General features: G+C 71.6%; 109 protein-coding genes, 2 tRNA genes and 2 pseudogenes. 38 read left to right on the top strand and 75 right to left on the bottom strand.

Features of this window, described 5'->3' with window-relative positions:
- Positions 1-33: 33 nt before the first annotated feature.
- The 10 genes from Dsi01nite_RS31390 to pgsA all read right to left on the bottom strand — a co-directional run bounded on the left by Dsi01nite_RS31390 (position 34) and on the right by pgsA (position 6933).
- Entirely contained in the window at positions 34-441 is a 408-nt protein-coding gene (locus Dsi01nite_RS31390; protein WP_203849923.1) for a PIN domain-containing protein, read from the bottom strand.
- Positions 438-686 carry a type II toxin-antitoxin system VapB family antitoxin gene (locus tag Dsi01nite_RS31385; RefSeq protein ID WP_203849922.1) on the bottom strand — a complete coding sequence of 83 codons (249 nt, stop codon included), beginning with the start codon at positions 684-686 and terminating at the stop codon, positions 438-440. Before Dsi01nite_RS31385 ends, Dsi01nite_RS31390 begins: the two co-directional genes overlap by 4 nt.
- 91 nt (positions 687-777) lie before the next feature.
- On the bottom strand, positions 778-1230 hold the full coding sequence (locus Dsi01nite_RS31380) for a hypothetical protein (protein WP_203849921.1): 453 nt from the start codon (positions 1228-1230) through the stop codon (positions 778-780).
- A 60-nt stretch (positions 1231-1290) separates the two neighbouring features.
- Complete coding sequence (locus tag Dsi01nite_RS31375) at positions 1291-2046, bottom strand: YebC/PmpR family DNA-binding transcriptional regulator (protein WP_203849920.1); 756 nt, start codon at positions 2044-2046, stop codon at positions 1291-1293.
- 3 nt (positions 2047-2049) lie between these two features.
- The gene (pdxT, locus tag Dsi01nite_RS31370; protein WP_203849919.1) at positions 2050-2661 is read right to left on the bottom strand and encodes a pyridoxal 5'-phosphate synthase glutaminase subunit PdxT; all 612 of its coding nucleotides are present in this window, start codon (positions 2659-2661) and stop codon (positions 2050-2052) included.
- Between the two features lie 8 nt (positions 2662-2669).
- Positions 2670-3578 carry a pyridoxal 5'-phosphate synthase lyase subunit PdxS gene (pdxS, locus tag Dsi01nite_RS31365; RefSeq protein ID WP_203849918.1) on the bottom strand — a complete coding sequence of 303 codons (909 nt, stop codon included), beginning with the start codon at positions 3576-3578 and terminating at the stop codon, positions 2670-2672.
- 99 nt (positions 3579-3677) lie between these two features.
- Positions 3678-4154 (bottom strand): hypothetical protein, encoded by a 477-nt coding sequence (locus Dsi01nite_RS31360; RefSeq protein WP_203849917.1) that lies wholly within the window; start codon positions 4152-4154, stop codon positions 3678-3680.
- A gap of 51 nt (positions 4155-4205) precedes the next feature.
- Positions 4206-5345, bottom strand: coding sequence for a glycosyltransferase family 4 protein (locus tag Dsi01nite_RS31355; protein WP_203849916.1), 1140 nt, complete (start codon positions 5343-5345; stop codon positions 4206-4208).
- 8 nt (positions 5346-5353) lie between these two features.
- Positions 5354-6286 (bottom strand): phosphatidylinositol mannoside acyltransferase, encoded by a 933-nt coding sequence (locus tag Dsi01nite_RS31350; protein ID WP_203849915.1) that lies wholly within the window; start codon positions 6284-6286, stop codon positions 5354-5356.
- Positions 6283-6933 (bottom strand): phosphatidylinositol phosphate synthase, encoded by a 651-nt coding sequence (gene pgsA / locus Dsi01nite_RS31345; RefSeq protein WP_203849914.1) that lies wholly within the window; start codon positions 6931-6933, stop codon positions 6283-6285. The genes Dsi01nite_RS31350 and pgsA overlap by 4 nt, the downstream gene beginning before the upstream one ends.
- A 188-nt stretch (positions 6934-7121) precedes the next feature.
- On the opposite strand from pgsA, the gene Dsi01nite_RS31340 reads away from it, so the two are divergent.
- Positions 7122-9284 carry an elongation factor G-like protein EF-G2 gene (locus Dsi01nite_RS31340; RefSeq protein WP_203849913.1) on the top strand — a complete coding sequence of 721 codons (2163 nt, stop codon included), beginning with the start codon at positions 7122-7124 and terminating at the stop codon, positions 9282-9284.
- Between the two features lie 24 nt (positions 9285-9308).
- Here the strand turns inward: Dsi01nite_RS31340 and Dsi01nite_RS31335 are convergent, their stop codons facing one another.
- Positions 9309-9782: a GNAT family N-acetyltransferase gene (locus tag Dsi01nite_RS31335; protein ID WP_203849912.1), complete on the bottom strand. Its 474-nt coding sequence runs from the start codon at positions 9780-9782 to the stop codon at positions 9309-9311.
- Positions 9783-9819: 37 nt separating this feature from the next.
- On the opposite strand from Dsi01nite_RS31335, the gene Dsi01nite_RS31330 reads away from it, so the two are divergent.
- On the top strand, positions 9820-10842 hold the full coding sequence (locus Dsi01nite_RS31330) for a DUF695 domain-containing protein (RefSeq protein WP_203849911.1): 1023 nt from the start codon (positions 9820-9822) through the stop codon (positions 10840-10842).
- A 4-nt stretch (positions 10843-10846) separates the two neighbouring features.
- On the opposite strand, the gene Dsi01nite_RS31325 is transcribed toward Dsi01nite_RS31330, so the two are convergent.
- From Dsi01nite_RS31325 to Dsi01nite_RS31295, 7 genes are all read right to left on the bottom strand, one after another.
- On the bottom strand, positions 10847-11359 hold the full coding sequence (locus tag Dsi01nite_RS31325; RefSeq protein ID WP_203849910.1) for an HIT family protein: 513 nt from the start codon (positions 11357-11359) through the stop codon (positions 10847-10849).
- Complete coding sequence (gene thrS / locus Dsi01nite_RS31320) at positions 11356-13344, bottom strand: threonine--tRNA ligase (protein ID WP_239136308.1); 1989 nt, start codon at positions 13342-13344, stop codon at positions 11356-11358. The genes Dsi01nite_RS31325 and thrS overlap by 4 nt, the downstream gene beginning before the upstream one ends.
- Positions 13345-13398: 54 nt before the next feature.
- On the bottom strand, positions 13399-13980 hold the full coding sequence (locus Dsi01nite_RS31315; protein ID WP_239136307.1) for a phosphatase PAP2 family protein: 582 nt from the start codon (positions 13978-13980) through the stop codon (positions 13399-13401).
- An 85-nt stretch (positions 13981-14065) separates the two neighbouring features.
- The gene (locus tag Dsi01nite_RS31310) at positions 14066-16573 is read right to left on the bottom strand and encodes a VIT domain-containing protein (protein WP_239136306.1); all 2508 of its coding nucleotides are present in this window, start codon (positions 16571-16573) and stop codon (positions 14066-14068) included.
- Between the two features lie 11 nt (positions 16574-16584).
- Complete coding sequence (locus tag Dsi01nite_RS31305) at positions 16585-17169, bottom strand: MerR family transcriptional regulator (protein WP_203849907.1); 585 nt, start codon at positions 17167-17169, stop codon at positions 16585-16587.
- A gap of 18 nt (positions 17170-17187) precedes the next feature.
- The gene (locus Dsi01nite_RS31300; protein ID WP_203849906.1) at positions 17188-18531 is read right to left on the bottom strand and encodes a sensor histidine kinase; all 1344 of its coding nucleotides are present in this window, start codon (positions 18529-18531) and stop codon (positions 17188-17190) included.
- Positions 18528-19187, bottom strand: a complete 660-nt coding sequence (locus Dsi01nite_RS31295; RefSeq protein ID WP_203849905.1) for a response regulator transcription factor — start codon at positions 19185-19187, stop codon at positions 18528-18530. The genes Dsi01nite_RS31300 and Dsi01nite_RS31295 overlap by 4 nt, the downstream gene beginning before the upstream one ends.
- 99 nt (positions 19188-19286) lie before the next feature.
- Here Dsi01nite_RS31295 and Dsi01nite_RS31290 point away from each other — a divergent pair, with 99 nt between their 5' ends.
- A complete protein-coding gene (locus Dsi01nite_RS31290) occupies positions 19287-20414 on the top strand; it encodes a LolA family protein (RefSeq protein WP_203849904.1) in 1128 nt (375 codons plus the stop codon).
- A 19-nt stretch (positions 20415-20433) separates the two neighbouring features.
- On the opposite strand, the gene Dsi01nite_RS31285 is transcribed toward Dsi01nite_RS31290, so the two are convergent.
- On the bottom strand, positions 20434-21273 hold the full coding sequence (locus Dsi01nite_RS31285; protein ID WP_203849903.1) for an MHYT domain-containing protein: 840 nt from the start codon (positions 21271-21273) through the stop codon (positions 20434-20436).
- 109 nt (positions 21274-21382) lie between these two features.
- Between Dsi01nite_RS31285 and Dsi01nite_RS31280 the strand changes: the two are divergent.
- A pseudogene (locus Dsi01nite_RS31280) lies at positions 21383-21835 on the top strand (SRPBCC family protein); the annotation flags it as partial.
- Positions 21836-22076: 241 nt separating this feature from the next.
- On the opposite strand, the gene Dsi01nite_RS31275 reads toward Dsi01nite_RS31280, so the two are convergent.
- Together Dsi01nite_RS31275 and Dsi01nite_RS31270 are read right to left on the bottom strand one after the other, a co-directional pair.
- Positions 22077-22844 (bottom strand): SAM-dependent methyltransferase, encoded by a 768-nt coding sequence (locus Dsi01nite_RS31275; protein ID WP_203849901.1) that lies wholly within the window; start codon positions 22842-22844, stop codon positions 22077-22079.
- Between the two features lie 187 nt (positions 22845-23031).
- Entirely contained in the window at positions 23032-24027 is a 996-nt protein-coding gene (locus Dsi01nite_RS31270) for a terpene synthase family protein (protein WP_203849900.1), read from the bottom strand.
- 270 nt (positions 24028-24297) lie between these two features.
- Here Dsi01nite_RS31270 and Dsi01nite_RS31265 point away from each other — a divergent pair, with 270 nt between their 5' ends.
- Entirely contained in the window at positions 24298-24618 is a 321-nt protein-coding gene (locus Dsi01nite_RS31265; protein WP_203849899.1) for a DUF8820 family protein, read from the top strand.
- Entirely contained in the window at positions 24618-25910 is a 1293-nt protein-coding gene (locus Dsi01nite_RS31260) for a DUF6745 domain-containing protein (RefSeq protein WP_203849898.1), read from the top strand. The genes Dsi01nite_RS31265 and Dsi01nite_RS31260 overlap by 1 nt, the downstream gene beginning before the upstream one ends.
- A gap of 171 nt (positions 25911-26081) precedes the next feature.
- Here Dsi01nite_RS31260 and Dsi01nite_RS31255 read toward each other — a convergent pair whose 3' ends face one another.
- Positions 26082-26294, bottom strand: a complete 213-nt coding sequence (locus Dsi01nite_RS31255) for a hypothetical protein (protein ID WP_203849897.1) — start codon at positions 26292-26294, stop codon at positions 26082-26084.
- A gap of 276 nt (positions 26295-26570) precedes the next feature.
- Between Dsi01nite_RS31255 and Dsi01nite_RS31250 the strand changes: the two genes are divergently transcribed.
- Together Dsi01nite_RS31250 and Dsi01nite_RS31245 are read left to right on the top strand one after the other, a co-directional pair.
- Entirely contained in the window at positions 26571-27665 is a 1095-nt protein-coding gene (locus Dsi01nite_RS31250; protein ID WP_203849896.1) for a DNA glycosylase AlkZ-like family protein, read from the top strand.
- Between the two features lie 4 nt (positions 27666-27669).
- On the top strand, positions 27670-27999 hold the full coding sequence (locus Dsi01nite_RS31245) for a hypothetical protein (RefSeq protein ID WP_033356775.1): 330 nt from the start codon (positions 27670-27672) through the stop codon (positions 27997-27999).
- Here Dsi01nite_RS31245 and Dsi01nite_RS31240 read toward each other — a convergent pair.
- Together Dsi01nite_RS31240 and Dsi01nite_RS31235 are read right to left on the bottom strand one after the other, a co-directional pair.
- Positions 27963-29705, bottom strand: coding sequence for a CocE/NonD family hydrolase (locus tag Dsi01nite_RS31240; RefSeq protein ID WP_203849895.1), 1743 nt, complete (start codon positions 29703-29705; stop codon positions 27963-27965). The two genes, Dsi01nite_RS31245 and Dsi01nite_RS31240, sit on opposite strands and share 37 nt — an antisense overlap.
- Positions 29706-29716: 11 nt before the next feature.
- On the bottom strand, positions 29717-30613 hold the full coding sequence (locus tag Dsi01nite_RS31235; protein ID WP_203849894.1) for a transglycosylase SLT domain-containing protein: 897 nt from the start codon (positions 30611-30613) through the stop codon (positions 29717-29719).
- 167 nt (positions 30614-30780) lie between these two features.
- Between Dsi01nite_RS31235 and typA the strand changes: the two genes are divergently transcribed.
- Positions 30781-32646: a translational GTPase TypA gene (typA, locus tag Dsi01nite_RS31230; RefSeq protein ID WP_203849893.1), complete on the top strand. Its 1866-nt coding sequence runs from the start codon at positions 30781-30783 to the stop codon at positions 32644-32646.
- A gap of 192 nt (positions 32647-32838) precedes the next feature.
- Here the strand turns inward: typA and Dsi01nite_RS31225 are convergent, their stop codons facing one another.
- Genes Dsi01nite_RS31225 through pnuC form a run of 7 tightly spaced genes read right to left on the bottom strand, consistent with a single transcriptional unit; the run spans position 32839 to position 39884 of the window.
- Positions 32839-33738, bottom strand: coding sequence for an STM4011 family radical SAM protein (locus Dsi01nite_RS31225; RefSeq protein ID WP_203849892.1), 900 nt, complete (start codon positions 33736-33738; stop codon positions 32839-32841).
- Complete coding sequence (locus tag Dsi01nite_RS31220) at positions 33735-35045, bottom strand: STM4012 family radical SAM protein (protein WP_203849891.1); 1311 nt, start codon at positions 35043-35045, stop codon at positions 33735-33737. The genes Dsi01nite_RS31225 and Dsi01nite_RS31220 overlap by 4 nt, the downstream gene beginning before the upstream one ends.
- Positions 35045-35851 (bottom strand): STM4013/SEN3800 family hydrolase, encoded by an 807-nt coding sequence (locus Dsi01nite_RS31215; RefSeq protein ID WP_203849890.1) that lies wholly within the window; start codon positions 35849-35851, stop codon positions 35045-35047. The genes Dsi01nite_RS31220 and Dsi01nite_RS31215 overlap by 1 nt, the downstream gene beginning before the upstream one ends.
- Positions 35848-37242: an STM4014 family protein gene (locus Dsi01nite_RS57605; protein WP_239136305.1), complete on the bottom strand. Its 1395-nt coding sequence runs from the start codon at positions 37240-37242 to the stop codon at positions 35848-35850. Before Dsi01nite_RS57605 ends, Dsi01nite_RS31215 begins: the two co-directional genes overlap by 4 nt.
- Complete coding sequence (locus Dsi01nite_RS31205; RefSeq protein WP_203849889.1) at positions 37239-38165, bottom strand: STM4015 family protein; 927 nt, start codon at positions 38163-38165, stop codon at positions 37239-37241. Before Dsi01nite_RS31205 ends, Dsi01nite_RS57605 begins: the two co-directional genes overlap by 4 nt.
- Positions 38166-38175: 10 nt before the next feature.
- Positions 38176-39273 carry an AAA family ATPase gene (locus Dsi01nite_RS31200; protein WP_203849888.1) on the bottom strand — a complete coding sequence of 366 codons (1098 nt, stop codon included), beginning with the start codon at positions 39271-39273 and terminating at the stop codon, positions 38176-38178.
- A complete protein-coding gene (gene pnuC, locus Dsi01nite_RS31195) occupies positions 39270-39884 on the bottom strand; it encodes a nicotinamide riboside transporter PnuC (RefSeq protein WP_239136304.1) in 615 nt (204 codons plus the stop codon). Before pnuC ends, Dsi01nite_RS31200 begins: the two co-directional genes overlap by 4 nt.
- Positions 39885-39905: 21 nt before the next feature.
- On the opposite strand from pnuC, the gene Dsi01nite_RS31190 reads away from it, so the two are divergent.
- The gene (locus Dsi01nite_RS31190; protein ID WP_203849887.1) at positions 39906-40199 is read left to right on the top strand and encodes an antibiotic biosynthesis monooxygenase family protein; all 294 of its coding nucleotides are present in this window, start codon (positions 39906-39908) and stop codon (positions 40197-40199) included.
- Here the strand turns inward: Dsi01nite_RS31190 and Dsi01nite_RS31185 are convergent, their stop codons facing one another.
- Positions 40200-41186 (bottom strand): hypothetical protein, encoded by a 987-nt coding sequence (locus Dsi01nite_RS31185; protein ID WP_203849886.1) that lies wholly within the window; start codon positions 41184-41186, stop codon positions 40200-40202.
- Between the two features lie 187 nt (positions 41187-41373).
- Positions 41374-41616, bottom strand: coding sequence for a hypothetical protein (locus Dsi01nite_RS31180; protein ID WP_203849885.1), 243 nt, complete (start codon positions 41614-41616; stop codon positions 41374-41376).
- Between the two features lie 147 nt (positions 41617-41763).
- Here Dsi01nite_RS31180 and coaE point away from each other — a divergent pair.
- Together coaE and uvrB are read left to right on the top strand one after the other, a co-directional pair.
- Positions 41764-42333, top strand: a pseudogene (gene coaE / locus Dsi01nite_RS31175) (dephospho-CoA kinase); the annotation flags it as partial.
- 316 nt (positions 42334-42649) lie between these two features.
- Complete coding sequence (gene uvrB / locus Dsi01nite_RS31170; RefSeq protein WP_203849883.1) at positions 42650-44803, top strand: excinuclease ABC subunit UvrB; 2154 nt, start codon at positions 42650-42652, stop codon at positions 44801-44803.
- A gap of 180 nt (positions 44804-44983) precedes the next feature.
- Here the strand turns inward: uvrB and rpsA are convergent, their stop codons facing one another.
- Positions 44984-46489, bottom strand: coding sequence for a 30S ribosomal protein S1 (rpsA, locus tag Dsi01nite_RS31165; RefSeq protein ID WP_203849882.1), 1506 nt, complete (start codon positions 46487-46489; stop codon positions 44984-44986).
- A gap of 257 nt (positions 46490-46746) precedes the next feature.
- Between rpsA and Dsi01nite_RS31160 the strand changes: the two genes are divergently transcribed.
- On the top strand, positions 46747-47556 hold the full coding sequence (locus Dsi01nite_RS31160) for a class I SAM-dependent methyltransferase (protein WP_203849881.1): 810 nt from the start codon (positions 46747-46749) through the stop codon (positions 47554-47556).
- 94 nt (positions 47557-47650) lie between these two features.
- Here the strand turns inward: Dsi01nite_RS31160 and polA are convergent, their stop codons facing one another.
- A complete protein-coding gene (polA, locus tag Dsi01nite_RS31155) occupies positions 47651-50353 on the bottom strand; it encodes a DNA polymerase I (protein ID WP_239136303.1) in 2703 nt (900 codons plus the stop codon).
- A 247-nt stretch (positions 50354-50600) separates the two neighbouring features.
- On the opposite strand from polA, the gene Dsi01nite_RS31150 reads away from it, so the two are divergent.
- Positions 50601-51857: an ABC transporter substrate-binding protein gene (locus Dsi01nite_RS31150; RefSeq protein ID WP_203849879.1), complete on the top strand. Its 1257-nt coding sequence runs from the start codon at positions 50601-50603 to the stop codon at positions 51855-51857.
- Between the two features lie 190 nt (positions 51858-52047).
- Here Dsi01nite_RS31150 and Dsi01nite_RS31145 read toward each other — a convergent pair whose 3' ends face one another.
- From Dsi01nite_RS31145 to Dsi01nite_RS31125, 5 genes are all read right to left on the bottom strand, one after another.
- Positions 52048-52845: an ABC transporter ATP-binding protein gene (locus tag Dsi01nite_RS31145; RefSeq protein ID WP_203849878.1), complete on the bottom strand. Its 798-nt coding sequence runs from the start codon at positions 52843-52845 to the stop codon at positions 52048-52050.
- Positions 52842-53840: an ABC transporter ATP-binding protein gene (locus Dsi01nite_RS31140; RefSeq protein ID WP_203849877.1), complete on the bottom strand. Its 999-nt coding sequence runs from the start codon at positions 53838-53840 to the stop codon at positions 52842-52844. The genes Dsi01nite_RS31145 and Dsi01nite_RS31140 overlap by 4 nt, the downstream gene beginning before the upstream one ends.
- Positions 53830-54825, bottom strand: coding sequence for a branched-chain amino acid ABC transporter permease (locus tag Dsi01nite_RS31135; protein ID WP_203849876.1), 996 nt, complete (start codon positions 54823-54825; stop codon positions 53830-53832). Before Dsi01nite_RS31135 ends, Dsi01nite_RS31140 begins: the two co-directional genes overlap by 11 nt.
- A gap of 10 nt (positions 54826-54835) precedes the next feature.
- Positions 54836-56116, bottom strand: a complete 1281-nt coding sequence (locus Dsi01nite_RS31130; protein ID WP_239136302.1) for a branched-chain amino acid ABC transporter permease — start codon at positions 56114-56116, stop codon at positions 54836-54838.
- Positions 56117-56287: 171 nt separating this feature from the next.
- The gene (locus tag Dsi01nite_RS31125) at positions 56288-56899 is read right to left on the bottom strand and encodes an ANTAR domain-containing response regulator (RefSeq protein ID WP_203849874.1); all 612 of its coding nucleotides are present in this window, start codon (positions 56897-56899) and stop codon (positions 56288-56290) included.
- Positions 56900-57010: 111 nt separating this feature from the next.
- Here Dsi01nite_RS31125 and Dsi01nite_RS31120 point away from each other — a divergent pair.
- Positions 57011-57084 (top strand) — tRNA-Leu (locus Dsi01nite_RS31120).
- Positions 57085-57121: 37 nt separating this feature from the next.
- Here Dsi01nite_RS31120 and Dsi01nite_RS31115 read toward each other — a convergent pair.
- Positions 57122-57937: a spermidine synthase gene (locus Dsi01nite_RS31115; RefSeq protein ID WP_203849873.1), complete on the bottom strand. Its 816-nt coding sequence runs from the start codon at positions 57935-57937 to the stop codon at positions 57122-57124.
- Complete coding sequence (locus Dsi01nite_RS31110) at positions 57938-58492, bottom strand: hypothetical protein (RefSeq protein WP_203849872.1); 555 nt, start codon at positions 58490-58492, stop codon at positions 57938-57940.
- Positions 58493-58598: 106 nt separating this feature from the next.
- Here Dsi01nite_RS31110 and Dsi01nite_RS31105 point away from each other — a divergent pair, with 106 nt between their 5' ends.
- The 4 genes from Dsi01nite_RS31105 (at position 58599) to Dsi01nite_RS31090 (ending at position 63572) form a co-directional block, all read left to right on the top strand.
- Positions 58599-59891: a sensor domain-containing phosphodiesterase gene (locus Dsi01nite_RS31105; protein WP_203849871.1), complete on the top strand. Its 1293-nt coding sequence runs from the start codon at positions 58599-58601 to the stop codon at positions 59889-59891.
- Between the two features lie 6 nt (positions 59892-59897).
- Entirely contained in the window at positions 59898-60761 is an 864-nt protein-coding gene (locus Dsi01nite_RS31100) for a hypothetical protein (protein WP_203849870.1), read from the top strand.
- Positions 60762-60828: 67 nt separating this feature from the next.
- Positions 60829-62895, top strand: coding sequence for a hypothetical protein (locus Dsi01nite_RS31095; RefSeq protein WP_203849869.1), 2067 nt, complete (start codon positions 60829-60831; stop codon positions 62893-62895).
- 38 nt (positions 62896-62933) lie between these two features.
- Complete coding sequence (locus Dsi01nite_RS31090) at positions 62934-63572, top strand: TetR/AcrR family transcriptional regulator (RefSeq protein WP_203849868.1); 639 nt, start codon at positions 62934-62936, stop codon at positions 63570-63572.
- On the opposite strand, the gene Dsi01nite_RS31085 is transcribed toward Dsi01nite_RS31090, so the two are convergent.
- Positions 63559-65097 carry a M28 family metallopeptidase gene (locus Dsi01nite_RS31085; RefSeq protein ID WP_203849867.1) on the bottom strand — a complete coding sequence of 513 codons (1539 nt, stop codon included), beginning with the start codon at positions 65095-65097 and terminating at the stop codon, positions 63559-63561. The genes Dsi01nite_RS31090 and Dsi01nite_RS31085 overlap by 14 nt on opposite strands.
- Positions 65098-65214: 117 nt before the next feature.
- On the opposite strand from Dsi01nite_RS31085, the gene Dsi01nite_RS31080 reads away from it, so the two are divergent.
- From Dsi01nite_RS31080 to Dsi01nite_RS31060, 5 genes are read left to right on the top strand one after another with little or no spacing between them, the layout of a single operon-like run.
- A complete protein-coding gene (locus tag Dsi01nite_RS31080; RefSeq protein ID WP_203849866.1) occupies positions 65215-67011 on the top strand; it encodes a bifunctional metallophosphatase/5'-nucleotidase in 1797 nt (598 codons plus the stop codon).
- A gap of 17 nt (positions 67012-67028) precedes the next feature.
- On the top strand, positions 67029-68006 hold the full coding sequence (locus Dsi01nite_RS31075; RefSeq protein ID WP_203849865.1) for an aldo/keto reductase: 978 nt from the start codon (positions 67029-67031) through the stop codon (positions 68004-68006).
- Positions 68000-69100, top strand: coding sequence for a carboxylate-amine ligase (locus tag Dsi01nite_RS31070; RefSeq protein ID WP_203849864.1), 1101 nt, complete (start codon positions 68000-68002; stop codon positions 69098-69100). The genes Dsi01nite_RS31075 and Dsi01nite_RS31070 overlap by 7 nt, the downstream gene beginning before the upstream one ends.
- Positions 69097-69693 carry an HAD family hydrolase gene (locus Dsi01nite_RS31065; RefSeq protein WP_203849863.1) on the top strand — a complete coding sequence of 199 codons (597 nt, stop codon included), beginning with the start codon at positions 69097-69099 and terminating at the stop codon, positions 69691-69693. Before Dsi01nite_RS31070 ends, Dsi01nite_RS31065 begins: the two co-directional genes overlap by 4 nt.
- A complete protein-coding gene (locus tag Dsi01nite_RS31060; RefSeq protein WP_203849862.1) occupies positions 69690-70667 on the top strand; it encodes a TAXI family TRAP transporter solute-binding subunit in 978 nt (325 codons plus the stop codon). The genes Dsi01nite_RS31065 and Dsi01nite_RS31060 overlap by 4 nt, the downstream gene beginning before the upstream one ends.
- 25 nt (positions 70668-70692) lie before the next feature.
- On the opposite strand, the gene Dsi01nite_RS31055 is transcribed toward Dsi01nite_RS31060, so the two are convergent.
- The 3 genes from Dsi01nite_RS31055 to Dsi01nite_RS31045 are packed head-to-tail and all read right to left on the bottom strand — an operon-like array spanning position 70693 to position 74252.
- The gene (locus Dsi01nite_RS31055) at positions 70693-72081 is read right to left on the bottom strand and encodes a sensor histidine kinase (protein WP_203849861.1); all 1389 of its coding nucleotides are present in this window, start codon (positions 72079-72081) and stop codon (positions 70693-70695) included.
- 15 nt (positions 72082-72096) lie between these two features.
- On the bottom strand, positions 72097-72768 hold the full coding sequence (locus tag Dsi01nite_RS31050) for a response regulator transcription factor (protein ID WP_203849860.1): 672 nt from the start codon (positions 72766-72768) through the stop codon (positions 72097-72099).
- Positions 72769-72800: 32 nt separating this feature from the next.
- A complete protein-coding gene (locus Dsi01nite_RS31045; protein ID WP_203849859.1) occupies positions 72801-74252 on the bottom strand; it encodes an AMP-binding protein in 1452 nt (483 codons plus the stop codon).
- 105 nt (positions 74253-74357) lie between these two features.
- Here Dsi01nite_RS31045 and Dsi01nite_RS31040 point away from each other — a divergent pair, with 105 nt between their 5' ends.
- A complete protein-coding gene (locus Dsi01nite_RS31040) occupies positions 74358-74819 on the top strand; it encodes a PaaI family thioesterase (protein ID WP_203849858.1) in 462 nt (153 codons plus the stop codon).
- Between the two features lie 106 nt (positions 74820-74925).
- Positions 74926-75561: a hypothetical protein gene (locus tag Dsi01nite_RS31035; RefSeq protein WP_203849857.1), complete on the top strand. Its 636-nt coding sequence runs from the start codon at positions 74926-74928 to the stop codon at positions 75559-75561.
- A gap of 40 nt (positions 75562-75601) precedes the next feature.
- Here Dsi01nite_RS31035 and Dsi01nite_RS31030 read toward each other — a convergent pair whose 3' ends face one another.
- Positions 75602-76225, bottom strand: coding sequence for a TetR/AcrR family transcriptional regulator (locus tag Dsi01nite_RS31030; protein WP_203849856.1), 624 nt, complete (start codon positions 76223-76225; stop codon positions 75602-75604).
- A gap of 56 nt (positions 76226-76281) precedes the next feature.
- Here Dsi01nite_RS31030 and Dsi01nite_RS31025 point away from each other — a divergent pair, with 56 nt between their 5' ends.
- The 3 genes from Dsi01nite_RS31025 to Dsi01nite_RS31015 are packed head-to-tail and all read left to right on the top strand — an operon-like array spanning position 76282 to position 79864.
- Complete coding sequence (locus Dsi01nite_RS31025; RefSeq protein WP_203849855.1) at positions 76282-77433, top strand: acyl-CoA dehydrogenase family protein; 1152 nt, start codon at positions 76282-76284, stop codon at positions 77431-77433.
- Between the two features lie 8 nt (positions 77434-77441).
- On the top strand, positions 77442-78788 hold the full coding sequence (locus Dsi01nite_RS31020; protein WP_203849854.1) for an aldehyde dehydrogenase family protein: 1347 nt from the start codon (positions 77442-77444) through the stop codon (positions 78786-78788).
- Positions 78785-79864 (top strand): Zn-dependent alcohol dehydrogenase, encoded by a 1080-nt coding sequence (locus Dsi01nite_RS31015; RefSeq protein ID WP_203849853.1) that lies wholly within the window; start codon positions 78785-78787, stop codon positions 79862-79864. The genes Dsi01nite_RS31020 and Dsi01nite_RS31015 overlap by 4 nt, the downstream gene beginning before the upstream one ends.
- On the opposite strand, the gene Dsi01nite_RS31010 is transcribed toward Dsi01nite_RS31015, so the two are convergent.
- The 8 genes from Dsi01nite_RS31010 to Dsi01nite_RS30975 form a co-directional block, all read right to left on the bottom strand.
- Positions 79861-80658, bottom strand: a complete 798-nt coding sequence (locus Dsi01nite_RS31010; protein ID WP_203849852.1) for an alpha/beta fold hydrolase — start codon at positions 80656-80658, stop codon at positions 79861-79863. The genes Dsi01nite_RS31015 and Dsi01nite_RS31010 overlap by 4 nt on opposite strands.
- A complete protein-coding gene (locus Dsi01nite_RS31005; protein WP_203849851.1) occupies positions 80655-82112 on the bottom strand; it encodes a flavin-containing monooxygenase in 1458 nt (485 codons plus the stop codon). The genes Dsi01nite_RS31010 and Dsi01nite_RS31005 overlap by 4 nt, the downstream gene beginning before the upstream one ends.
- Before the next feature lie 80 nt (positions 82113-82192).
- Positions 82193-83212 carry a hypothetical protein gene (locus Dsi01nite_RS31000; protein WP_203849850.1) on the bottom strand — a complete coding sequence of 340 codons (1020 nt, stop codon included), beginning with the start codon at positions 83210-83212 and terminating at the stop codon, positions 82193-82195.
- A gap of 20 nt (positions 83213-83232) precedes the next feature.
- The gene (locus tag Dsi01nite_RS30995) at positions 83233-83844 is read right to left on the bottom strand and encodes a hypothetical protein (RefSeq protein ID WP_203849849.1); all 612 of its coding nucleotides are present in this window, start codon (positions 83842-83844) and stop codon (positions 83233-83235) included.
- 126 nt (positions 83845-83970) lie between these two features.
- Positions 83971-84645, bottom strand: a complete 675-nt coding sequence (locus tag Dsi01nite_RS30990) for a hypothetical protein (RefSeq protein ID WP_203849848.1) — start codon at positions 84643-84645, stop codon at positions 83971-83973.
- A 10-nt stretch (positions 84646-84655) separates the two neighbouring features.
- Positions 84656-85153, bottom strand: coding sequence for a hypothetical protein (locus Dsi01nite_RS30985; protein WP_203849847.1), 498 nt, complete (start codon positions 85151-85153; stop codon positions 84656-84658).
- A 53-nt stretch (positions 85154-85206) separates the two neighbouring features.
- Positions 85207-87204, bottom strand: a complete 1998-nt coding sequence (locus Dsi01nite_RS30980) for a peroxidase family protein (RefSeq protein WP_203849846.1) — start codon at positions 87202-87204, stop codon at positions 85207-85209.
- A gap of 276 nt (positions 87205-87480) precedes the next feature.
- Positions 87481-88611 carry a damage-control phosphatase ARMT1 family protein gene (locus Dsi01nite_RS30975; RefSeq protein WP_203849845.1) on the bottom strand — a complete coding sequence of 377 codons (1131 nt, stop codon included), beginning with the start codon at positions 88609-88611 and terminating at the stop codon, positions 87481-87483.
- A gap of 30 nt (positions 88612-88641) precedes the next feature.
- Here Dsi01nite_RS30975 and Dsi01nite_RS30970 point away from each other — a divergent pair, with 30 nt between their 5' ends.
- The 3 genes from Dsi01nite_RS30970 to Dsi01nite_RS30960 all read left to right on the top strand — a co-directional run bounded on the left by Dsi01nite_RS30970 (position 88642) and on the right by Dsi01nite_RS30960 (position 91549).
- Complete coding sequence (locus Dsi01nite_RS30970) at positions 88642-88983, top strand: YkvA family protein (protein WP_203849844.1); 342 nt, start codon at positions 88642-88644, stop codon at positions 88981-88983.
- 116 nt (positions 88984-89099) lie between these two features.
- Entirely contained in the window at positions 89100-90155 is a 1056-nt protein-coding gene (locus Dsi01nite_RS30965) for a hypothetical protein (RefSeq protein WP_203849843.1), read from the top strand.
- 188 nt (positions 90156-90343) lie between these two features.
- Positions 90344-91549, top strand: a complete 1206-nt coding sequence (locus Dsi01nite_RS30960; RefSeq protein WP_239136301.1) for an alanine--tRNA ligase-related protein — start codon at positions 90344-90346, stop codon at positions 91547-91549.
- Here the strand turns inward: Dsi01nite_RS30960 and Dsi01nite_RS30955 are convergent.
- A complete protein-coding gene (locus Dsi01nite_RS30955; protein ID WP_203849842.1) occupies positions 91495-92781 on the bottom strand; it encodes an MFS transporter in 1287 nt (428 codons plus the stop codon). The genes Dsi01nite_RS30960 and Dsi01nite_RS30955 overlap by 55 nt on opposite strands.
- Before the next feature lie 98 nt (positions 92782-92879).
- Here Dsi01nite_RS30955 and Dsi01nite_RS30950 point away from each other — a divergent pair, with 98 nt between their 5' ends.
- The 3 genes from Dsi01nite_RS30950 (at position 92880) to Dsi01nite_RS30940 (ending at position 94430) form a co-directional block, all read left to right on the top strand.
- On the top strand, positions 92880-94013 hold the full coding sequence (locus Dsi01nite_RS30950) for a DUF5937 family protein (RefSeq protein ID WP_239136300.1): 1134 nt from the start codon (positions 92880-92882) through the stop codon (positions 94011-94013).
- A gap of 32 nt (positions 94014-94045) precedes the next feature.
- Entirely contained in the window at positions 94046-94270 is a 225-nt protein-coding gene (locus Dsi01nite_RS30945; RefSeq protein WP_203849841.1) for a DUF6158 family protein, read from the top strand.
- 88 nt (positions 94271-94358) lie between these two features.
- Positions 94359-94430: transfer RNA gene (locus tag Dsi01nite_RS30940), tRNA-Val, on the top strand.
- Between the two features lie 70 nt (positions 94431-94500).
- On the opposite strand, the gene Dsi01nite_RS30935 is transcribed toward Dsi01nite_RS30940, so the two are convergent.
- From Dsi01nite_RS30935 to Dsi01nite_RS30855, 17 genes are all read right to left on the bottom strand, one after another.
- Positions 94501-95682 carry a site-specific integrase gene (locus tag Dsi01nite_RS30935; protein ID WP_203849840.1) on the bottom strand — a complete coding sequence of 394 codons (1182 nt, stop codon included), beginning with the start codon at positions 95680-95682 and terminating at the stop codon, positions 94501-94503.
- Positions 95682-95915 (bottom strand): helix-turn-helix domain-containing protein, encoded by a 234-nt coding sequence (locus Dsi01nite_RS57600; protein ID WP_239136299.1) that lies wholly within the window; start codon positions 95913-95915, stop codon positions 95682-95684. Before Dsi01nite_RS57600 ends, Dsi01nite_RS30935 begins: the two co-directional genes overlap by 1 nt.
- A gap of 158 nt (positions 95916-96073) precedes the next feature.
- Positions 96074-97273, bottom strand: coding sequence for a DUF3631 domain-containing protein (locus tag Dsi01nite_RS30925; protein WP_203849839.1), 1200 nt, complete (start codon positions 97271-97273; stop codon positions 96074-96076).
- Complete coding sequence (locus tag Dsi01nite_RS30920) at positions 97270-98112, bottom strand: deazapurine DNA modification protein DpdA family protein (RefSeq protein ID WP_203849838.1); 843 nt, start codon at positions 98110-98112, stop codon at positions 97270-97272. Before Dsi01nite_RS30920 ends, Dsi01nite_RS30925 begins: the two co-directional genes overlap by 4 nt.
- Positions 98109-98978: a bifunctional DNA primase/polymerase gene (locus Dsi01nite_RS30915; protein WP_203849837.1), complete on the bottom strand. Its 870-nt coding sequence runs from the start codon at positions 98976-98978 to the stop codon at positions 98109-98111. Before Dsi01nite_RS30915 ends, Dsi01nite_RS30920 begins: the two co-directional genes overlap by 4 nt.
- 19 nt (positions 98979-98997) lie before the next feature.
- On the bottom strand, positions 98998-99285 hold the full coding sequence (locus Dsi01nite_RS30910; RefSeq protein ID WP_203849836.1) for a hypothetical protein: 288 nt from the start codon (positions 99283-99285) through the stop codon (positions 98998-99000).
- Entirely contained in the window at positions 99285-99506 is a 222-nt protein-coding gene (locus Dsi01nite_RS30905; protein ID WP_203849835.1) for a hypothetical protein, read from the bottom strand. The genes Dsi01nite_RS30910 and Dsi01nite_RS30905 overlap by 1 nt, the downstream gene beginning before the upstream one ends.
- Positions 99507-99697: 191 nt before the next feature.
- A complete protein-coding gene (locus Dsi01nite_RS30900) occupies positions 99698-101890 on the bottom strand; it encodes an FtsK/SpoIIIE domain-containing protein (RefSeq protein ID WP_203849834.1) in 2193 nt (730 codons plus the stop codon).
- Positions 101887-102243 carry a TraA-like protein gene (locus Dsi01nite_RS30895; RefSeq protein ID WP_203849833.1) on the bottom strand — a complete coding sequence of 119 codons (357 nt, stop codon included), beginning with the start codon at positions 102241-102243 and terminating at the stop codon, positions 101887-101889. Before Dsi01nite_RS30895 ends, Dsi01nite_RS30900 begins: the two co-directional genes overlap by 4 nt.
- A gap of 98 nt (positions 102244-102341) precedes the next feature.
- Complete coding sequence (locus Dsi01nite_RS30890; protein ID WP_203849832.1) at positions 102342-102827, bottom strand: single-stranded DNA-binding protein; 486 nt, start codon at positions 102825-102827, stop codon at positions 102342-102344.
- Between the two features lie 42 nt (positions 102828-102869).
- On the bottom strand, positions 102870-103370 hold the full coding sequence (locus Dsi01nite_RS30885; RefSeq protein WP_203849831.1) for a hypothetical protein: 501 nt from the start codon (positions 103368-103370) through the stop codon (positions 102870-102872).
- 15 nt (positions 103371-103385) lie between these two features.
- Positions 103386-103904, bottom strand: coding sequence for a hypothetical protein (locus Dsi01nite_RS30880; RefSeq protein ID WP_203849830.1), 519 nt, complete (start codon positions 103902-103904; stop codon positions 103386-103388).
- A 35-nt stretch (positions 103905-103939) separates the two neighbouring features.
- Positions 103940-104440 carry a hypothetical protein gene (locus Dsi01nite_RS30875; protein WP_203849829.1) on the bottom strand — a complete coding sequence of 167 codons (501 nt, stop codon included), beginning with the start codon at positions 104438-104440 and terminating at the stop codon, positions 103940-103942.
- 79 nt (positions 104441-104519) lie between these two features.
- Complete coding sequence (locus Dsi01nite_RS30870; protein WP_203849828.1) at positions 104520-105899, bottom strand: coiled-coil domain-containing protein; 1380 nt, start codon at positions 105897-105899, stop codon at positions 104520-104522.
- Positions 105896-106225 carry a hypothetical protein gene (locus Dsi01nite_RS30865; RefSeq protein ID WP_203849827.1) on the bottom strand — a complete coding sequence of 110 codons (330 nt, stop codon included), beginning with the start codon at positions 106223-106225 and terminating at the stop codon, positions 105896-105898. Before Dsi01nite_RS30865 ends, Dsi01nite_RS30870 begins: the two co-directional genes overlap by 4 nt.
- A gap of 3 nt (positions 106226-106228) precedes the next feature.
- Entirely contained in the window at positions 106229-106591 is a 363-nt protein-coding gene (locus tag Dsi01nite_RS30860; RefSeq protein WP_203849826.1) for an RRQRL motif-containing zinc-binding protein, read from the bottom strand.
- A gap of 7 nt (positions 106592-106598) precedes the next feature.
- Positions 106599-106820, bottom strand: a complete 222-nt coding sequence (locus Dsi01nite_RS30855) for a hypothetical protein (RefSeq protein WP_203849825.1) — start codon at positions 106818-106820, stop codon at positions 106599-106601.
- Between the two features lie 344 nt (positions 106821-107164).
- Between Dsi01nite_RS30855 and Dsi01nite_RS30850 the strand changes: the two genes are divergently transcribed.
- The 3 genes from Dsi01nite_RS30850 (at position 107165) to Dsi01nite_RS30840 (ending at position 110062) form a co-directional block, all read left to right on the top strand.
- On the top strand, positions 107165-107485 hold the full coding sequence (locus Dsi01nite_RS30850) for a hypothetical protein (protein WP_203849824.1): 321 nt from the start codon (positions 107165-107167) through the stop codon (positions 107483-107485).
- 265 nt (positions 107486-107750) lie between these two features.
- On the top strand, positions 107751-109160 hold the full coding sequence (locus Dsi01nite_RS30845) for a helix-turn-helix transcriptional regulator (protein ID WP_239136298.1): 1410 nt from the start codon (positions 107751-107753) through the stop codon (positions 109158-109160).
- A complete protein-coding gene (locus Dsi01nite_RS30840; protein ID WP_203849823.1) occupies positions 109157-110062 on the top strand; it encodes an NAD-dependent epimerase/dehydratase family protein in 906 nt (301 codons plus the stop codon). The genes Dsi01nite_RS30845 and Dsi01nite_RS30840 overlap by 4 nt, the downstream gene beginning before the upstream one ends.
- 139 nt (positions 110063-110201) lie before the next feature.
- Here the strand turns inward: Dsi01nite_RS30840 and Dsi01nite_RS30835 are convergent, their stop codons facing one another.
- A complete protein-coding gene (locus Dsi01nite_RS30835) occupies positions 110202-110432 on the bottom strand; it encodes a hypothetical protein (protein WP_203849822.1) in 231 nt (76 codons plus the stop codon).
- 32 nt (positions 110433-110464) lie between these two features.
- On the bottom strand, positions 110465-110749 hold the full coding sequence (locus tag Dsi01nite_RS30830; RefSeq protein WP_203849821.1) for a hypothetical protein: 285 nt from the start codon (positions 110747-110749) through the stop codon (positions 110465-110467).
- Between the last annotated feature and the right edge of the window lie 556 nt (positions 110750-111305).

The following is a 111305-nucleotide window of genomic DNA, read 5'->3' as shown; positions in this document are numbered from 1 at the left end:
GACGCCGGGGAGGGCGGCGACAGGGTCTGCGTCCTACTCAGGGTCGGCGCTGATCCGCTGCTGGCGGAGTTCAGGGACATGCCTGGCGATGGTTTCGAAGTCGCCGTCCTCGTGCAGGACCGCGAGTTTGAGCCGGATCGCGGTTGCCGCGATCACCAGATCCGCCACGGACACGCCCTGATAGGCGCTCGGCAAAATCAGTTCGTGCCGAATGGCCTTGGTCAGAGACCAGATGCCGTCGGGAACGGCCGCCCACGGGTACAGCGCAAGAATGCGCTCTTCAACGGCAAGGTAGGTCTTCGCGTCAGCGATTGACAGCATCTCGGCGAGAACCGGCTCACACACCGCGATCAGCCCACGTTCGGCCAGATCGTCCCATGCCGCCGCGACCTGGTTCCGCTGAAGCCGGACAAGTGCACTGGTGTCGACGAGGTACCTCATGTGTCCACCTCGTCAAGCGCGTCGTAGTTGAACGCACCCTCGTCTGACATTCGTCGCAGGTCCTGCAGCGCCTGCCTGCGGCGGGCGCGTTGCTGGTCGACGAACTCCCGGAGGGCTTCGTTGATCGCTTCGTTGCGTGATGACGTGCCCAAGTGTCGCTGTGCCTCCTCGAGCAGTTCCTCGTCGATCGCCGGTTCGTCCCCGGCGGCCGTCTCGGCGTCTGCCTTGATGACGGTTTCGGTCATGTTCCACCTCCTCTCCGAACACTAGTCCACCATGTGGCCACACGGCAATTAGTGCGGTGCGGTCCTTCCCGACCAGCTTACGAGCAAGACATCAGACAGCGATCGGCACCGCGAAGACCGGGAACGGCGGCGGTTCCGGAGCCGGCTCGGCGGTGGCCGGGGAGAGCTCCTCCCACAGCACAACGCCGGGGTGCCTGTCGGCGGCGATCAGGGCGACCACCGCGTCCGGCCGCTCGAGCACCACGTGCCGCCCACCGAACGGCAACTCGTCCGGCGGCACGGAGCGCAGCGCGCAGCGGAGCTGGCCGGCCTGCCCGTCGTGCCAGGCGTAGAAGGTGACCGGTCCCGGTCCGGCGCCGAAGCGGACCCGCAGCCGCCGGCCGACCTCCTCCAGCGCCGCGGCCACCGCCGCCGGATCGACCGGCTCGTCGGGAACCCCGAACCACACGGTGTTGGCGTGCCACTCCGCGGCGGGGTCGTCCGGGGTCAGCCGCAGCGGCTCGTCCAGGAACGACCGCACCAGCGCGGCAAGAGCCTCGGACACGTGGCTCCTCACGACACAGAAGGGCGGGAGCCGTCCGGCCCCCGCCCCGCGCGTCGATGGTCAGGCTTCGACGAGCGCCATGACCTCGTCGGAGATGTCGAAGTTGGCGTACACGTTCTGCACGTCGTCGCAGTCGTCCAGGGCGTCGATGAGCTTGAAGACCTTGCGGGCGCCCTCTTCGTCCAGGGGGACGGTCACGCTGGGGACGAAGGAGGAGTCGGCGGACTCGTAGTCGATGCCGGCGTCCTGCAGGGCGGTGCGGACGGGCACGAGGTCGGTGGCCTCGCTGATGACCTCGAAGGCCTCGCCGAGGTCGTTGACCTCTTCGGCGCCGGCGTCCAGGACGGCGAGGAGCAGGTCGTCCTCGGTCAGCTCGCCGGCCTTGGGCACGATGATGACACCCTTCCGGGTGAACATGTACGAGACGCTGCCGGCGTCGGCGAGGTTGCCGCCGTTGCGGGTGAGCGCGACCCGGACCTCGGTCGCCGCGCGGTTGCGGTTGTCGGTGAGGCATTCGATGAGGATCGCCACGCCGCTGGGGCCGTAGCCCTCATACATGGCGGTCTGCCAGTCGGCGCCGCCGCCGATCTGGCCCGAGCCGCGCTTGACCGCGTTGTTGATGTTGTCGTTGGGCACGGAGTTCTTCTTCGCCTTCTGGATGGCGTCGAAGAGCGTGGGGTTGCCGTTGACGTCGCCGCCGCCGGTGCGGGCGGCGACCTCGACGTTCTTGATCAGGCGGGCGAAGAGCTTGCCGCGCTTGGCGTCGATGACCGCCTTCTTGTGCTTGGTCGTCGCCCATTTTGAGTGCCCGGACATGGCCTAACCCTCCGTCGTCTGGCCCGCCTCACGCGCCATCTCCACGAAGTACCGATGAACTCGGAGGTCGCCGGTGAGCTCGGGATGGAAGGCGGTCGCGAGCAGGTGCTGCTGCCGAACCGCGACAATCCTACCGGCGGCCGGTCCGGCGGTCACACGCCCCAGCACCCGCACGTCCGGTCCGACCTCTTCGACCCAGGGCGCGCGGATGAAGACGGCGGAGAACGGGCCGCCGTCGATGTCGGAAATGTCCACGGAGCCTTCGAACGAGTCGACCTGCCGGCCGAAGGCGTTGCGCCGGACGGTCATGTCGATCCCGCCGAAGGGCACCTGGTCGGCGCGGCCGTCCAGGATCGTGCCGGCCAGCATGATCATGCCGGCGCAGGAGCCGTAGGTGGGCATGCCGCCGGCGATCCGCTTGCGCAGCGGCTCGGTCATGCCGAACTCGAGCGCCAGCTTGCTCATCGCCGTCGACTCGCCGCCGGGGATGACCAGCGCGTCCACGGAGTCGAGCTCGTCGGGGCGGCGCACCGGACGGGCGATGACGTCCAGCTCGGCCAGGGCGTGCAGGTGTTCGCGGGTATCGCCCTGCAGGGCGAGCACACCGATGATCATGCCGGCGGTCACCAGCCGCGCTCGGCGAGACGGTGCGGCTGCGGGATCTCCTCGACGTTGATGCCGACCATGGCCTCACCGAGGCCGCGGGAGACCTTGGCGAGGACGTCGGGGTCGTCGTGGAAGGTGACGGCCTTGACGATGGCGGCGGCGCGCTGCTCGGGGTTGCCGGACTTGAAGATGCCGGAGCCGACGAAGACACCCTCGGCGCCGAGCTGCATCATCATCGCGGCGTCGGCCGGGGTGGCGATGCCGCCGGCGGTGAACAGCACGACCGGCAGCTTGCCCGTCTCGGCGATCTCCTTGACCAGCTCGAACGGTGCCTGGAGCTCCTTGGCGGCGACGAACAGCTCGTCCTCGGGCAGGGACGTCAGCCGGCGGATCTCGCCGCGGATCTTGCGCATGTGGGTGGTGGCGTTGGAGACGTCGCCGGTGCCGGCCTCACCCTTGGAGCGGATCATGGCGGCGCCCTCGGTGATGCGGCGCAGGGCCTCGCCGAGGTTGGTGGCGCCGCAGACGAACGGCACGGTGAAGGCCCACTTGTCGATGTGGTTGCTGTAGTCGGCCGGGGTGAGGACCTCGGACTCGTCGACGTAGTCGACGCCGAGCGCCTGCAGGACCTGGGCCTCGACGAAGTGGCCGATGCGGGCCTTCGCCATGACGGGGATCGAGACGGCGGCGATGATGCCGTCGATCATGTCGGGGTCGCTCATCCGGGAGACCCCGCCCTGCGCGCGGATGTCGGCGGGGACGCGCTCCAGGGCCATGACGGCGACGGCGCCGGCGTCCTCGGCGATCTTTGCCTGCTCGGGGGTGACGACGTCCATGATGACGCCACCCTTGAGCATCTCTGCCATGCCCCGCTTCACGCGCGCGGTGCCGGTGACTGACGTGCTGGTGGTGGGCGACTCGGACACGACGGAGCACTCCTAACAGGGGTGAGCGGGATTCACCCTCAGTTTACGCCCGCGGGTGGGCTGCGTCCGACGTCCAATGGCAACCCCGCGGCCCACGAATCAGGACAGCGACGGGTCGTCGACGTCGAAGTACGCCGGCCGCGGGTGTTTGCGCGCCAGCCGGAACAGCCGCACCAAGAGCCGCCGCCGCACCGCCAGGGCGTCGCGGACCACGTCGTTGTGCACCTGCCGGGCGAGCGCCACCCGGCGGCTGACCTGCACGAGCCCGCTGAGCTCCGGCTCCGGCACGGCCGCGTCCTCGTGCGCGTCGCGCAGGTGCCGGGTCAGGTCGTTCTCGGCGACCTCACGGTCCTCGGGCTGGGCGTCCACGGCGATGCGGGCCGCGTAGACGAGGGTGGGCAGCTGCGCGGCCTCGGCCAGGGAGACCGCGACGACCGCGCGCCGCAGCAGGTGGGCGTCGAGGGTGGCGTAGGCCGCGACCGCCCGCGCGTGCAGCCGGTCGACGCGGGCCGCGAGCCAGGTGAGATAGGTGGCCACCAGGACCACCACCGCCACCACCGTGATCACCCACCACACAGGGCGGAAGCCTACGGTACGCGCAGCGGTCACCCGGACCGGCCGGGCGGCCTACGGGACGGGCTGCTCCACCACCGCGCCCGCGACCTCGATCACCGTGGAGTAGACCTCGAGGACGCGTTCGGCGACGACGGGCCAGTCGTAGGCGGCGACGACTTCGGTCGCCCTGGCGGCGAGGGCGGCCCGCCGGGTGGGGTCGTCGAGCAGCCCACCGATCGTCGAGGCCAGGGCCGCGCTGTCGCCGACGGGGAAGAGCGCGCCGGCCCGGCCGCCGTCCAGGACCCGCCGGAAGGCGTCGAGGTCGCTGGCCACGACGGTGGTGCCGGCCGACATCGCCTCGGTGAGGATCATCCCGAAGGACTCGCCGCCGGTGTTGGGCGCGATGTACAGGTCGACGCTGCGCAGCATCCGCGCCTTGTCCTCCTCGGACACCTTCCCGAGGAACACGATCCGATCCCTATAAGGCGAAATGTCCGGAAAATCGGCCATCACCTCGTCGACGTCACCCGGACCGGCGACCAGCAGCCGCAGGTCGGGCCGCGAGCGTGCCAGCGTCGCGAACGCCTGCAGCAGGAACGGGAATCCCTTCCGCGGCTCGGTGAACCGCCCGAGGAACCCGAGCGTCCCACCCGGACCCGGCCACCCCGGCAGCGGCACGGCGGTCCGGTACCGCGACACCTGCACGCCGTTCGGGATCTCCCACGCGCTGCCGCCGAGGTGCTCGACCTGCACCTTGCGCGCCAGCTCGCTCACCGCGATCCGCCCGGTGATCTTCTCCAGGACCAGCTGGAGCAGCCCCTGCGCGGCCGCGAGGGCCCGGGAGCGGGTCATCGCGGTGTGGAACGTGGCGACCACCGGCCCGCGCGCCGACAGCACCGCGAGCATCGACAGGCTCGGGATGAGCGGCTCGTGCACGTGCAGCACGTCGAACCGGCCCGCCGCCATCCAGCGCCGGACCCGGGTCGCGGAGATGAGGCCGAACGACACCCGGGCGACCGAGCCGTTGTACGGCACCGGCACCGCCCGGCCGGCCGGCACGACGTAGGGCTGCTCGCCGCTCTCCTCGTCGCCGGGTGCCAGGACGCTGACGTGGTGGCCGAGCGCGATGAGCGTCTCCGCCAGGTCGCGGACGTGGTTCTGCACCCCGCCGGGCACGTCGAACGAGTACGGGCACACGATCCCGATACGCAACACGCCTCCTACGCCGGGTTCACGACGGCTGGGTCCGCGGCGGCGGGGGTGTCGATCCAGAGCCGCTGCAGCATGTGCCAGTCCTGCGGGTTGCGGGCGATGCCCTCGGCCAGGCCGTCCGCGATCCGCTGGGTGAGCAGCCGGACCCGCACGTCCAGGGCCCCCTCGCCAGCCCCCGGCAGCGGGATCGGCCCTTCGAGGCGACCGGCGGCCGCGTCCGGGTCGAACCACATCGACACCACGTAGAGCGGCGCGCCGGTGCGCAGCGCGAGCAGCGCCGGACCGGCCGGCATCCTGGTCCGGCCGCCGAAGAAGTCGACCTCGACACCCCTGGCGGTCAGGTCCCGGTCGGCGAGCAGCGGCACCACGTAACCGGCTCGCAGGCGCTCCTCCAGCACGTCGAACGCGGGCCGGTCGCCGCCGGTCGTCGGCAGGATCTCCATACCCAGCGAGCGCCGGAAATTCAGGAACCGCCGGTAGGCGCTCTCCGGCTTGAGCCGCTCGGCCACCGTCACGATCGGCCACCCGTTCGCGGCGACCCACGCGCCGGCCGCGTCCCAGTTGCCGGCGTGCGGCAGGGCGATGACCGCGCCGACCTTGTCCGCGACGTGCTGGCCGAGCAGCTCGCCGCGCTCCAGCCGGAACCCCGCCAGGTGCTGCGCCCTGGAGCGGCCCGGCAGCCCCAGCGCGTCCAGGTAGTAGCGCGCGTAGGACCGCAGCCCACGCCGGACCAGGTCGGCGAGCTCCGCGTCGCTGACCGCGGGACCGACCACCCGTCGCAGGTTGGACGCGAGCCGCACGGTGCCCTTGCCACCGGTTCCGCCGCGGTACCGGCGGGCGCCGTGCGCCGCGGCGGCCGCGAAGAGCGGCCACACCACGGACCGCGGCAGCTTCGGGATGAGCGTGAAGGCGGCTCCGTAGCCGAGTTCCGCCAGGTTCACAGACTGTCCCGATCGCCGGAGGAGGATGCGGCGGCGGCGATCTCGCCGGCCTGCCGGTACACGTGCGACATCCGCTGCCAGATGGTGATCACCGACAACAGCACCAGCAGCCACAGCGCCGCCTCCATGCCGTACTTCACGTCGAAGCCGAACAGCAGGCCGCCGATGCCGACGAGGATGAGCCGCTCGGTCCGCTCGGCCAGCCCGACGTTGGCGGTCATGCCCAGGCCCTCCGCGCGGGCCTTCACGTAGGACACGACCTGCCCCGTCAGCAGGCACAGCAGCGCCGCGGCGCACTCGCGCAGCTGCCCCTGCGAGGCGAACCAGAACGCCACGGAACCGAAGATGGCGCCGTCGGAGACGCGGTCCATGGTCGAGTCGAGCAGGGCGCCGAACTTGTTGCTGACGCCGAGCTGCCGGGCCATGGCCCCGTCGAGCATGTCGGTGAGGCAGCTCACGGTGACGATAACGAGCGCGATGACCATGTGGCCACGCGTGGCGAAGCCGACGCTGCCGATGAGCACGCCGACCGTGCCGGCGACGGTCACCGCATTAGGGGTGATCTTGGCGCGCAGCAATGCGGCCGCGACGGGGCTGACGATGCGGGCCAGTCCGGCCTTGATGTCTACGCTGAGGATCTTCGCCATGGCGCTCCCACGATAACGGCGGCGGAGCTTGCCGGATACCTGCGCGTGGGCCTGCTCACGGTGCTTGAGTAAACCGTATGGCGCCGGTGGGGTACGTCGGGCTTGTGTCGGTGATGGTTCGGGTGTGGGATCGGTGAACAGGTCGTGACTGTGAGACTGCTCACAGCTGGCAGGACGGGAGGCGCGTGATGGCGCAGAAGGTCCAGGAGAAGGGTGTCGCCGGCCCGGTGCCGGCGGTTGATGACCCCGGCAGGGTACGCAACGTGGTCGTCGTCGGGCACTCCGGCGCCGGGAAGACCACCCTCGTGGAGGCGCTGCTCGCGGCGACCGCGACGATCGGGCGGACCGGCACGGTGGCCGACGGCACCACGGTGACCGACCACGATCCGGCGGCGGTGCGGCAGCAGCGGTCGGTGACGCTGTCGTGCGCCCCGCTCGTGCACGACGGGATCAAGGTCAACCTGCTCGACACCCCCGGCTACGCCGACTTCGTCGGGGAGCTGCGCGCCGGCCTGCGGGCCGCGGACGCGGCGCTGTTCGTCGTGTCGTCGGTGGACGGCGTGGACGCCGCCACCGCGGCGCTGTGGGAGGAGTGCGCCGCCGTCGGGATGCCCCGTGCGGTCGCCGTCACCCGCCTCGACCACCCACGGGCCGACTTCCAGGACACCCTCGACCACTGTCAGGACGTGTTCGGCGACAACGTGCTGCCGCTGTACCTGCCGATGCTCGGCGACGACGGCGCGGCGGTGGAAGGGCTGATCGGCCTGATCACCCACCGGATCTTCGACTACTCCGCGGGCTACCCGCCGGTGGTCCGCGACCCGGAGCCGCAGCACCTGCCGGCGATCGAGGAGTCGCACAACAGCCTCCTCGAGGGCATCATCGCCGAGAGCGAGGACGAGACGCTCATGGAGCGCTACGTCAGCGGCGAGATCATCGAGACGTCGGTCATCATCGAGGACCTGGAGAAGGCCGTCGCCCGCGGCACCTTCTACCCCGTCGTGCCCGTCTGCGCCCAGACCGGCCTCGGCATCGACGCCCTCCTCGAGGTGCTGACCAGCGGATTCCCGTCGCCCCTGGAGCACGTGGTGCCGCCCGTCACCGACGTCGACGGCAACCCGCACGCCCCGCTGCGCTGCGACCCCGCCGGTCCGCTGATCGCCGAGGTGGTCAAGACGACGATCGACCCGTACGTCGGCCGGGTCTCCCTCGTGCGGGTCTTCTCCGGCACGCTGCGCCCCGACCACCCGGTGCACATCTCCGGGCACGGCATGGCCGAACGCGGCCACCCCGACCACGACGCCGACGAGCGCTTCGCGCACCTGTTCTCCCCGCTCGGCGCGACCCTGCGCGAGGTGCCGTACGCGGTCGCCGGCGACATCGTCGCGATCACCAAGTCGACGACGGCCGAGACCGGGGACACGATCTCCGGCAAGGACGACCCGATGCTCATGGCGCCCTGGGAGATGCCGGAGCCGCTGCTGCCGATCGCGATCGTCGCCAAGACCCGCTCCGACGAGGACGCCCTCGCCAAGAACCTCGGCCGGCTCGTCGCCGGCGACCCGACGCTGCGCCTGGAACGCAACGCCGAGACCCATCAGCTGGTGCTGTGGTGCATGGGCGAGGCGCACGCCGACGTGGTGCTGGACCGGCTGCGCACCGGCGGCGTCGAACTGGACACCGAGCCGGTGAAGGTGGCGCTGCGCGAGACGTTCGCCGCGCCCAGCCACGGCCACGGCCGGCACGTGAAGCAGTCCGGCGGCCACGGCCAGTACGCGGTCTGCGACATCAAGGTCGAGCCGCTGCCGCGCGGCACCGGCTTCGAGTTCGTCGACAAGATCGTCGGCGGGGTCGTCCCGCACAACTACATCCCGTCGGTGGAGAAGGGCGTCCGCCACCAGATGGAGCGCGGCATGGTCGCCGGTTACCCCGTCGTCGACGTGCGGGTCACCCTGGTCGACGGCAAGGCCCACTCCGTCGACTCGTCCGACGCGGCCTTCCAGACCGCCGGCGCCCTGGCCCTGCGCGAGGCCGCCGAGCAGGGCCAGACGACGCTGCTCGAGCCGATCGACGAGGTCACCATCCGGGTCCCCGACGAGTTCGTCGGCGCGGTGATGAGCGACCTGTCCGGCCGTCGCGGCCGGGTCCTGGGCAACGAGCCGGACCCCGCCGGGCAGGAGCGGACCCTGGTCCGCGCCGAGGTCCCCGCGACCGAGCTGGTCCGCTACGCGGTCGAGCTGCGGGCGATGACGTCGGGCTCGGGCACGTTCAGCCGGGCCTTCGCCCGGCACGACCCGATGCCGGCGCACCTGGCCGACGCGGTGAAGAAGGAGCACGCCGCGACCCGGTGATCAGCCCGGTGATCACCGCGGTGATCACCGTGGAGGGTCTGGCTGGATCTCCCGGTCCAGCCAGACCTGGTCGCGCAGCTCGATGCCGTCGACCATGATGCCCTCCGGATACCCCCTCGCCGGGGTGAACACGTCCCGCTCGACCGACCGGAACCGGAACCCCTGCCGCTGGTAGAAGCGCAGGTTGCCGACGTCGGCGGCACCGGTCGCGACGAGGATCGTGCCGCCGCCCTCCGCCCGTACCAACGCCGCGGCCGCCGAGATGAGCGCGGCACCGACACCGGACCCGCGCCGCCGCGGCACGACCGCCATGTTCTTGATCTCCAGGCCGACCAGCTGGAGGTGGCCCACGACGTGCCCGCCGTCCGGCGCCGTTTCCAGCGCCACCAGGACCCGGCCCTGGTCCAGGTAACCGTCGAGGAGCTCGGCGGAGTCCTCGGCCAGCTCGAACGACCACCGCAGCGCGGCCCGGTCGCCGCCGTACAGGTCCACTCGCATGACCCAGACCCTCGCAGGTCCGCCTAGACTGCGCGGCATGATTTTCTCGCGGGGCAGGAAGCAGGACCCGATCGTCGAGTTCTGGGCCTGGTGGCCGACGATCCGCCCCGCCGTCGTCGCCGCCATCGCCGGCGGTGGCTGGGGTTCGATCGCCGAGGACGTCAGCAAGCGGGTCGCCGCGATCCACAAGGAGCTCGCGTGGGAGTTCAGCGCTGGCCGTGAGTCCCGGCACGCGCTGGTCGTCTCCCCCTCCGGCAACGCCGAGCTGCGGGCCGTCGCCGCCCGCTGGGCCGCTCTCGCGCCCGCCGCCGACCCCGAGTTCGAATACCACACCAGCCGCCAGCCGGACCATTCGACGCTCACCGCGACGATCGAGATCGGCGGCGGCGTGAAGCTCGACATGTCGCAGCTGCGGTTCGCGTTCCAGCGCGACGACGGCGCCGCCGCGATCGACGTCGTCGGCTACCACCCCATGTTCCGCAAGCTGCAGGAGACCGTCCGGGGGCAGGTGACGTTCCTGGCGCTCGACTGGCTCCTCGGCGAGGAGGGCGTCGAGACGTGGGTCGGCGCGGTCGAGTTCGCGGCCGACGAGCCCGCCGGCGCCCGGGACCCGCTCGACCTCGTCGCCGCCGTCGACACGCTGCGGGAGGAGTACCGCGAGCCGCAGTGGGTCATCATGCGGGCCACCCCGCCGGGCGCGCCGATGATCCTCGCGCTCGCCGTGCGGCCGCTGCGGTCGGTGCGCTGGCCCCGCTTCGACACGCACGTCCCGGTGTCGCTGCCGTTTCCGCACCGCACCGACGAAGGGCTGCCGGACACCGCCTCCCTGGAGGCGCTGCGGGACTTCGAGGACGGTCCCCTCGCCGCGGCGCTGCACGGCGACGGCGAGCTCGTCGCCCACGAGAGCAGCGACGGCGTGCGGACCCTGCACTACTACGTCGACGGCACCACCAGCGCGGGCGCGGACCTCGCCGCCGCGGCGGCCACCTGGCAGCTCGGCCGGGCGCAGGTGGGGCGCGCCCACGACCCCGGGTTCGAGGCCGTGGCGCACCTGTCCTGACGCTTCAGTCCCAGACGGAGGCCAGGAGCTTCCGGGTGTCGGTGAGCAGCTGCGGCAGGACCTTGGTCCGGCCGACGACGGGCATGAAGTTGGTGTCGCCGCCCCACCTCGGCACGATGTGCTGGTGCAGGTGGGCGGCGATGCCGGCACCGGCCACCGACCCCTGGTTCATGCCCAGGTTGAACCCGTGGGCGCCGCTGGCCCGGCGGATCACCCGCATCGCGGTCTGCGTGAACGTCGCCAGCTCCACCGTCTCCCCCGGGGTGAGGTCGGTGTAGTCGGCCACGTGCCGATACGGGCAGACCATCAGGTGCCCCGGGTTGTACGGGTACAGGTTGAGCACCGCGAACACGAGCTCACCCCGCGCCACGACGAGGCTTTCCTCGTCCGGCAGGCCGGGCGCCCGGCAGAACGGGCACCCGGTCGGCTCGTCGTGGTCGCCGGCCCGGTCCTCCTTGATGTAGGCCATCCGGTGCGGCGTCCACAACCGTTCCAGATCATCCGGGGTGCCCGTCATGCCGCTGAGGGTCCCACATTCGTGCGGGAACGGACGACCTCCACCACGTGCGCCACGGCGTCGTCGAGGGCGACCCCGTTGCGCTGCGAGCCGTCCCGGTAGCGGAACGACACGGTGCCGCCGCTGACGTCGTCGTCGCCGGCGATCGCCATGAACGGGATCTTCTGCTGCTGCGCGGTGCGGATCTTCTTCTGCATCCGCTCGTCGGAGTGGTCGACCTCGACCCGGATGCCCTCCTTGCGCAGCCGCGCGGCGAACTCGGCGAGGTAGTCGCCGTGATCGGCGCGGACCGGGATGCCCACCACCTGCACCGGGGCCAGCCACGCCGGGAACGCGCCCGCGTAGTGCTCGGTGAGCACACCGAAGAACCGTTCGATCGAGCCGAACAGCGCCCGGTGGATCATCACCGGCTGCTGCCGGGTGCCGTCGGAGGCCTGGTACTCCAGCTCGAACCGCTTCGGCTGGTTGAAGTCGACCTGGATCGTGGACATCTGCCAGGTGCGGCCGATCGCGTCGCGGGCCTGCACGGAGATCTTCGGGCCGTAGAACGCGGCGCCGCCCGGGTCGGGCACCAGCTCCAGGCCGGAGTCGATGGCCGCCGCGCGCAGCGCCTCGGTGGCCTCGTCCCAGTCGGCCTGCTCACCGATGAACTTCGGCGAGTCGTCGCGGGTCGACAGCTCCAGGTAGAAGTCGGGCAGGCCGTAGTCGCGCAGCAGGTTGAGCACGAACTGCAGCAGCCCGCGCAGCTCGCCCGGCATCTGCTCCTTGGTGCAGTAGATGTGCGAGTCGTCCTGCGTCAGGCCGCGCACCCGGGTGAGGCCGTGGACCACGCCGGACTTCTCGTAGCGGTACACCGTGCCGAACTCGAACATGCGCAGCGGCAGCTCACGGTAGGACCGGCCGCGGGCCCGGAAGATGAGGTTGTGCATCGGGCAGTTCATCGCCTTCAGGTAGTACTCCGCGCCCTCCATCTCCATCGGCGGGAACATGGTGTCGGCGTAGTACGGCAGGTGGCCCGACGTCTGGAACAGGTGCGCCTTGCTGATGTGCGGCGTGTTGACGAACTCGTAGCCGGCCTCCTCGTGCCGCTGGCGCGAGTACGCCTCCATCTCCCGGCGGATGATGCCGCCCTTGGGGTGGAAGACCGCGAGGCCGGAGCCGATCTCGTCGGGGAAGCTGAACAGGTCCAGGTCGGCGCCGAGCTTGCGGTGGTCCCGGCGGGCCGCCTCCTCGAGCAGCTTCTGGTATTCCTTGAGCGCGTCGCGGGTCGGCCAGGCGGTCCCATACACCCGCTGGAGCTGCGGGTTCTTCTCCGAGCCGCGCCAGTAGGCGGCGGCGACGCGGGTGAGCTTGAACGCCTGGATCATCCGGGTCGTCGGCAGGTGCGGCCCCCGGCACAGGTCCGACCAGCAGACCTTGTCCGACTGGGCGTCGAGGTTGTCGTAGATCGTCAGCTCGCCGCCGCCGACCTCCATGACCTCGCTCTGGTCGACATCCGATTTCACGTCGACGAGCTCCAGCTTGAACGGCTCGTCCTTGAGCTCGGCCTTGGCCTGCTCGACCGAGTCGAACCGGCGGCGGCGGAACCGCTGACCCGACTTGATGATCTCCTGCATGCGCTTCTCGAGCTTGTCCAGGTCATCGGGGTGGAACGGCTTGTCGACCTGGAAGTCGTAGTAGAAGCCGTGCTCGATCGGCGGGCCGATGCCGAGCTTCGCCTCGGGGAACAGGTCCTGGACGGCCTGGGCGAGCACGTGCGCGGTCGAGTGGCGCAGCACGTTGAGCCCGTCGGGTGAGGACAGGTCGACCGCTTCGACCTCGGTGTCCTGCTCCGGCGTCCAGTCGAGGTCGCGCAGCCGTCCACCGTCTTCCCGGACCACGACGATCGCCTTGGGCCCGCTGGTCGGCAGCCCGGCCTCGGCGACCGCGGCACCGGCGGTCGTGCCGGCCGCGATCACGAGGGTGTTCGAGCGCACTGTGGACACGGTCTGCTCCCAAGCGTGAAGAGGTCTGATTCCTCCAGAACTCTATCCGCCGCACTACCGCAGGCCCGCGAACACCCCGCCCGCCACGACCGCGCCGACGAGCGCGCCGACGACGACCTGCGCCACGGTGTGGTCCTTCAGCGCCACCCTGGACCATCCGACGGCCGCGACCAGCGGCGCCGTGGCGGCGAGGAGCCAGCCGAAGACGAGGACGAGGATGACCAGCGCGCCGGCCGCGACCGCGGTGTGGATCGACATCTTCCACCAGTGGTTGACGGCGGCGGCGACGACGAGCCCGACCCCGCCGGCGGCGACACCCGCCAGGAGCTCCCGCTGCGCGTCCAGGCCGAGCAGCACGACGAAGCCGACCGCGACCGACGCCAGCCCGACGAGCAGCGGGCCGCGCCGCTGCCGGTGGTCACCGACGTGGATGTCGGTCAGGTCGCCGCGCCGCACGCCGCGCAGGATGTACAGGAACGGCAGCACGCTCTCGAACAGCGCGGCGACGACCCCGAGCAGCAGCCCCCGGCCCAGGTTCGGCTCGCCGTGCACGGCGAGCAGCACGAGGAGCACCGACACCAGCACCGCCGGTGCGAGGAGTTCGGTGACGGCACGGGCGATGCGCTGGGAGATCACCGCAGTACCGTACAGAAGAGCGACGCCGGCCGATGCACTCCTGCGTTTGCAGTACATCGGCCGGCGGTCCCGGTTGTCGTGCCGCTCAGCGCTTCCAGAACGCCCCGCGGGTGGCGGGCGGCTCCGGCTGGTCGCCGGCCACCGCGTCGAGCTCGGTCAGGACCTCACGCCACAGCTCCTCCAGGGGCCGGGCCGCGATCGCCGCCGGGGTGAGCCGCTCCGCGAGGGTCCGCAGGACGCCGATGCCGAGCACCGCCAGCCGCGACCCGAGGTCCTCGAGCAGCTCGCGCCGCTCGAAGTCGGGCCGGTCCTGGGCCTCCCGCAGCCGCCGCGCCTCGCCCGCCGCGAGCTCCCGCAGCTCCGCCGTGTCGGCCCGGCGCCGCTCCGCCTCGACCGACGGCTGCGCCGCCGCTGGCGCCTGCGGGCGCACGGGTCCCCGGCCGCGCAGCAACCGGGCGACCCCGCCCCCGCTGCCGGGCCGGACCGGCACCGACGTGCGGCTCGACACCTCTTCCCGCTCCGTCATGTCCCGCGCCGGCGCTCCCGCCGGCGCGCCGGACATCGGCGGCGGGGGTGGCGTCATCTGCGGCATCGGCGGCATCATCGGCGGCGGACCGCCGGGCGACGGCATCGCCGCGGACCGGCTCCGGTAGGGCGCGCTGGCGGGCGGGGCCATCGGCATCGCCGTCGGGTGCAGCGGCGGCGGTGGCACCGCCGTCGGCAGCTCCCAGCCGGCCGGCAGGTCGACGGGCTGCACCACCTGGCGCGGCTCGCCGCCCTCGGTGACGACCCGCTTGTCCACCGCGACATACGCGGTGAAGCGGCACAGCACCTGGAACCGCAGCGACACCCCGGTGATCCGCCGTTCGAGCTCGTCGCCGCCGGCGGGTCCGGAGACATAGGCGTCCTCGAGGTCACGCAGCAGCGCGCGGGCCCAGATCGCGGTCAGCGCCGGGTTGTCGTGCCGGGTCGCGGTGACCGTGGCCGACCAGGGCGTGCCGTCGCGCATGGTGCCGCCGGCGGTCAGCGAGCCCCCGGTCGCACCGTCCGCCGCGGCCCGATACCGCCCGGTGACCACGAACGGCACGCCGGGGAACACGTCGGGCAGCCGGGCCGGGGCCTGCGTGCCGTCGATCAGGTCGAGTCCTTCGGCGGTGACGGTGACGCCGCTGACGACCGGCGCGCCGATGCGCCGGTGGATGCGGTCCATCGCCTCGTCGAGCCGGTCCTCGCTCTCCACCAGCTCGCAGCGGCCACCACCGGCGATCGCGAGCCGGCCGAGGAACCCGGCGTTGACGGCCTGGTCGATGCCGACGGTGTGCACCCGCACCCCGCGCAGCGCCGTGGCGACGGTCCGCAGGATCTGGTCCTCGTTGCCGACCTGGCCGTCGGTGACCAGCACCAGGACCCGGTCGCGGCCACCGTTCGCGGTGGCGGTGGCGTCGAGCAGCTTCAGCCCGTCGATGAGCGGCTGGAGCAGCTCGGTGCCGCCGCGGGCGTCGACCCGCGCCAGGTGCTCCACGGCCCGGAACCGGTGCCGGTCGGTGCCGTCGGCCAGCCCGGACGGCAGCGACTTCGGCGTCTCGACCCGGTCGTCGAAGGTGAGGACGGCGAACCGGTCGCCGTCGGTGAGCGTGTCGACGATGCGGGCCGCGGCGCGGCGGGCGGCGACCATCTTCCAGCCGCCCATGCTGCCGGAGCGGTCCAGCAGCAGCACCACGTCCTTGGGCTTCGGCGGCGCCTGCGACGCCGGCGGCAGCACGGTCAGCCGGTAGGTGCCCTCCTCACCGGAGCTGTCGGGCACGAGCGCCAGCCCGGCCTCGCCGGACCCATACGCCAGGCGCAGCACGAAGTCCCGGTCGGCCCGCGCGCCGGGCACGACGGTGACGGTCCGCTCGGTCTGGTGGACGGTGTGCAGGCTGGAGCGGACCTCGCCGAGCGGCAGTCCCGCGGGGTCGATGTCGACGGTGATGCCCAGCCGCAGCGGGTTGGGGAACCCGGGCAGCAGCACCGGCGGCGTGATCCGGGACGCGTCGGGGACCGCGTCGGTGTCGAGCGTGTGCCCGACGCCGACACTGTCACCGTCGAGGGCCCCGCCGGGGATGTACCGCGGCGCGACGACGAGCGGGAACCGGAACGTGGCCTCGCCGTCCTCGAACGACAGCGGCCCGGCCAGTGACAGTGACACGCTGACCCGCTCGCCCGGCAGGATGTTGCCGACCCGCATGGTGAACACGTCGGGCCGCTCCTCCTCGGCGATCGAGGCGCGCTGACCGGCGGCGATCGCCCGGTCGTAGGTCTCGCGGGCGGCACCGCGCTCCTGCAGCTCCGCCTCGACGACCCGGCCGTCGGCGGTCATCGCCATGCGGATCACCGCGGCCCGGTCGGGCAGCGGGAAGACGTAGGTCGCCTCGAGGGCCTCGTCGTGGACGTTGACGAACTCCTGGGTGAGGTCGATCCGCGCGACCAGACCGGTGATGGCCGTGTGCACGTCGATCCGGTCGAGCGGCAGGTTGCCCCGCGCGGTGCGCAGCGCGCCGAGACCGGCGTCGTCCTTCGGCGCGGCGACCCGCAGGGCCTCCGCCTCACTCATGGTGGCGACTCTCATTGCACACTCCCTCGCTCGGCGCTCACATCGGGGCTCACATCGGGGCTCGGATCACGCGTCAGTCCACGTGCTGCCAGCAGGTCCAGCAGCGGCTTGGCGGCCGCCTGGATCGCGGCCACGTCGTCGGGTCCGGGAGTGCCGGGCAGCAGCAACGTCACGTCACCACTCAGCGGCACCCCGCTGAGCAGTGCGGGCGGCGGCGCCGGAGGCGGTGCGTGCGGTGCGGGCGGCTCGGTCCAGAACCTGTTGCGGGGTTGGTCGTGCTTCGGCAGGTCGGCGATCTCCCACAGGACCGCGTCGGGTGCTTCGGCAAGCTCGATCTGGATGTCGGCGATCCGCCGTCCTTCCGACTGGCGGCGTTTGATCGCCACCAGCTGCGCAAGGTGTCGCGGACCGTAGAGCGCGGTGCGGCCCCGCATGGTCGGGCGGTCGACGAGCCCGATCGTCGCATACCACCTGATGGCACGGGCGTCGGGAACGTCGCGCACCCGACCGTTGGGTGCGCCCGCGTAGGCGGTGCCTTCGAGCGCGGCGGCAACCCGTGCCGTCAGCTCGTCGAGCGTCCATCCTGTCGCGGTCACACGACAACTATGACACTGTCACATGACACTGTCAACAAAGCGGGGCAGCCGCACCTCGGCCCGCACCCCGGGGCGCGCGTCGAGCAGGCGGACCGTGCCGCCGTGCCGCCGCACCAGCTCCCGGACGATCGCCAGCCCCAGCCCGGTGCCGCCGGCGTCGCGGGCGCGACCGTCGTCGAGGCGGGTGAACCGGTCGAACACCCGCTCCCGCAGCGGACCGGGGATGCCCTCCCCGTCGTCGGTGACGGTGACCAGGACCTGTTGCCCCTCCGCCTCCGCCCGCAGCACGACCCCCGTGCGGGCGTGCCGCACCCCGTTGTCGACGAGGTTCAGCACGACCCTGATCAGCGCGTCCTGCTCGCCCTCCACCCACAGCGACCGGTCGGACTCCTCGACGGTCACGGTGGCGAACCGCTTCGCCAGGTTCGTCAGCAGGCTCCGCATCTCGACCGGCTCCCGCGCCACCCGCCGCCCGTCGCGCTCGTCCGCCCTCGCGAGCAGCAGCAGGTCGTCGACCAGCCGCGACAGCCGGTCCAGGTCGGTCAGCAGGTCGTCGCCGGCGGACTGCCAGTCGCCCAGCTTCTGCGCCACCTCGACCTGGATGCGCATGCTGGCCAGGGGGCTGCGCAGCTCGTGCGCGGCGTCCGCGATGAACGAGCGCTGCCGGGCGCGGGTCGTGGCGAGGCGGTCCAGCATGTGGTTGAGCGTCACCGCCAGGCGCTGGATCTCGTCGCTGGACGGCGGCACCGGCAGCCGCTCGTCGGTCGCCGCGCCCGTGATCCGCTCCGCGGACGCGCTGAGCCGGTCGACGGGCGCCAGGGCCTGCCCGACCACCCGCCAGGCGATGGCGACGAGGATCGTGATGAGCGCCGGGTACGTCACCCACAACGACGTCTTCAGCAGCTCCAGGCTGCGGTTGTAGTCCCCGAGCGGCACCGCGACCACGACGACCCGGCCGTCCGCGACCTTCCGGGCCGTGACCCGCAGCGGGTCCGGCTGCAGCGCCCGGTCACCGGGCACGGTGATCCGCTCGCGCTGGGCCCTGGCGATCTCATCGTCATGCAGCAGCGACACGAGCAGGTCGGCGTTGCGATCAGCGGCGACGACGCTGTGCTGGGTGTCGAGCACCTGCACCACCTGGCCGGCGGGCGCCGGCAGCGGCGACGGCAGCGTCGAACCCTCGTCCAGCAGCGCGGCGATCTCCGTGATGGTGGCGTCGGCCGAGCGGTCCAGGGTGCCCCGGAAGCTGTACGTCATCGCGGTCGCCATCGCCACGCCGGCGATCGCGAGCCCGACAATGAGCCCGCTGGTGCCCAGGAGCACCAGCCGCCCCCGCAACGACAGCCGCGACCACCAGTTCATGCGGATCGCAGCCGGTATCCGGCCCCGCGCACGGTCTCCAGGGCGTCACGGCCGAGCTTGCGGCGCAGGTAGCCGACGTACACCTCGACGGCGTTCGGCGCGGTGTCGATGCTCGCGTCCCACACGTGATCGAGGAGCTCCGTCTTGGACACCACCTGCCCCGGGCGGCGCATCAGGTACTCCAGCAGCGCGTACTCCCGCGCCGTCAGCACGATCTCCTCGCCGCCGCTGGTGACCCGCCGCCGCGCCGGGTCGAGGGTCAGCTCACCGACGGTCAGCACGCTCGGCCGCTCCGGCGCGCCCCGGCGCAGCAGCGCGCGGAGCCGGGCGACCAGCACCACGTAGGAGAACGGCTTGGTCAGGTAGTCGTCGGCGCCGCAGTCGAGCCCGTCGGCCTGGTCGTATTCGCCGTCCTTGGCCGACAGCATCAGCACCGGCACCCAGTTCTTCTCGGCGCGCAGCGCCGACACCACGCGATACCCGGACAGCCCGGGCAGCATGATGTCCAGGATCACCGCGTCGTAGCCGCCGTGTCTGGCCAGCTCCAGGCCGGTCGGCCCGTCCCCGGCGACGTCCACGGCGAACCCCTCCGCCTGCAGGCCGCGCTGCAGCGCCCCCGCCATGCGGATCTCATCCTCGACCACCAGCAGCCTCACGTGCACCAGCGTGGCACGCTGTGCTGTGGGAACGCACAGGCGGTCTCAGCGATGTCACAGCCGACCCCGCGCACCATGGTCGGCAGGAGGTGTTACCCAATGTCGAAGTTCACGTCACGACCTGTCCTACGGTGGGCGGTGCCCGCGATTGCCGCGGTCGCTGTGGTAGGTGCGGGCGTGGCCGCAAAGACCCTCGCCGTCGCCGCCGAGCCGAACCTGCCGCCGCGCACCGCCGCGCAGCTGCTGGTCGACCTGCAGACCGCGCAGCTGGACGGACTGTCCGGCACCGTCGTGGAGCGCGCCGACCTGGGCCTGCCGGCCCTGCCGTCCCTGCTGGGCGAGCAGAGCTCGGAGCTCACGTCGCTCGTGTCGGGCAAGCACACCCTGCGCGTGTGGTACTCGGGCCCGGACAAGGCCCGCGTGTCGCTGCTGGGCACGCAGGGGCAGAGCGACATCATCCACAACGGCGTCGACACCTGGACCTGGAACAGCAAGTCCGGCTCGGCGAAGCACTTCAAGAACAGCGGCGAGCAGGACCCGACCACGAAGGGTCCCGGCGCGATCCCGAGCGAGATGCCGAAGAGCCCGCAGGAAGCGGCCGACCTCGCCCTCAAGGCGATCGACCCGACCACGCAGGTCTCCATCGGCAACTCGGCGAAGATCGCCGGCCGGGACGCCTACGAGCTCATCCTGCGCCCGCGCGACACGGCGTCGCTCATCGGTCAGGTCCGCCTGGCCATCGACGCCCAGGAGAAGCTGCCACTGCGCGTGCAGGTCTTCGCGAAGGGGCAGGGGAACCCGGCGTTCGAGGTGACGTTCACGCAGGTGAGCTTCGCCCGGCCGGACGACAGCCAGTTCGTGTTCAACCCGCCGGCCGGCACCAAGGTCGAGGAGGCGGACCCGGCGAAGGCCGGCGCCGAGGGACAGCCGAAGGTCGACGAGTCGGCCTCCGGTGAAAAGCCCAAGAGCACCGTCATCGGTACGGGCTGGACCTCGGTCTTCGTCCTCCGGACGGGCACCCCGGCGCAGGCCGCGGGCACCGACGCGGAGGCGGCGAAGAAGGCACAGGACGCCATCAACCAGCTCCCGCTGGGCAACGGCGGCCGGACCTTCAACAGCAAGCTGTTCAGCGTGCTGCTCACCGACGACGGCCGGGTCCTGGTCGGCGCCGTGAGCCCCGAGCGCCTCTCGCAGGTGGCCGCCGACCCGGCAGCCGCACTGAAGTAGGCGATCACCGAACAACCGGTCACTGAGGGACCGCGGCCTTGCCGCGGTCCCTCTCCTCGTGCCGGGCCGCGGCGGCGCGGTGCAGGGTGGCGATCGAGTACATGTCCCTCGCCCGGCGCAGCAGTTCCTCCTCCGACGCGGTGTTCTGGCGGACCGAGAACCCCACCGTCGCGTACGCGAGGACGCTCAGCAGCAGGCACGCCAGGACGCACACCGGCGTGAGCAGTTCCAGCAGGCTCGTCCCCCGGATCTCCGCGGTGAGCGGGGCGGCCTGTACCCGTACCGCGGACAACACCGTGTAATGGGTGCTGCACGCGGCCACGGCCATGATCGCCGCGGCGACGACGAGGGCCTTGTTGCCGCGGACCGTCGACACGCACCACAGTGTCACCGTCGCCCCCACGACCGCCGCGACGGTGCCGGCGATCGCGGTCGCCGGGTCGTATCCGACCGTGCCGGCCAGCCGCATCGCCAGGGGCGCGGTGCTGTACACGGCGGTCAGGCCCAGGCCGGTGACGATCCCGGCCGGCACGACCTTCCACAGCGACGGGCGGCCGAACCCGACGATGTACAGGCCCAGGCAGTACACCACCACCGCGATGCCGAAACCGAGCGCGGTGATCGGCACGTCGTAGCGCACCACCGAGTTCGGCACGTCGGTGCCGAGCAACGCCATGAAGTGCGGCACCCAGGTGCCCGCTCCCCCGATCGCGACCGCGGACAGGGTCAGCCACCTGGCTCTGCTGCCGCCGCTGGACGCCCTGGACCGGGCGGCGATGAACACGCCGAGCAGGCAACCGAGGAACGACAGGGTGAGGGCGAGCGCGGGCGTGATGGCGCCGTAGGCGAAGTGCTCCACGGACGCCCATTCAGCCAGCCCGATGGGTGAGCCGGTCGGACATCTTGTGCGGGTTTGCCCTCACCCCGAGGGGGTAGCTGAGGGTGAGCACCGAAAGGAAGGGAAGCGCATGAGCCAGGTTGTGGAGACCGTCGACGTCGCCGTGCCCGTCCGCACCGCATACAACCAGTGGACCCAGTTCGAGCAGTTCCCCGCGTTCATGAACAGCGTGCGGGAGATCCGCCAGCTGGACGACACCAGGTTGCACTGGGTGGTGGAGTTCGGCGGGGTGCGCCGTGAGTTCGACGCCCGGATCACCGAACAGCACCCGGACGAGCGGGTCGCGTGGACGTCGACCGAGGGACCGAAGCACGCCGGTGTGGTCACCTTCCACCGGCTCGACGACACGCACAGCCGGGTCACCGCGCAGCTCGACATCGACCCCGAGGGCTTCGTCGAGAACGTCGCCGACAAGGTCGGCATCGTGGACCGGCTGGTCAAGTCCGACATGGCGAAGTTCCGCGAGTTCATCGAGCAGCGCGGCGCCGAGACCGGTGCGTGGCGCGGCGACGTGGAGCAGCCCGACGCGGCCGGGTTCGGCGCCGTCCCGAAGCCGGGTTCGTGGATCTCGCCGGGGAGCACGCCGCCCGGCGCGGCGGTGCGCTCCTCCGACGCCGTCCAGGCCGCCCCGGACCTGACGCAGTCGACCGACGTGCACCGCATGCCGGACCCCGACGACTCCCGGCACGCCATCTGAGCATTCCTCTCCACCGCACCGGAAAAGCCGGCCGGTCAGCGTTCGCGCGCTGACCGGCCGGCCCGTGTCACTGGACCGTGCCCCGCCGGGCGGTGACGAGCAGGCGGTCGCTGCCCACCGTGTACGGCGCACCGTCCGGCCCGCCGAACAGCGTCACGTCCGTGAACCCGCCGTCGCGCAGCAGGGCGCCGATGTGCCCGCTGGTGTAGACGTGGTGCACGGCCGTCGCGTCGAGCCGTTCGTCGCCGCGGATGAAGGTGTACCGGCTGAGCATCCGGCTGGTGAGCACGTCGTACTCGATGGCCGCCTCGACGGTGATGTCGCCGGTGCGCATCACCCGGTCCTGCCCCGTGAAGCCGGGCAGGACGGTCTCCGCCGTCGCGCTGAAGTCGACGACGAGCCCGCCGCCGGGCCGCAGCGCCGCGGCGGCCGCCGCGATGAACACGGTCAGGTCGGCGGGCTCCAGGTAGCCGAAGCTGTTGCCGAGGCAGAGCACCGCGTCGAAGTCGCCGGTCCGCGGGATGTCCCGCATGTCGGCGACGATGAACTCTGCTTCCACTGTTGCTTCTTCCGCGGTACGGCGGGCGTGCCCGATCGCCTCCGTGGAGATGTCGACGCCGGTGACCCGGTGCCCCAGCGCGGCGAGGGCGAGGCTGTGCCGGCCGCTGCCGCACGGCACGTCGAGCAGGCGCGAGCCGGGTGCCAGCCCGAGCCGCTCCTGCACGAACCCGACGTCGGCGGTGGTCAGCTCCGGCACCGCGGCGCGGCGCCAGAACTCGTTGGGCAGTTCGGTGAAGAAGTCCGCGTACCAGGCGGACCCTTTGTGCTCTGACAACTGAGGGTTCCCATCTCGGGTGTGCAACGGAATGGTCGTCGTTGCCCGGGCACACCTCGGCGCACCAGCGGACCGCAGCGGTCCGTGGTCACCGGCGACCCGGGACTGGGTCCCGGGCAGGCATGGCATCCTCCAAGATGAAAAGCTGCGCCGACGGTACCAGCGTCCGGCGCCGCCGCGAACCGGATTAGTCCACCGGCCGGCGCTGCGCGGGGATCGCGATCGCCCCGCCGCTCGGGTGCCCGGCGGGGGTGTCGTCGGACGGCGTGTAGCGCCCCGACTCCATCGACCAGTCGACGTTGCCGCGCACCCAGTGCACGAAGTCGCCGGCGACCGCGGTGACCGCCGGGTCCGCGGCGAGGGCTCCGGCCGCGAACCGCTCCCGGGCCGCCACGAAGTCCCCGACGAGGGTGTCGTGCTCGGCGACGGCGACCCGCACCGCAGCCTCGACCGGCAGGCCCCGCTCGTGCCGCAGCGCGAGGACGATGTTGTGGTGGTCGCCGGCGGCCTCCTCCTTCGGCCACGACACGAGGTCGTTGAAGATCGCGGTGATCATCCCGGCGGAGCGGCGCATCGCGGCGAAGTCGTGGTCGGCGAAGACCGCCGCGGGCAGTTCGACGCCGTGCATGGGCTCGATGAGGTCGAAGAACATGTCGATCGCGGCGGTGCGGAACCGCATCGTGCGGTATTCGGCCACGGGCGGCGGCCGGTTCGCGGCCCGGTTGCCGGCCTCCCAGACGGTGGCCTCGAGATAGTCCCGGACGTGGCCGGCGAACCGCTCCCGCCAGGCGGGGCTGACCCGCGGCCCGGTCCGGCGCCACACCTCACCGAGTGCCCGCAGGTGCCCCTTCGGCGGCTCGGACGGGTCCTCGACGAGCAGGGCCAGGACCTCGTCGACGAGGCGCCGGGTCGCGGCCGGGTCACCGGCCCGCTCCAGGCGGTCGTCGAGGGCGAAGACGCTGATCAGCCACGCGGTGGCGAGCTGCAGGTCGCCGACGCCGGCGTCCGGGTAGGTGCGGGCCATGAGGTTGGCGAACCTGGCACGGGCGAACGCGGCCCGGGCGCCCGGCCGGTCGAGCAGGCCGTGCCGCGTGGCCCAGTGCAGCGACCAGCGCTGCACGACGTCCACGTGCGGTGAGAGGCGCGGCGTGAACGGGCACAGGACCGCCAGCGTCGCCTGCATGATGCACCCCCTTGCGCCGCGAGGCCTTCATGGTCGCGTCTTTTCACGCTTTGCGCGACCCTGTTCGATGGCTTCAGCCCGAATTCATGGTTGTTGTCTTGATACGCATTCTCCGCATAGACGTCGCTTTGGGACTTGACCACCTGGGCACCCCTGGAACGCGGTCGCCCGGGTCCCGGCCCCGCGCAGAAATGTCGTACCCCCCGGCTATCGTGCGATCTGCTGGTTCGAACATCTGTTGGTTCGTCTGTCCCGCTGGGAGGTCCGACCGTGTATCGACAAGGTGACGTCCTGCTGGTGCCCGTCACCGCGGGCGAGGTGCCCGTGACCGCGGTGCCCGCCCCGCGCGACCGCTCCGGCCGCATGATCCTGGCCCGTGGCGAGGCGACCGGCCACGCCCACGTGATCGTCGGCCCCGACACGCTGCTGCTCGCCGACCGCGACGACATCGACCGGCTCTACGTCAAGGTCGTGTCGCGGGCGAGGGTCGTGCACGAGGAGCACGGCGCGATCACTATCCCGGCCGGGTCGTATCGGATCGTGCGCCAGCGCGAATACGTGCCGGGCTCGTGGCGTCCGGTGGCCGACTGATGACCACGACCCCGCTCACCGACGAGACCAGCGCCGCGGCGCTCGGCGCCAACGCGGCGAAGTGGCTGGCCGCCGGCCTGTCCACCGCGCCCGCGGACCGGGCCGCCGCCGCCGACGCGGTCCGCCTCGCGTATCGCTCCGCCGGGCTGCCCGGGCCCGCGCGTGTGGTGTGGTTCGCCTCACCGGCGGCGGGCGCGCGGGCGGCGGCCCTGCTCACCGGCCGCCGCGACCTGCCCGGCCCGGCGCCCGTCGCCGACCGGCCCATGACCACCGCGGCCCGCCGCGCCGCCCGGGCCGGTCTCACGCTGCCGACCGCCCGCCTGGGCGTGTCCACCACCGCGGCCCCCGGCGCCGAGGACAGCTCGGTCGTGCAGGACCGGGCCGTCGTGGAGGAGCTGCGGGCGCAGGGCTGCCCACCGGTCCCGGGCACCGCAGGGGTGTCGGTCCGCGCGGCCGTGCGCACCGCACCGTGGGCGGCCGCCCGCGCCGAGGTCCACGGGCTGCTCGGCCCCGACGGCTGGGCGCGCCTGTGGGCGGCCTGCGGCGCCGACGTGTGGCGGATGGTCAACGACCGCGTCGCCGCGCCGCTGCGCACCCACCTGCGCAACGAGCTGCCGACCCGGGTGCGCGCGGTGCTCCTCGACGCCGTCGGTGGTCAGCACGACGCGGGCTGGCTCGCCGCGTTCGACGCCGCCGCTTCCCGGGCCGACTCACGGGGTGAGACGCCGGCGGCGGTGCTGGGCGCGGCGCAGCGCCTCGCCGGGCTCGCCGGGGTGGCCCGCTCCGCCGGCTGGTGGTGGCCGTATGCCAACGTCGCGATCCTCACCGACCGCCCCGACGAGCTGCACCGCGACAACGTCGGCCGGCTGCACGCCGCGGACACGCCGGCGCTGCGCTACAGCGACGGGTTCGCGTTGCACGCCTGGCGGGGCATGCCGATCCCCTCGGATCTCGTCGACCGGCTCGCCCACCTGACGCACGCGCAGATCGCCGGCGAGCGCAACGCGGAGCTGCGCCGCGTCATGCTCGAGCACTTCGGCTACGAGCGCTACCTGCGCGAGGCCGGCGCCCGGCGCCTCGGCGCCGACGCGTGCGGCGTGCTGTGGCAGCTGACCTTCAACGACGACGAGCCGCTGACGATGGTCGAGGTCATCAACAGCACGCCGGAGCCCGACGGCACCAGCCGCGTCTACTGGCTGCGCGTCCCGCCGACGACCCGGACCGCCCGCGCGGGCGTCGCCTGGACGTTCGGCCTCACCGAGGAGGAGTATCACCCGCTCACGCAGACGTGAGCCGCCCGCGCCGCGAACGTGCGCCGCTCGCGCGGCCTGGGGTCAGCCACCCGCATCGCGAACGTGCGCTCACGCCGCAGACGTGAGCCACTCGCGCGGCCCAGGGTCGGTCAGCCACCCGCGCCGCGAACGTGCGCTCACGCAGGCGTGAGCCACTCGCGCGGCCCGGGGTCAGCCGCCAGCCCAGTAGGCGTTCAGCTGCTCGCGGCTCGGACCGTCGGGCCAGTCGCGCCGGGGGTCGGTCTCGACGAGCTCGACCATGTCCGCGGGCCGCACCCTGCCGGGCAGCTCGCCGAACCGGGCGTGCCGCAGGAACGCCAGCTCGGGATCGGTGAACCTGATCTCGCCGGCGCCGTCCCCGGCCGCGTCCACCTCAGTGGTCATACACCAATCGTCCGCCCTCGCCGCCACATCCCGCAAGCGCCGCACGTCCCGCACGTAACGCGAGCGCCGCACGTAACGCGAGCGCCGCGCGTCCCGCAAGCGCTCCGTCAGGACGCCGGCCTGTCGCTTGGTCCCGTCGCCGTAGGTCACGCGAGCGCCGTACGTCCCGCGAGCGCCGTACGTCCCGCGAGCGCCGTACGTCCCGCGAGCACCGCGGTCTCACGGGCCCTGGCGAGCCGGGCTGCGGGGTCGGGCGGGCGGCACGAGAATGGGGCGATGCCGACCGTCGGGCGGGCGAAGGTGCTCGCGTACCGGACCGTGACCAACCAGCTGCACGAACGGGTCGACGCCGACCCCGGTGACCTGGCGATCCTCGACCTCGGGGTGCCCAACGTGCCGGCCGGGACGGCGCGGCAGGCCCTGGCGGCGCGGACGAGCAGGTTCGACGGTGCCCTGAGCATGGTCTGGTCGACCCGGGGCGCCCGGCACCTGCACCGGCCCGGCGACCTGCCCGGCCTGGTCACGGCGCTGTGGCCGATCAGCGACGCCGACGCGGCGGCCCGGTTCGGCAGCCAGCAGGTCCCGGACGGCGGGAAGCTGGGGATCGCGGCGTTCCGGGCGGCCGCCGAGGCGTTCGCGGCCGTCGTCACCGGCCCGACCGCGAAGGGCGACGCGAGCCGCGGCGTCAGCGACCGGGTCCCGGAGGCACTCACGTACGACTGCGGCCCGTGCCGGGCGCGGCACGTCTCGGGCTCACTGTTCCAGCAGGCCGGGCTCGCCGGCGGGGTCCAGCTCGACGAGGACGCGCCGAGCAGCGTGCTGCTGCCGGTCGGCGGGCTGAGCATCCCCGCCGGGCCCGGCGACCCGTCCGGGCTCATCCGCGCGTACCTGCGGCTGCTCGGCCCCGCCACGCCCGCCGACGTCGCGAAGTACCTGGGCACGACCCGGACCGCGCTCAAGCCGGCCTGGCCGGACGGGCTCGCCGAGGTCACCGTCGACGGCCGCGCCGCGTGGATACCGCAGGAGGCCCTGGCCGGCCTGCTCGCCGCGGAGCCGGTGCGCGGCGTGCGGCTGCTGCCGTCGTCGGACCCGTTCCTGCAGGCCCGGGACCGGTCGGTGCTGACACCCGACAAGACCCGGGAGAAGGAGGTGTGGCGGATCCTGGGCAACCCGGGCGCGCTGCTGCTCGACGGGGACCTGGCCGGGACGTGGCGGGCGAAGACCGCGGGGAAGCGGCTGGCGGTGACGGTCACGCCGTGGGCGGAGCTGCCGGCCCGGGGCAGGGCCGCGATCGAGGCGGAGGCACAGTGGCTGGCGGCGGCGCGGGGACTCCCCACCGCCGAGGTCACGGTCGGGCGCGGGGATACTTGAGCGCATGAGTTACTTGATCGCGTTCGCGTCGCGGCGGTTGGTGGAGGACGAGTCGCTGCTCCCCGGCTACGTGTATCACGACCCCGAGGACGCCACCCTGCCGGCCGCGCCCGACGGGCGGAAGGCCAGCGGATGGAACCTGCTGGTCGGCGACGAGACCGACGAGCAGCTCGCCGACGCGGGTGAGCTGCTCATGCCCGACCTGGAGTGGCTCGTCGAGCGCTACCCGGCGTTCGGCAAGATCGTCAGCGCCGGTTCCGAGGGGCGGCAGTTCGAGTGGGACGCCGACGCCGGCACCTACACCGACGTCGGCCCGTCCACGTTCGAGGACTGAGCCGGCGGCTGCCGCTCCGGCGGATCCGGCGGCAGCACCGGCAGGCTGATCGACGACGGGGCCAGGATCTCCTGCCGGACGGCGCGCAGCTCCAGCTCATGGCCGAGCGGCGCGCCCGTGCCCGGGTTCCGGGAGAACCGCGGGTGCGCTCCCCCGCTGACCTGGACCCGGATGCGGCGGCCGGCCGCGAACCGATACGCGGTCGGCCACAGGTCCACCCGTACCGTCATGGGGCCGGTCTCGGTCCCGGTCTCATGGTCCGCCGCGGCGGTGGCGCGGGCCAGGCCGTCGCAGATGTTCCACGACCGGTCCTGCTCGTCGACCTCGCACAACCGGACAAACACGTCGAAGTGCGGCACGAGCTCCCGGGACCGGGGTGCCGCGCCGTCCGGGCGCACGCACGTCGCGTGGACGGTGATGTCGGCCGACACCGGGCCGACCACCTCGAGGGGCTCCGTCAGCGGCGCCGAGGTGAACGTCAGCACGTCGGGGCGCGCCTCCAGGGGGCCGTTGTCGCGGCGGCCGGCGATCTTGCCGACGAGCCGCGGGCCGCCGAGCGCCGGCGTCGGGTGTTTCGGGTCGTACGTGAAGCCGTCGAGGCGCTCGCCGTCCGGTACCGGTGCCGGACCTAACGCGGCGTCCCGCTGGAGGTACCAACGCTGCGGTTGGCTCGTGACGGGAGGCCACTCGGGCAGCTCCCGCCATGGTTCGGCCCCGGCGCCGATGCCGCCGACGTGGACCCGGACGGGGTGCTCGCGGATGGTCTCGGGCCCGCCGGTGTGGGCCCGGAACCAGGCGACGGCCTCGGCCGCGGAGTGCTGGAACAGCCCGGCGCTGCCGTGGTGCCACGGGCCGACGGTCAGGTGCGGCTGGAGGCCGGCGGCCCGCAGCGCGGCGTAGTCGACCAGCTGCCACGGCAGGAAGATGTCGTGCCAGCCGCCGATCATGAGCACCGGCGCGGTGACCTTCGGCAGGCTGTGGGTGTGGCCGCGCTGGGTCCAGTACGCGGACGTGGGGTCCGCCTCGGCCAGCCACCGCTGGAAGAACTCGATCTCGGCGCCGGTGGTGATCCGGTCGGCCTCGGCGAGCGGCACCCGGGCCAGCCCGCGCTGCAGCCTCGGCTGGCCGCGCAGCAGCTCGACGGCGTTGTCCAGGCGCGGGCCGCGCTGCGCGTCCAGGAGCGCCGACCAGGTGAGGACGGTGTCGAGGGAGAACGCGCCACCCGCGTAGGTGGGCGGGCCGAAGTCCGACGCGGTGACGATCGTGGCCATCGCCTTGAGCTCGTCGCCGGCCTCGGCGGCCAGGGCCCACTGCACGAACCCGACGTAGCTGGGGCCGTACGTGAGGAGGCGCCCGTCGTACCACCGCTGCAGCCGCAACCAGTCGAGCGTGTCGAGGCCGTCCTCGCGCTCCTGCAGCAGCGGCTCGAACGTGCCGCCGGAGTCGGCGGTCCCGCGGCAGGACTGGATGAGCACGTTGAAGCCACGCTGGGCGACGGCCCGGCAGAGCAGGTTCGTCGGCGCGCCCCGGCCGTACGGCGTGCGCACCAGCACCGTGGGCAGCGCGGCGTCCAGGGCCGGCCCGTAGTGGTCGGCGCGCAGGATCGCACCGTCCCGCATCCGGACCGGGATGCCCCTGGTGACGCGGATCCGTCCGGTCAGCGCGGGTGGCAGCTTCAGCAGTCGGCCTACCGGGTCGAGCCTCATGCCGCCCTACGCTAGTAGGTGTTGCAGCACCTGCCCATGAGCGCCTTGACGTTGTTGACATATGTCCAGTTGGTGATGCCGGCGTCACCCTTGGTGAGGTCGACCGCCCCGGCGCCGTTGTTGTACGCGGAGATCACCGCGTTGAGCAGGGTCTGGTCGGCGCCCAGGACGTCGAAGGTGCCGAGCTGCTCGCCGAAGTAGCGGATCGCCCAGGCGAGGTACTGCCCGCCGAGCATCACGTTGTCGTTCGGGGTGCCGATCTTCCACGACGTGCCGAACCGCTGGTTCATCCACGTCTCGGTGTTCGGCATGATCTGCATGACGCCGACCCCGCCGTCGCAGGCGTAGATGTTGGACTGCCAGCCGCTCTCCTGCTCGGCGGTGCCGTACAGCAGGCGCTTCGGCACCCGGATGGCCTGCACCTCGGCCGGGGTGGCACTGCCCCAGAACTGCTTCACGGCGGCGGCGTCGAGATACTCGCGGACCGTCGACTTCGGCAGCTGCGTGCCCTTGTACTCGGGCTGGCAGCCGGGCTTCGTGCTCACCTTCGGCGGCGGCGGGGGCAGCGCCGTCTGCTTCGGCGGCGCGATCGACTTCTTCGGCGCGGCGCTCTTCGACGGCTTGGCCGACGGCGACGGGCTCGGCGGCGCCGACGTGGTCTCCACGACCGCCTCCACCGGATCGGCGCTCGCCTCCGCCGGCGACTTGGACGAGCCCGTCGCGACCGACGCCGGCTTCGCGTCCTGGCCCTTGACGAGGACCGCCAGCCCGCCGACGGCGATCAGGCCGACCACGACCAGCCCGCCGACCAGGAAGATCATCCCAGCGCGCCGCCTGCGCGGCTGGTCCTCCTCGACGCCCCACGGCTGCTCAGCGGTGTCGTCGTCGTAGAAACTGCCGTAGCTCATCGATGGCCTCCCCGTCCTGGCACGCTATCGCGGACGGGCGGCGCCCGCTGTCCCCCGTTGTCCTTTCAGACGCCGCACGGTGGTGAAAACGATGACCGGGGGCGCGGAACGTCACATCGCGCACTGTGCGTGACGGCGATCTGGAACCGCCTGGAACAATGGAGGTCATGCAGACCCGTTCAGACCTCCGCAACGTCGCCATCGTCGCTCACGTCGACCACGGCAAGACCACCCTTGTCGACGCGATGCTGCGGCAGAGCGGCGCGTTCCACGCGCGCGCGGAGCAGGTCGACCGGGTGATGGACTCGATGGACCTCGAGCGCGAGAAGGGCATCACCATCCTCGCGAAGAACACCGCCGTGCGCTACGTCCCCGCCGACGGCGGCACCCCGACCACGATCAACATCATCGACACGCCCGGCCACGCGGACTTCGGCGGTGAGGTCGAGCGCGGCCTGACCATGGTCGACGGCGTGATCCTCCTCGTCGACGCCAGCGAGGGCCCGCTGCCGCAGACCCGGTTCGTGCTGCGCAAGGCGCTCAAGGCCCGCCTGCCGATCATCCTGGTGATCAACAAGGTGGACCGGCCCGACGCCCGGATCAAGGAGGTCATCGACGAGACGTATGAGCTCTTCCTCGACCTCGACGCCGACGAGCACCAGATCGAGTTCCCGATCGTCTACGCCTGCGCCCGCGACGGCGTCGCCTCGCTGAGCCAGCCGGAGGACGGCACCGTCCCCGCCGACAGCGACAACCTGCAGCCGCTGTTCCAGACGCTGCTGAACACGATCCCCGCCCCGTCCTACACCCAGGACGCGCCGCTGCAGGCGCACGTCACCAACCTCGACGCGTCACCGTTCCTCGGCCGCCTCGCGCTGTGCCGGGTCCGCGAGGGCAAGATCCGCAAGGGGCAGACCGTCGCCTGGATCCGCACCGACGGCACCGTGCAGAACGTGCGCATCTCCGAGCTGCTGATGACCCAGGGCCTGGAGCGCAAGCCGGCCGAGGAGGCCGCGCAGGGCGACATCATCGCGCTCGCCGGCATCCCCGACATCATGATCGGCGAGACCCTGGCGGACGCGGAGAACCCGATCGCGCTGCCCCTGATCACCGTCGACGAGCCGGCGATCTCGATGACCATCGGCACCAACCAGTCGCCCCTGGCCGGCAAGGTCAAGGGCACCAAGGTCACCGCCCGGCTGGTCAAGGACCGGCTCGACCGCGAGATGGTCGGCAACGTGTCGCTGCGGATCCTGCCGACCGAGCGCCCCGACACCTGGGAGGTCCAGGGCCGTGGCGAGCTCGCCCTGGCCATCCTCGTCGAGCAGATGCGCCGCGAGGGCTACGAGCTGACCGTCGGCAAGCCGCAGGTCGTCACCCGCGAGGTCGACGGCAAGGTGCACGAGCCGGTCGAGCGGCTCACCATCGACGCCCCCGACGAGTATCTCGGCGCGATCACCCAGCTCCTGGCCACCCGCAAGGGCCGCATGGAGCAGATGGTCAACCACGGCACCGGCTGGATCCGGATGGAGTGGCTGGTCCCGGCCCGTGGCCTGATCGGGTTCCGGACCGAGTTCCTCACCGACACCCGCGGCACCGGCATCCTGCACCACGTCTTCGAGAAGTACGAGCCGTGGTTCGGCGAGCTGCGCATGCGCGCGACGGGGTCCCTCGTCGCCGACCGGGCCGGCGTCGCGACCCCGTTCGCGATGATGAACCTGCAGGAGCGCGGTTCGATGTTCATCGAGCCCACCACCGAGGTGTACGAGGGCATGATCGTCGGCGAGAACTCCCGCGCCGACGACATGGACGTCAACATCACCAAGGAGAAGAAGCTCACGAACATGCGCTCCTCCGCCTCCGACGAGACGGAGAAGCTGATCCCGCCGCGCAAGCTCACCCTGGAGCAGGCCCTCGAGTTCTGCCGCGAGGACGAGTGCGTCGAGGTCACCCCGACCGCGGTCCGCATCCGCAAGGTCATGCTCGACCAGAAGGACCGCGAGCGCTCCGCCCGCAAGCGCGCGCACGCCTGATCAGCGTCGCGACCCGGGGGCCGGCTACACGGCTCCCGGGTCCGCTGCGGTGAGTACCACCGGCGGCACGGACAGCGGCAGCTCGTGCGGCCGCAACCCGGGGCCGGCTACACGGTCCCCGGGTCCGCCGCGGTGAGCGCGGCCGACCGCACGACCACAGCGGCAGCTCGTGCGGCCGCGACCCGGGGCCGGCTACACGGTCCCCGGGTCCGCCGCATTGAGCGCGGCCGGCGGCACGGACCACAGCGGCAGCTCGTGCGGCACCCGCTCCAGGACGCCGCCGGCGAACACGTCGTAGAGCGGCAGCGTCCGCAGGTGCACGTAGCCGATGTGACAGTCGCACTCGCCCTTCGGGCAGGGTTGCGTGGTCCGCCGCCAGGTCCCGTCGTACAGGTTGCCGAGCGGCTCCGGCACGAAGTGGCAGCGGCGGACCGTGCCGTCACCGAGGACCGAGATCACCTCGTCACCCGTGCGGCAGGACCGGCCCCGGGACGCGTGCGGCCGCACGCTGTAGCCGAACAGCGGGTCGATCGCCGTCCACGCCGCCTCCTGCTCCGCCGGGTACGTGTGGCCCTCGGCGGCGTTGACCCACAGGTACACGTCGCCGGGCAGCGCCTCGCGCAACGCGACCGCCTCGGCGAGGTGCTCCGGCAGGCCGACCACGCCGACCGAGTGCCGGATGCCGTGCCGGTGCAGGATCTCGACCTGGCGCAGGAACCGCTCCCGGCTCACCTGGCCCGGGTGGAACGTGCACCACAGCGCGAGGGTGCCCGGGTCCGCGCCGGCGACCCAGCCGAGCCGGCCGGCGAGGTTGGTCTGGATCGCGGCGCGCCCGACGTGCGGCAGGTGCGACAGACGGACGAGCGCCTCCCGGTACCAGGACCGGGTCAGCCCCTCACCCCACGGCGTGAACAGCACCTCGATCGGCTCGGCATCGATCGGTTCAGGGTGGGCCTCGACCCACGCCACGAAGCGTTCCAGGGCGGCCCGGTCGGCGCGCAGCAGCTCGGGCGGATCGCGCCGCTTCGCGAACGGGCAGTACGCACAGTCGTAGTTGCAGCTGGCCAGGGGACCGCGATACAGGATCCTCATCGCGGCACGTGCCCGGCCATGGCGGCGCGGACGCCGGCGGAGGTGAGCCACGGCCCGATCGCGTCGGAGTGCGCGAGCCCCTCGGCGGTGAGCCGGTGCCCGTCGAGGTGGCCGCTCTCGCGGAGCCGGCGCAGCGCCGGGAAGTCGTCGTCGACGGTGGTGCCGAACCGCGCCAGGTAGTCGCCGGGCACGACCCCCGACGCCCGCAGCAGCGACTTGAGCAGCCAGCGGCGGCGCTGCTCGGTGCCGTCGAGCACGAACCCGACCTCGGCGACGTCGAAGTCCTCCGCCGGCCGCGCGAGATAGTCGTCGAGGATGCCGCGCACCTGCCGGACGCTCACCGCGTAGTCGAACGAGTAGTGCAACGACGACGTGTACGACCTGGCCCCGCACCCGAGCCCGACCATCCCGTCGTCCTGGCAGCAGTAGCCGGGGTCTCCGGCGTCGTCCGGCGGTGGCGCGTCCCGCCGCCGGAACGCACGCATCGACTGCTGCTCGTAGCCCGCGTCGGCGAGCAGGTCCACGGCATGCCGGTAGAGCCCGAGCCGTTGCGCGTCCCACTCGGGGTCGTGCGCGCCGGGCGCCCGCCGGCCGAGGCCGGTCATCGGGCGCACGTAGAGCGGATACAGGTACAGCTCCTCGGGCCGCCAGGTCAGGGCGGTCCGCAGCGAGCTCGTCCAGGTCTCGGCGGTCTGGCCGGGGATGCCGTAGATGAGGTCGATGTTCAGCTCGACCGGGCCGGCGGCGCGGATCGTGTCCAGGGCCCGGTCGACCTCGGCACGGTGCTGCGGCCGGCCGGCGGCGTGCGCCTCGGCGTCGAGGAAGCTCTGCACGCCGATGCTGACCCGGGTCGTGCCGCGCTCGACCAGGACCGCGAGCCGGTCGGCGGTCGCCGTCGCCGGTGACGTCTCCACCGACATCGGCACGGCCCGCAGGTCCGCGCCGGTGGCCCGTTCGACGATGTCGAAGAGCCGGGTCAGCTCCGCCGCGGTCAGATACGTCGGGGTGCCGCCGCCGACCGCGGCCCGGGCGTAGGACGCGGCGGGCACCGCGGCCGCGACCCGCTCCGCCTGCCGCCCCAGCTGGTCGAGGTAGGCGGTGACCTGCGCGGCGGGCGGCAGCGCGCGGGTGAAGAGGTTGCAGAACCCGCACCGCATCTCGCAGAACGGCACGTGGACGTAGAGGAACAGCGCCCCGGTCGGCTCCGCCGCCCACACGTCGGCGAGCCTCGGCCGGGGCCGCAGCGGCCGGTACGCGGTCTTGTGCGGATACGCATACAGGTAGCCCTGATACGGGGAACCGAGCATCACCACTCCCCCGGTTCGAGCGTGAACTCGGCATACGGCACGGTCCACACCACCTCGTGCGCGAAACGGTGCCCGGTGTGCCCGTCCTCGCCGTAGGCGGTGCCGTGGTCGCTGCACATGATCACATGGCAGGGCCGGCCACGGGACGTGACGAGCCCGAACAGCACCGGCAGGTGCCGGTCGACATACGCCAGCGCGGCGCCGTGCGACGCCAGGCTGTCCTCGCCGGCGCCGGGCAGGTAGTGCCGGTTGGGCTGGTGCATGGCGGCGACGTTGACGAACGTGAACAGCGGGCCGTCCCCGTCCTTCTCCTCGCGCAGCACGGTGGTGAGCCGGTCGAGCTGCGCCTCGAAGCAGGACGGGTTGGTGACGCCGAAGTCGCGGGTCCAGTGCGCCTCGTCGAACAGCGCCGGCAGCACCCCGCCCTGCGCGCTGGTCATCGCGAAGAAGCCGACCCCGCCGATGCAGATCGTGTGGTACCCGGCGGCGCGCAGCCCGGTGACGACGTCGGCCGCGTCGAACTCCCAGGTGTCCCCGCCGACGCTGGTGCTGCCCGGGAACCTGGCCGCGAACGGCCGCTCGTGCGGGCCCGGCGTCACCGGCGTGGGCAGGAACCCACCGAAGAACGCGTGGTGCGCCGCATACGTGAACGACGCCGGCGTGTGCCGCCGCTGCCACGCCCCGCCGGGCAGCACCCTCGCGAGGTTGGGGGTGCGCCCCGCCGCGAGCTGCGCGGCGGCGACGTCGTGGCGCAGCGTGTCGAGCGTGACGAAGAGCAGGTCGTGGCTGCCGATGAGCGCCTTCACCGGGCGGCGACCACGGCGGCTGTGTGATCAGCGGCGGGCTCAGCGGCGCGGAACCGGCCGGTCAGCAGCGCGTCGATCTCCGCGGCGTACGTGTCGTGCCCACCGGCGAGCAGGCCCGGCAGCAGGTCGCCGAACGCGTTGACCTCGGCGACCGCGTGTGTGCGGTGGTCGCGGGCGAACATCAGGTCCACGCCGGCGTGCAGGCTGCCGGGGAAGCACGCGGCGGCGGCCTCGCAGGTGCGCATCGCGGCGGCCCAGTGCTCCTCGCCCACGGCGGCGCGGACGCCGGCCAGGTCACCGCGGGCGTTGCCGAGGTGCAGGTTGGTCATCGGGGACCGGCCGGTGCGCACGACGACGTGGCTGACCCGCCCGGCGACGACGAGCACCCGCAGGTCGAAGGTGAGCCCGTCGTGGGACGCCTTCGGCAGCCAGCGCTCCACGTGCAGGGCGCCGCGCTCGGCGGGCAGGACGCCACGCTCCACGGGCAGGGCGCCGCTCACGGCCGGCAGCACGCCGCGCTCCACGTGCAGGGCGCCGTTCACGGCGGGCAGGGCACCGCGCTCCACGTGCAGGGCGCCGCTCACGGCCGGCAGGCCGCCACGCTCGGCGGGCAGGATGCCGCTCACGGCCGGCAGCACGCCGCGCTCCACGTGCAGGGCGCCGCGCTCGGCGGGCAGGGCGCCGCTCACGGCGGGCAGGACCCTGCTCTCGGCCGCGAGCCGGTCGATGATCGTGGCGACGGTCCGCTCGTCGGTGTGGTGGCGCACCCGCAGCTCGTTGTAGAGCCGGTCGCCGTCGAGCACCGCGGAGGTGTAGGCACTGACCCGCCCGCCGCCGCGCTCGCCGCCGAACGCGAGGGCCACGACCCCCGACGCCGACGACCCGTGCGGCGGTTTGACGAACACCCTGCGCCAGCCCTGCTCCCGGCCCCGGTCGCGGATCTCCTCGTAGCCGCCCGCGGCGAACGCCTCGGGCACCGCCACACCCCGGGACCGCAGCAGGGCGTGGCAGCGACGCTTGTCGAACATCACGTCGAGCTCGTCCACCGCGGTCAGCAGCGGCACCCCGCGCGCCTCGACCCGGCGGGCCGCGGCGACGAGACCGCGGTGCCAGGCGGCGAGCCCGACGATCTCACCGTGCGCGGCGGGCACGGCGGCACCGCGCAGCAGCCGGTCGATCTCCGCGTCCTCGCCGGGCGACTCCAGCCGCACCCACGCTCGTCCGTCCCCCGTGCCGCCGGCGTCCAGGTCGAAGTCGCCGGCGCACACGTCGCGCCAGCTCACCACCGCCGGCTCGGGCAGGCCCGCGGCGACGGCCGCGTCGCGGAACAGCCGGACGCGCCGGTGGCCGGGAACGCCGACGACGGTGACGGTGACGGTGACGGTGCTCATTCCGACACTGCCGTGTATCGCTCGCCGTCGTCCTCCTCCTGCTCGTCGGACAGGTCGACGTCGACGCCGGGCAGCTCGGCCCGGAGCCGGTCGGCCAGCTCGGCCGAGATGAAGTGGTGGGACAGGTCGAGCCGGCGCAGGTGGGTCAGCGGCTGGCCGAGCAGCAGCGCCTCGGCGCCCTGGTCGGACAGGATGCCCAGGGACAGGTCGAGCGTTTCGAGGCGGGGCACCACGGGCGCGCCGGCGAGCGCGGCCGCGACCTGGTCGGCGATCTCCGCGTTGCGCAGGGCGAGGCGGCGCAGCCGGGGCACGCCCGTGCCACTGAACACCGGCGCCAGGTCCTCGACGCTGACGTCGCCGCCGTATTGGCTGACGCCGAGCCACAGCTCCAGATCGGTCAGCGCCGGCAGGTGCGAGTCGGCGATGCCGCGCACGACACCGGCGGACAGGCCACCGCTCTCCACCGCCAGCTCCCGCAGCCGCATGTGCCGCACCGGGGACAGCTGCAGCCCGTCGGCGCCGCGGATGCGCAGGACCTCCAGGCCCGGAAACGCGGCGAGCAGCGGCGCCACGTCGGTGTGGTTGATCCAGGAGATCTCGCACTCCTCGCTGGTCATCTCGCCGAGGAACAGCGCCCGCAGGTGCGGCAGCCGCAGGCGGGCGGCGATGAGCAGGTGCAGCGGCGGCGGGGTGTCATAGGCCTCGCCCCACTGCCCGACGACGAGCGCCTGGACGGACTCGCCGCCGACGACGTCGAGGCACCGGTCCAGGACGGTCCGGAACGCCTCCTCGTCGGCCTCGTAGTCCGTCTCGATGCGCCAGGCGACGGCGCTGCGCGGGGTGCCCTTCGCGTCGAGCCGGTCGACGACGCCGGGCTCGAACTGGACCACCGGGAGCCCGGCGAACGTCGTGATGTGCCTCATGCGCGGGACCCTAACAGGACCCACCGACAATTCCCGGCGCCCGATCCGGCGGCCGGCGCGGCAACTGCGGCGCCGCGAAGGACCAGCCCCGCGCGAGCAACTCGTCGCAGGCCGCGAGCGCGGTGCGTAGCCTGTTGCGGTACGTCCCGGTCAGCTCGAGCCACGGCACCCGCCCGGCGGCGAGCTCGGCCCGGAAGCGGCCGGTCATCCAGCCGCGCAGGTGCTCGCCATCGCGCATCCCGTCGTCCTCGAACGGCACGCCGTCGTCCGCGGTCAGCAGGTACAGGGCCGGTTCGCGGGCGGCGGCGCGGACCCGCGGCGAGGCGGAACCCAGGTAGCGCTCCTCCCAGATCGCGGTGGCGAACGCGTCGGTGTCGCAGATCAGCAGCGGCCCGCCGGCCCGGGCGGCGGCGTCCTCGGCGGCATTCTGCTCGCGCACGACGGTCAGGAAGTCGTCCCGGTCCCAGACGAGGTCCTCGACCTTCACCCCGCCGGCCATCTTCAGCTCGGTGAGGGTCCGGCCGTACTCGGGCACCCACCGCGTGCCCGCGAAGGCCCCGCCGCGCAGCCGGAGCTGGGCGGCGAGGGCCCGGGCCAGGGTGGTGGTGCCGGTCGACTCGGCGCCGACGACGACCACCCGGCGGGCCAGCCAGGCGCGCACCGGCGGGGCCAGGAACGCCCAGTTGGCCACGGGATCCGCGCGGATCGCCGTCCCGGAGACCGGCACCCCGGCCCGGGGAGGGTCGACCGCCACGTGCCGGGCGTCGAAGCGCCGGGCGAGCTCGTCGCCGTACGCCTCGGAGGAGAAGACCACATCCACCGTCGCGGGACCGACCGCGCCGCGGAAGACCTCGTAGTGCGCCTGCCAGATGTCGGGGTCGTCGTAGTCGATGGGCAGGTCGCAGTACACGCCGGCGAACCGCACGTGCGGGCTCGCCGCGTGCACCTCGCGCAACCAGTCGAGCCGGACTTCGAGGGGGATGGACTCGGCGCTGGACGGCGCGACGACGACGGTGACCCGCTCGCAGGCGCGGGCGGCGGTGTCGATGAGGTGGTGGTGTCCGGCGTGCGGCGGGTAGAACTTGCCGACGACGAGGCCGTGCGTCACACCGGCACCGCGAGCCGCCGCGCCGTCAGCGCCTGCCGCCAGGCCCGCAGGCCCAGCACGCACAGGCCGAGGAAGGCGAGGTACAGCACCGCGGTGAGCCACAGGTCCTTGTACCCGTACAGCGGCACGTACACGACGTCGACGGCGATCCACAGCCACCAGCTCTCGACCAGGCGGCGGGTCTGGCCGTAGGTGGCGAGCAGCGAGACGGCGGTGGTCGCGGCGTCCGGCCACGGCACGGTGGAGCCGGTGAACCGGTCCAGGTACCACCACAGCGCCACGGTAAGCACCACGCCGGCCGCGGCGAGCGCGCCCCACTCGACCCGGGTCGTGCGGCGGACCTCCGTGGTCGCCCCGGGCCGCCAGCGCCACCAGCCGTAGGCGCCGAGGATCACGTAGACGACCTGCAGCCAGGCGTCGCCGTAGAGGCCGACGTGCTGGAACGCGACCATGAGCAGCAGCACGTTGGCGATCCCGACCGGCCAGTTCGCGATGTGCTGCCGCACCACCAGCCAGACCGTGCCGAGGCCGGTCACGAACCCGAGCAGTTCCGCCCACGTGGTCGGCGCACCGAAAGCATGGAAGGCGGCGGATGTGAGCCAGTCGAGCACGATGTCCTCTACCCTTTCCGGATGGTCTTGGAAGTTGCGCTCATCGACGTGCTCGCCGGCCGCGAGGAAGAGTTCGCCGCCGCCTATCGCAAGGGCCACGAGCTGCTCGTGACCACCCCCGGCTGCCGGTCGGTGCGCATGACGCGCGGCGTCGAGTCGGCGAGCCGGTTCGTGCTGCTGGTCGAGTGGGACTCCGTCGACGCGCACCTGGACAACTTCCGCGCCACCGACCGCTTCACGCGGTGGCGCGGGCTGCTCGGTCCGTTCTTCGACGGCGCGCCCACGGTCGAGCACTTCGTCGACGTGCCCGCCTGATCAGTCGCCGGCCTTCTTCCACACCGTGAAGTCGAGGTACGTGGTGTAGATCTGGCCGCTGACCACGGCGTCGCCGGAGCGCGGGCTGAACCAGCCGAAGCGCTGCTCACCGGTGCGCAGGCAGACCTTGGCGGTGGGCAGCAGGGCGGCGAGCAGGACCTTGTCGGTCCACTGCGCGGCCGGGACCGCCGAGCAGGCGGCGAGGGTCGGCGCCGACAGGACGGGGGCGAAGGCCGCACCGCCGACCGCGGTCAGGCCGAGCGCACCGGCGGCGATGTCGGCGCCCGCCGCCTGCTTGACGCCGCCGTCGAAGTCGAACGCCTCGTCGGGCTGCCCGGCCAGGACGGCCAGCCGCACGGTGCCGGCCCGCAGCACGTCGGTGACCGTGCCCGCCGGCACCGGGCTGGTCACCACGGCGCTCGGGTCGGGGGTGCCGCTGAGGCCGGGCACCGGTGATCCACTGGGGTCGAGGCTCGGACCGCCGCTCGCGCCGGCGGTGGCGGTGGTCCCCGAGGTGGCCGCGGCGGTGGTCCCGGCCACGGCCGGTCCGGTGACGGCGCGCCGCTCACCGTCCGGCTGGTCGGCGCCGCCGCCGGAGCCGCGGGTCGCCAGGACACCGCCGACGACCGCGACGAGCAGCACGATCAGGCCGATGACCAGTGCCGCGATCCGCCGCCGCCGGTGCGGGGCGACCGCCGGCACCGCGTCGGCGTCATCGAAGGTCTCGTGCCTGATCGGTTGGGTGGTGTACTGCGCCGCGTCCGCGACCGGGTTCTGAGCCGGCGGGTTCTGGGGCGCCTGCTGGGGCTGTGGGGTCGCCTGGCGGGGGACGATCGCATACGCCGACGTCGGCCAGCCGGAGCCGCCGTCGAGCGGCGAGTCCGACATCCAGCCGCGCCGGCTGCCGGGTCGCGGTGGCGACCCGTTGACCTGGTCGTGGCCCGGCTCCGTCGGTGGATCCTGCCGTGGGGGGTGTCCCGGCTCCATGCAGCGTGTCCTTCTGGTCCTGGCGTCGGTGCAGTTCGTGCACTTGCGCACGGCACTCGTGCACTCGCCCGGCAGAGTATCGCTGACACCCCGCGCCTCGCGCCACGGCTGATGGCTCAGCCTTTGGACGCCGGCCCGGTCACACTGCCGGTCCCGGTGCCGAACACGGTGCCGGACACAGCGCCGGTCACCGGGCCAGCATCTGCACGACGGCGGTGGCGCCCGTCGCCGTGTACCAGCCGCTGACCGCGAGCATGGCGAGGACGGTCGCGGCGGCGAAGATGCCGGCGGCCTCGGCCGTCGACCGGCCCACCGAGCGCCCTCGGCGGTGCCGTGGCCTGCGCCCGGAGACGTCGGCGGCGGCCACGATCATGGTGATGTCGCGGCGCCCGAGGCCCGGCCGGCCGATGCAGTGTCGCCCCTGTGTCATGTTCGCCCCGTTACGTTCGCCCCCGGGAAGTCTTTCCCAGGACGGACGTTATCTCTACAATTGCCGCTTTTCTTGTGGCCACGCCGGGCCGTCACCTGTCCGGTGCCCGGCGCCGCACCGCGGGCGCGGCAGTGATGTGATGGCCCGATGAGAATGGTGGGGCTGACCGGCGGCATCGGCGCCGGGAAGAGTGCCGTGGCGGCCCGGCTGGCCGCGCTCGGCGCGGTGGTCATCGACGCGGACCGGCTCGCCCGCGAGGTCGTGGAGCCCGGCACCCCCGGCCTGGCCGCGGTCGTGGCGGCGTTCGGCGACGGCGTGCTCACCGCCGACGGCGCGCTCGACCGGGCCGCGATGGCCGCCCGGATCTTCGGCGACGACACCGCCCGCGCCACCCTCGAGGGCATCGTGCACCCGCTCGTGCGGGCCCGGACCGCCGAGCTGATCGCGGCCGCGCCCGACGGCGCCGTGGTGGTCAACGACGTGCCGCTCATCGTCGAGAAGCAGATGTCCCGCCTGTACGAGACGGTGGTCGTCGTCTTCGCCTCCCTCCAGACCCGGCTGGACCGCCTGGTGCGGCTGCGCGGGATGACGCCTGAGGAGGCCGGCGCCAGGATCGCCGCGCAGGCCACCGACGAGCAGCGGCGGGCGGTCGCCGACGTGGCGATCGTCAACGACGGCACCCCGGAGGACCTGGACGCGGCGGTCGAGGCGGCCTGGCCGGCGATCGCCGGGCGGGCACACCCCTGAGACGCTGCACACCCCTGCGACGCAGGGGCGCTCGCGGCGGCCGGTCGCGCGTGTCGCGCGATCCCACCACGGTGCGCTCGCCGGCCGTGACGGGCCGGGGCAGCAACCTGGCGCCGGGAGGGCCGACCGTGTGGTGGCCGGCCTGCTCTCCGGTCGGCCGCCGCGAGCGGCCTACGGCTCTACGGTAGTCCGGTGATCTTCCCCACACAATCGTCAGGTTGAATACGATCAACCACCCAGGGCGAGGACCCCGAAAGTTGTCATACCCTCCGCGTACGGTTGGGTCATGGCGCTCGACATCCCCCGCTTGGACAACCGCTTCGAGGTGGTCAGCGAATACGTCCCGTCCGGTGACCAGCCCGCCGCCATCGAGCAGCTGGCACGGCGCGTGCGGGCCGGCGACCGGCACACGGTGCTGCTCGGCGCGACCGGCACCGGCAAGAGCGCGACGACCGCGTGGCTCGTCGAGCGGCTCCAGCGCCCGACGCTGGTGCTCGCGCACAACAAGACCCTGGCCGCGCAGCTGGCCAAGGAGTTCCGCGACCTCATGCCCAACAACGCGGTCGAATACTTCGTCAGCTACTACGACTACTACCAGCCCGAGGCCTACATCCCGCAGACCGACACCTACATCGAGAAGGACTCGTCGGTCAACGAGGAGGTCGAGCGGCTGCGGCACTCCGCGACGATGAGCCTGCTGACCCGCCGCGACGTCATCGTGGTCGCGACCGTGTCCGCGATCTACGGTCTGGGCACGCCCGAGGAATACCTGGACCGGGCCGCCAAGGTGACCGTCGGCGAGGAGCTGGATCGGGACAAGCTGCTGCGGCGGCTGGTCGACATCCAGTACACGCGCAACGACCTCGCGTTCAACCGGGGCACGTTCCGGGTCCGCGGCGACACCCTCGAGATCATCCCGGCCTACGAGGAGCTCGCGATCCGGATCGAGTATTTCGGTGACGAGATCGAGCGACTGTCCTACCTGCACCCGCTGACCGGCGACGAGATCCGTCAGGTCGACCAGTTGATGATCTTCCCGGCGACGCACTACGGCGGCGGTCCCGAGCGCATGGAGCGGGCGATCTCCCAGATCGAGGTCGAGCTGGAGGAGCGGCTCGCCGAGCTCGACCGAGAGGGCAAGCTCCTGGAGGCGCAGCGGCTGCGGATGCGCACCACCTATGACATCGAGATGATGCGCCAGGTCGGCTTCTGCAACGGCATCGAGAACTACTCCCGGCACATCGACGGCCGCGAGGCGGGCAGCCCGCCGCACTGCCTGCTCGACTACTTCCCCGACGACTTCCTCACCGTCATCGACGAGTCGCACGCCACGGTCCCGCAGATCGGCGGCATGTATGAGGGCGACGCCTCCCGGAAGCGGACGCTGGTCGAGCACGGGTTCCGGCTGCCCAGCGCCCAGGACAACCGGCCGCTGCGCTTCGACGAGTTCGAGGAGCGGGTCGGTCAGACCGTCTACCTGTCGGCGACCCCGGGACCGTGGGAGCTGGGCCGCACCCAGGGCGAGTTCGTCGAGCAGGTCATCCGCCCGACCGGCCTCATCGACCCGCAGGTCGTCCTCAAGCCGACCAAGGGCCAGATCGACGACCTCATGCACGAGATCAACCAGCGGGTCGAGCTCGACGAGCGGGTCCTGGTGACGACCCTGACCAAGAAGATGGCCGAGGACCTCACCGACTATCTGCTGGAGCACGGCATCCGCGTGCGCTACCTGCACTCCGAGGTCGACACGCTGCGCCGGGTCGAGCTGCTGCGCGAGCTGCGGCGCGGCGAGTTCGACGTCCTCGTCGGCATCAACCTGCTGCGCGAAGGCCTGGACCTGCCCGAGGTGAGCCTCGTCGCGATCCTCGACGCCGACAAGGAGGGCTTCCTGCGCTCCGGCACCAGCCTGATCCAGACCATCGGCCGCGCCGCGCGAAACGTCTCCGGCCAGGTCCACATGTATGCCGACAAGATGACCCCGTCGATGGCCCTCGCCATCGACGAGACGAACCGTCGGCGGGACAAGCAGATCGCGTACAACACCGCGAGGGGCATCGACCCGCAGCCGCTGCGCAAGAAGCTCGGCGACATCCTCGACGACATCTACCGCGAGGCCGAGGACACCGCCGGCGCCGTCGCCGGCCACGGCCCCGGTGGCGCCATCACGGTCGGCGGCGGCCGGCAGATGAGTCGCGGCAAGTCCCCCGAGAACACCCGCGCCCGGCAGAAGGGCGGCGGCACCAAGGGCTCTGCCGGCGCCGCCACCCCGGCCCGCGCGGGCATGGCCAGGGCCGAGCTCGCCACGCTGATCCAGGACCTCAGCGACCAGATGCTCGGCGCCGCCCGCGAGCTGCAGTTCGAGCTCGCCGCGCGGCTGCGTGACGAGGTCTCCGACCTGAAGAAGGAGCTCCGCGCCATGGACGTCGCCGGCGTCAAGTAAGCCGGCGTCAAGTAAGCGCGGTGCACAGCGCCGACTGCGGCAACAGCGAAAAGCCCCGCAGCCCAGCCACAGCAACAGCGAAAAGCCCCGCAGCCCAGCCACAGCAACAGCGAAAAGCCCCGCAGCCGGAACCGGCTGCGGGGCCTTTCTTGCGTGCTGTGACCTACGCGGTGCGAGCCGTCAGCTCTTGCCGCCGGCCAGCTTCTCGCGCAGGGCGGCCAGGGCCTCGTCCGTCGCGAGGGTGCCTGCCGGCTCCTCCGGGGCGCGGGCCGCGGTCGGCGTCGACGAGGTCACCGGACCGCTGCTCGTCGAGCCACCAGCCGCGGCTGCGGCGGCCGGCTCGGCGGCGTCGGCCTGGCGGGCCGTCTGCACCTGCTTGGTGTGGGCCTCCCAGCGCTGGCGGGCCTCAGCGTACTGCTGCTCCCACGCCTCGCGCTGCTTCTCGAAGCCCGCCATCCACTCGGCGGTCTCCGGGTCGAAGCCCTCCGGGTAGATGTAGTTGCCCTGCTCGTCGTAGGTCGCCGACATGCCGTAGAGGGTCGGGTCGAAGTGCTCCTCGCCCTCGACGAAGCCCTCGTTGGCCTGCTTGAGCGACAGCGAGATCCGGCGACGCTCGAGGTCGATGTCGATGACCTTGACCATGACGTCGGAGCCGACCTGCACGACCTGCTCCGGGATCTCCACGTGGCGCTCGGCCAGCTCGGAGATGTGCACCAGGCCCTCGATGCCGTCGTCGACGCGGACGAACGCACCGAACGGGACGAGCTTGGTGACCTTGCCGGGGACGATCTGCTGGATCGCGTGCGTGCGGGCGAACTGGCGCCACGGGTCTTCCTGGGTCGCCTTCAGCGACAGGGAGACGCGCTCACGGTCCAGGTCGACGTCGAGCACCTCGACCTCGACCTCCTGGCCGACCTCGACGACCTCGGAGGGGTGGTCGATGTGCTTCCAGGACAGCTCGGACACGTGCACCAGGCCGTCGACGCCACCGAGGTCGACGAACGCACCGAAGTTGACGATCGAGGACACGACGCCCTTGCGGACCTGGCCCTTCTGCAGCTTGTGCAGGAACTCGGTGCGCACCTCGGACTGGGTCTGCTCGAGGTAGGCCCGGCGGGACAGGACCACGTTGTTGCGGTTCTTGTCCAGCTCGATGATCTTCGCCTCGAGCTCGCGGCCGACATACGGCTGCAGGTCGCGGACCCGACGCATCTCGACCAGGGACGCCGGCAGGAAGCCACGGAGCCCGATGTCGAGGATGAGACCACCCTTGACCACTTCGATGACGGAGCCACGGACGATGCCGTCGTCTTCCTTGATCTTCTCGATCGTGCCCCACGCCCGCTCGTACTGCGCGCGCTTCTTCGAGAGGATCAGGCGCCCTTCCTTGTCCTCCTTCTGAAGGACCAGGGCCTCGATGTGGTCACCGACCGACACGACCTCAGCAGGGTCGACATCATGCTTGATCGACAACTCGCGCGAGGGGATGACACCCTCGGTCTTGTAGCCGATGTCGAGCAGGACCTCGTCCCGGTCGACCTTGACGACGGTGCCTTCGACGATGTCGCCGTCGTTGAAGTACTTGATGGTCTCGTCGATCGCGGCGAGGAACGCCTCATCAGACGCGAGTTCGTCGACGACCTTGTTGCTGCTGGCGCTCGAGGTGGCCTCGATGCTGCTCGTCATGTGGGTTGTTGCTCCGGTCGGTGGGTGACTTCGGTGGACCTGTGCTCCCGCGGATCATCGTCGGGCACAACTTGCCTGTCGCAGTGCAGGATCAGTGCATTGGAAGCTCAGGATGTGTCGGACGACCGTGAGCCTGCTCCATGCCGAGGCGCACAACCCACGAGTGCACCGATCAGCCTACCCTGCGCAATACCACATGGTCCAACCCTCCCCCAGACCCGATCCGCCGACTTTGCCGGGGCCTACCGTTGCAGTCCATGGAAACGTCACCAGACGCAGGCGTCACACGACGCGCAGTGAACCCAGCCGAGAGCCGCCGCGCGAGCCGGGGCTGGTGGGACGCTGACGCCGACGCCTACCAGGCAGAACACGGTGCGTTCCTCGGTGACGTCGACTTCGTCTGGTGTCCGGAGGGCCTGCGCGAGGCCGACGCGCGCCTCCTCGGTGCCGTCGCCGGCAAGGATGTCCTGGAGATCGGCTGCGGCGCCGCGTCATGCTCCCGGTGGCTGCGCACGCAGGGTGCGAGGGTCGTGGCCAGCGACCTGTCCGCCGGGATGCTCCGTCACGCGGGCGCCGGGTCCACCCGATCGGGTGTACGTGTGCCGCTCCTGCAGGCCGACGCGACCGCCCTGCCGTTCGCCGACGGCGTATTCGACGTCGTGTGCACCGCTTTCGGGGCGGTCCCGTTCGTCGCCGACTCGGGCCGGGTCATGCGCGAGGTGTTCCGCGTCCTTCGCCCCGGCGGCCGCTGGGCGTTCTCGATCACCCATCCGATGCGCTGGGTGTTCCTCGACGACCCGGGTGAGGGCGGCCTGGTCGCCGTGCACTCCTACTTCGACCGCCGCGCCTACGTCGAGCAGGACGAGGCTCGCGTCCCGACCTACGTGGAGCAGCACCGCACGCTCGGCGACCGCATCCGCGAGCTCGTCTCGGCCGGCTTCATCCTCGACGACCTCGTCGAGCCGGAGTGGCCCGACGACCACAAGGGCACATGGGGCCAGTGGAGCCCGCTGCGCGGCCGGATCTTCCCCGGCACGGCGATCTTCGTCGCCACCAAGCCAACCTGACGGCCCGACCGGCCAGACCGGCCCAGACGGCCCGGCCCGCGCCGCACCCGCTCGCCGCGGCCGCCCGAAATCGGCGGCCGCGGCGGACAGCGGGTCAGTGGTCGGCGGCGTTCCAGTCGCGGCCCGAGCCGACCGAGACGCCGAGCGGCACGTCGAGCGGATACGCCGCGCCCATCTGCTCGCGCACCAGCGCCTCGACCGCCTCGCGCTCGCCGGGGGCGACCTCGAAGACCAGCTCGTCGTGGACCTGCAGCAGCATGCGCGAGCGCAGGCCGGCGGCGCGCAGCGCCTCGTCGACGTGCAGCATGGCGACCTTGATGATGTCGGCCGCGGAGCCCTGGATCGGCGCGTTGAGCGCCATCCGCTCGGCCATCTCGCGCCGCTGCCGGTTGTCGCTGTTGAGGTCCGGCAGGTAGCGGCGGCGACCGAGCACCGTCTCGGTGTAGCCGTCGCGGCGGGCCTGCACCACGATCTGGCGCAGGTAGTCGCGGACCCCGCCGAACGTGGCGAAATACTCCTCCATGAGGACCGTGGCCTCGGCCGGGGTGATGCCGAGCTGGCTGCCCAGGCCGTAGGAGGACAGGCCGTAGGCGAGGCCGTAGTTCATCGCCTTGATCTTGCGACGCTGGTCCGGGACGACCTCGGCGGCGGGGATCGAGAAGACCGAGGACGCGGTCGCGGCGTGGAAGTCGAAGCCGGAGTTGAACGCCTCGATCAGCGCCGCGTCCTTCGACAGGTGGGCCATGATCCGCATCTCGATCTGGCTGTAGTCGGCGGTGAGCAGGGTCTCGAAGCCGTCGCCGACGACGAACGCGCGGCGGATGCGCCGGCCCTCCTCGGTGCGGATCGGGATGTTCTGCAGGTTGGGGTCGGTGCTGGACAGCCGGCCGGTGGCCGCGACGGTCTGGTAATAGGTGGTGTGGATGCGGCCGTCGTCGCTGATCGACTTCAGCAGCCCGTCGACGGTGGTCTTGAGCTTGGCCACGTCGCGGTGCCGCAGCAGATGCCCCAGCAGCGGGTGCTCGGTCTCCTTGTGCAGGCTCGTCAGCGCCTCGGCGTCGGTGGTGTAGCCGGTCTTGATGCGCTTGGTCTTCGGCAGGCCGAGCTCGGTGAACAGGATCTCCTGCAGCTGCTTGGGCGAGCCGAGGTTGAACTCCCGGCCGATCACCTCGTAGGCGCCCTGCGCGGCGGACTTGACGTCGCTGGCGAACCTCGACTCCAGCTCGCTGAGGTAGTCGGTGTCGGCGGCGATGCCGACCCGCTCCATCCCGGCGAGGACCGTGACCAGGGGCAGCTCGACCTCGGCGAGCAGCCGGGCGGAGGAGTCGCCGTCGCGGCGCAGCTCCTCGGCGATCGCCTCGGCCAGGTCGAGCGTGGCGCGGGCGCGGAGCATGAGGTTCTCCTCCGCCTCCCCGGTGTTGCCGCCCAGGCCGTCCAGCGCCAGCTGGCCGTTGTCCGGGGTGTCGACCCGCAGCTCACGCTTGAGATACCGCAGGGCCAGGTCGGTCAGCTCATAGGAGCGCTGATCGGGGCGGGCCAGATATGCCTCGATGGCGGTGTCGCTGGCGACGCCCCGCAGGTCCCAGCCCCGGACGCCGAACGCGAGCCGGGCCGGCTTCACGTCGTGCAGGATCTTGATCCGGTCCTCGGCGGCGAGCCACTGCCCCACGGCTGCGTCGTCGGCCGCGTCGAGCTCGGTCGGGTCGAACCAGGCGGCCGGGCCACCGGCGACCGCGAGGCCGACACCGGTGACATCGCCGGTGCCGCGGCCGAACTTGCCGGCCACGGCGACACCGACCCGGGTGCCGGCCGGCGCGTGCTCGGCGAGCCAGCCGCCGACGCCGTCGCCCTCACCGGAGCGCAGCACGCTGCCGGCCAGGTCGAAGCCGCTCTCGGCCTCCGGCTCGACCGCGTCGAGATACTGGTAGAGCCGGTCGCGCAGGATCCGGAACTCCAGGGCGTCGAAGACCTGGTGGACCGCTTCCCGGTCCCAGCCGCGCCACTGCAGCTCGTCCGGGGTGATCGGCAGCTCCAGGTCGTCGACGAGGCCGTTGAGGTCGTAGTTGCGCATGACGTCGGCGAGGTGGGCCCGCACGCTCTCGCCGGCCTTGCCCTTGATCTCGTCGACCCGCGCGATGATCCCGTCGAGGTCGCCGAACTGCACGATCCACTTGGCGGCGGTCTTGTCGCCGACGCCGGGCACACCGGAGAGGTTGTCGCTGTCCTCGCCGACGAGCGCGGCCTTCGCCCGGTAGAGCGACGGCGGGATGCCATAGCGCTCCTCGACCTTGGCGGGCGTCATGCGGTCCATCTCCGAGACGCCGCGCTTGAGGTAGAGCACCGTCACCAGGTCGGTGACCAGCTGGAAGGCGTCGCGGTCGCCGGTGATGATCGAGGTGTGGATGCCCTCCGCGGCGGCCTCACGGGCGAGCGTCGCGATGACGTCGTCGGCCTCGTAGCCCGGCTTCTCGATGAAGGGGATCCGCAGCGCGTTGAGGACCTCCTTGATCAGGTCGACCTGGCCGGCGAACTCGGGCCGGGTCGTGGACCGGTTGGCCTTGTATTCCGCATACTTCTCCAGGCGGAAGGTCTGACGCGACACATCGAAGGCGACCGCCACATGCGTGGGCTTCTCGTCCCGCAACATGTTGATCAACATCGACGTGAAGCCGAAGACGGCGTTGGTCACCTGCCCCGTCTTGGTCGAGAAGTTCTCCGCGGGCAGGGCGAAGAACGCCCGGTAGGCGAGGGAGTGCCCGTCGAGCAGCAGGAGCCTGGTGTCTGTTGAACCCGTCACACCCGCGAGCCTAGTCCGGGGGTATGACACTTCCCGGCAGTGGCCCGCACGGGACCCGCACGCAGTGACGCGACAAAGCGATTCCCGCGACGGTTGCGAACAGGAAGATTACGACTGCGCAACTTCCTAGGGCGTGTTGCCCCGAAGGCCTAGTGCCAGCCCAGGAGTTTCATTAGGTTCTGGCTTCATCAGCGTCTTGGCATCTAGGCGCAACCACGCCTACCGCGCTGTAAAAAGGAGACAGGTGATGATCCGCCCCAACCTCGCATGGCGCTCGGTCGCCGTGCTGAGCGCTGCCGTCCTGGCACTCAGTGCATGTGGTGACGATGCAGATAGCCCGAGCACGAGCGCGACCACCGGTGGCGCCACCCCCGGCGACGGCGTTCTGAAGATCGGCACGATCCTGCCGCAGACCGGTTCGCTGGCCTTCCTCGGCCCCCCGGAGTTCGCGGGCGTCGACGTCGCGATCAAGGAGATCAACGCCAACGGTGGCGTGCTGGGCAAGCCCGTCACGATCCAGCACATGGACTCGGGCGACACCTCCACGGACATCGCCACCCAGTCGGTGAACAAGCTGCTCACGGACAAGACCGATGTCATCATCGGCGCTGCCTCGTCGTCCGTCTCGCTGTCCGTGATCGACAAGATCACCGGCGCGGGCGTGGTCCAGATCTCGCCGGCCAACACGTCGACGGCGCTGACCACCTACAACGACAAGGGCCTCTACTTCCGGACCGCCCCGCCGGACACGCTGCAGGGCCGCGTCCTCGGTGACCTGATCGTCGCCGACGGCAACCAGACCACCGGCATGCTGGTCCTCAACGACTCCTACGGCACCGGCCTCGCCGAGAACGCCAAGGCGGAGATCGAGAGCGGCGGCGGCAAGGTCGCCGTGTCGGTGACCTACGACCCGAAGGCCGCGGACTTCTCGGCCGACGTCGCGAAGATCAAGGCGGCCAACCCGGACGCCATCGCCATCATCGGCTTCGACGAGACCAAGAAGATCGTCCCCAAGCTGATCGAGGCCGGCCTCAAGACCAAGAAGTGGTACTTCGTGGACGGCAACATCGCCGACTACTCGAAGGACTTCGCTCCCGGCACGCTGAAGGGCTTCAAGGGCACCCAGCCCGGCGCCGCGACCAAGGACGACTTCAAGAAGAAGGCCCTTGAGATCAACAAGGACCTGAAGGACTGGAACTACGCCGTCGAGTCCTACGACGCCACCATCCTCGCGGCCCTCGCGGCCATCGAGGCCGGCAGCGACAACCCGGGCGAGATCGCGAAGCACCTGGGCACCGTTTCCAAGGGCGGCGAGAAGTGCACGGACTTCAAGTCCTGCGCCGACCTGCTCAAGGCCAAGAAGGACATCGACTACGACGGCCTGAGCGGCCCGATCTCCTTCAACGACGCCGGTGACCCGGCCGAGGCCACCATCGGTGTCTACACCTACGACGAGAACAACAAGCTCACGTCGGACGTGAAGTACCAGAACGGCAAGATCTGATCTGAATAGCGAACAAGGGCCCCACCGCCACGGCGGTGGGGCCCTTTTCCATGTCACCAATGCCATAACACCGCTTGTATGGGGGCCACGATTATCACAATGCCCGGCGAAGCAGCGCCGGTGCACCGCAACGAAAATCCCGCGTCCCCCGAACGGGGAACGCGGGATTTCGTCCGACAAAAACGATGGTTCAGGCGCGGGCGAGCGTGCCCAGATACAACTCGATCACCCGCGGGTCGTTGATGAGGTCCTGACCCGACGCGGTGTAGGCGTTGCGGCCCTGATCGAGCACATAACCCCGGTCGCAGATCTGCAGGCACCGGCGGGCGTTCTGCTCGACCATCACGACCGTCACACCGGTCGAGTTGATCTGCTTGGTCCGGAAGAACACCTCGTCCTGCAGCGCCGGCGACAGACCCGCTGAGGGCTCGTCGAGCAGCAGCACGGTCGGCTCCATCATGAGCGCCCGGGCCATGGCGACCATCTGCCGCTCACCGCCGGACATGAGCCCGGCCCGCTGCTTGCGCCGCTCGGCCAGGGTCGGGAACAGCTGGGTCACGAAGTCGAAGCGCTCCTTGTAGCGCTTCGGCTTCAGGAACGTGCCCATCTGCAGGTTCTCTTCGATGGTCAGCGCCGCGAACACGTTGTTGTTCTGGGGCACGAAGCCGATGCCCCGCTCCACCAGCGCGTGCGCCTTGAGGTTGGTGATGTTCTCCCCGCGCAGGGTCACCTGACCCGAGCGGATGTTGACCAGGCCGAACATGGCTTTCAGGAGGGTCGACTTGCCGGCGCCGTTGGGGCCGATGATGCCCACGAGCTCGCCGTCGTGCACGTACAGGTCGGCGCCGTTGAGGATGTTGACGCCGGGCAGGTAGCCCGCGACGACGTCGTCGGCCCGCAGAACCGCCCCGTCGGCGTGCGCCAGGTGGTCGCCACGGTCGACGATCTCGTTGCTGGCCGGGGCGTCGTCCTCGATCGGATCGGTCATGCCGGCTCCTTCCTGAAGTCATCGTCGCCGGAAACCGGAGGCGACGGCACGTCGTCCTGCGACAGCTCGTCGACGGCGCCGATGAGGGTCACGCCGCCGCTCTCCTCGAGGTCACCGGCGTCCACCTCCTCGCCGCCGACGGTCTTGACCGCGCCGTCGTGGTGCGCGCCGAGGTAGGCGTCGATCACCCGCGGGTCGGCCATGACCTTGTCCGGGGTGCCCTCGGCGATGACGCCGCCCTGCCCCATGACGATGATCCAGTCGCTGATGTCGTGGACCATGTCCATGTCGTGCTCGACGAACAGCACGGTCATGCCGTCCTCGCGCAGCTGCTTGACGTGGCCGAGCAGCGACTGCGTCAGCGCCGGGTTGACCCCGGCCATCGGCTCGTCGAGCATGACCATCTCCGGCTGGACCATCAGGGCCCGGGCCATCTCCAGGAGCTTGCGCTGGCCGCCGGAGAGGCTGCCGGCGAAGTCGTCCTTCTTGGCGATGAGCTTGAACCGGGTGAGCAGATCCTCGGCGCGGGCCGTGACCTCGGCTTCCTGCTGCTTCCAGGTGCCGGGCAGCAGCGCCCGCCAGAAGGTCTCGCCGCGCTGCCCGGTGGCACCGAGCCGCATGTTGTCGATGACCTTGAGCTTGGACAGGGCCTTCGTGAGCTGGAAGGTGCGGACCATGCCGGCCCGGGCGACCTTGTGGGCCGCGACCCCCGACAGGGACCTGCCGTTGAACGTCCACGAACCCTCGTCGGGCGCGTCGAAGCCGGTGAGCAGGTTGAAGAACGTCGTCTTGCCGGCCCCGTTGGGGCCGATGAGCGCCGTGATCGAGCCGCGCTGGACCTCGACGTGCTTGACGTCGACCGCGGTGAGGCCGCCGAAGCGGCGCACCACGTTGTCGGCGATCAGGATCGGGTCCGGCTTGGGAACCCCCGGCTCGCAGGGCAGGCCCGCGAGCGCCTCAACGGCTCTCGAACGAGCAGCGCGATCAGCGTCCATCGAGCATGACCTCCCTCTTGTCGCCGAAGATGCCCTGCGGCCGGTAGATCAGCAGCAGGATGAGGCCGAGACCGACCAGGATGTACCGGACCGAACCGGCCTGCGAGGTGGTCATGAACCACTCCGGGAAGACCTTGTTGTTGGACGCCTCGCTGAGCGTGGAGTCGATGAAGACCAGCAGCACCCAGAAGATCATCGAGCCGACGACCGGGCCGAAGACCCGGGCCGCACCGCCGAGGATCACGATGGTGTACGCGAAGAAGGTGAACTCCGTGCCGTACGTGTCCGGCTGGACCGCCGCCCGGTCGAGGGCGAAGACGAAACCGCCGAGCGCGCCGATGACGCCGCCGAGGACCAGCGACTGCATCTTGTACGAGAACACGTTCTTGCCGAGGCTGCGCACGGCGTCCTCGTCCTCGCGGATCGCCTTCAGCACGCGGCCCCAGGGGCTGCTCATGAGCAGGTAGACCACGAGGCAGCTGAGCAGCACGAGGGTCCAGCCGACGACCAGGATCCACAGCTCACGGTCGGTGAACGTGATGAGTCCCAGGTCGATGCCCTTGCTCCCGGCGAACGGGTTGAGGTCGTAGAAGTCCTGCGAGAAGCTCTGCAGGCCGTCCGAGGCACCGGTCCACTTTCGCAGGTCGGTGGCGCGGTAGAAGAGCCGGATGATCTCGGCCGCGGCGATGGTGACGATGGCCAGGTAGTCGGCGCGCAGGCGCAGCGTCGGGATACCGAGCAGCAGCGCGAGGATCACCGCCGCGGCCAGGCCGATGGCGACGCCGAGCCACAGCGACTGGCTGAAGGTGGCCACCGTGATGGCGATGCCGTAGGCGCCGACGCCGAGGAAGGCGGACTGGCCGAAGTTGAGCAGGCCAGTGTAGCCGAAGTGGACGTTGAGGCCGATGGCCGCGAGGGCGTAGGCAATAGTCGTGGAACCGATGATGGCTTCCAGCGACACGCTGAAGATACTGCTCCAGTTCATGGTCGTCCCCTCAGCCGATCCGGGCCCGGCGGCCGAGGATGCCCTGCGGCCGGAAGAGCAGGATCACGATCAGCACCGCGAGGGCGCCCACAGACTTCAACTCGGTCGGGATCCACAGCGTGGAGATCTGGATGAACAACCCGATGACGAGGCTGCCGAGCAGTGCGCCCCAGGCCGTGCCGAAGCCGCCGAGGGTCACCGCGGCGAAGATGAGCAGCAGGATCTGGAAGCCCATACCGAAGCCGACGCCCTGGAAGGTGCCGAGGATGACGCCGCTGAGCGCGGCGAGGGCGCCGCCGATCGTCCACACGAGGCGGATGATGCGGTCGACGTTGATGCCGGACGCGGCGGCCAGGGCGGGGTTGTCGGCGACCGCGCGGGTCGCCTTGCCCAGCCGGGTGCCGACCAGCGCGAAGGACACCCCGGCGAGGGCGACGAGGGCGATGACGTCGCAGATCAGGTTCTTCGGCGCGATCAGGAACGGGCCGTACTGCACGCCGGCCTGGGCGTTGTAGTCGGCGTAGTTGCGCGACTCACCGCCGAAGAAGTACAGGTAGACGTACCGCACCAGCAGCGACAGGCCGATCGAGATGATCATGGTGGTCACCAGGTTGGTGCGGCGCTTGCGCAGCCAGCCCCAGAACGCACGGTCCTGGAAGTAGCCCAGCGCGGCACCGATCACCACCGAGATGACGCCCGCCAGCACCAGCGGCATCCCGATCGTCACGTTGAACAGGAACGTGAGCAGGCCGCCCAGGGTGACCATCTCGCCGTGGGCGAAGTTGGTCAGACCGGTGGTGCCGAAGATCAGGGAGATGCCGAGCGCCGCGAGCGCGATGATCAGCGAGAAGTGAATGCCGGAGTACAGCAGGTCGGCGAAGCGGTCGAACGACGAGGGGCCGCCCGAGTCCTTCGTCCCCGGCTGGCCGTCGCCGGTGGTGCCGCCGGCCGAGCCGAGCGGGAACAGCACGTTGCGTGCCTGCCCCTCCGCGACGGTCGGGGTCAGGGTGGGCCGGTTGTTGGTGACACCGACGCCCGCGGGCAGCGATGCGATATCGAGTTCCACCTTGTAGGTGCCCGGACCGGTTACCGGAATACTCCACTTGCCCTGCTCGTCGGAAGTGTCCTCACCGGCGGGCGCGCCGTCCTGGGTTGACGCTTTGATCTTGACGCCGGCGACCGGAGCGCCGTTGTTCGTCAACGTCCCCTGCAGTGCTTCCCCTTCGGCCCACGCGCTTGTGGCACCCAGACCGAAGGACAGCATCAGGCAGGCCAGGAAGGCCGTGAGCATGATCACGGCTCTACGCAATGGTGCTCCTCGAATAACTGATGGCTGCAATCCGTCCCGACCCTCGGGACTGGCGGATCATAGCCCGCGCCACAAGCCAATTGCGGGCTGTTACCAAGCCGTTATTCGACCATGAGCGTCACGTGCCCAGACGTGCCGTGCGCAGGTAAAAGGTCAGGACTCCGGGGTTACGGGGCTGTTACCGCCGGCGGTTTCCGCGATGATCCGATCGGCCACTTCCCGCATGGTCATTCGGTGGTCCATCGCGGTGCGTTGAATCCATTTGAAAGCCTGCGGCTCGTTCATCTGGTAGGTGGCCATCAGCTGCCCCTTGGCCCGCTCGACGACCTTGCGGGTCTCGAGCCGTTCGGTCAGCGTGGCGACCTCCTCCTCGAGCACCGCCAGCTCCGCGAACCGCGACACGGCGATCTCCACGGCCGGCACCAGGTCGCTCTTCTGGAAGGGCTTCACCAGATACGCCATGGCGCCCGCGGCGCGCGCCCGCTCGACCAGGTCCCGCTGGCTGAACGCGGTGAGGATGACGACCGGCGCGAGGCGGGCGCCGGCGATCTTCTCCGCCGCGGCCAGCCCGTCCATGATCGGCATCTTGATGTCCATGATGACCAGATCGGGCTTGAGCTCCTCAGCGAGACGGACGGCGGTCTCGCCGTCGCCGGCCTCGCCGACCACGTCGTAGCCCTCCTCGACGAGCATCTCCCGCAGGTCGAGGCGGATGAGCGCCTCGTCTTCCGCGATGAGCACCCGGCGGCTCTGTGCCTCGGCCACGCGCAACTCCCGATCCGACTCGACTGGACTGACTGACACTGGACTGACTGACACACCTGACGGCGGTTACCGCCGCGATCAGACTAGTGGGTACCCTGGTGCGGCGTACTCGTCCCGGTATCCCAATCGGCAGAGGAACGGAGCTCAAACCTCCGACAGTGTGGGTTCGAATCCCACCCGGGGCACGCACGATTCACTCGCTCCGGCGGTCCTGAGGCACCGTCATGGCAGCACGACAGGGTCCGCGCCGGCGGTCAGCAGGTCCAGTCCGGCACCGCTGACGACCTGCGCGGGCTGGCGGTCCCGGCCGAGGATCGCGGCCAGCCGCGCGACAGGCAGCCGGTCCGGCGCCTTCGCCGCCGCAAAAACCACGTTGCCGAAGCGCCGGCCCCGCAGGAGTTCCGGGCGCACCAGCAGGCACAGGTCGTCGAAGGCGGTGCGCAGCGTGGCCGCCTGCCCCCGGGAGAAGGCCAGCGGCGCGAGGTCCGCGACGTTGACCGCGTAGACCCCGTCGGGCCGCAGGACCCGGGCCACCTCGGCGGCGAACGTGACGTCCGACACGCTTTCCGGCATCTGCGCGGCGTCGTACACGTCGCCGATGACGAGATCGTACGAGGAAGCCGGAATGTCGGACACGACCCGCCGGGCGTCGCCGAACACGAACGAGATGCCGGCCGGGTCGCGCAACGGCACGACCCGCTGCACGAACTCGGCCAGCTGCCGGTCCCGCTCGACGATCACCTGCGTGGAGCCGGGCCGGGTCGCGGCGACGTACCGCGGCATCGTGAAGGCGCCGCCGCCGAGGTGCAGGACCTGCAGCGGCGCCTCGACCGGCGCCATGGTGTCCACGACCGCGGCGATGCGCCGGGCGTACTCGAAACTCAGGTGCGTCGGGTCGGCCACGTCGACGTAGGACTGCTGGACCTCTTCGAAGAGCAGCGTCCAGCCGCCCTTGCGGCGGGGGTCGCGCACCAGCCTGGCGTTGCCGAACTCGGTGCGCTCACCGATCCCGTCGACGATCTCGCGCCAGGTGCCCATCTACGCGGGTGCCTCGTCCACGAGCTCCACGGGCGGCCCGTCGGCGTAGCGGGCGGCGAACAGCGGCTTGGCCTTGTCGACCTCCTGCGTGCCCACCACCACGACCCCGCGCACGAAGTCCGAGGACACGCTGTTGACGTGCACGCCCTGCTCGCTCCAGTACGTGGTGTCGTCGCCGACCTGCTGATACCGCTTCGCCAGGTCGGCGGCGGAGAACCGCACGTCGTGCAGGATCACGCACGTGGCCGCGAACGTCGACTTCACCCACGCGTCGAGCTCGGCGGACGGCTTGCGGTAGACCTCGACACCCTCGTCGCCGACCCTGGCACCGGCGAACACGGCGGCGAAGTCGGCCTCGCCGCGGGTGCCGATCTGCCCGGCGACGTCCACCAGGCGCTCGGGGTCCGCCGCCGACGGCGGCGCCCCGCACCCGCCGGTGCGCACGGCCGCGCCGGAGGCACCCGGCGAGGCCGGGGAGGAGGTGTCCGACGCGGTGCACGCCGTCAGCGCACCCACCGTCAGACCCAGCAGCAGCGTCACCAGTACACGTCGCATCGCCGCCCAACCTACCGGAGCGACCCCACCCTCCGCCAAATGGCGATTACTCTCAGTTTCGGGCAATTACCCTCAGTTTCCGGACGCCCGGGTCGAACCAATGGACATGGACGGCACGGGCGCCCCCGACAGGTCGACCGCGGGCATCATCCGCGGCATCGGCGACGTCATCGACGCGCGGGCCGTCACCACCGTGTTCCAGCCGATCGTGCGGCTCGACTCGTGGCGCCGCCACCGGCCCGAGGTCGTCGGCTACGAGGCGCTGACCCGGGGACCGGCTGGCACGCCGTGGGAGGCCCCCCTCGAGCTGTTCGACGCCGCCCGCCGGGCCGGGCGCCTCGCCGAGCTCGACTGGGTCTGCCGCGCCGCCGCGTATCGGGCCGCGATCGACGCCGGCCTGCCGCTCGGGCTGACCCTGTTCGTCAACGCCGAGCCCGCCGCCCTCGGCGTGCCGTGCCCGCCGGACCTCGCCCCGACCATCCTCGACGCCCAGCTACGGCTCCGGGTCGTCGTCGAGATGACCGAACGCGCCATCACCGACGACCCCGCGACCCTGCTCTCCGCCGCCGAGGCGTGCCGCGGCTCCGGCTGGGGCGTGGCCCTGGACGACGTCGGCGCCGAACCGGCGTCCCTCGCGGTCATGCCGTTCGTGCACCCGGACGTGGTGAAGGTCGACCGGCACCTGACCCAGCAGCCGGACGGCGCGTACGCGGCACGGGTCGTCAACGCGATCGTCGCCTACGCCGAGCGGACCGGCGCCGCCGTCCTCGCCGAGGGCGTCGAGACCCGCGGGCACGTCGCCGCCGCCCTGGGCATGGGCTCGACCCTCGGCCAGGGCTGGCTGTTCGGCCGGCCGGGGCCGCTGCCGGCCGACGTCGCCGAGCGCAGCGCGACCCTGCCGGTGCCGTTCGTCGCCCCGCCCGCCGGCACCGGCACGAGGACGCCGTACGAGATCGTCGCCGCCCGGCGTCCCACGGCGGAGGCGACGAAACGGATGCTCATGCCGCTGAGCCGGTACCTGGAGGAGAAGGCCCTCGACCCGGCCGAGCCGCCGATCCTGCTCGGCTGCTTCCAGGAGGCCCGGTTCCTGACCGCGGCGACCGCCCGCCGGTACGCGACGGTCGCGCAGACGGCGGCCCTGGTCGGCGTCCTGGGCACGGAACTGCCGAGCGTTCCGGTGCCCGGTGTCCGCGGCGCCGCCATCGCCGGCGACGACCCGCTGCGGGGCGAGTGGAACGTGGTGGTCGTCGGGCCGCACTTCGCCGGCGCCCTCGTGGCGCGCGACCTCGCCGACGACGGACCCGACGCCGACCGGCGGTTCACCTACGCCCTCACGTACGACCGGGACCTGGTCCTCGAGGCGGCCCGTGCGCTGCTGCACTGGATCGTGCCAACATAGGCGGCTATGAGGCGGTTGGCGCTCGTCGTGGTGGTCGCACTCCTGTCCGGTTGCTCCGGCACCACTGGTAAGGCACCGGAGGACCCGGTCAAGCTGCGGGTCGAGCTGACCCAGGGCCGGGTCGACGAGGTCCGGCACACGGTGCAGATCTCGATGCGCAACGACGGCCCCGCGAAGATCACGGTCGAGCGGGTCGAGCTGCAGGCGCCGTCGTTCAAGGGCGTCGGGCCGGTCACCGTCGACGCCCCGCTGCCCGTCGGCGGCCTGCGCGTCGACGTGCCCGTCTCCTACGGCACCGGCGTCTGCCAGGGCGACGAGCTCAAGCCGCGCAGCGCCGCCTCGCACGTCGCGTTCGGGGTGCGCACCGAGGACGGCAAGCTGCACGACGTGCGGCTGCCGCTGCCCGACCCGGACCCGATGCTCGACAAGCTCCTCGCCATCGACTGCCAGCAGGCGTACCTGGACCGGCAGGTGACCCTCACCTTCGGCCCGTGGACGCACCTGCCCAGCGGCTGGCTCAACGGCACCGTGGTCCTGAAGCGCGTCGGCTTCACCGGGACGGTCACGCTGCAGGAGTTCGTCGGCAGCATCCTCCTGGAGGTCCTGCCGCTGCCCGCCCGGGAGCAGACGCCGAAGCCGTACGCCGTGCTGCAACCCGGGCAGCACGAGGTCAGCATCCCGATCGTGGTGGACGGTGAGCGCTGCACCCCGCACGCCCTCGCGGAGATCAAGAAGCCCTACGTGTTCCCCGCGTGGCTCAGCCTCGACGGCGGCCCGCCGCTGTACACGGAACTGAAGATCACCGACGCGGAGCGTGACGCCTTCAAGCCAGTCATCGATGCCTGCGCCGCCGGGCACACGCAGATGTGACACCAAACGTTTAAGCCAGACTTAGGCCAGTTGCGATGGGGTACGGCGGGTGCCATGCTCCAGAGCCATGTCCGAGGTCGGTGAGCGCGTTCGCGCCGCATTACCCGCGGTCGCGCTGCTGACTCTCGCAACCGCGGCCGTCCTCGGCCTGTCCACCCTGCTGGGGATCGCCCCCGCGCCGCCCGTGTGGCAGCTCGTGCTGACCCTCGTGGCGGGGCTGCTGCTCGGCGTCGCCGCCACCGACCAGGTGCGGGCCGCGCTGACCGACTGGCAGGGCGCGACCGCCGCCGAGTCGGGCACCCACCGGCGGGCCCGGCGCGGGGCCGCACCCGTACCCCCACACATGCCGCAGACGGACGAGCCGGAGCGTCTCGAGAAGCCGCGTCCGCCCCGGCCCGCGCGCCCGTCGTGGCCGCGGATCGGGATCATCGCGCTCATCGTCGCCGGGCTCGTCGCCCTGCTGTGGGTGCCGCAGGTCCCCGTCCACGGGGTCGCCACGGCGATCTTCACGTTCGTGGTCGGCTACGCGGCCTACGCCCTGCCCGTCCTGCCGCTGCTGCTGCTCTGGCCGCTGCCGCGGCTGCCCCGGGCCACCTGGCCGTGGCAGCTGCCGCTCGTGCCGTTCGTCGACCGGCGGCTGTGGACCGGCGCCGAGCTGCGCGACCTGACCGTCGCCACCCTGCAGTACCTGCGCGAGCGGGTGCTGACCCGCACCACCGGCATCGCCCTGGCCGTGCTCGGCCTGCTGCACCTGGTGCGCGGCAACCCGAGCCTCCTCGACGGCGGCGCGTCCCGCGCCGGCGGGCTGATCGGCTGGCTCCTCGCCGAGCCGCTGCGCCTCGTGTTCAGCGCCGGCGGCGCGATCGGGCTGCTCGGCGGGATCCTCGTCGGTGCGGCCGCGGTCATCGCCGCCTCGGTCGGCCGGGCCTGGGGCACCGTGACCGGCTACGCCGTCCTGGCGGTCGCGGTCGCCGTGCCGCTGCTCGGCGTCGGCGCCGGGCACTGGCTGGGCTTCGAGTACTACCTGCGCACCGAGCGGGGCAAGGTCGTCGTCGTGGCGGGCCTGTCCCCCACCCACCGGCAGGCGGTCCACGACACCGCCGTCCCCGTCGACGGCCTGTCACCGTCGCTCCTCGCGCTGCTGGACAAGGGGCTGCAGGTCACCGGCAACGCGGACGGCGACCGGATCGCGCGGGCCCTGGCCGACCCGTCGCAGGCGGCCGCCGACCTCTTCGTCGGCGACCAGTTCGAGCTCAAGGCCGGCGAGTGCTTCGACTGGATCGGCGGGTCGTCGCAGCTGCGGTACGTGACGCCGTGCAACGCCGCGCACATCGGCGAGGTCACCTACGTCGGGCACCTGCCGTTCCTCACCGACCCGGGCCGCGACGCCGTCGACGCGGCCGCGAAGGCGGTCTGCGAGCAGTCCTACGGCGCCTACCTCGGGGTGCCCTACGGCCAGTCGTTCCTGCCCCTGGAGAAGCCGATGCTGCCGCCGGGCTGGTCCGCGCGGCCGGTCATCGCGTGTTCCGTCGGCGCGGTCGGCCCGTGGACGCTGAAGGGCAGCAAGACGGTCGCCGCGCTGCAGCAGAAGGTGCCGTGGGGCGCCGCGACCGGCTGCAAGGTCGAGGTGCCGGACGCGCTGCGGGTCACCGCCGAGCAGCCGAACACCCGTTGCGTCGCGCCCGGCCCCGAGCAGCGCCTCGCGGTCCAGGGCGGCGGCTTCGCGATGGACCTGGAGTTCGCCGCGATCGGTAAGACCGCCGGCGGCGCCAAGATCGGCGCGGCCTGCCTGGACGGCGCGGACCTGGGCAACGGCTACACGTTCGAGGTCGGCGCCGACGGCGTCATCGAGATCTTCAAGCTGACCGGCGGGCAGCCGGCGAAGCTCGCCGCGTCGGCGAAGCCGAAGAACGCCGGCCCGCCGACCACCGCCTCGACCCCGCTGCAGGTCAGCTGCAAGCCGACCGCCGACGGCGGGATCGAGCTGGTCGCCTTCTCCACCGGCAGCCGCAAGGCGATCGCGGTCGACAAGACCAACCCGGTGACCCGCCTCTCCCCCCGGCTGATGCTGGCGAACGCGGCCACCGGCGGCGTCGTCATGACCGCGATGATCTTCAACGCCACGCTGGTCTGACACCGTCAGCGAGCGAACATTCGCTTTACAATGGGGGCATGCCCCGCGTCTCCGAAGCCCATCTCGCCGCCCGCCGTGAGCAGATCATCGAGGCGGCGACCCGCTGCTTCCTGCGCAACGGGTTCCACCAGACGTCCATGCAGGACGTCATCAAGGAGGCAGGCCTGTCGGTCGGGGCGTTCTACCGGTACTTCGACAGCAAGGCCGCCCTGATCAAGGCCATCGCCGGGGAGAAGATCGGCATCGTCCAGGCGACCGCGGACCACCTGCTCGCGCAGGACCCGGCGCCGCCGCTGCTCGCGGTGATCGACGACCTGCTGCGCCAGATCGACGTGAACCTCACCGACAACGGCACGGTCCGCATCGCCGTGCAGGTCTGGGGCGAGGCGGTGCACGATCCGGAGTTCGCCGCGCTCATCTCGGAGATCTACGGCCGGATCCGCGGCAACGCCGTCGCCCTCGCCCGGCGCGCCCAGGAGACCGGCCAGCTGCCCGCCGGCGCCGATCCGGCGGCGGTCGGCTCGGCGATCTTCGGGCTCATCCAGGGGTACATCCTGCAACGCGTCCTGATCGGCCAGGTCGACCGCGAGACCTACGTCGGCGGCGTCGGCGCGCTGCTGCAGGCCGGGACGGGGGCCGGCCGCGAGGACCGGCCCCCACCGGTCACGACTGCGTGATCTTCACGTCGTCGACGCCGGCCTCGACGAGGCTCGCGGTGCCCGAGTCGTTGGCCTCGACCAGGATCCGGATCGACTGGCCCGCGAACGCGGTCAGGCTGACGCTCGCCGCCGCCCACGCGCCGGCCCGGTTCGACGCCGCGCCCGCCTGGGTGAACACGGTCGTCGTGGTGGTCCCGACGATGCGCACCCGCACGAAGTCGGCGCTGGTGGCGTTGTTGAGGTGCGCCAGATACCAGGAGAACGTCAGCGTCAGCGTGCCACCCGACGGCACGGCCGGCAGCGTGATCGCGGGCGAGCGGATGCTGGTGATCCCGCCGTCCACGTCGTAGGTGCCCGCGCTGCTGCCCGCCGCCGCGCCCGTGACCAGGTCGAAGGAGCCGCTGACGGTGGTGCCGAGCTGCAGCGCCACGCCGGAGGACGTCGCCGCGGGGTCGGCCCGCTCGAACGCGCCGGCCGTGGCCGTGTCTGTGCCGGACGGGTTCACCGTCCAGCCGGTCGCCGTCTCGAAGGTGTCGCTGTACACCGTGCTGCCGGGCGGCGTGGTCGTGCCGGTGGCGAGGGTCCACACCGCGTAGGCGATCGCGTCGCTGTTGCGGTCCAGGGCCGTGTCGTCGATGTTGGCGGTGGTGTCGCAGGCGCGGTGGTAGCAGACGTCGAAGGCGGTGCCGGACGTGCCGCCCCACTTCGTCGCCTGCGCCGCGGTCTTGCGGCCCTCCGCGCCGGTGAAGATGCCGCCGGCGGGGATGCCGGCGCTGATGAACGGGCCGTAGTCGGAGCGGCCGTCGAAGTCGGTGCCCTCGGTCGGCACGCCGATCGACGTGAAGTAGTCCTTCAGCGTCTGCTCCAGGGCGGCCGAGCCGGCCGGGCCGGGTCCGGAGCCGACGCCGTCGGAGTTGTCGCCGTCGTACAGGAAGTAGCCCGGGTTCGGCGAGCCGACCATGTCGAAGTTCAGGTACGCCTTGATCTTCGCCTTCTCGGCCGCCGGCAGGCTGTTGACGTAGGCGGTCGAGCCGCGCAGCCCCAGCTCCTCCGCGCCCCACCAGCCGAACCGCAGGTGCCGGGTGGTGCTCAGCGCCTGCCGGGACACCTCGAGGGCGACCTCCAGGTTGGCCGAGGAGCCGGAGCCGTTGTCGTTGATGCCGGGCCCGGCGGTGACGCTGTCCAGGTGCGCGCCGACCATGAGCACGTCGTTCGGGTCGCCGCCCGGCCAGTCCGCGATGAGGTTGTACCCGGTGGCGCCGTTGTACGTGAACGACTGCACGACCGTGGTGTATCCGGCGGCGTCGAGCTGGCCCTTCACATAGTTGACCGAGGCCAGGTAGCCGGGGCGGCCGTGGGCGCGGTTGCCGCCGTTGGCGGTCGCGATGCCCTGCAGCTGCGACAGGTGGGCCTTCACGTTCGTGACGGAGATGTTCGGCGCGGCGGCGAGCAGGATCTTCGCGGGCGCGGCGGAAGCAGGGACGGGCGCCTGAACAGCGGTCGCCACCAGCACGGCGGCGGCGAACAAGGCGGTCTTCTTCACGTGGACGGCTCCCAGGGGTAGAGGGATGTCGACGTCATGGTCCCGTCACGCATCGAAGCTCGTCAAGCTATCGATGCGCCGGTGCGGCAACGCACGGGGCGGCATAGGGTGCCGGGAATGAACAACCCTTCAGGCACCTCACGGCGGACCGTCCTGGCCGTCGCGGCGGCCGCGGCGACGGCACCCTTCGTCGCCGGCGGCGAGGCCGGCGCGGCGCCCGCCAACGCGGCGCACCCAACCCAACCCAGGACCTGGGACCTCACGCTGCTGGGCACGTCCGACACCCACGGCAACGTCTACAACTGGGACTACTACAAGGACGCCGAGTACGACGACAGCGCCCACAACGACATCGGCCTGGCGAAGGTCGCCACGCTGGTCAACCAGATCCGGGCCGAGCGGCGCGGGAAGGCGACCCTCGTCCTCGACGCCGGCGACACGATCCAGGGCACGCCCCTCGCGACGTACTACGCGAAGCAGGAGCCGATCACCACGACCGGCGAGAAGCACCCGATGGCCCGGGCGATGAACATCATCGACTACGACGCCGTCACCCTCGGCAACCACGAGTTCAACTACGGGCTGCCGCTGCTCGCGCTGTGGATCCGGCAGCTGGGCTTCCCGGCCCTGGCCGCGAACGCGATCAACGTGAAGACGGGCCGGCCGGCGTTCGTGCCGTACGTGATCAAGAAGGTCGACCTCGGGAGGGGCGCGCCGAACTTCCGGGTCGGCATCCTCGGCCTCACCAACCCCGGCGTCGCCATCTGGGACCGGGCCAACGTCGAGGGCAAGCTGCGCTTCGACGACCTGGTGGCCACCGCCGCGAAGTACGTGCCGGAGATGCGCCGCCGCGGCGCCGACATCGTGCTCATCTCCGCCCACGGCGGCGACAGCGGCAAGTCCAGCTACGGCCCCGAGCTGCCCAACGAGAACCCGTCGGCGCTCATCGCCGAGCAGGTCCCCGGCATCGACGCGATCCTCTTCGGCCACGCGCACAGCGACATCCCGCAGCGCTTCGTCACCAACACCGCGACCGGCGCGCAGGTGCTGCTGTCGGAGCCGTCGCGGTGGGGTTCTCGGCTGACCCGCATGGACTTCCAGCTCAGCCGCGACCGCAACCGCTGGACGATCACGTCGAAGGCCTCGACGTCGCTGAACACCAACACGGTCGAGGCCGACCCGAAGGTCATCGCCGCGGTGCGCGCGCAGCACACCAAGACCGTCACCTACGTGAACCAGGTCGTCGCGACGTCGACGGAGACGCTGTCGGCGGCGGAGTCGCGGTACAAGGACACGCCGATCCTGGACTACATCAACAAGGTCCAGACCGACACCGTCGCCGCCGCGCTCGGCACGGCGCTGCCGGTGCTGTCGATCGCCGCGCCGTTCTCGCGGACCGCGGTGTTCCCGGCCGGCGACGTCAAGATCAAGGACGTCGCGGGGCTGTACATCTACGACAACACCCTCGAAGCCGTCGTCCTGACCGGCGCCGAGGTCCGCGCCTACCTGGAGTACTCGGCGAAGTACTTCGTCACGCTGCCGGTCGGCGCGCCGGTCGACCCGGCGACGATCAGCGACCCGGCGGTGCCGGACTACAACTACGACACGATCTCCGGCGTCGACTACGACATCGACATCAGCAAGCCGGTCGGGCAGCGCATCACGCGGCTCGTCCACCCCGGCACCACCACCCCGGTCGGCGACACCGAGCAGTTCGTGGTCGCGGTGAACAACTACCGGCGTTCCGGCGGCGGCAACTTCCCCGGCATCGTCAAGACGCAGGTGTACAACGCGCAGCAGGAGATCCGGCAGCTGCTGATCGACTGGGCCCAGGCGAAGGGCTCGATCAACCCGGCGGACTTCTTCACCCCGAACTGGCGCCTCGTGCGCGAGAACGTGCCGGTCTTCGCGTAACGCCATAGTCTGGGCGGATGCAGGAACGGATCTTAGGACGGACCGGTGCCCCGGTCGGCGTGGTAGGGCTCGGCGCCTGGCAGCTCGGCGCCGACTGGGGCGAGGTCGACGAGGACCAGGCCCTCGCCACCCTGACCGCCGCGCACGAGGCCGGCGTGACCTTCATCGACACCGCCGACGTGTACGGCGACGGCCGCAGCGAACGCCTCGTCGGTGCCTTCGTCAAGCACCGGACCGGCATCACCGTCGCCACCAAGATGGGCCGCCGGGTGCCGCAGGAGGCGGACCGCTACAACCTGGACAACTTCCGCGCCTGGAACGACCGGTCCCGGGAGAACCTCGGCGTCGACACGATCGACCTGGTGCAGCTGCATTGCCCGCCGTCGGAGGTGTACTCGACCGACGAGGTGTTCGACGGCCTGGACCTGATGGTGCAGGAGGGCCGGATGAAGGCCTACGGCGTGAGCGTCGAGACCGCGGCGGAGGCGCTGACCGCGATCGCCCGGCCCGGCGTCGCCACCGTGCAGATCATCTTCAACATGCTGCGGCTCAAGCCCCTCGACGACGTGCTGCCCGCGGCGGAGAAGATGGGCGTCGGGATCATCGCCCGGGTGCCCCTCGCCAGTGGCCTGCTGTCGGGCCGCTACGACGAGCACACCACGTTCGGCGCCGACGACCACCGCACCTACAACCGGCACGGCGAGGCGTTCGACCAGGGCGAGACGTTCTCCGGGGTCGACTACGGCACCGGGCTCGCCGCGGTCCGCCGGCTCGCGCCGCTCAAACCGGAGGGGCTGAGCATGGCCCAGTTCGCGCTGCGCTGGATCGTCGACCACCCGGCCGTGTCGGTGGTCATCCCCGGCGCCCGCAACGGCGACCAGGCCCGCGCCAACGCGGCTGTCGCCGCCGCCGAGCCGCTGCCCGGGACCACCCACGACGCGGTCCGCGGCGTCTACGACGAACTGATCCGCGGCTCGGTGCACAGCCGATGGTGACGCCGGGCGAGGTGCGCCCCGGCGACACGATCGGCGTCGAGGAGGAGTTCCACGTCGTCGACGCCGGGACCGGCGACCTGGAGCCGGCCGCCCGGCGGGTCCTGCGCGGCGCGGACGCCGAGCCGGAGCTGCACCGCTCGATGGTCGAGACGGCCACCGGCGTGCACACCGACCTGACCGGCCTGCGCGCCGACCTCCTGGAGAAGCGCCGGTCGCTGGTCGAGTCCGCCGGCCGGCACGGCCTCGCGGTCGTCGCCGCCGGCTCGGTCCCCGGCTCGGGCGCCGGGCCCACCCGGGTGTACCCCGACGAACGCTACGAACGCATGGCGCAGGAGTACCGGCAGCTCGTCGACGAGCAGCAGGTGGCCGCCTGCCAGGTGCAGGTCGGCGTGCCGGACAAGGACCTGGCGGTGCGGATCACCCGGCGGATCCGGGAGTGGCTGCCGGCGCTGCTCGCGCTCAGCGTCAGCTCGCCGTACTTCGCCGGCCAGGACACCGGGTACGCCTCCTACCGCACCGTCGTCACGTCCCGCTGGCCGACCGTCGGCCCGCCCCCGGACGTCGACTCCGACGCCGAGTACCAGCGGGTCGTGCAGACGCTCGTGGACAGCGGCGTGATCAGCGACGCCGGGATGGTCTACTTCGACGCCCGGCCGTCGGCGCGGTACCCGACGGTCGAGGTCCGGGTCGCCGACTCCTGCCCGCGGGTCGACGACGCGGTGCTGCTCGCCGCGCTGTCCCGGGGCCTCGTCACCGTCGCCGCCGAGGAGGACGCCGCGGGCCGGCCGCTGCCGGAGGCGCCGCAGGTGCTGCTGCGGGCCGCGACGTGGCGGGCCGCCAGGTCCGGGCTCAGCGGCCACCTCGTCGACCCGGCGACCCGCTCGGCGCTGCCCGCCGGGGCCCGGGTCGACGCGCTGATGGCGCACGTCCGCCCGGCCCTGGAGGCGCGCGGCGAGTGGGAGATCGCCGTCGACCTGCTCGAGGACCTGCGGGCCCGGGGCACGTCCGCGACCCGCCAGGGGGCACTCGAGGACCCGGTCGAGGTCGTACAGTCGCTGGCGAAGGAGACGGCTGACGGGACGGAGTCTTCGTGACACTGCGCGGGCTGCTGGTCGACTACGGCGGGGTCCTCACCTCCGACGTGTTCGCCTCCTTCGACGCGTTCTGCGCCCGGGAGGGCCTGCCGCCCGGCACCGTCCGGGACCTGTTCCGCGACGATCCCACGGCCCGGTCGCTGCTCGGCGGCCTGGAGGACGGCACGCTGCCCGACGCCGGGTTCGAGGCCGGGTTCGCCGACCTGCTGGGGGTGCCGCCCGAGGGCCTGATCGAGCGGCTGCTCGGCGCCACCACCGCGGACGTCGCGATGCTGGACTTCGTCCGGGCCGCCCGCGGCCGCGGCATCCGCACCGGACTGATCTCGAACTCGTGGGGTTCGCAGCGGTACGACCGGATCCTGCTGGACGAGTTGTTCGACGGCGTCGTGATCTCCGGCGAGGTCGGCGTGCGCAAACCGGACCCGGCGATCTACGTCCTGGGCGCCGCGGCGATCGGGCTGCCGCCGCAGGAGTGCGTCTACGTCGACGACCTGCCCGGCAACCTGAAACCGGCGCGGGCGCTCGGGATGACGACGGTGCGGCACCGCGCCCCGCGGGAGACCCTGGAGATCCTGGCGGCGTGCCTGCCATGAGCCTGCCGACGGCGCCGGTGAGGCGCAGGGTGCTGCTGGCGGGCGGCCTCGGCTGGGGCATCGGCGGCGCCCTGCTCACCGCGTGCGAGTCCGACGGTGAGGAGGCGACCGGGCAGCTGCGGATCGCGACCGGCAGCACGGGCGCGGTCTACTACGCCTACGGCAACGCGATCGCGAAACTCGCCAAGCAGTACCTGCCGAACGTGCACGCCAGCGTCCTCACCACGAACGCGTCGAAGGAGAACGTCGACGCGGTCCTCGCGGGCCAGGCGGAGGTCGGCTTCACCCAGGCCGACACCGCCGGCGAGGGCCACAAGGCCGCGCCGGGGCAGCTGGCCGCGCTCGCCCGGATCTACGACGACTACGTGCACCTCGTCGTCGCCCACGACAGCCCCATCCAGACCGTCGAGGACCTGCGCGGCCGGCGGGTGTCCGTCGGCGCCGCCCGCTCCGGCACCGCCGGGACCGCCGACCACATCCTCGACGTCGCCAGCACCGGCCCGAATGCCGACCTCAAGGCCGGCATCGTCCAGCTGCCGCTCAACCTGGAGGCGTCGGTCGACGCGCTGAAGAACGGGCGGATCGACGCGTTCTTCTTCTCCGGCGGCCTGGCCGTCGGCCTCATCCAGGGACTGGCCGAGAAGTTCCCGATCCGGCTCCTCGCCCTCGACCAGCTGGTCCAGCCGATGCGCGACCGGTTCGGCGACTACTACGCGGAGCGGGTCGTGCCGGCCTCGGCGTACCGGGGCATCAGCCCGACGGTCTCGATCGGCATCGCCAACTTCCTGGTCGTGCGGGTGTCGATGCCGGAGCCCCTCGCGTACGGCGTGACGCGGCTGCTGTTCGAGGGCCGCGACGAGCTGGCGAAGGCACACCAGGCGGCGGGCCGGCTCAACATCCGCTCCGCGATCAGCACCTCGCCGCTGCCGCTGCACGCGGGCGCGGCGCGCTACTACCGCACGCAGAAGGCCTGACCCGCGGCGGCCTGCCGCACGGCTTTCACGGCGCCGGGAACCACAGCCGGGCGTGCAGGCCGGTCGGTTCGTTGGCGAGCAGGTCGAGGCGGCCGGACGACGCCTCGACGAGGACCGCGACGATCGGCAGGCCGAGGCCGCTGCCGTCGACGTTCTGCGTGCCGGGCGCCCGCCAGAACCGCTCGGTGGCCAGGTCCCGCTGCTCCTCGGTGAGGCCGGGGCCGGTGTCGATCACGTGGACGGCGACACCGTCGACACCGTCGTTGTCGGCCGCCGCCGGGCGGATGGTGACGGTGCTGCCCTCGGCGGAGAACTTGACGGCGTTGTCGATGAGCGCGTCGAGCGCCTGGTCGAGCGCGGTCGTCACGGCCCGGGCCTTCAGGGCGTGCGGCGCGCGGACATACCGCAGCGTGATCTGCTTCTTCGCGGCGACCGGCTGCCACGCGACGACCCGCGCCCACGCGACCTCGCCGGCGTCGATGTCGGCGAGCTCGAACCGTCCCCGCTCGGCGCGGGCCAGGGCGAGGAGGCTGTCGAGGACCTCGCCGAGGCGTTCGACCTCCTCCAGGGCGAGCCGGTGCCCCTCGACCGCCTGCGGGTCGGTGAGGTCGAGGCCGAGGTCCTCGACCCGCAGCCGCACCGCGGTGAGCGGGTTGCGCAGCTGGTGGCTGGCGTGGGAGACGAACGCCCGCTGCCGCTCCAGGGAGTCCGCGACGGTCGCGGCCATCTCGTTGAACGCGGAGCCGAGCCGGCGCAGCTCCGGCGGGCCGTCGGCGGCGGGGACCCGGGCGGCGTAGTCACCGGCGCCGAGCTCGTGCGCGGCGGCGTCGAGCTCGGCGACGGGCCGCAGCGTCCACCGGGCGAGGGACCAGGCGGCGACGATGCCGGCGAACAGCACGACGAGCCCGCCGCCGGCCAGGACGCTCCAGGCGGCGCGGACCCCGGCGACGCGCTTGCCGACCGGTGAGACGGTGACGACGGCGCCGATGACCTCGCCGCCCCGGCCGACCGGGACCGCGACCACGAACGGCTCCAGCCGCCACGGCCAGATCGTGCCGTCGTCGCTGGCCTCGCGGCCTTCGAGGGCCCGGCGGGCCTGCCGCTGCACCGCCTTGTCGGCGAGGTTCACCCCGGGGCGGGATGCCACCACGCCGACCGCGTCCTGGTTGACCACGATCGCGGCGATGCCGTAGACCTCGTCGTAGCGGGCGAGCTCCGCGGTGAGCTCGTCGGTCTCCCGCGGTGCCCGCAGGGCCGGTTCGGCGAGCGTGGCGAAGCGGGTGGCGTCGGCCAGCCGGTCCGCGACGACCTGCTGGGTGTCGCGGCTGGCGATGCTGAGGGCGAACGGCACCTCCAGTGCCGTCAGCACCAGCAACAGCAGCAACAGGTAGGTGGCGACCAGACGGACCCGCACAGCTCCCCCGACCTGCTACAGACCCGGCACGAGGCGGTATCCGACGCCCCGGACGGTCTGCACCAGGCCCGGCACGTCGAGCTTCGCCCGCAGCGAGCCGACGTGCACGTCGAGGGTGTGCCGGCCGACGAAGCTGGTCTGCCACACCGCGAGGATCAGCCGGTCGTAGGACACCACCACGCCGGGGGTGCGCACGAGCACCGCGAGGATCTCGAACTCCTTGCGGGTGAGCGCGACGTCCCGGCCGGCGACGGTGACCTGCCGGGCGGCGACGTCGACGCGGACCGGACCGGCGGCGAGGACCTCGACGGCGGTCTGCGACGCCCGCGACGCCCGCCGCAGGACCGCCTCGATGCGGGCGTTGAGCTCGGCCATCGAGTAGGGCTTCACGACGTAGTCGTCGGCGCCGGTCTGCAGGCCGATGACCCGGTCACGCTCCTCGCCGCGGGCGGTGACGGCGATGATCGCGACCGCCTCGTCCTTGCGCCGCAGGGTGCGGCACACCTCGATGCCGTCGCCGTCGGGCAGGTTGAGGTCGAGCAGGATCAGGTCGAACGGCTCACCGGCGAACGTGTCGAGGGCGGTCTGCGCCGTCGGGCAGTGCGCGACGTCGTGCCCGCGCCGGCGCAGGGCGGTGGCCAGCGCGGCCGCAACCCGTGCGTCGTCTTCGACCAGCATCACTCGCATCGTGCGCTCATGGTAGAGGAGCGGCGCCCGGCTCACAGGAGCGCGCGCAGGGCCTTGCGGTTGAGCTTGCCGACCGACGTCAGCGGGATCTGTTCCAGGACGTGGATCTCCCGCGGCCGTTTCGTCGGGGCGAGGTGCGCACGGGCGTACGCGTCCAGGTCCTCGGCCGTGACCTGGGCCCCGCCACCCTCCCCGCCGGTCAGCGACACGAACGCGACGACCTCCTCGCCGAGCCGCTCGTCGGGGCGCCCGACGACGGCGGCCATGGCGACGGCGGGGTGGGCGGTGAGCACGTCCTCGACGTCACGCGGATACACGTTGAACCCGCCCCGGATGATGAGGTCCTTCTTGCGGTCGACGATGCTGAGGTATCCGTCGCCGTCGATCGTGCCGACGTCGCCGGTGGCGAACCACCCGTCGGCGATCCCGCTGTCCGTCCCCCAGTACCCGCGCATCACGTTCGGGCCGCGGACGAGGATCTCGCCGTCGTCGCCGAGCCGGACCTCGATGCCTTCCAGGGGTTTGCCGACGGTGCCACGGCGGGGCGCGTCCAGGGGGCTGCCGCTGACGATCCCGCCGGTCTCGGTGCAGCCGTACCCTTCCAGGACCCGTGCGGACGGCACGAGGCGCTCGAACGCCTCGGCCGCGGCCGGCGGCAGCGGGGCCGCACCGGAGAAGACGAACCGCAGGGCGCTCAGGTCGGTCGCGGCGAGGGGCTGGCCGAGCAGCATGACGATCATCGACGGGACCACGGCCGCGGTCTGCGCGCGCTGCTCGGCGGCGAGCCTCAGCCAGCCGGCCGGTTCGAACCAGCGTTGCAGCACGGCGACGGGCGGCTCCACGGCCTGCATCGCGCCGACGGTGACCATCAGCCCGTAGGAATGGGACAGCGGCAGCGCGGTGATGCCGGTGTTGAGGCCCGGCGTGTGGGCCGCCTCCCGGGAGACCCGGCCCGCGTGGGCGAGGTTGGCGTGGGTGAGCGCGACGCCCTTGCTGCGTCCGGTGGTGCCGCCGGTGTACAGCAGCGCCGCGAGCTCGTCGGGCCCCCGGTCGGTGATCGGGGCCGGGTCGGCGGCGAGGAGCGCCTCGAACGACGGGGTGCCCACGACGACCGCCGGCACGTTTCCCGCCTTCAGCAGCTCCCCGAACTTCGGCAGCAGCTCCGGCGAGGTGACCACGGCGACCGCGCCGGAGTCGCGCAGGACGTGGCCGAGCTCGTCGGCGGTGACCAGGAAGACGACCGGGGTGACGACGGCACCGGCCCGCCAGACCGCCTGATACACCTGCGACACCTCGGGGCAGTTGGCCATGACGACGGCCACCCGGTCGCCGGGGCGCACCCCGAGCTCCCGCAGGCCGCCGGCGAGGCGGGTCGCGCGGTCGTGGGACTCTCCCGACGTGTGCCAGGCACCTTCGAAACAGAGCGCAGGATAGTCGCCGTGCCGGTCCAGTGACGCCTCGGCGAGGCGGGCGAGGTTGACCATCGACGAACCTCCAGACCAAGGTACTGCCGCCAGGTTTTCTTACCGCCATGTTTCTACACTGCCTATGCCGATACTTGCGTGCTGTCAAGTGAAGTGAGGGACCACATGACGGATCGTCCGATCGCCGCCGGTGAGCGATTCGCCGACGTCGGCGACTGGAACAACAGCGGAGGCGTCAACGGAAGCTCCGGACCGAACCTGTGGCGGACCCTCGGGTTCCGGCGCACCGGGTGGGAACCCGGCGGCTCGACCGTCGAGTGGGACGCGACGGTCGAATACGGCTTCACCACCCCCGGCGGGCCGGTGATCCAGGGCGGCCTGGTCACCGCGGTCCTCGACTCGGCGATGGGCGGCGCCTGCTTCACCACGCTCGACCGCGACGAGCTGTTCCTGACCGCGGACCTGCGGGTCGAGTTCTTCCGCCCCACCCGGCCGGGCACGCTGCGGGCGGTCGGCACGGTGCTGCGCCGGACCCGGAAGGTCGTGTTCTGCGCCGCCGAGCTGTACGACGCCGCCGGGACCACGCTCGCCGCGAGCCGATGCACCCAGGTGCTCATGCCGGCCTGACATTCGGATTGGTTTCGTTTTCGGGGTGGTTTCGCAGCGTCAAGTTTCCCTCAAGGAACGACGTCCGCGATTCCGCCGGCCCGGTCCGAACCGCCACGGTGAACGGGTGAACATCGTGTCGACCGGCGAGCGCTCCTCAACCGGCGAGCGTTATCGGGCCTCGACCGTCGCCGCGTTCGAGGCGGCCGTGCTGGTGCGATGCACAGGGGTGTGCGGCGGAGGAGGACGGGCCCGGGCGCTGGGGGGCACCCGGGTCCGGACCGCCTTCGCACACGCGCCGTCCAACCTGCAACCGGGGGTGCTCGCCGAGTTCAACCGGTCCGTCGCCGCGGACCGGCTGGTCGAACTGCTGGAGGCAGCCGGCCACTCGGCGAGCGTGCACCGCTACACCGCGGGCACGCGGCACCGCTACGAGATCTTCCGGGTGCTCACCGGCACCGACACCGGCCCTTTTCTTGATCGCGCCTGGCAGCAGGGGTACGTCGACCTGTGCGGCGCCCCGGAGCTGCCCCGCTCGGCCCGCCAGGTCCGCCACGCCCGCCAGCTCGCCGAGTCGGCGTGGCGCGGCGTGCTGCTGGTGTCGGGCCCGTCCCGCTCCGGCTCCCCCGGCCTGCGGGTCCCCGACCTGGAGACCGCCACGGTCCTGATCCGGGCCGGCCGGATGCTGAGCATGCCCGTCCGCATGAGCACCCGCCCCGGCGGCCAGCTGCTGCTGGTCATGCCGCAGGCGGCGGCTGCCTGACGCGGCTGTTCCCACCTCGAAGGCGCTCGAAGCTCTCACCTCAAAGGCGCTCGAAGCGCCGTTCCAGCCCGTCCACCAGTGCCTCCAGGCCCAGCTCGAACGCGCTGTCGTCGACGTGGGCGTGCTGACCGGCGAGCCGGTGCGCGTCACGCAGGTGCGGGTAGTCGCGCGCGTACAGGTCCGGGTCGTCGACGAAGCCGAGCGCGAACGACCCCAGCGCCGACCCCGCGACGAAGAACCGCATGGTCGCGCCGATGCGGGTGGCGTCGCCCGGCGGCCAGCCGGCGGTGACGAGCGCGCCGTAGACCGCGTCGGCGAGACGCAGCGACGCGGGGCGGCGGGCCGGGCCTCGGGCCAGGAACGGCACCACGTTCGGGTGCGCCCGGAACGCTGAGCGGTACGCCCGCGCCCACGCCTTCAACGCCTCCGGCCACGGGTCCCGACCCAGCATGGACAGGTCGACGCCGGCCACGATGCTGTCGCCGATCGCGTCGACGATCTGCTCCTTGGTGGCGAAGTGGTTGTACAGCGACGGCGCCTGAACGCCCAGTTCGCGGGCCAGCCGCCGGGTGGACAGCGCGTCGAGGCCGTCGGCGTCGACGATCGCGGTGGCCACCTCGACGATGCGGTCACGACTGAGGAGTGGCGTTCTGGGGCGGACCATGGCTACGATCCTAGAAACTAACGGCGTTAGTTAACGGACCGGGTTAGGGACGTCCCATGGACTTCACGCTCAACGACGAACAGCGCGCGATCCGCCAGGTGACCGCCGAGTTCGTCGCCCGCGAGATCACCCCGCACGCCGCCGCCTGGGACCGGGCCGAGCAGGTCGACCTGTCGATCGTCAAGAAGCTCGCCGACCTAGGCATCTTCGGCATCACGATCCCCGAGGAGCACGGCGGCAGCGGCGGCGACCACACCACCTACTGCCTGGTCCTCGAGGAGCTCGGCAAGGGCGACTCGTCGGTGCGCGGCATCGTGTCGGTGTCCCTCGGACTCGTCGCGAAGAGCATCAACGGCTACGGCACCGCCGAGCAGAAGGCCGCCTGGCTGCCCCGGCTGTGCGCCGGCGACGCCCTCGGCTGCTTCGCGCTGACGGAGCCCGACACCGGCTCCGACGCCGGATCCCTCGCGACGCGGGCGACCCGGGTGGACGGCGGCTGGCGCCTCGACGGGTCGAAGATGTTCATCACGAACGGCACCTGGGCGCAGGTCGCGCTGGTCTTCGCCCGCACCGGCGAACCGGGCCCGAAGGGCGTCTCGGCGTTCCTGGTCCCGATGGACAGTGCCGGCCTGCAGGTCGAGGAGATCCACGGCAAGCTCGGCCTGCGCGGCCAGGCGACCGCGGCGCTGACCTTCGACGGGGTCACCGTCGGCGAGGACGCGCTGCTCGGTTCGTTGGGCGAGGGCTTCAAGATCGCGATGTCGGCCCTGGCCAAGGGGCGCATGTCCCTGGCGGCCGGCTGCGTCGGGATCATCCAGGGCTGCCTGGACGCGGCGGTGGACTACGCCAGGCACCGCGAGCAGTTCGGCCGCCCGATCGCGTCGTTCCAGCTGGTGCAGCAGCTGATCGCGGACATCTCGGTCGAGGCCGACGCGGCCCGGCTGCTGACGTGGCGGGTCGCCGACCTGATCGACCGGGGCCTGCCGTTCGCGACCGAGTCGTCCACCGCGAAGCTCTACGCCTCGGAGGCCGCGGTCCGCGCGGCGAACAACGCGCTGCAGGTCTTCGGCGGTTACGGCTACATCGACGAGTACCCCGTGGGCAAGTACCTGCGCGACGCGCGGGTCACTACCGTGTACGAGGGAACGAGCCAGATCCAGAAACTCATCATCGGTCGCGCCCTCACCGGCGTGAACGCGTTCGCCTAGGGGGGCTCTTGAGCATCGACGTCTACAACCCGGCGACCGAGGAGGTCATCGGGTCCGTGCCCGAGACCGCCGACGTGGGCCCGGCCGTCGCCGCCGCCCGGGCCGCGCTCGGGCCGTGGTCCGCGCTGTCGCGGGCCGACCGCGCCGCACACCTCGCCGCGCTGCGCGACCTCCTGGCGGCGCACGCCGACGAGCTCGCCGCGCTGATCACCGCCGAGATGGGCGCGCCACTCACCGTCGCCCGCAAGGTGCAGGTCGGCCTGCCGATCGCGGTGCTGTCCTCGATGGTCGACCTCCTGAGCGGCGACCTGCCGGAGGAGCGGATCGGCAACTCCGTGATCGTGCGCGACCCGGTCGGGGTCGTCGCGGCGATCACCCCGTGGAACTACCCGCTGCACCAGACCGTCGCGAAGCTCGCGCCGGCCCTGGCCGCCGGCAACACCGTCGTGCACAAGCCGAGCGAGGTCGCCCCGCTGTCCGCGCTGCGCCTGCGCGACCTGGTCCGTGAGGCGGGACTGCCGGACGGCGTCTACAACCTCGTCACCGGCTACGGCGACCCGACCGGGGCGGCCCTGGCCGGGCATCCCGGGGTCGACCTGGTGTCGTTCACCGGTTCGACCGGCGCCGGCCGTACCGTGGCGGCACTGGCGGCGAAGCATCTCACCCGGGTGTCGCTCGAGCTGGGCGGGAAGTCCGCGAACGTGATCCTTCCGGACGCCGACCTCGCCGCCGCGGTGAAGGTGGGCGTCGGCAACTGCTTCCTCAACTCCGGCCAGACCTGCACCGCGTGGACCCGCCTGCTCGTGCACGAGTCCCAGCACGACGAGGTGGTCGCCCTCGCCGTCGCGGCGGCGTCCCGGTACACCGTCGGCGACCCCACCGACCCGGCCACCCGCCTCGGCCCCCTGGCCTCCGCCGCGCAACGCGACCGGGTGCTGTCCTACGTCTCGCGCGGCCTCGCCGACGGGGCGAAACTCGCGCTGGGCAACGGATCCGTGCCCGACGTCGGCTACTACGTGGCACCGGTCGTGTTCGCCGACGTCGACCCCGCGTCCGCCATCGCGCAGGAGGAGATCTTCGGCCCGGTGCTGTCGATCATCCGGTACCGCGACGAGGACGACGCCGTGCGCATCGCCAACGGCACGCCGTACGGCCTGGCCGGCAGCGTCTGGTCCGGCTCGCAGGAGCACGCCCTCGCCGTCGCCCGGCGGCTGCGCACCGGCCAGGTCGACGTCAACGGCGGCTCGTTCAACCCTCTCGCCCCGTTCGGCGGGATCGGCGACTCCGGATACGGCCGCGAGCTCGGCGTCCACGGCTACGAGGAGTTCACGTCGGTGAAGGCGATCCAGCTGTGACCGCCGCGCTGGTCCTGCGGGCCGTCGACGGTCCCGCGGTCGTGGAGGACGTCGAGCTGAACCCGGTCGGGCCCGCCCAGGTGCGGGTGCGGCTGGCCGCGGCGGGCGTCTGCCACTCCGACCTGTCCCTGGCCAACGGCACCCTGCGGCAGCCGTTCCCGGTCGTCCTCGGCCACGAGGGCGCGGGAGTGGTCGTCGAGGTGGGGCCGGATGTCTCGGACGTCTCGGTCGGCGACCACGTGGTGCTGAACTGGTCGCCGCCGTGCCGGTCCTGCTGGTTCTGCGACGCCGGCGAGCCGTACCTGTGCGCGCACGCCGACGACGCCCGCGGGGTCCCGTTCGCCCGCGCGGCCGACGGTGCGGCCGTCTACGCGGGCCTCGGCACCGGCGCGTTCGCCACCGAGACCGTCGTCGGCGCCAACGCGTGCATCCCGGTGCCCGCCGACATCCCCCTCGCCGAGGCCGCCCTGCTCGGCTGCGCCGTCCTCACCGGCGTCGGCGCGATCCTCAACTCCGCCCGGGTGCGCGCGGGCGAGTCCGTGGCCGTCATCGGCCTCGGCGGCGTCGGCCTCGCCGCCCTGCAGGGCGCCCGCATCGCCGGCGCCTCGACGATCATCGCCGTCGACGCGTCACCGGCCAAGGAGGAGCTCGCGCTGTCCCTCGGCGCGACCCACTTCCGCACCCCAGGCCCCTCCCTCGCCAAGGAGATCCGCGCGCTGACCTCGGGCCGCGGCGCCGACCACGCCGTCGAGTGCGTCGGCCGCGCCGCGACGATCCGCGCCGCCTGGTCCGTCACCCGCCGCGGCGGCCGGGCCACCGTCCTCGGCCTCGGCTCCACCACCGACGAGGTCACGTTCAGCGCCCTGGAGGTCGCGTACTTCGCCCGGACCCTGACCGGCTGCATGTACGGCAGCACCGACCCCGCCGTGGACGTCCCCGTGCTGCTGTCGCACTACCGCTCCGGCGCGCTGAACCTGTCCGCCCTGGTCACCGACCACGTCGCCCTCGACGAGGTGAACGCCGCCTTCGAGCGGATGCGCAACGGCGTCGGCGCCCGCACCCTGATCCACTTCTAGCGCTGGGTCGTCCGCAGGATGACGCCGGCGACCAGGGCCGGGTCGTCGCTCATCGGGACGTGGCCGCAGCCGTCGAGGGTGACGTGCCGGGCGTCGGGAAGGCGGTCCCGGGCGACACCGGCCTGGACCGGCAGGAAGATCCGGTCGCGGGAGCCCCACGCGATCGTGACCGGGACCTCGGGTCGCACGGTGAAGGCGTAGTTCCGGCCGTGGCGGGCGACCGCGCCGAAGCCCTTGCCGCCGCGCAGCGCCAGGGTGTCGGCGAGGGCGCGCTCGGCGGTGAGGACGCCGGGGTCGCGGACCAGCCAGCCGAAGGAGAACGCCTTGCCGAAGCCGGTGCGGTAGAAGACCTTCAGCAGCGGCGTCGGGGTGAAGGCGCCGACCCGGTGGCCGCGCAGGATGCTCAGCGCCCGGCGCACCTGGGCGGGGGTGCAGAAGCCGGCCGGGGACAGGGCGGTGGCCGAGCGGGCGTGACCGGCGGCGGCGAGCTCCAGGGCGATGGCGCCGCCGAGGCTGTTGCCGGCGACGTGCGGCCGGTCCAGGCCGTTCTCGGCGAAGTACGCCGCGAGGGCCTCGACGGCGCTCGGCATGCCGCGGTTCTCCGCGGGGGCCGGTGACCGCCCGAAGCCCGGGAGGTCGATCGCGATCACGTCGTGGTGCTCGGCGAGGAGGTCGATGACGGGTTCCCAGGCGCGCCAGTGGTGGCCGATGCCGTGGATGAGCACCAGCGGCGCACCGGAGCCCTTCCGGACACTGTGCAGGTGGGTGCGCTGCGGGGCACTGTGCAGGGTCATGCGGTCACCTCGTATGCCGTGACGTCGAAGCGTTTCATCCGCTGGCGGAACCGCCAGGTGGACCCTGGCCAGAGGGTCGAGTTGCGGCCGGTCGCGTCGATGTACCAGCTGCTGCAGCCACCGGTCGCCCAGACGGTGCCCGCCATGCGCCGGTCGACGGCGGCGGTGAACGCCCGCTGCGCCTCCGCCCGCGGTTCGAGGCTGCGTGCCCCGCGCCCCAGGGTGCGCAGCGCGCCGAGGATGTACTCGATCTGCGCCTCGATCATCAGCACGACGGAGTTGTGGCCGAGGCCGGTGTTGGGGCCGAGCAGGAGGAACAGGTTGGGGAAGCCGGCGACGGTCGTGCCGCGGTACGCCTCTGGGCTGCCCTGCCACACCTCGGCGAGGCTGCGCCCGTCCCGGCCCCGGACCCGTTCGGCGATCGGCAGGTCGGTGACGCGGAACCCGGTGCCGAAGATGATCGTGTCGACCTCGTGCTCGACGCCGTCGCGGGTGACGATCCCCTGTGGACGGATCTCCGCGATCGGCTCGGTCACCACGTCGACGTTGTCCCGCGCGAGGGCCGGGTAGTAGGTGTTGGACTTCAGGACCCGTTTGCAGCCCATCGCGTAGCCGGGGGTGAGCCGTTCGCGCAGCGCCGGGTCGGTGACCGCGGTCCGCAGGTTGCGCAGCGCGATCCGTTGCGCCAGCCGCATCACCCCCGGCCGCAGGAAGCCGATGACGGTCGACTCGATCGCCCAGTAGACGAGCGTGCGCATCAGTCGTTGCGCGCCCGGGATCCGCCGGTACACCGTGTGCTCCCAGCGCCGCAGCGGCCGCTCGTTGCGCGGCATGACCCATGCGGCGGTGCGCTGGAAGAGGGCGAGCCGCTCGACGGACGGCTGGATCGCCGGCACGAACTGGACCGCCGACGCCCCGGTGCCGATGACCGCGACGCGGCGGCCGGTGAGATCGTGGTCGTGGTTCCAGCGGGAGGAGTGGAACGTCTCGCCGCGGAACGTCTCCAGGCCGGGCAGCTTCGGGATCACCGGCTCGTTGAGCGGGCCGCCCGCGCTGATCAGCACGTCCGCGGTCCACTCGCGCTGTGATCCGCGCTGTGACGTCTCGATCCGCCAGTGGCCCGCGGTGGCGTCCCAGGAGGCCTGTCGCACGTCGGTGTCGAAGCGGATGCTGGGCCGCAGCGCGTACCGGTCCGCGCAGTCGCGCAGGTACGCCCAGATCTCGGGCTGCGGCGAGTAGGTGCTGCTCCACGCCGGGTTCAGCGCGAAGGAGAACGAGTAGACGTGCGAAGGGACGTCGCAGGCGCAGCCCGGATACGCGTTGTCCCGCCACGTGCCACCGAGCTCCGCGGCCCGCTCGAAGACGACGAAGTCGTCATGGCCCCGCTGCTTGAGCCGGATCGCGGCACCCAGCCCGCCGAACCCCGCACCGACGATCGCGACCCTGACGTGCATGCGACCTCCCTGGTACCGACTGGTACCAGGGAGGCTACCACCGGGTAGCTTCGCGGGGAAGCCACCCGGTGGCGGTGCGCCTAGAGGCCGAGCAGGCGGTTGAAGAAGTCGCGGTACTGGCGGACCGCCGCCCGCAACTGCTCCGTGTCGTCGACGCCGTCCGTCTGCCAGGCGCTCAGCTGCGCCCGCTGCGACTCGAGCGCGCCGGTGACGGTCGAGACCACCTCGGCGACGAGCTGGTCCGCCTCGCCCGCCACGGACCGCGGGTCGTCGATGAACCGCAGCTGCAGCTCCCGCCACCGCTCCCGCAGCCCGTCCGCGGCACCGTCGGCCCAGATCGCCCCGATCGGCACCGCCTCGACCGCCCCGGGCAGCAGCCCAACGTCGGCGGCGGTGTCGGCGTCGGTGTCGGTGTCTGGGACGGGGACAGCGACCACGTCGCCGGCGTCGAGCGCCTCGCCGCCTTCGAGCGCCTCGCTGGTGTCGTCACGAGCCTCGTCGGCTTCGAGCGCCTCGCTGGTGTCGTCGCGAGCCTCGTCGGCGGCGGCGTCGGCGTCGAGCGAGCCGGCGCGCAACTGCGTCGCGTGCTCCGCCGCCCAGGCGCGATCCTCGGCGTCCTCCGCGTCCGCGGTCTCGGCCTCGTCGGTCTCGTCGGCTTCCGCAACCTCGTCGGTCTCGTCGGTCTCGTCGGCCGGCGGGTCGACGTCCGCGGGGACGAAGTCACCGTCGCCGCGCGCCTCGTTCTCCTCGTGCGCCTCGATCTCGTCGGCCTCGCGCTCGGCTTCGACCTCGTCGTCGCGCTCGGCTTCGGCCTCTTCGGCAGCGAGCGCCCGGTCGTGGTCGACCACTTCGACGTCGTCGCGGTCGGTCAGGTCGTCACGGTCGGCGTCGGCGGCCACCGAGCCCGACGCGTACGTGCCGGCCGGGTACGTCTCGTGCGTGCCCACGGCAGCGTCATCGGTCCGGACGTCATCGAGCCGGGCGTCATCGGTCTGGACGTCATCGGGTCGGTAGGTGTCGTCGGGTCGGTAGGTGTCGTCGGACGGGTCGCGGGGAGCGGGCACGTGGCCCTCGTCGAGATTGCCGCGTTGATCCTGCATCAGGGATTCCTTTCCCGGCCCTACGACCGGCGGCTGGTGTCGTGGGGGGCGTCCTCGGGATCGCGCTGCGCGGGCACGGCAGCCTCAGTCCCAACCGCGGCGGCGTCTGCGCCGAGCAGGTCGGAGAAGAGCGTGCGGTAGTGCACGACGGCCTGCCGCAGCTGCTCGGTGGTGGCCTCGCCACGGTCGCTGACCAGGCTGATCTCGTGCGCGTCGCGGTAGTGGCCGAGGGTGCGGGCATGCTCGACCGACAGGTGCGCGACCTGCTCCTCGTACTCGCCGCTCGGATACCCGCGCTCGGCGATCAGCTCGGTGACGAGCGCGTCGGCGTCGCGGACGGCACCGGCCGGGTCGTCCAGGAACCGGGCCTGGATCTCCTCCCAGGCGGCGGTGTAGCGGGTGCGCGCCTCGGGGGTGAGGTCGCGCAGCTCGAGCTCGGCGTGGCGCCGCTCGCGCTCGCGGAGTTCACGTTCGGCGGCGGCGCGGCTGTCACCGTCGGCGACGGCCCGGTCGTACTCGGGGCCGAACCGGTGCTGCAGCGCCCGCCGCCGGGTGACGAACCAGATGCCGTAACCGATCGCAGCGATCACCAGGAGCACGACGATCGTGATGAGAACTTGGGTGGTTGTCATGGCGGTCCTCCTTCACAGGAGGTATTCCGCATGACGCGAGGTATCAAACGAGAACGGTCATTCCGGGCGGTTCACTCACGGCCCGAGCAAGCTCACGGCCCGAGCAAGCTCACGGCCCGACCAGGCTCACGGCCCGACCAGGTGGGTCAGGAAGTCGCGGTACCCGTGCACCGCCGCCCGCAGCTGCTCGGTGTCGTCGCGGCCACTGGCCCGCCAGGAGCTGAGCTGGTCCTTGCGGGCGTTCAGCGACGCCGTCACCCCGGCCAGGGCATCGTCGACGAGTCGTTCGGCCTCACCGGCCGCGGTCTGCGGGTCGTCGACGAACCGCAGCTGCAGCTCCTGCCAGCGGGCGCGCACCTCATACGCGTGACCCTCCGACGTCAACGGGGACGTCGCCCCCGTGAAGTAGGACGACCCGGTCGCCGGGACCGACGACATGGGCGCGGGAACCGCCGGGGAGGCGGCCGCCCCGTACGCGGCGCCGTACGCGGCGTTGGGAACCTGCGCGCCGTAGCCGGGCGCCGCCATCCCGTTGGGTGCCGCCATCTGGTTGGGAGCGACCATGCCGTTCGGAGCGACCATGCCGTTGGGAGCGGCCATCCCGTTGGGAGCGACCATGCCGTTCGGAGACGCCATCCCGTTCGGCGCGGCCATGCCGGCGGCCGGCGGGCGGGGCGCGGGCGGGCCCGACGTGGTGGCCGTCTCCTCCTCGTCCTCCTCCTTGCCGCCGCGCAGCAGGATCCAGCCACCGACCGCCAGGGCCAGCACGACCAGGCCGATCGTGATCGTCGTCGAGTTCATGTGAAACCCTTCAGAGGCCGAGAATGCGGTCGAGGAACTCGCGGTAGTCGCGCAGCGAGGCGCGCAGGTTCTCGGTGTCGAGACCGCGGCCGGCCCGCTGCTGGTGCAGCTGGGTCCGCCGGGCGTCGAGGGAGGCGGTCAGGGACGTGACCGCCTCCTGGACGAGCCGTTCGGCCTCCCCGGCGACCAGGTGCGGGTCGTCGAGGAACTTCGACTGCAGCTCCAGCCACCGGCCGCGGATGCGCTGCCGGTCGGACTCGTTCCACATCGACGCGAGCGCGGCGGCGGACGTCCCGCCGGTCTTCGCGCGGTACGACCCCCCGTTGAGCTGTGCTGAACCAGACTGTGCTGAGCCGGACTGTGCTGAACCGGACTGTGCTGGGTTCACCGGCGCAGGACTGACCTGGGCAGGCTCGTTCGGTGCGGACTGCGGTGGCGCGGGCGCCGGCGGCTCGTCGTCAGGCTGCGTCGCCAGCTCCGGCACCGACTCGTCGGCTTCAGGTTGCATTGCGCGGTCCTACCCAGGTCTACGGAACAAAACCGTGAAGTCATGCCGTGAAGTCATGCGGGCGCCCGGAACACGTCGGCGGCGAGACCGGCCCGTGGGATGTCGGTGTTCAGGGCGATGACATCACCCAGGTTCCGGCGGAAATCCACCCTGTACACCCTCCGGATCATCTCCAGGCCCGGGTCGTTGCGGTAGAAGAACCGGTCGCCGTCGCGCAACGCCTCGAACTGGCGGGCCCAGATCGCCAGCTGCAGCTCACCGAACTCGGTGCCGCGCACGTGCGGCTCGGCGACCATCCCGACGAACGCGTCGACCCGGTCGACGGAGCCGTAGACCGCTTTGAGCCGGGCGGCCAGTGGTGTGCGCCGCACCCCACGGGTGACCGACGCCTCCGCCGCCTCCGAGGACGGGTCGACCCGCTTGCCGTCGGCGTCGAACAGGGCGACGAAGTCCAGCGCCGACGGGTCGTCGATCTCCTTGCCCGCGCTCAGTTCCGGGTCGCCCGGCCAGCTCTCCGACGCCTCGCCGGTGACGGCGCGGAACGTGCGGCGGGCCGGCAGCCCGTACGCGCGGCGCAGCTGGTTGTAGCTCGGGATGCCGTGGTCGCGGCCGCGCTGCACGTCGACCGCGCCGAGGTCCACGACCCCGCGGAAGCACTGCGGGAGGGTCGGCCCGTCGAGGCACTGCGGGTTGCCGGCGACCGGGACCTGGAACAGGACGCTGCGCAGCTGGTTGTCGATCTGCTCGTCGTTGCGGTATTCCGCCTCCGAGCCGATGCCCCGCAGCAGCGGCCCGAGCTGCAGCGTCTGGACGAGGTCCGGGTTGAAGTAGGCGACGTTGAGCGGCACCGCCACCTCGACCTCGTCGCCGACGATCTCCACCTCGACGCCGCCGCGCTGCAGCTGCCGCAGGGTCGCGGCGCTGTAGCGGCCCGCGTCCGACGCCAGTTCGAGCTCGCCGTGGATCATGCTGTGCGCGCGGTACCCGACGGTCGCGAACTCGTTGGACAGCGTCGCGTCGACGTCGGAGCGGTAGCCGCGGTACCGCGGCAGGGTGACCCCGAGCGCCGGCAGGAACTGCTCGTAGGTGATGTACTGCTGCTCGGCGATGACGACCCGGCGCGCGATCTGGAAGCGTTGTTCGGCGCTGAGCGACGCGGGCAGCAGGTCGACGATCCGGTTGTGCTCCCGGGCGAACAGGGTCTGCACGGCGGTGAGCGCGATGTTCTCGTTGGCCCGCTGGTCACCGGCGACGGCGGCGCGCCCGGGCCGGCCGAGCAGCATCCCGTCGACCGCCATCGCCGGTGCGGTGCCGGGGTCGCCGCGACTGTCGCGACGCGGCAGGTAGCCGCCCGGCAGCAGCAGGTGCGGCCCGTTGTTCGTCATGTCGCCGTCGACGGGGCCCTCCCGCAGCCACTCGAGGCGTTCCTGGGTGCCGCCGTACACGGCCCAGGCGTCGACGTAGGAGCTGACGAGGTTCGTCTGCTGGCGCGGCCCGGACACCCCGGCCGCGGGCTTCGAGCGCGTGAACGGGATGGCGCCGAGGGTGTTGGTGAACGACTCCAGGGGGTCGGCCGGGTTGAAGGCGATGTCGGCCGGCTCCGCACTGGAGTCCTTCGGGCCGGCCTCCTCGCGCAGGCCGATCGTGTGGTCGACGAACTGGCCCCAGACGAAGCCCCACTGGCTCACCCGGCGGTCGGTGAAGATGTTCTGGTTCGTGTCGTTGAAGACGCGGTTGCTGATCCAGCGCACGTCGGGCCCCTGGACCATCGCGCCGCGGCCGTCGGCGTAGCGGGCCGGTGCGACCCGGCTGTACGGCAGCCCGGCCCTGCCCCACCGGGGATGCGCGCGGTTGTTGCCGGAGCCGTCGAGGCTCTGCACCTCCAGGTCGACGCCGCCGCCGCGCCCGGGCGGACGGTGCCGGCCGGTGACCGCGTCGTTCACCGCGTCGTTCACCGCGGCAGCGGCGACGGCCGTGCCCCCGGCCGCGACGACCGCCACGATCACCACCTGGATCGAGAACGGGACGAGCTTGCCGATGCGATGACCCATGACTCCTCCACAGGTGCGACCGCCTCGCCGATGGCAATGCTTCGCCTACCCGGGTGGGAGCGTCAATGAAGGGGCCCTCAAGTCTGGGTTAAGGTTTGCCAGCTCATGTCGGATATTTCCGGTGACGAGCGCGGTCGATGCGTGACCCCGGCCACCCTTGAGGGCTTTCGCAAGCCGACCGCAAGTGGCCGCCAAGTCCCGCCCGGCAGAGTGCTCACCATGACGACGAAGCGCATCTGGGCCGGACCGACCTTCACCACCGACACCGCCGCTGTTTCAACCCCGCACTTGGACCATGGCAAAAGCGCCGCTGGTGCGCCATGACGCGGGTAGCCGCTCCTCGACGCCCGCGGCCAACCCGACGACCACGTCCGACTTCACCGTCCGCAGGGCCGCGACCGGCCCGGGAAAGTATCCGGTGACATCCGCGAACGACGTCTCCGGCGCCCAGCTGCGATCCCCGACCAGCCGCCGGTAGTTGAGATCGCCCTTGAGGATGGTCAGCGTCGCCGCCCCGAAGCGGGCGGCGAGGCCGGCCGGCAGCTGCGCGAACTCCAGCGGCGCGCAGTAGAACGGGTCGGTGACCAGCTCCAGGGTCCCCGCGCGCAGCGCCGCCCACAGCCGGCGGCCGATGGCGCTGTCCGCCGGGAAGCGCCGCAGCTCGGCGAGCACGTCGGCGGTCAGCGCGTCGGAGACGAAGTACGGCGCGGGCTTGACGTGCAGCTCGACGCGCCTGACCCGGCCGGCCCGCAGCAGGAAGTCGATGAGCACCAGGTCCGGCAGCAGCTCCCGGCCGGCGTTGTCCGCGACCACACAGACGGTGCCGCCACCGGCGAGCCGCTTCCAGAGCAGCTCGGTGTCGTCGGCGACGAGATCGGCCTGCGCCTGCGCAAGACCGTGCGCCAGCTGGAAGCCGAGGTCGGCCCGGTTGCCCCACAGCGCCGCCGCGACCAGCGCCGAGGCCTGCTCGTCCTCCGGGAGGTGCAGCAGCGCGTCCCCCGACTCCTGCACGGCGCGCAGCTCGTCCTCACCGGGCAGGTCCGCGGCCTTCTGCGGCCCGAACGGGTCGATCCCCCGCCACGGACCCGGCTCGTGATACCCGGTCGCGTGCAGCAGCCGCCGGTAGAAGTAGTTCTCCGCCCACAGGAACGGCACCTCGAACATCGACTGCCCGAAGTACGGCTCGCCCCAGCGGTCCCAGTCCTCATGGTCGTGGGCGTCACGCGGCAGCGGGGTCACCGTCGGGTCCTGCAAGAGGCCTGCAAGCCCGTCGCGGGCCGCCGCCGGGAGCGGAAGGTCCGCCAGGACCCGGGCGACGATCGCCGGGTGGCGGTCCCGCAGGACGGACGCCGCGAACGACGCCGGGTCGTCGCTGCGGATACGGGGCGGAGGCGCGTCGACAGGCATGGTGCGAGTATCGCCCGTAGACTCACGCCCATGGACGACACCGTGTTCTACGCCCTCATCGTGATCGGCGGCGCGCTGCTGATCGGGGTGCTGGTCGCCGCGATCGTCCTCGCCACCCGGGTGTGGAAGACCGGCAAATACCTGCAGGCGATGGGCGCCGGCGGCAAGTTCGCCTTCTGGGGCGCGATCATCTACACCGTGTCCCCGGTCGACCTGCTGCCCGATCCGATCTACCTCGACGACGTCGGCGTCCTGGGCGCGGCCCTGATCTACCTGACCCGCCTGGCGACGAAGGCCCGCGAGCGCCAGCAGCAGGGCGGCTCGCTGCTCCCGCCGCAGCTGCAGCGCCGCCCGCAGCAGAAGACCCGCTAGCTTTCACCCCATACGACTCTTTGTGCAGCACCACCGCCAGGAGTCCTTGATCCGACGCATGCTCATCCATGCCGGTCGATACGCTGCCTCCCCCTTCCAAGGATGGAGGCATCTGTATGAGGTTCAGACGACTGACGGGCACCGTCGCCGTCATGCTCGCGGGCGTGCTCGCCGGCGCCCTCGGCGCCGCCCGGCCGGCCGCCGCGCTGCTGCCCGACACGTTCGGTTTCGCGCTGTACTCCGGCGGCGTCGTGTCGCAGCAGTGGCCGGTCGCGACCACCGTCACCCCCGGCCCGCCCGGGCGGTGGACCGTCAGGTTCCCCGGTGTCGCCGCCGCCGGCGGCGTCGTGCACGTGACCGCCGTGCAGGACGCGATCAGCAACCCGCCGGGCCGCTGGTGCCAGGCCGACTCGTGGGGTCCCGTCGGCCCCGACGAGATCGTCCGGGTCAGCTGCTACCGGCCCGGCGGGTTCCTCGACGCGCTGCCCGGCTTCTCCGTGCAGTTCGCCCGCAGCTCCGGGGTGTTCGCCGCGACCCGGTTCGGCTACGTGGACGCCAACCCGGGCGGCGGCACGATCACCCAGTACAACTCCGTCGGTGCCGCCAACACCGTCGCCAACGTCGCCCCCGGCCTCTACTCCGTCTCGCTGCCCGGCCTCGGCACCGGCGGCCCGCAGGCCGGCGACGTCCAGGTCACCGCCGTCAACCCGGGCGTCGGCGCCCGGTGCAAGGTCGCGAGCTGGCAGTCGTCCGCCAACGGCCAGTTCTTCCGCGTCTACTGCTTCAACCCCGCCGGGGCGACCGCCAACACCCGGTTCACGCTCACCTGGCACTACCAGCGCGCGCTGTACGGGGGCGCCGCCCCGCCCTACAAGTTCGCGTACCTGTGGAACACCCCGCCGCTCGGCCCGCCGCTGACCAACTTCAACTCCGCCGGCCCGGCGGGCGTGCTCGCCCTCGGCCCGCCCGTGTGGACCGCCACGTTCGGCGGCGTCGCGTCCCCGCCCGGCAACGTCCAGGTCACCGCGTTCGGCACCACGCCGGACTACTGCGGCCTGCACCTGCCGTGGACACCCGGCGCCGGTGCGCTCGGCATCCGCATCAACTGCTTCAACAACGCCGGCGTCCCCGTCAGCAGCGGCTTCACCGTCGAATACAGCTCACGCTTCTGAGGCGTTGCCGAAGGGGTACACTCACCGCATGCACATCAGGCGCTTCTCCGCCGCGGCCGCGCGAGCTCACCGCTCGCCGGACGCCGCTGCCTGATCTCTTCCCGCTTCAGCCGGCGACCGGAAACGGTCGCCGGCGTTTTTTGTGTGCCGCGCGGTCCCGTTTCCGGTCCTTTTCGAGGGGACCCCCGATGACCAGCACGACCACACTGACCACCCGGCAGATCACCGACACGTTCCTCGACTTCTACCGGGAACGCGGCCATCAGGTCGTCGGCGACGCGACCCTCATCCCGCCGCAGGGCGACCCGGTGCTGTTCACCAGCGCGGGCATGCACCCGCTCACGCCCTACATCGAGGGCCGGCCGCATCCACTCGGCCGCCGCCTCACCGGCGTGCAACGCTGCCTGCGCACCACGGACCTCGACGAGGTCGGCGACGACACCCACCTGACCATGTTCCAGATGCTCGGCACGTGGTCCCTGGGCGACGTGTCCCTGGGCGGCTACGACGGTCCGCAGAGCCTCCAGTGGGGCCTCGAGCTGCTCCGGGACGGGTTCGGCGTGCCGCTGTCCAGGTTGCACGTCACCGTGCATCACAGCGACCCCGGCTCACTGGACACCTGGCAGCGCCTCGGCGTGCCGGTCGAGGTGCTGGGCGAGGAGAACTGGTGGTCCAACGGCCCGACCGGCCCGTGCGGCCCCGACTCGGAGATCTTCGTCTGGACCGGCGACGGCACGCCCACCGGCACCCCCTCGTCCGATGGTCGCTGGGTCGAGGTGTGGAACCACGTGATGATGCGCCACCGCCGCCATCCCGACGGCTCCCTGACCCCGCTCGAACAGCCCGGCGTCGACACCGGCATGGGCCTGGAACGGATGGCGATGGTCCTGCAGGGCCGTTCCTGCGTCTTCGACATCGACGTCTTCGAGCCGTGGATCCGGACCGTGTCGACACTGTGGACGCCGTCGCGGCAGTCCTCGATCGAGCCTTCGCTGCGCGTGGTGTACGACCACCTCCGCTCGTCCGTCGTCGTCATCGGTGACGGCGTCCACCCGTCCAACACCGGCCGCGGCTACGTGCTGCGCCGTCTCATCCGCCGCGTCCTCACGCACCTGTGGCGCGAGGACCCGTCCCGCACGCTGCTCGACCTGCCGACCGAGCCCATCGCGTCCACGGTCGACCACTACGGCCTGAGCATCGATCCGCTCTACGTCCAGGACGTCCTGGTCTACGAGGAACGCCGCTTCAACGCGCTGCTGCGCCGCGGCCGCCCCCTGATCGAACGGCTCCTGCTGCGCGGCCCGCTCACCGACGACGACTTCCACTACCTGCACGACACTCACGGCATCCCCCGCGACCTGGTCGAGGAGGTGCTGAGCACGGGGTTGCACTGAGCCTGGCCGGTACTGCCCTGGCCGGTACTGCCCTGGCCGGCACTGCCCTGGCCGGCACCGCCGGGCTCCGGCGCCCACCGGTGCACGGCGAACGCGGCGGCGAGCGTGGTGCCGGCCAGGAGCGACCACAGCAGCGCGGGCGAGGCGGCGAGGAGGGCGAGGAGCAGCGCGGGGGCGGCGGCGTTGGCCAGGCCGGTGGACAGCTGCCACTGCGCCAGGGCACGGCCGAGGCGGTGCGGGGGCGCCGCGGCGGTCACGAGGGCGGTGCCGCTGCCCGCGTACAGGATCTCGCCGATGGTGTACGCGACCGCCACGACGCAGATCGCGGCAACCCCGCCCATCCCGCCGCCCATCCCGTCGCTTGCCCAGAACCCCAGGTAGGAGGCCGCGAGGACGACTCCGGACCCGGCCAGGACGGCCCGGCGGGAACGGTGCGCGAGCCGGACGACCAGGTGCACCTGCAACGCGACGACGAGGACCGTGTTGCCGGCGAAGAGGATCGCCGACCAGGCGGCCGACGCGCCGAGGTGCTCGGTCAGCACGACCGGGATCGCCACCTCGAGCACCGCGAAGCACAGCGCGAACGGCAGGTTCGCCCACACGAGCACCGCCATGCCCGGCACCCGTTCCCGCGACCGCGGCGCGGCCGCCCTGCTCGCGGACGCCGGCACAGGTACCGCCGGCATGGTGACCGTGAGCACCAGGATCGCCGCGATCGCGTACCCCGCGGCGGTGCCGGCGGCCAGGAGGCGCAGCACGCCGGGCCCGCCCGCGACGGCGAGCGCCGCGACCAGCGCGCCGGCGCCGAGCCCGGCGTTGCGCAGGGAGCGGGCCGCCGCCAGCGGCGCGTCCGCCGACCCGGGCGCGGCCAGGGCCGCGACCAGTGCCGCGTGCGCCGGTGGCCAGACCTGGTTGCCGATGCCGAGCAGCAGCGACGCGACGGCGAACGCGGCGACACCGTGCGCGGCGAGCAGGACCCCGACGCCGGCGACCCGGACGACCAGCGTCGCGAAGACGGGCAGGAGCCGGTTCGCGTGCGCAGCGTCGATCCAGCGGCCCACGAGCGGGACGGCGAGGAGCCCGGCGAGCAACCCCGCGGACAGGGCGAGACCGGTGGCGGCGGGGTTGAGGTGGAGGACGCTCAGGCCGTACACGACGAGAAACGGACGCAACAGACCCGCACCGACGGCGTCGACGGTGAGGGCGGCCGCATACCGGGAACCGAATCGCATGACGGTCACGGTGCGGTGCCGGCGGCCGTGGATCACGCGGATTGACGGGACCCGTCAACGGTCGCCGGCAACGGGCCGCGCGCTGGCACGATGGTGCGGTGACGCTGACGATCGACATCACGGGGATGCCGGCGGAGCGGTGCGTGTTCGCGCCGTCGCCCCTCGCCGAGCTCACGTCGATGCTGCACGTGCTCGCCGAGCCGGCGCACCACCCCGCGGTGCAGGCGTGGGCGGCGGCGACCCTCGCCGGGTTGCGGCCGGCGCTCGCCGACCGGCTCCTGGAGGCCGAGTTCCTGTGGCGGTCCTCGCGCGCGGACTTCCTCGTGCCCGGTCGGCCGCGGCCGACCCTGACGGCGGAGCTCGACGCGGTCGACGCGATCCCCGACGAGACGTACGTGGCGTCGGCGCTCGTGATGACCTGCGGCTCGCCGCGGCTCACGGCGGGCGCCCTCGGCCGTGATCCCAGCCGTGACCTCGGCCGTGACCTCGATCGCGCGCTGGAGCTGGCGCAGGCGCGGGGGCCCAGGCAGGCGGCGTTCGCGGAGCGGCTGATCACCGACCCGGCGGCGGTGCGGGCCGCGGTCCGCGACCTCCTCGAGGAGTGCGCGGACGCGTTCTTCCTCGACGCGTGGCGACAGGTCGAGCACCAGCTCGCCGCCGACGCGCGGCACAAGGCGGACCTGTTCGCCCGGCACGGCATGCGGGCCGCACTCGCGGCGGTGTCACCGGCTATCACACTGACCACCGACGCCGGCGGCGAACGGATCCGGCTCGACAAGCTGCAGGACAACGCGACGAGCGCGGTCTCCGGACCGGCCGGCTCTTCTGGGGACGGCATCACGTTCATCCCGTCGGTGTACGGGCGTCCGCACCTGCTCACCGTCCACGCGCCGGGGTGGCGTCCGGTCGTGCAGTATCCGGTGGCGGAGCGGCACCAGGACTGGCATCAGGGCCGGCCCACGCCGATCGACCTGGTGCGGCTGCGCCTGGACGCGTTCGCGCATCCGGTGCGGCAGCGACTGTGTCGCACCCTGGCCCGCGGCCCGCACACGACCGGCGAGCTGGCCGAGGCGTGGCACCTGACCGCGCCCGAGGTGTCCCGGCACCTGGCCGTGCTGAAGAAGGCGGGGCTGCTGCAGACGACGCGCCGCGGCCGGTACGTGCGGCACCACCTCGACATCACGGCGACGGCGGCGCTGGGCGTGGACCTGCTCGCGGCCCTGCTGCGGTGAGTGACGCCGCCCGCGCGGGGTACTGACCCCGCATGCACCGCGACGACACCTCACCCGCCCTCGGCGTCCCGCCGGCCGCCCTCACCGACGACGAGCTCCTGCGCGAGCTGTCCACCCTGCACACCACCCGCCACGAGACCTTCCGCCACGGCGCCGCCGACGCCCTGACCAACCACTCCCGCCGCACCGACGAACTCGAACGCGAGTACCTGCGCCGCTTCCCCGACCGCGAGATCAGCCCTGCCCGCGTCCGCTGACCACCCCGCTCCCCCGGCACCACCCCCGACACCCCGGGATCCGACGTGCGGCCGGCGGGGTGGATCGGGTAGAGTGCACAAACGTCGCGGGCGATTGGCGCAGCGGGAGCGCGCTTCGTTCACACCGAAGAGGTCACTGGTTCGATCCCAGTATCGCCCACCGCAGGTCAGAGGCCGTTTCCGGTTGTCGGAAACGGCCCTTGATTCGTTCGAGGGGTCAAACCGGGGGTCTAGCTGGGCTCATCCTTCGGCGGAGGGGCTAGGAACAGCAGGTCCATCGCCTCCGCGCCGTGCTTCAGAACCGGGCGGAGCTGATGCCGGTAGACCTTCTCCGTGACCGCCGTGCCGGCGTGACCGACAAGGTCGGCAATTTGCTCGAGCGTGAGCCCGAGCGCGGACGCGATCGACACGAAGCTGTGCCGCATCTCCCGCGGCGTCCACTCCTTCTCGTCCAGCCCGGCGGCCTTGACCACCCGGCGGAACGCTCGCCGGACGTTCGCCGCGTCAAGCTCTGTCCCGACCTCCGACGTGAAGACCAGCCCGCTGTCCTTCCAGTCGTCCCCCGCCCGCTTCGCCGCACCCTGCTGCCACTCCCCCTGCAGCTGGAGGGCGTGGACGCACAGCGCCGGCAGCGCGAGCGTGCGGCGCGACTTCCTCGTCTTCGTGTCGCCACCCTCCCGGACCGAGCGCCAGACAGACACCGACGCTGGCACCGGTGGGTCGGCGTCGGGCTTCCCGTCGAGGTCGACCCGATCCCACTGCAGCGCCCGCACCTCTTCGGTCCGCAGGCCGGTGAGCAGCGACAGCACCACGTACGGGTAGAACTGGGTACCCTCCGCCGCCTTCACCACCGCGGCGGCCTGCTCCTGGGTCAACGACTTCGAGGGCCGCCCCGGCTGCCCTTTCGGGAGGTCGCACAGCTCGACCACATTGCGCTGCACCAGGTCGCGGGCCATGGCGCGGCGCACCGCCCGGTTGAGGCAGGAGTACGTCTCGCCGAGCGTCCGGGTGCTGAGCACCTTCGCCCGGTCGGCGAGCCAGCGGTCGACCTCGGCGGCCCGCAGATCGGCGAGCTTCCGCGCGCCCAGTTTCGGAACGATGTGTCCGTCACACAGGTGCCGGTTCTTCTCGACCGTCCTCGCCGATCTGCCGTTGAGCCCGAACTCCAGCCAGTCCTTCACCGCGTCGGCGACGGTGGTCCGGCCCGCGTCGACCTTCAGCCCTGCGAGGTACGCGTCGACCGCCATCTTCAGCTTGGCCTTGGCCTCGGGCTTCGTCTTGCCGACGCCCCGCCGGCGGATCCGCTTCCCCGTAGCCGCGCTGTAGCCCACATCCATCTCCGCGATGTACCGCTGCCGTGCCTCGTCCCAGTACAGAGCACCTTCGCCGCGTTCCCGGCGCTTGCCCGCCATCAGGCTGCCTCGCGTTCGAGCAGCGCAACGTACTCCGCGATCGCGCCGTCCGGCACGAGGCGGGCACGGCCCTGCGTCACCGTCCGGAGCCGGCCGGAGCGGATCTGCTCATAGATGACGGTGCGGCTCATGCTGAGCAGCGCCATCGCTTCCGGGATCTTCCAGAGCGCCTTACGAACCGAAACCTGCGCCGTCCGCTCCCGACGGTCGGCGAGGTTGATCGGGGTGTTCATGTCGCCTCCGATTGCTGATCACGTGCGCTGCCTTGCGAGGGGTTGCCGTCCCAGCCGTCCCAGCCGTCCCTTTGCAGGTCAGGGCTGGGACGGCTGTTTTCGCGGGACGGCTGAAGCCGTACCAGTGGCCACATGTGGGACGGGTCTAGCCGTCCCACTCAGAAAGCCGTCCCAGGGCTGACCTGGGCGGGGACGGGTGGGACGGCCGGGACGGCTCCCACGGGGGCGTCTTCACCTGAGTCGCCTCCATCGGCCGATTCAGGACTCGCGTAGCGGTCCCACGCGTCGATGAAGTCACCGCGTCGGTAGCCCTTCACCTGTCCGGTCGGAGCGGGAAATCGGATGTTGACCGACTTGATGCCGAACTCGCGGAGCATGCCGGCGAGCCTCGCCGCGCTGAGTCCGTTCGGGCCGTTCTCCGTCCACGGCGACTCGGGGTCGGCCTTGAGCAGGTCAAGGAGCACGGTGGTGGGGATGGCCGGGTGGTCGGCGAACACGGCCCGGCAGTCGTTGAGCAGCCGGACCCGTTCGGACACGGCATCGTCGTCATGGGCCTCGGTGAGCACCCGAGCGGCGAGCCGCGCCCGCGCGGGCCAGCTGCCGCCGGCGAGGTCGGCGACGGCGATGAGCGGTTCCCAGGTGTCCGCGGCACGATCTTCCAACGGCATCAGGGGTTCGGCCTTCTCCAGTTCGGCGAAGAACGGCCGCAGCCATGCGGTGATCTGTTCGCCCAGGTCCCGCAGCGGCGGTCCGTCGCGGCGGACGCGGTAGGGAGCGACCTTCTCCCCAGGAGCGCGGCGACGCATGCGGACGATCACGGCCCGGTCTTCGATGGTGTCGGGCATAGCGCCGATCCCGGCGAGGGCGGCCATCGCGAACGTCTGGATCCGCTCGAGGCTGCGGGTGTTGGGGTCCCATCGGATGGTGGGCCGGTTGCGCTGGTGTCCGGCGTTGAGCAGCCCGCGCAGGTCTTCGTTCGACTCGGCGACCTTCCCGCCGAAGATGGTGTCGGCCTCATCGATGAGCAGCGTGGGCGGGGCACCTTCGACCCCGATCGACCGGTACACGGCCGCGGTGGACGCGTTAACGGTGATGAGCGGGTTGAAGCAGACCGCTTCCACGATGTCCAGCAGCCGGGACTTCCCGCAGCGCCGTTCCGGCGCGCGGATGACCATCCGCGGGGCGTGCGCCCAGGCGGGCTGCGCGTGGGTGGCCGCGATCCACAGCGCGACGGCGTCGACCGCTTCCGGCACGGGGAGGATGACGTACCGGGTGATCGCCTCATGCAACGCGTTGAGCAGCGCCGCACCATCGATGGGCTCGAGGTCGGGTTCGAGGTGCGGCGGGTTGGGGTTCATACGGCGGCTCCGTAGGTGCGTGGCTGGGTAAGGGGCGCCGCAGCTGCGAGCATGCTGCGCCGCCAGTGCAGGGCATAGGGCAGGCAGTTGGCGCAGTTCTTGTGCCGTCCGGCGAGCACGCATTGGGCCAGGGCGGGACGGCGTAGCTTGCGGGCGGTGTCGGACCAGGCAAGGGAGTCGCAGGTGTCGCGGTTGGTGAGCAGGTCGGCGTGCTGGATGAGGCCGAGGACCTTGAACCCGAACAGGTGCAGCTGCGACAGGCCGGCAGCGCGGAGGCGTCGGATGATGTGGCCGGCCTCGGCGGTGCCCTGCCGCCGGCAGACCGACCCGACTCCAACCCGTCCGGCGGTGCTGAGGTCGATGCCGGCGAGCGTCCAGTACAGGTCGACGCATCGGGCGTAGTCGTCGGGTGTCCAGCCCTGCACGACCGGGATGATCGGCAGGTCAGGCGCGAGGTCGCGCAGCTGGACGTAGTTGAGCACGGTCCGCCGCTGGTGTTCGGCGACGGAGAGGCGGGTGCCGGCGAAGCGCTTGCCGTTGACGGTGCCGCCGTTGATGATCAGCGGTTCGCACATCCAGTCCTGCGGCGCCAGCCAGGCGAGCCGCCCGATGTCGTTGCGGTACCGACGTACCCGGGCAATGTAGTCGCGCGGCGTCACGGTCCACCGGCCGTACTTCTGCAGCTCCGTGAAACCGCCCGAATCCGCGGCCCACTCTTCCACCGCCTCAGGCAGCGCCTTGTAGACCCGCAGGCGAGGGTCGGCGACGAACAGCCTCACCCGCGCCTTGCGCAGCCAGCCAGGCTGGTGCGTGCCGAGGTAGAACACCGGCCGGTTCACAGGCCGACCCCTTCGGCGCGGAAGCCGCCTTTGATCGCTTCGCGGATCTCCCGGTCGGTCTGGTCGGCTTCGCGGCCAGCGTCGGTGAGCGCGGTAATGGCGTCGTTGTGGCTGATGGCGCCGGCGGTGACCATTCGGGCGACGCCGCGGGCGGCGCCGTAGAGGGTGACGCGGTGCCGGCCTTTCGGGGCCTGGGCGACGCGGTTGAGGATGGCGGCGAGCAGGGCGTCGGGGTTTGAGATGGCCCCGCCGCAGTGTGTCGTGACGGGTGTTCGTGGGGCGGTCGCGGTAGTCGCTGGTCGGGGTCGGGACGCGGCGAGCAGTGCGGGGGCCATCTCAGACATTGGGCGCTCGTCCACCCATCGGTAGGGCAGGTGCGTCAGGGGGTGCACCGATGGCGGCGCCACGACGTACCCGCCATCGGCCTTGATGTCCACGCCGGGCCGGTCGGCAAGCGTGGCGGCGAGGGTGCCGCCGGGGTGGCGGTAGTAGAGGTGCCAGCCTCCGCCGCCGGTGGCGACGCAGCGGGTGCGGGGCATGAGCTGCGGGTCGATCCGTCCGCCGTTGCGCGGGTCGATGTCGAGCACCGCGAGGTCGGCGATAGTGCCAGTGCGGACTGCGAGAAGCCCGTCCGGGTGGACGGTGCACATGGCCCGGATGCGGTTGGGGTCGAACGTCGCGGCGTAGAAGCCGTGGCAGGTGAGGCAGGCGCAGGTTTGTGGGTCGTGGTCGCGGGTGGCGTCTCTGCAGGGTGGGCAGTTGGCGATGGGTCGTTTGGTGCGGCCGAGCAGGAAGACCGGCCAGCCGTGTTCTGCGGTGGCCAACGCGTTGCGAAGCAACGCCGGGAAGTGAGCACGTAGTGCCATCTTGTTGTTCTCCGAGGGTTCAGGCGGTGCGCCGGTATGCGTCGAGGTCGATGACGTCCTGCCCGGCCGGCACCGCACGCTGCCGCCGCGGCGTTGTCTGCCGGTCAGGTGCTACGGCGACGGAGAGGCGGACGTAGAGGCGGTGCCGGCCGAGGTCGCAGCCGTGCAGTGCGTGGCGTTGCGGGTGGTCGGCGGGGTCGTCGGGGAGCAGGTGGGTGCCGATGCCGGTCAGGGCGGCGACGGCGGCGTCGAGTTCGGCGCTCGTGCCGATGAGCCAGATCTCCAGGCCGTGGAACGCGCTGGCCATCACGCGGTCCAGACCAAGACAGCGACCGCGCCGAGGATGAGCACGGCGACAGCGAGCCAGCCCGCGGCTTGGACGGCGGCGTCCCAGGTGGTGCGCAGGGAGAGCTTCGCGGCCCACCAGGCGAGGCCTGCGCGTTCGAGGTGACGGCCGAGCGGGATGCCGCACAGCAGTCCGAGGACGGTGCCGGCGAGCAGCCCGATAGCGGCGTTGATGTTGCGCATCGATGATTACCTTCCGTAGTTGTCCAGGCTGTCCGGGGAGGGGTTGTCCGGGGTTTCCGCGCAGAGTTGTCCGCGCTGTCCGGGCCTCTGGCTCTTTAAGGGAGGACGGTGGGCGCGGACGGCCCGGAGACCCCGGACGACCCGGACAGCAGCACTGCAGAGCGGTATACGGACAGTGACGAACTATGGGGCTATGCGGGCACGAGGGTGCGTTCGCCGGGCGCGAGGGCGGGCAGGCCGTAGACACCGCGGTCGGGTTCGTCGGTGAGCAGCCCGTCGTCCACGAGGCGCCGGAGTTCGTCGGACAGCCACGACTTGCCGCGGCCGATCTGCTGCCGGAACTCGACCAGATCCTTCGGCTCCACGGTTTCGTGACCGGCGGCGGCGAGGTCGGTCAGGTACCGGCGCAGCGCCGCCCGAGCCGCGCTCGTGCTCATCCCGGGCCGGGCGGGCGGCGGGTCGAGCAGCCGGATCACGCCGTCGTCGTCGCCGGGGTCGGAGATGTCCTTGCTCGGGTCGATGTCGTCGCCGAACCCGGGCTCCGGGTGCTCCGGGACCTCGAAGTCCGGGCCGTCCAGATCGTCGCCTTCGGCGTCGCCGTCCGGGTCGAACAGCTCCGGATCCTCGAACGAGTCCGCGTCGACGCCGTCCGGGTCGTCGTCCTCGTCCACCGCGGCGTGGTTGGGCAGGCCCGCGCCAGCCATCGTGATGCGGGTCGGCGTGGGGCTCTGCCACGCGGCGGCGCCCTCCGTGACCTGCTGCCGGTAGTCGAGGTACACCTTGCCGAACGCTTCGGCGGTCACCGGGTCGAGTCCGGGCTTGCCGAACTCGGCGACCGCTTCGCGCTGCTGGTCGGGGTCGCCGAGGTAGGTACGCAGCGGGATGGCCCACCGGTCCTCGGGCACGCCCGCAGCTTCCAGGTAGCTGTAGCCGGGCTTGCGGTCCTTCCACTCCCACGGGGCGGCGCCGGCGTCGAGGGTCTGCTCGGACAGCGCGAACTTCGCGCTGATGTCGTCGCCGGTGCCGAAGCACCAGCCGCCGCCGAGGTTGTACCGGGCGGAGGTGTCCATGCGGTCGTGCGACATGCGCTGCATGGACGGGATCAGTGAGATGCCGGCGGAGCGTGCCTGCTCGGTGATCTGCACGAACAGCCCCGAGTTGGCCAGCAGCGCCGCGGCTTCCTCCCAGATGTAGAGCAGGTACTTCAGGCCGCACGGTTCCATCGCGGCGGCGGGTTCCCACTGCTTGAACCCGTGCCGGCCGAGGTGATGCGTGCGTGCCGCGATCACGTGCGTGAGCCGCCGGTACGCGGCGACCGCGGTCTTCGGGTCGGTGAGCAGCAGGTCGATGCCGGCGGCGATCGGCGCCACGGTCTGGATGCCCTTGACCGGGTCGGAGTAGATCACCGACGCGTCGGCGCGGGTGATGACCTCGGTGCACAGGGTCAGCGCGCCCTCGGACTTGCCGGATCCGGATGCGCCCATGAGCGCGTAGTGGGTGGCGTTGCGCGGGGCGGGTTTGGCGTGCCGGTCGCCGGGCAGCCACAGCCGGGCCGTCTCGGCGTCCTCGTACCGGCCGACCGGGATCTCGACCGCGATCGACTCCCCGGGCGCGAGCGGGCCGGGCCACGCGATCGGGGTCTGCAGCTGGTCGCGGGGCACGACGATGACGTCGGCTTCGGCGAAGTTGCCCGGCACCCGATTGACGCGGACGGCGGACTCGCGGACCTGCAGCGCGGAGGCGATGCGGCCCTTCGCGGACTGCACGTCCGCGGCGGTCTGCTCGCCGGGCTCGACCGCGACCCGGGCCTTCACCCGGGTGCCGCCCGCTTCGAGCTCCACCCGCTTGACGGTGCCGGCGATGCCGACCTTCTCCAGGAGACCGCCGTCGTTGCGGTGGGTGTCGTTGCCGTCGCCGCGGGCGCCGCGGCGCAGGTTCCAGGTGATCGCGAGGACCGGGCCGAGCAGCAGCCATGCGCCCCATACCCAGCCGTTGAACAGGCCGAGGAACCAGTCGATGGGGTGGAACCACACCCACGTCGAGGGCTGGAACAGCCCGGCGGCGGTGGACCACAGCACCCACACGCCGGCCGCGGCGATGGACGCGGTCGCGTGGGTGCGCAGCGACGCGCCGCGCGGGGTGAACACGTGCCACGTGAACGCCGACAGCCCGACCGCGACGGCGGCGGCGACCGCGCCGACGATGACGGCGGCAGTGTTCGACGCGGTCGAGAACGACCGGAACAGCAGCGCGGCGACGGGCATGCACGCCCAGATGGACCACGGAAGGACGTACGGGCGCGTGCCGCCGCCACTGTCGCGGTACCGGTCGCGGCCGATTGAGCGGTCGCGGGACAAGCGGCGGGTCTTGGTGAACGGGCTCATTCGGTCACCACCTTGAACGCGGACCGCTTGCCGCGGACCGGGGACAGTTCGGGGGCGTACTCGGCGCGGAACGCCGCCCACGTGCGCACGGCGGCGGTACCTCCGGTCGCCACGCAGGCGGCGGCGTGCCGCATGTGCCGCGCGACCCGGCGGGCGCGGCGCTTGGCGGCGTACCGCTTGAACACGCCCTCGGCGGGCTGGATGGTCGACAGGGCGGCTTCCATCTCGGCGGCGCCGATGTGCAGCGCCATCGCGAAGTGGTGGCAGGTCTTGCGGACCTCGTTGCAGTAGACGCGCAGTTCACGCGAATCGGTGAAGTCGGGTTCCGGGATGTTCACGGCAGCGTGCGCCATGATGGGGGTCCTCTCCAAGGGCTGTGCAGACAGTTCGAACGGGAGGGCGGGGCACGGCCGCAGGTTCCTAGGCCGTCAGGGCCGTGCCCCGCGCAGAGCTAGAACGGCGGCTCGTCCTCGAACCCGCCACCGCTGGACGTGCTGCTGTTGCCGGCTGGGCGGGTCCGTGACGCCGACGCCCACTGGTCATCACCCGCAGCGCCGTCCGCGCCGCCGGTGCTGCGGGCCAGCTTCTGGACCTTCGCGGTCGCGTACCGCAGCGACGGGCCGACCTCGTCCACGTCGAGCTCGAACACGGTGCGCTGCTGTTCGCTGGCGTCGGTGAACGTGCGGGCCTTGAGCTTGCCGGTCACGATCACCCGGGCGCCGCGCTGCAGCGACTCGGCGACGTTCTCCGCCACCTGCCGCCACACCGAGCACGACAGGAACAGCGGCTCGCCGTCCTTCCACTCCCCGGACGCCTTATCCAGGAACCGCGGGGTGGAGGCGACCCGGAACTTCGTCACGGCCGCACCGGACGGCAGGAACCGCAACTCCGGATCGCTGGTCAGGTTGCCGACCAAGGTGATGGTGGTGTCACTCACGACGAACGTCCTTTCAGGACAACGGGATTGAGGGGTTTGGGGTTAGTCGTTGGGGAGGTGCTGGCTGCCGCGCGTGGTGATGTGGACCGTGAGCGCCCGCGGCAGCCGGCGGAACGCTGACAATGGGATCGGTCGGTGGTCGGCGCTGCGGGCCTCGATCAGCCCGCGGTCGCAGATGCGCCGTAGTTCGTCGTCGCCGACGCTGGTGAGTACGGCCAGCTGGCTGACCGTGCGCCGCCCATGGTGGGTGCCGAGGGCGCACAGCACCTGGTTCTGCGGCTGAGCGAGCACCTGCAACCCGGGTTGGGTGATCGTGACCTGGACGGCGATCAGACCGGCCGGCGTGAAGTCCTGCACCGGGACCGGGGTCCCGTCGAACGTCACTGCGACCAGTTCCAGCGCGGCGAGCAGGGCCACGTCGCCGAGGCCGCAGGACTGGACGTGCATCAGCTGCAGCGCGGTCCACGGACCGCGGTCACCCCGCAGGGTGTTGAGGATCCGCCACTGCATCGGCGTGAGCCGGTTCGCGACCGGGTTCGACATCGTGACACTCCCTTTCTAGGTTCGGGGCAGGTAGTCGTGACCGCGGTGCAGCAGCCGCACCCGCAGCCGCGCCGGGACCTTCGTGAACGCGGCGAGCGGGATCGGCTCGTGCGTCTGGGGGTTGTCGGCCTGCACCAGGTGCGCGGCCTCCATGCAGCGCAGGACCTCGTCATCGGCGCCGCTCACGTTGCGCAGCACCGCGATCGGATGACCGCGACCGTTGTGCCGGTGCAGCCGGAACACCTGCAGCACCAGCCACGCCCGGTCCCGCACCAGCAGCCGCCGCGCGGCGTCGGTCAGAGTCACGTCGCTGTAGATCTGGCCGGTCGGGGTCAGGTCCTGCACCGCGACTGCCACGCCACCCGCCGTGACCTGCAGCAGGCCTGCCTGCACCAGCCACGCGAGGTCTTCCGCCGTGGCGCCTTGCCGGTCGATCAGCCGCGCCACCGACGACTCGCCACCCTCGGCGTACTCCACCGCCGCGATCTGCCGCCAGCACTGCGGCCGCATCGCCAGCATCGTCTTGGAACCCATCAGGCTCTCTCCAGTTCGAAGGATCGGCAGGGCAGTCAGTACGGCAGGAAGGTGCGGCCCTTGGCGGTCAGCCGGACCGCGACGTTGGACGGCGGCACGTGCGGCAGCATCATCGGATCGAGCGGCTCACTGGCCACCACATGCGCCACCGTGACCAGCTGCAACGACGTCATCTGCTGGAACAGCACCACGTCCGCGCCCGCGCAGTTCGTCAACAGGAACCGCAGCTTCAGCGAGCGACCCTGCCGCGCGCCGAGCAGGCACAGCACCCGGTTCCGCGGCGTCGACAACTGCCGCGCACCGGCCTTCGTCAGCCGAAGCTGGATCATCATCGGACTGCCGTCATGCGCGAGGTGCTCACCGATGCTGACCGCCGTCGTGCGGCCGTACATCGACCCGTACAGCAGCCCGGCCTGCTCCAACCGGACGATGTCGTCGTCTGCGGCGTCCTGCGCATTGGCCAAGGTCGCCATCCGCGCTGGATGCCGGCCCAGCCGTTCCAGCGCGTTGAGCACCCGCCAACCGGCGGAACTCAAGTGCACCATCGTGACCGTCATCGTTCGTGCCCTTTCTGATCCGGGCGGCGAACCCGTGCCCGCCGCACTCGATAGGGATTCAGGCGGCGTGCAGCAGCGGCACGGAGCCGGTCGCCTGCTGGCCATCCGGCGTCGACACGCTGTCGACAGCCTGTCGACGGCGATGCCGTTTCACCGTCGCCTCGGACAGGTCCAACCGGGCCGCGATCGTGGCGTCGGTGGCCTTCGGCGACCGGGCGACCGCCTTCGCGATCCGCTCCGCAGCCGACGGCTGCCGCTTGCCCGCCGGCTTGGTCACAGCCGTCTTAGCCTCCGCGACGGCGACGGCCGTTTCCGCGGTCGCATAACACGCCTGCGCCGCGGTCAGGTCCGACTGCAGCTGCTCGACCAGCTCCGACAGCCGGGCTGTCTCGGCCTCCGCGGCGTCGCGTGCCTCGTGCTGCTGCTGCATCAGCGTGGCGAGCGTTTCAGCCCGGTCGGCGGCGTCTGCGCGGCGCAGCGCTTCGGCCTCCGCCCGCTCCATCACCGCCTGCAGCTCCGCCTCCACCTGCGTCCGGCGGTCCTGTTCCTCGCGCAGCTGCGCCGCCCCGTCGTCGGCTCGCGCCGTCGCGGCCTTTGCGTCGGCGACCGCAGCCGCGGCCGTGGCCTGCGCCGCCTCCAACTGCCCGACCAGGTCCTCATCGGTGTGCAGCAGCCGCGCCGGGTGCAGGTCCCGGGCGATGAGGTCGGTCAGCCCGTCGTAGTCCGGCTGCGCCGCGAGCCGATCCGCGATCGCATCGAGGTCGTAGGTCGCGGTCGCGATGTCCGCCGTCGTGGGGTCGACAGCCGCGCGGATCTTGCGGTGCAGGACCTTGGCGATGGCCTTGGTGCGCTGCTCCTGCCGCTGCTGCGCCCGCGCCGCGTCCAGGGACCCGTACAGGCCCAGTTCCGGGGATATCTTTGCGAGAGACTTCGCGCGCAGCGTCAGCAGCGGATGCCGCAGCCAATGCCCGGCCAGCTCATACGCCGGGGTCGTGGGCGGCAACGCGCCGATCGCCCGCAACCGGTCCCGACGCTGGTTCTCCGTGTGCATCAGCCACACCAGGTAGCCAAGCGCCGACATGCCGGCGAAGAACCCAGCGAGGAGCTTGTCGTCGTGCGCAAGCCAGTTGAACGACACCGCACCCACCGCGATCGCCGCGGACAGCGCCCGCGACACCACAGCCCGCTCACCCAACCTGCGGCGCGTGTCCGCGTTCGACAGCACCACGATCCCGCCCAGTTCGAGGGCGGCGACGGCGGGGATCGCGAACAGCAGCGGCAATGCGAGGGCCTCGTGCGCGCCCCACACCTGACCGGTCAACGCGACCAGCAGCACCACGACGTAGAACACCTGCCGCACCAGCGACGTACGCCGCACCGACGCTGCCAGATCCGCATCCAGCCGGGTCCGGGCATCGGCCACACCCAGCGCGCTCACGCCGCCACCGCCGCAACCGGCGCTGGCACCACCGTGAACACCGCGACCTCCAGACCATCACCGCGATAGCGATTGCCGCCACCGTTGCCGTGATGGAAGGTGCCGCCGGACATGGCGCGGGTCGAGGCGTCCTGCCCGAGCGTGACGAACGTCAGCAGATCCACCGCGGAGACCCGCTCAGCGGTATCACCGCTGTGCTGGCACGCCTGGATGAGCACCTCCACCGCGATGTCGGGCAGCCGCTCGAACGGCGGCAACGCGTCGAAGTCCTCGGCAAGCGCGCGCAGCGCTGCAGCGATGTCGCCGGGGTAGTTGAAATAGGTCATGGATCAGCCCTCCTGGGCGCAGTCGAGGCACTCGCCGAGCGAGCGCGGGATGAAGTACGGCCGCTCGATGCGGCAGGTCGAACAGGTCCGGCGAGCCCGCAACGCGCATGCCACGCCGCGCAGCTGCGCGGCGGATGCGGTCCGCTTCGGCTTCGCCAACTCGACCCGGTACAGAAACGCCACCCGGTCACCACCAACACCGCGCCACATCACCTGCGCCGCAACCGGCTGACCAGCAGGACGCAGGCCCAGCGCGCGCAGCTGCCGCAGGGTCGCGTAGCCGTCTGGCGCGCCCTGCCACATGAACGTGGGGATGCCGAAGCGCTTGCCCTCCGGGTCGCAGAACCGGGCACGGATGCGGCTCACGGCCGACTCACGCAGCCTCGGCGGCGACAGCCGAACCGCGGCCGTTGACCGCCATGAACACCGCGTCGTACGAGACGCGCAGCCGCGCCGCCGCGGCGGACAGGCTCAGCCGCCGCGCCAGCAGCCGCTCAGCAGCGACCGCAAGCTCCGGCCGCGTCAGCCGAACACGCTCACCACGGCACGCCAGCTCGACCGCGATCTCATCGACGTACTCTGGGTCGACGTCCATCTCCCGCGGCAAACCGCACTCAACCGCGAACCGCTCGTCATCGCGGATCGCCAGTTCCCAGCACGCCCCACACGCCACAACGTGGCTTGTGAGCCGCGAGCGATGAGCGGAACAGTTGCGGGCTGCGACGTCAGCGAGTACGTGACTTGGGCCGAAGTGATCGTTGAGCCTCTGGGGTGCCACAAGGCTCCCGATGCTGGACCTGGGCATAGACACGCTTGACCTCCTACGGCAATGAACTGCGGTGGCGAGATTTCGTGTAGGCATCTCTATACGAGGGACCGTACACCCATCACTAGACGCTGTCTAGCAGCGAGTATTTGATCTACGCGTATGCTGAGCGGGTGGAGAATGCCGAGCCGTCGAGCGCCGCCCGCAACGTCGTGGCGGACCTGGCCTCGATGCGCACGGCGTACCTTGAGATAGAAGCGGCCATTCGTGAGAACCCAGACGCCGAAGCTGCGTTCGGACTGGCCACGCAGTTGCGGGAACTGATCGATGAGCTAGTCGGCGAGGCGGCCACGTTCAGGGCACTCATGGCCGACCGGGTATTCCGCTCGGAAGACATGTCGCTCGCGGAACTCGCCCGACGCTTGAAGATCTCCAAGGCGCGCGCCGACCAGCTGGTGCGAGCGGCGAAGGCAGCCGTCGCCGAGAAGTCATAGGTACGTGCCGACGCCTGCAGAACGATTGCCTTCGCAGTGGCGTTCGTGAAGATCGGCAGCACGGTGCCCTCCTGAGGATCGAAGCTCGTTGTCGCCGGTGGGCGCCATCTCGCTGTGATCACAGACTGGCTGTATCGACGTCCATCAGGAACAGCATCGATCCGTCACCTACCCTCAACCACCTCAAGTGGTCGTACGCTGACGGTCAGATGCTGACCGCTGACGGTCAGGTGCTGACAAGCTGTTGAGTCGGGGGAGTGCCACAGTGAGCCATCAGGCCGGCGGGACCGTCAACCACATCCGGCAACACCGGGAAGCCGCTGGTTACACGCAGGCCGAGTTGGCAGAGCTTCTCCAGGTCGATGCGAACTCGGTCAGTCGATGGGAGCTGGGTAAGGTCGCCCCGTACCTGTCGCAGCAGCGGCGACTCGCCGAGGTGTTCGGCGTAGCCATCACCGATTTGGGCATCAAGGGCCGGACTGCTGCAGAACCGGCAGCACCTTCGCAGTTCGCATTCCTTGAGGAGGTTCCGATCGCACCCATCGACCGGCGCGTTGCCGCGAGCCAGGAACAGTGGCTGCGCACCCGCCGCGCCCTCAACAAGCGCCGAGCGGCCCTCACCGAGGCCGCAGCCCGCGTCTACGGCGACGCGGCACGCGTCGCCGGCACGACGCTGCTGAGCCGCCCCGGTTGGCTCCCTGACGTGCCTATCGACCTGGACGCAGTCGACCTTCACTATGACGATGCGCCTGTCCCGCAGGTTGACGGCACTGAACCGGAGACCGCGCACATTCGTCCGTTGGCGGATCTGGCTCGCGCGTACCCGCGGTACACGATCGCCATTCAGGACATCGCGCGGCCACGACTCTTCCAGAACCGCCTTTCCTGGCGGCCTCTCGACGTCCAGTTCGCCGGTGGGCGCGGACGGCTCAGCTTCGGCGAGACGACGTACTTCGCCACCATGGATCACCACGAAGCGCTCGCGCACGAAACCGCGTACGTATGCCTCGACGCGGACGGACAGCCGACCGGGCGTGCTCCGAGCCTGCGCGAACTGCCATTCCGCCGGCTTGTCCGTGACCCGTTCGAACTCGGCCGGCGACCCTCGATCGCGTCCGTGTCGACGCTCGTTGTCCGCGCGGGCAGCGCGCCGACGTTCCTGTTGCATCGACGGGATTCCAGCGCGGTCGCGATCGCCGGGTCGCTGGTTCATGTGGTGCCGACCGGCGTGTTTCAGCCGAGCTCGATCCTGCCTGCCGCGAAGGTCGCCGACTTCGACATGTGGCGCAACCTGCAGCGGGAACTGTCTGAAGAGCTGCTTGGCGATGACGAGCATGACGGCAACGGCCAGCCGGTCGACTACACCGTCGACCCGTTCGCGTTCCTCGACGCCGCCCGCGCTGCGGGCACGATGCGCGCCTCATGCGTCGGCGTCGGGCTCGACGCTCTGACCCTTGCGACCGAGATCCTGACCACGCTCGTCATCGACCCCGACGTGTACGACGATCTGTCGCGCGACTTCGTGGCGACGAACGACGAAGGCACCGTGGTTGCTGAGCCGGTCGCATTCGATGAGGTCACCGTCAAGGGCATCCTTGCGTCCGGGCGCATGGCACCTGCGGCGGCGGGGCTGCTCGCACTCGCTTGGCGGCACCGGGGAACACTGCTCGGATGAGGATCCTCGTCACCGGCGCCGGCGGCTTCGTCGGCCGCGCGGTCTGCCTGCATCTTGAGCTGCATGGCCACGCCGTCCTGCCTTGGCCGAGCCGACTTGGGTACGACCTGACGGACACGCCTTCGGTCAAGGCGTGGCTTGAGGAAGAGGCCCCGATCGACGCGGTCGTGCACCTGGCCGCCAAGTCGACGGTCCGCGAGTCGTGGCAAGATCCCGCCGGCTACTACGCAACCAATCTGGGCGGCACCGCGAACCTGGTGAGCGGGCTGCGGCTGAACCCTGGCCACCCCGTGCCGGTGGTGTTCGCGTCAACCTCAGCGGTCTACGGGCCGGATCGCGACGGCTCGCTGAGTGAGGATCTCGATGCCCGCCCGACGAACCCTTACGCGGCCACCAAGGCTGCTGCAGAGCAGCTGCTGCACTTCGAGGCGCGCGCCGGCAACATCGGAGTCACCACGTTGCGACTATTCAACGTGGCAGGCGGCTATAACGGGATCGTCGACAGCAACCCGACGAGGATCATCAACAACTGTCTGCGCGCCGCCGCCGGCGTGATCCCGCACGTAAGCGTCAACGGCGACGGGTCGGCGCGGCGAGAATTCACCCACGTGACCGACGTTGCTGAGGCCTTCCGGCTGGCCGTCGAGACCACGAAGGTCGGCGACTCGCGCACCTACAACGTCGGCACCGGCGTTGGCGTGTCGATGCGGGAAGTGATCGACGCCACCCGTGCAGTGACCGGCGTCGACTTCGAAGTTGTTCACAACCCGCCTGTGGATGAGCCCCAGATGCTGGTAGCCGACGTGTCGCGCGTGCAGGCCGAACTTGGATGGACGCCCGAGAGGTCCACCCTGGAGCAGGTTGTCGTCGATGCGTGGCGGTTCCGCTCGCTTGCCTCATAGCATGCTTTGGGCGTCGCTTTCATTCGGCCGGAAGCTTTTCCGCCCGGACCTAGGTCCGTCCAGAAGGCACAACAGTGACGGATCGACCTAAGACCGCCATCGTTTCCTTATATAGGGTGCGGGCGTTAGGTCGAATTCTTTAATTCCCTTTAAGCGGGAACTCCTTATTCAGGATTGCCGTTACCAACTCTTTACTCTTGGCGGCCCGTTCGGGCGCCCAGCTGCGACTCTTTATGAAATCAACCATAATCCTATAGGCCACGATAAATGCCTGCGATATCTCCGCCTCGGATATCAGCCGGTCCTCTTCCGCAAGTCCCGTCAGCTGCTTAGGGCTGTAAACCCGAGCGTTCAGCGCTTTGGCGACCACGAGCATCATCGTATGGAAGCGCAGTTCCGTCTTTAGCTCTGGTCGCGCGCGAACGAGGCAGGCGTGGCGTTCTCATTCAAAACTTCGGCATCGTCGGTTACCAGGCCATCGCCGAGGAAAACGTAAACAGCGTCCATTCCGCCATCGTTTCCGCCGCCAACTCGACCTTGCGCAACCTCCTCCGGAGAGAGGTCGAAGTATTTCAGGATTTGTTCTGCCGCGAACAACTCGAAGATGATGTCGCCGCCCAGCGGCTCGGAGCGCGCCTGGCTAGCTTCCGCAAGCGCCTGGTCCAGCAGGACCAGTTCGTTGTTCACCACAACTCTCCACTTCGCCACGCACCTGGTTCAGAGCCCTCAGTTGGCCTGCAGCGCTCGATATGCGCTCCATATGCTGACACAGCAGCTAACCAAGAACTGCGATATTACATGTTCCCTGCTCAGGGCGTCGTCGCGCCTGGCCTGCTGCGTAGGTCGCCAGCGATCCCTGACTAGGGCAGCCAGCTTCCAGCCGAGAGCGCGACTGTTGACGACCACTGGACGGCGTCGGCCCGGCGCCGCAGGCGGGGGGGCAAACTGGGGGGTCACCGGCACGTACGCCGGAGTACGTCGATGGGCATCGGCGTACGCACAACCGTGGCGCCTGAAGGCAATCCAGCGGATGTCTAGTTGCCCTCATCCGGTTCACACCGGATGAGTCAGCCGCGGACGCTGGGTTGACCGGTTGCGGGAGGTGCGCGGAGGGCGTTGATGGTCGGCGCATTTCGAACGTTACGGAACCCTACTTACGCGCCGGTTTCGAAGATCCGTCACGAGGTACGGCAATCGCCTCTGCCTTACGTACTCTCGCCAGGTTGTGGCGGGTGTTCAGGGG

Origin of the sequence: Dactylosporangium siamense, assembly GCF_016862795.1 — a bacterium.
GTDB lineage: Bacteria > Actinomycetota > Actinomycetes > Mycobacteriales > Micromonosporaceae > Dactylosporangium > Dactylosporangium siamense.
This window is presented reverse-complemented; position numbering and strand designations above follow the sequence as displayed.

Coding starts and splice junctions, on each gene's coding strand:
- Dsi01nite_RS30880 (WP_203849830.1), bottom strand. CDS start 103,904: ATGGGTTCCAAGACGATGCTGGCGATGCGGCCGCAGTGCTGGCGGCAG.
- Dsi01nite_RS31090 (WP_203849868.1), top strand. CDS start 62,934: ATGCCCCGCGTCTCCGAAGCCCATCTCGCCGCCCGCCGTGAGCAGATC.
- Dsi01nite_RS31190 (WP_203849887.1), top strand. CDS start 39,906: ATGGTCTTGGAAGTTGCGCTCATCGACGTGCTCGCCGGCCGCGAGGAA.
- Dsi01nite_RS31245 (WP_033356775.1), top strand. CDS start 27,670: ATGAGTTACTTGATCGCGTTCGCGTCGCGGCGGTTGGTGGAGGACGAG.
- Dsi01nite_RS57605 (WP_239136305.1), bottom strand. CDS start 37,242: ATGAGCACCGTCACCGTCACCGTCACCGTCGTCGGCGTTCCCGGCCAC.
- Dsi01nite_RS31325 (WP_203849910.1), bottom strand. CDS start 11,359: ATGACGGGCACCCCGGATGATCTGGAACGGTTGTGGACGCCGCACCGG.
- Dsi01nite_RS31180 (WP_203849885.1), bottom strand. CDS start 41,616: ATGACACAGGGGCGACACTGCATCGGCCGGCCGGGCCTCGGGCGCCGC.
- Dsi01nite_RS30995 (WP_203849849.1), bottom strand. CDS start 83,844: ATGACAACCACCCAAGTTCTCATCACGATCGTCGTGCTCCTGGTGATC.
- Dsi01nite_RS31030 (WP_203849856.1), bottom strand. CDS start 76,225: ATGGTCCGCCCCAGAACGCCACTCCTCAGTCGTGACCGCATCGTCGAG.
- Dsi01nite_RS57600 (WP_239136299.1), bottom strand. CDS start 95,915: ATGAACACCCCGATCAACCTCGCCGACCGTCGGGAGCGGACGGCGCAG.
- Dsi01nite_RS31220 (WP_203849891.1), bottom strand. CDS start 35,045: ATGCTCGGTTCCCCGTATCAGGGCTACCTGTATGCGTATCCGCACAAG.
- Dsi01nite_RS31075 (WP_203849865.1), top strand. CDS start 67,029: ATGCAGGAACGGATCTTAGGACGGACCGGTGCCCCGGTCGGCGTGGTA.
- Dsi01nite_RS31235 (WP_203849894.1), bottom strand. CDS start 30,613: ATGAGCTACGGCAGTTTCTACGACGACGACACCGCTGAGCAGCCGTGG.
- Dsi01nite_RS31095 (WP_203849869.1), top strand. CDS start 60,829: ATGTCCGAGGTCGGTGAGCGCGTTCGCGCCGCATTACCCGCGGTCGCG.
- Dsi01nite_RS30840 (WP_203849823.1), top strand. CDS start 109,157: ATGAGGATCCTCGTCACCGGCGCCGGCGGCTTCGTCGGCCGCGCGGTC.
- Dsi01nite_RS31240 (WP_203849895.1), bottom strand. CDS start 29,705: ATGAGGCTCGACCCGGTAGGCCGACTGCTGAAGCTGCCACCCGCGCTG.
- Dsi01nite_RS30965 (WP_203849843.1), top strand. CDS start 89,100: ATGAGGTTCAGACGACTGACGGGCACCGTCGCCGTCATGCTCGCGGGC.
- Dsi01nite_RS31110 (WP_203849872.1), bottom strand. CDS start 58,492: ATGCGACGTGTACTGGTGACGCTGCTGCTGGGTCTGACGGTGGGTGCG.
- Dsi01nite_RS31310 (WP_239136306.1), bottom strand. CDS start 16,573: ATGAGTGAGGCGGAGGCCCTGCGGGTCGCCGCGCCGAAGGACGACGCC.
- Dsi01nite_RS31375 (WP_203849920.1), bottom strand. CDS start 2,046: ATGTCCGGGCACTCAAAATGGGCGACGACCAAGCACAAGAAGGCGGTC.
- Dsi01nite_RS31205 (WP_203849889.1), bottom strand. CDS start 38,165: ATGAGGCACATCACGACGTTCGCCGGGCTCCCGGTGGTCCAGTTCGAG.
- rpsA (WP_203849882.1), bottom strand. CDS start 46,489: ATGACGAGCAGCATCGAGGCCACCTCGAGCGCCAGCAGCAACAAGGTC.
- Dsi01nite_RS31145 (WP_203849878.1), bottom strand. CDS start 52,845: ATGACCGATCCGATCGAGGACGACGCCCCGGCCAGCAACGAGATCGTC.
- Dsi01nite_RS30915 (WP_203849837.1), bottom strand. CDS start 98,978: ATGGCACTACGTGCTCACTTCCCGGCGTTGCTTCGCAACGCGTTGGCC.
- Dsi01nite_RS31330 (WP_203849911.1), top strand. CDS start 9,820: ATGATTTTCTCGCGGGGCAGGAAGCAGGACCCGATCGTCGAGTTCTGG.
- Dsi01nite_RS30925 (WP_203849839.1), bottom strand. CDS start 97,273: ATGAACCCCAACCCGCCGCACCTCGAACCCGACCTCGAGCCCATCGAT.
- Dsi01nite_RS31225 (WP_203849892.1), bottom strand. CDS start 33,738: ATGAGGATCCTGTATCGCGGTCCCCTGGCCAGCTGCAACTACGACTGT.
- Dsi01nite_RS30945 (WP_203849841.1), top strand. CDS start 94,046: ATGCACCGCGACGACACCTCACCCGCCCTCGGCGTCCCGCCGGCCGCC.
- Dsi01nite_RS30985 (WP_203849847.1), bottom strand. CDS start 85,153: ATGCAACCTGAAGCCGACGAGTCGGTGCCGGAGCTGGCGACGCAGCCT.
- Dsi01nite_RS30895 (WP_203849833.1), bottom strand. CDS start 102,243: ATGGCGCACGCTGCCGTGAACATCCCGGAACCCGACTTCACCGATTCG.
- Dsi01nite_RS31040 (WP_203849858.1), top strand. CDS start 74,358: ATGACGGATCGTCCGATCGCCGCCGGTGAGCGATTCGCCGACGTCGGC.
- Dsi01nite_RS31185 (WP_203849886.1), bottom strand. CDS start 41,186: ATGGAGCCGGGACACCCCCCACGGCAGGATCCACCGACGGAGCCGGGC.
- Dsi01nite_RS31385 (WP_203849922.1), bottom strand. CDS start 686: ATGACCGAAACCGTCATCAAGGCAGACGCCGAGACGGCCGCCGGGGAC.
- pgsA (WP_203849914.1), bottom strand. CDS start 6,933: ATGGCGAAGATCCTCAGCGTAGACATCAAGGCCGGACTGGCCCGCATC.
- Dsi01nite_RS31025 (WP_203849855.1), top strand. CDS start 76,282: ATGGACTTCACGCTCAACGACGAACAGCGCGCGATCCGCCAGGTGACC.
- Dsi01nite_RS31050 (WP_203849860.1), bottom strand. CDS start 72,768: ATGCGAGTGATGCTGGTCGAAGACGACGCACGGGTTGCGGCCGCGCTG.
- Dsi01nite_RS31000 (WP_203849850.1), bottom strand. CDS start 83,212: ATGCAGGATCAACGCGGCAATCTCGACGAGGGCCACGTGCCCGCTCCC.
- Dsi01nite_RS31390 (WP_203849923.1), bottom strand. CDS start 441: ATGAGGTACCTCGTCGACACCAGTGCACTTGTCCGGCTTCAGCGGAAC.
- Dsi01nite_RS31270 (WP_203849900.1), bottom strand. CDS start 24,027: ATGCAGGCGACGCTGGCGGTCCTGTGCCCGTTCACGCCGCGCCTCTCA.
- Dsi01nite_RS31010 (WP_203849852.1), bottom strand. CDS start 80,658: ATGACCCTGCACAGTGCCCCGCAGCGCACCCACCTGCACAGTGTCCGG.
- Dsi01nite_RS31060 (WP_203849862.1), top strand. CDS start 69,690: ATGAGCCTGCCGACGGCGCCGGTGAGGCGCAGGGTGCTGCTGGCGGGC.
- Dsi01nite_RS31135 (WP_203849876.1), bottom strand. CDS start 54,825: ATGAACTGGAGCAGTATCTTCAGCGTGTCGCTGGAAGCCATCATCGGT.
- Dsi01nite_RS31300 (WP_203849906.1), bottom strand. CDS start 18,531: ATGAACTGGTGGTCGCGGCTGTCGTTGCGGGGGCGGCTGGTGCTCCTG.
- Dsi01nite_RS30855 (WP_203849825.1), bottom strand. CDS start 106,820: ATGGACGTCGACCCAGAGTACGTCGATGAGATCGCGGTCGAGCTGGCG.
- Dsi01nite_RS30980 (WP_203849846.1), bottom strand. CDS start 87,204: ATGGGTCATCGCATCGGCAAGCTCGTCCCGTTCTCGATCCAGGTGGTG.
- Dsi01nite_RS31150 (WP_203849879.1), top strand. CDS start 50,601: ATGATCCGCCCCAACCTCGCATGGCGCTCGGTCGCCGTGCTGAGCGCT.
- Dsi01nite_RS31335 (WP_203849912.1), bottom strand. CDS start 9,782: ATGCGAGTGGACCTGTACGGCGGCGACCGGGCCGCGCTGCGGTGGTCG.
- Dsi01nite_RS31045 (WP_203849859.1), bottom strand. CDS start 74,252: ATGGTCAACCTCGCCCGCCTCGCCGAGGCGTCACTGGACCGGCACGGC.
- Dsi01nite_RS30910 (WP_203849836.1), bottom strand. CDS start 99,285: ATGGCCAGCGCGTTCCACGGCCTGGAGATCTGGCTCATCGGCACGAGC.
- Dsi01nite_RS31250 (WP_203849896.1), top strand. CDS start 26,571: ATGCCGACCGTCGGGCGGGCGAAGGTGCTCGCGTACCGGACCGTGACC.
- Dsi01nite_RS30865 (WP_203849827.1), bottom strand. CDS start 106,225: ATGACCTATTTCAACTACCCCGGCGACATCGCTGCAGCGCTGCGCGCG.
- Dsi01nite_RS31100 (WP_203849870.1), top strand. CDS start 59,898: ATGAGGCGGTTGGCGCTCGTCGTGGTGGTCGCACTCCTGTCCGGTTGC.
- Dsi01nite_RS31115 (WP_203849873.1), bottom strand. CDS start 57,937: ATGGGCACCTGGCGCGAGATCGTCGACGGGATCGGTGAGCGCACCGAG.
- Dsi01nite_RS31005 (WP_203849851.1), bottom strand. CDS start 82,112: ATGCACGTCAGGGTCGCGATCGTCGGTGCGGGGTTCGGCGGGCTGGGT.
- Dsi01nite_RS30935 (WP_203849840.1), bottom strand. CDS start 95,682: ATGGCGGGCAAGCGCCGGGAACGCGGCGAAGGTGCTCTGTACTGGGAC.
- Dsi01nite_RS30990 (WP_203849848.1), bottom strand. CDS start 84,645: ATGAACTCGACGACGATCACGATCGGCCTGGTCGTGCTGGCCCTGGCG.
- Dsi01nite_RS31255 (WP_203849897.1), bottom strand. CDS start 26,294: ATGACCACTGAGGTGGACGCGGCCGGGGACGGCGCCGGCGAGATCAGG.
- Dsi01nite_RS30970 (WP_203849844.1), top strand. CDS start 88,642: ATGGACGACACCGTGTTCTACGCCCTCATCGTGATCGGCGGCGCGCTG.
- Dsi01nite_RS31290 (WP_203849904.1), top strand. CDS start 19,287: ATGTCGAAGTTCACGTCACGACCTGTCCTACGGTGGGCGGTGCCCGCG.
- Dsi01nite_RS31105 (WP_203849871.1), top strand. CDS start 58,599: ATGGACGGCACGGGCGCCCCCGACAGGTCGACCGCGGGCATCATCCGC.
- Dsi01nite_RS31130 (WP_239136302.1), bottom strand. CDS start 56,116: ATGCTCACGGCCTTCCTGGCCTGCCTGATGCTGTCCTTCGGTCTGGGT.
- Dsi01nite_RS30960 (WP_239136301.1), top strand. CDS start 90,344: ATGACCAGCACGACCACACTGACCACCCGGCAGATCACCGACACGTTC.
- pdxT (WP_203849919.1), bottom strand. CDS start 2,661: ATGATCATCGGTGTGCTCGCCCTGCAGGGCGATACCCGCGAACACCTG.
- Dsi01nite_RS31080 (WP_203849866.1), top strand. CDS start 65,215: ATGAACAACCCTTCAGGCACCTCACGGCGGACCGTCCTGGCCGTCGCG.
- Dsi01nite_RS31340 (WP_203849913.1), top strand. CDS start 7,122: ATGGCGCAGAAGGTCCAGGAGAAGGGTGTCGCCGGCCCGGTGCCGGCG.
- uvrB (WP_203849883.1), top strand. CDS start 42,650: ATGGCGCTCGACATCCCCCGCTTGGACAACCGCTTCGAGGTGGTCAGC.
- typA (WP_203849893.1), top strand. CDS start 30,781: ATGCAGACCCGTTCAGACCTCCGCAACGTCGCCATCGTCGCTCACGTC.
- Dsi01nite_RS30900 (WP_203849834.1), bottom strand. CDS start 101,890: ATGAGCCCGTTCACCAAGACCCGCCGCTTGTCCCGCGACCGCTCAATC.
- Dsi01nite_RS31260 (WP_203849898.1), top strand. CDS start 24,618: ATGACCACGACCCCGCTCACCGACGAGACCAGCGCCGCGGCGCTCGGC.
- Dsi01nite_RS30975 (WP_203849845.1), bottom strand. CDS start 88,611: ATGCCTGTCGACGCGCCTCCGCCCCGTATCCGCAGCGACGACCCGGCG.
- Dsi01nite_RS31070 (WP_203849864.1), top strand. CDS start 68,000: ATGGTGACGCCGGGCGAGGTGCGCCCCGGCGACACGATCGGCGTCGAG.
- Dsi01nite_RS30885 (WP_203849831.1), bottom strand. CDS start 103,370: ATGTCGAACCCGGTCGCGAACCGGCTCACGCCGATGCAGTGGCGGATC.
- Dsi01nite_RS30905 (WP_203849835.1), bottom strand. CDS start 99,506: ATGCGCAACATCAACGCCGCTATCGGGCTGCTCGCCGGCACCGTCCTC.
- Dsi01nite_RS31160 (WP_203849881.1), top strand. CDS start 46,747: ATGGAAACGTCACCAGACGCAGGCGTCACACGACGCGCAGTGAACCCA.
- Dsi01nite_RS30955 (WP_203849842.1), bottom strand. CDS start 92,781: ATGCGATTCGGTTCCCGGTATGCGGCCGCCCTCACCGTCGACGCCGTC.
- Dsi01nite_RS31140 (WP_203849877.1), bottom strand. CDS start 53,840: ATGGACGCTGATCGCGCTGCTCGTTCGAGAGCCGTTGAGGCGCTCGCG.